Source organism: Streptomyces sp. NBC_00223 (assembly GCF_036199905.1).
GTDB lineage: Bacteria > Actinomycetota > Actinomycetes > Streptomycetales > Streptomycetaceae > Actinacidiphila.
The window spans coordinates 6,679,160-6,760,000 of record NZ_CP108109.1 but is presented as its reverse complement, the minus strand read 5'-3'; the positions used below and the strand labels follow the sequence as shown (position 1 = coordinate 6,760,000).

Below are 80,841 nucleotides of genomic sequence, written 5' to 3'. Positions count from 1 at the left end.
CCTTCGATGCGGCGATCACGGCGGCGCACTGCTCGGCTCCGTGGACGAGCGTGGTCAGCTCCTCCGCGAGGGCGCGCTGAGCGAGCCTGGCCTGCGGGCGCTCCTCGGTGGAACGCTCCAACTCCTCGATCTCCGCAGGGGACTTGAAGCTGAAGACCCGGACGAAGTTCGAGATGTCCCGGTCGTCCGCGTTCAGCCAGAACTGGTAGAAGGCGTACGGCGTGGTCATCTCCGGGTCGAGCCAGATCGCGCCGCCCTCGGTCTTGCCGAACTTGGTGCCGTCCGCCTTGGTGAGCAGCGGGGTGGCGAGCGCGTGCACGGTGGCGCCCTCGACCCGGTGGATCAGGTCGATGCCCGCGGTGAGGTTGCCCCACTGGTCGCTGCCGCCGGTCTGCATGGTGCAGCCGTAGCGCCGGTGCAGCTCCAGGAAGTCCATGCCCTGGAGGATCTGGTAGCTGAACTCCGTGTAGCTGATGCCCTGGTCGGAGTTGAGCCGGCGGGATACGGCCTCCTTGGCGATCATCTTGTTCACGCGGAAGTGCTTGCCGATGTCGCGCAGGAACTCGATGGCCGACAGACCCGACGTCCAGTCCAGGTTGTTGACCATGACGGCGGCGTTGGGGCCCTCGAAGGAGAGGTAGGGCTCGATCTGGGCCCGTACCCGCTCCACCCACTCGGCGACGACCGACGGGTCGTTCAGCGTGCGCTCGGCGTTCGGCTTGGGGTCGCCGATCAGACCGGTGGCGCCGCCGACCAGGCCCAGCGGGCGGTGGCCGGCCAGCTGGAGCCGGCGCACGGTGAGGATCTGCACGAGGTTGCCCAGGTGGAGGCTCGGCGCGGTGGGGTCGAAGCCGCAATAGACCGTGACGGGCCCGTCCGCGAACGCCTTGCGCAGTGCGTCCTCGTCAGTGGATACGGCGATCAGCCCGCGCCACTTCAGCTCGTCGACGATGTCCGTCACGGTTTCGGGTCTCCTCATATAGGGGTGGGTGATGCCGCGTGTGGGTGTGAGGTGCTGCTCAGGAACAGGGGTGTACTGCTCGGAGCGGCGTGTCCGAGCCTACGCGGTCCGGGGGCGTCGACGGCGGAGCGTTTTTCACCGCTCCCCCGGCGACCCCTTGGCACCCCCTGGCCGGCGATGTCGTCAGCGGCGCTTGCGCGGGGCGTGCGCCCGGTAGGGGCTGACGGTGGGGTCGCCGTCGATCCAGTAGCGCCAGGGGTGGTCGGCGCCGTCGCCGCCGACGCCCGTACGGGGTCCGGAGCGGATGTCGGTGGCCGGGGGCGGGGTGCCGGTGAGGACCCGGAAGGGGCCCTCACCGTCGGAGCAGGCGTCGGAGCCGTTGAGCTCGCGGTCGACCGAGAGCGCGGTGGCCAGCCGGGCGGGGCCCTGGGCGAGGTCGGCGTCCTTGCGGGAGGTGGGCCGGTGGGCGCGGGCGAGGTCGGCGCCCGCGATGATCCGGCCGGCTCTGAGCAGCACTCCGCTGGCGCGGCCTTGCGGGCCGCACACCAGGTTCAGGCAGTGCCACATGCCGTAGGTGAAGTAGACGTAGGTGTGGCCGGGCGGTCCGAACATCACGGCGTTGCGGTCGGTGCGGCCGCGGTAGGCGTGTGAGCCGGGGTCGTTCGGGCCGTCGTACGCCTCGACCTCGGTCAGCCGCAGCTCGATCGGGCCGTCGTCGGTGGCCCGTACGAGGACGCGGCCCAGCAGGTCGGGGGCGATCTCCAGGACGGGCCGGTCGAAGAAGGAACGGTCCAGAGGGGCCCGGTCGGGTGCGGTGATCACGGGGTACGAGCGTACTGGAACCGGGCGGGGCGGTTCCGCGTGCGTCACGCCCTCCGGGCAGGGGGCGAGACTAGGCTCGGGGCGCAAGATTCTCTCTGCGAGCAGGAGGTGTCGAGGTGACCGAGCAAGCGCGGCGGCCGCTCCCCCATGACTTCCATCCGCCGGTGCCGGAGTTCACGGTGGTGAGCGACGATGTGACGCCGGGCGGGGTCCTCAAGGACGACCAGGTGTACGAGGGGGGCAACACGTCGCCGCATCTGCGGTGGGAGGGGTTCCCCGAAGGGACGAAGAGCTTCGCGGTCACCTGTTACGACCCGGACGCGCCGACGGGGAGCGGGTTCTGGCACTGGGTGCTGTTCGACATTCCGGCGTCGGTGCGCGAGCTGGCGCCGGGGGTGGGGTCGGGGGACTTCGCGGGGTTGCCCGCGGGGGCGGTGCACGCGCGTAACGACTACGGGTCGCGGGACTTCGGTGGGGCGGCTCCGCCGCCGGGGGACGGGGCTCACCGGTACGTGTTCACGGTGTACGCGGTCGATACGGAGAAGTTGGGGGTGGACGCGGAGGCGACGCCCGCGGTGGTGGGGTTCAATCTGCGGTTCCACACGGTGGGGCGGGCCCAGCTGATCGCCCACTTCGAGACACCCTCCGCCTGATCCCACGCCGCCGCACCGGGCATCTCCACCCGGTGCGGCCGGGCCCGCCCGGTGGGGCACCACCGGACACGGACGCTACGCGTCTCCCGTCGCGGCAGCAGCAGGCGAACTCGCGCGCCCAGCGCAGACCCGCCCGGCCGGGCACCACCGGCCGCATGCCTGCCCACCCCGTCCGCCCGGCCGGGCACCGCCGGACCCCGCCGTCCCGCGTCCCGCCGCTGCGGCGGAAAGAAGTGGGCCGCTCGCCCAGACCGGAGCCTCGGAGCGAGGGAAGGCGCGTCGTGCCGACGTGGAAGGCCAGTCCAGGCGGGCGCCGTCCGGTGGCGGGGGGTCGTGGTCCGGCGGCGTGGTTCGTGGGGCGGGAGGGCTCCGGGGGTGGGGCGGCGCCGGCGGCGGGAGGTTCGTGGGGGCCGCGCCGGAGGCGAAATTGCGTTGTCGTGCCGGATCGCGCGCGGGACAGTGGAGCGGTTTCGCGGGACGAGCCGGGAGGTGGGCGGGAATGCGGGAGACGCTCGTGCTGAACGCAAGCTTCGAGCCGCTGTCGACGGTGTCGCTGCGGCGCGCGGTCGTGCTGGTGATGCAGGACAAGGCGGTCGTGGAGCAGGCCCACCCCGGGCTGCGTATCCGCGCCGCCGACGTGGACGTGCCGTTGCCGCAGGTGATCCGGCTGTGCCGCTACGTACGGGTGCCGTTCCGACAACGGGCGCCGTGGTCGCGGCGCGGCGTCCTCGTACGGGACCGGCACCGCTGCGCGTACTGCGGGCGGCGCGCGACGACCGTCGACCATGTGCAGCCGAAGTCGCGCGGCGGCCAGGACACCTGGCTGAACACGGTCGCGGCGTGCTCCGAGGACAACCAGCGCAAGGCGGACCGTACGCCGGAGCAGGCGGGGATGCGGCTGCTGGTCCGGCCGTTCGAGCCCACGCCGGCGGACGCGCTGCTGCTGGCGCTGGGCGTACGGGACCGGGCCGGCCTGCCCGAGTGGCTGGCGCTGCCCGCCTGACCTGCGACGACCCGGGCGGACAAGCCCTCAGCGCAGGATCAGCTGGACGATGGCCACGACGCCGACGACGACGATGAGCGCGCGCAGCACCGTCGGCGGGAGGCGGCGCCCGACCCGGGCGCCGACCAGCCCGCCGATGGTGGCGCCGGCGGCGACAAGGCCGACGGCCGCCCAGTCCATATGGGCGACGATGATGAAGAAGATCGCGGCGACCCCGTTGACCAGGGCGCCCAGCACGTTCTTGAGCCCGTTGACGCGTTGCAGCGTCTCGTTGAGGAGCAGGCCCATCAGGGAGAGGTAGATGACGCCCTGGGCCGCGCCGAAGTAGCCGCCGTACATGCTGGCGAGCAGCAGGCCGAGGGCCAGTACGGGTCCGCCGTGGGTGGGGGCCTCGGCCCCGGTGCGGTCGCGGCGGGCCTGGACCGCGCGGGCCAGCCGGGGCTGGAGGACGACCAGGACCAGCGCCGCGCCGATCAGTACGGGCACGATCGCGTCGAACGCCGCGGACGGCAGGGTGACCAGCAGAAACGCTCCGATGACCCCGCCGACCAGACAGACGCCGCCCAGGCGCAGCAACCGGGCGCGCTGACCGGCGAGTTCACGGCGGTAGCCGATCGCGCCGGCGACGGAGCCGGGGACGAGGCCGAGCGCGTTGGACACGTTGGCGGTGACCGGCGGCAGGCCGACGGCGAGCAGGACGGGGAACGTCAGCAACGTTCCCGACCCGACGATCGTATTGATGGTGCCCGCGCCAATTCCTGCGGCGAAGACGGCCAGGGCTTCTGCTGGGGACATAGCGGTTCTCCATGATCGCTGCGCATCCTCCCCGCCGTGGGGTCGAGGGGTGCGCGGCGATCATTTCACAGCGGGCGCGGCGGCAGAACAGCGTCCCGAACTGCGGGCAGGCGCCCCCGGCCGTACCCGGCCGGGGGCGCCTGATGCCTCATCCGCGACGGCCGACCCGTACGGGCCGACGTCCCGCCCCGCTCAGTCCTTGTCGAAGGGCGCGGCCTCGCGGCGCGGCGCCGGCGTGGTGGGCGCGCTCGCCCCGCCGTTGCCGGTCCCGGGCGCACCGGGGATGTTGACGATCCCGCCGAGCCCCTTGAGCGCGTCGTTGAGTTCGCTGGGAATGATCCAGAGCTTGTTGGCGTCGCCCTCGGCGATCTTCGGCAGCATCTGGAGGTACTGGTAGGCGAGCAGCTTCTGGTCCGGGTCGCCGGCGTGGATGGACTCGAAGACCGTACGGATCGCCTGGGCCTCGCCCTCCGCGCGCAGGGCCGCGGCCTTGGACTCACCTTCGGCGCGCAGGATGGAGGACTGCTTCTCGCCCTCCGCGGTGAGGATCTGGGACTGGCGTATGCCCTCGGCGGTGAGGATCGCGGCGCGCTTGTCACGGTCGGCGCGCATCTGCTTCTCCATCGAGTCCTGGATGGAGGTGGGCGGTTCGATCGCCTTGAGCTCGACGCGGTTGACCCGGATGCCCCACTTGCCGGTGGCCTCGTCGAGGACACCGCGCAGCGCCGCGTTGATCTCCTCACGGGACGTCAGGGTCCGCTCCAGGTCCATGCCGCCGATGATGTTGCGCAGCGTGGTGACGGTGAGCTGCTCGATCGCCTGGATGTAGCTGGCGACTTCGTAGGTCGCGGCCCGCGCGTCGGTGACCTGGTAGTAGATGACGGTGTCGATGTTCACGACCAGGTTGTCCTGGGTGATCACCGGCTGCGGCGGGAAGGGGACGACCTGTTCGCGCAGGTCGATCCGGTTGCGGATGGTGTCGATGAACGGCACGACGATGTTCAGCCCGGCGCTGAGGGTCCGGGTGTACCGGCCGAATCGTTCGACAATGGCGGCGCTGGCCTGCGGAATGACCTGGACCGTCTTGATCAGCGCGATGAAGACGAGCACCACCAGGATGATGAGGACGATGATGATCTGCATGTCCACTCCCCGGGCCTTGTGACGGTGAAGGTGGAAGTACGCCGCTGCTGGCGTACTTCGGCATGATCAAGTCTCGCAGACCGGTGGCCTGCCGCGTGCGGGTTCGTCGGGTTGGGCTGCATGACGACGGCGGTCTACATGACGACGGCGGTCGCTCCGTCGATCTCGACCACGTCCACGTGCTGCCCCGGGTCGAAGACCTGGCCGAGCTCCAGGGCGCGGGCCGACCAGATCTCTCCGCCCAGCTTGATCCTTCCCCCTTCACCGCCGTCCACCCGCTCCAGGACCACGGCCTGCTTGCCCTTGAGCGCGTCCACTCCGCTGCGCAACTCGGGGTGGTCGTGCCGGTTCCGGTAGGCGATCGGGCGTACGACGGCGAGGAGCGCGACCGAGACGACGACGAAGACGACGACCTGGGCCACGATTCCGCCGCCCATACCCGCCGTGATCGCACCGGCCACCGCCCCGACGGCGAACATCCCGAACTCGGGCATCGCCGTGATCACCAGCGGAATGCCCAGACCGACTGCTGCTATGAGCCACCACACCCATGCGTCCACGTTACCCATCGTAAGCGTGAACGCCCTTGGTGCGGCAGTGCTTTGAGGAAGCGATAACGAGGAAGCCGTGACTCACGCCTGCGACAGCGGCAGCCCGGCGGCGGTCCAGCGGTCGCCGCGGCGCTCCACGACGAGGGGGAGGCCGAAGCAGAGGGACAGATTGCGCGAGGTGAGTTCGAGGTCGAGCGGTCCGGCCGCGACGACCTTGCCCTGACGGATCATCAGCACATGGGTGAAGCCGGGCGCGATCTCCTCGACATGGTGGGTGACCATGATCATGGAGGGGGCGATGGGGTCGCGGGCGAGCCGGCCGAGCCGGCGTACGAGGTCCTCGCGGCCGCCGAGGTCGAGGCCCGCGGCGGGCTCGTCAAGCAGCAGCAGCTCGGGGTCGGACATCATCGCGCGGGCGATCAGGGTCCGCTTGCGCTCGCCCTCGGACAGGGTGCCGAACTTGCGGTTCAGGAAGTCGTTCATGCCGAGCCGGTCCAGGAAGGCGCGGGCCCGGTCCTCGTCGATCTGCTCGTAGCCCTCGTGCCAGGTGGCGGTCATGCCGTACGCGGCGGTGAGCACCGTCTCCAGTACGGTCTGGCTGCGCGGCATCTTCTCGGCCATGGCGGCGCCGGCCATGCCGATACGGGGGCGCAGCTCGAAGACGTCCACGTTGCCGAGCTTCTCGCCGAGGATCTGCACGGTGCCGGAACTCGGGAAGAGGTAGCTCGACGCGACATTGAGCAGGGTGGTCTTGCCCGCGCCGTTGGGGCCGAGGATGACCCAGCGCTCCCCCTCGGCGACCGACCACGAGACCTGTTCCACCAGAGCCCGTCCGTCGCGGACCACGGATACGTCCACCAGCTCCAGTACATCGCTCATGAGCGCGTTGTCTCCCATTGCAGTCTCGGCAGATCCGGCGTGCCGGGTACGGCACGAGCCGGAAGGAACCCCCGGGGAAAACTTACGCCACCGCGCGACAGGTCCAGTCCCTAGGCTGGGGGCATGCTTGATGAACCTCGCTCAGGGCGGCTGACCGCGTGGGGAAATGCCCTGCTTGCCGGACTTGCCGCACCTGATGACGTCGCCCAGCGGATCACCTCGGACGACGCCGTGCACCGAGTCTCGGGCCTGCCCGGTGAACGGACGCCGGTCGGTCTGACGCTGGGGCTCGGCAGGCTGCGGGCCCTGGGGGTGACCGGGCTGCGGCTGGCGCTGCCGGTCTCCGGGCACCCGCTGGGGCTGAGCGGCCCGCCGGAGTTCAACGCCAGGGCGCTGGCCGCGGGCGAGGCGGTGCTCACGGTGGGCGGGGCGGCGCTGGGCCTGGTGCCGGAGGTGCGCGAGGCGGGCCCGGAGGGCGATGTGCACGTGGAGGTGGAGTGGCAGTGCCTTCCGGTACGGGACTCGCCGCCGGCCGACGTTCCCTCGCTCGGGGAGGCGGAAAGGGAGCTCGCGGAAGCACTCCGGGACGCGACGCACGCGCTGGCGCAACTGGACGTCGCGGGCGCGGGGCCGTCCGCGCAGGCGGCGCTGGAGGCGTACCGGGCGCGCTCGGAGCGCGGACACGAGGTGCTGGCCCCGGGATACCCGCCGCGCGCGGTACGGGTGCTGGCGCTCGCCCAGCGGGTCGGGGCGCTGGTGGCGCTGGCCGCCGACGGTCACGGGGCCGCGGTGAGCGCGTCGCAGATCGCGGCCCGGGCGGAATTGCTGCGGCCGGTGGAGCGTACGGCGCGCAGGGCGCAGGTGGCGGCGTACAACGCGTATGTCGAGGAGGCGGAGCGGCGCAGGCCGTGAGCGCGCCGCCGGGTGCCGCGCAGGCCCCGCGGTGACGGTGGTCCGTCGGGCGCGGGGCCTGTGCGGCGGGGGGTGCCTGTACGTGGGGGGTCGGCGCGCCGGTGGGAGGGAGCGCGTCTGTGGGGGGGCGGCGCGCCCGGTCTGCGCCGGGTCAGGCGGGGGCCGGTGTCAGCTGTTGACGCCGGCGTTGCCGAACGCGGGGTTCAGCAGGCCGATCACGTTGATCGTGTTGCCGACCACGTTGACCGGGACGTGCACCGGGACCTGGAGCAGGTTGCCGGAGAGCACGCCCGGGGACTTCACAGCGGCACCCTGGGCGCCGCTGTCGGCGGAGGCGACACCGGCACCGGCGACGGCCAGGCCGCCCGCCACGAGGGTGAGGGTCGCGGCCTTCTTGAAGGTGATCACTTCGAACTTCCTCCTTGCGGGACGTACCGCGGCCTTCCGCCGCGGCACGCCATGCAGAACGGATGATCGCCTCAGGGGATGCGCCGCCGCGCCCACATACACCCGACAGTATGAATCTCAGCCCGCCGTACGCCCGGCGTGCGCGCGTGGCAGGCGGAGTGCGCGAGGCGCTCAGGGCGTGCGCACGCCGGGCGTGGCGGGCGGTTTGCGCGAGGTGCGCGGCTGTCAGTTCCCCACCCCGTTGCGCACCGCCCACAGCGCCGCCTGGGTGCGGTCGGCGAGGTCCAGCTTCATGAGGATGTTCGAGACGTGGGTCTTCACCGTCTTCTCGGACAGCACCAGCGCGCGGGCGATCTCCCGGTTGGACCGGCCGTCGGCGATCAGCCCGAGCACTTCCCGCTCGCGCTCGGTCAGCGCGTTGCCGCGGCCGGTGCCCGGGCTCTGCTCCTGGGAGAGCAGCGCCCCGGCCACCTCGGGCTGGAGCAGTACGTGTCCGGCGTGCACCGAGCGGATCGCGTCGGCGAGCGCGACCGGGTCGACGTCCTTGTAGACGTATCCGGCGGCCCCGGCCCGCAGCGCGGGCACCACCGTGCGCTGCTCGGTGAAGCTGGTGACGATCAGCACCCTGGCCGGGTTCTCCGCGTCGTGCAGCAGCCGCAGGGCCTCGATGCCGTCGACGCCGGGCATCTTGACGTCCATCAGGATCACGTCGGGCCGCAGCTCCTGCGCGCGGGCCACGCCCTCCTCGCCGTCCCCCGCCTCGCCGACGACCTCGATGTCGCCCTGCACTTCCAGGAACGTCCGCAGGCCCCGGCGCACGACCTGGTGGTCGTCGACCAGCAGCACCCGGATGATCCGCCCGCCGCCCACCGTCGCCTTCTCCTCGGAGCGCCGCGCGCCGCCCCCGTCCCGCTCAGCCACCGGGCACCTCCATCTCGATGACGGTGCCCTTGCCGGGCGCCGATTCCACGGTCAGGCTGCCGCCGACGCCGTCGGCCCGGTCCCGCATCGAGACCAGTCCGAGGTGGCGGCCGGCGCTGCGGACCGCCGTCGGGTCGAAGCCGCGGCCGTCGTCGCGGACGCGCAGCCGTGCCCCTTTGCCGCGTCCTTCCAGGGTGACGCCGACCGAGGAGGCGTGCGCGTGCCGCAGCGCGTTGTGCATCGCCTCCTGGGCGACCCGCAGCAACGCCTCCTCCTGGGCGGCGGGCAGGGCCCGTACCGCGCAGGCGTGGAAGGTGACATCCGCGGCGTGCACGCGGTCGAGCACGTCGGCCTGGGTGCGCAGGGTGGCGAGCAGGCCGTCCTCGTCCAGGGCGGCCGGGCGCAGCTCCACCACGACGGCCCGCAGCTCGTCGGCGGCCTCGGCGGCCAGCGCGGTGACCTGGCGGATCTCCTCCTTGGCGCGGGCCGGGTCGCTGTCCACGAGGGCGGCGGCTGCCTGGGCGGTCAGCCGCAGGGAGAAGAGCTTCTGGGAGACGGCGTCGTGCAGTTCGTGGGCGATCCTGGCCCGCTCCCCCGCCAGGGTCAGCTCGCGGCTGCGTTCGTAGAGCCGGGCGTTGGTCAGGGCGATGGCGGCGTGGTCGGCGAGCAGGTGCAGCAGGTCCTCGTCCTCCTGGGTGAAGCCGCAGACGCCCGGCGCGGGCCGCTCGGCGCGGGGTTCGCCCGGCAGGGGGTCCTGCTCCGGCCGGCTTTCCCGCCGCGGGCAGCCCTCCTTGTTCGCCAGGAAGATGGCGCCCAGGATCTCGTCGCCGTCGACGATCGGCATGCCGATGAAGTCCGTCATCTCCGGGTGGGCGCGCGGCCAGCCCTCGAAGCTCTCGAAGGTGCGGACGTCGGCCAGCCGCCGCGGGGTGGCCTCGTGGAGCATCGCGGCCAGGACGCCGTGCTGGCGGGGCAGCGGGCCGATGGCCTTCCACTGCGCCTCGCTGACACCGTCGACCACGAACTGGGCGAAGCCGCCGTGGTCGTCGGGCACACCGAGGGCGGCATACTCGGCGCCGAGCAGCTCGCGGGCGGAGGCGACGATGGTCTGCAGGACCTCGCGCACCTCCAGCCGGCGGCTCATCGCGAGCACCGCGGCGCTGACCGCTTCGATCCCGCCTCGGGGTGTCCTGGGTGGCATGTCCTCCACCGTACCGGCGCGGGGTGACCGTCCGTATGCGCCGCCGGGCGGAGCGTCCTCGGCCATCGGGCCTAGGCCGAAGTGACCGCACCCCCTGCGCCGCCCGCCCGAGGCGCCCGCCGCGGACCCCTTCCTACGGTGAGACCAGTCGGTCCGGCGCTGCGCCGGGCCAGGACGCGGAGGGCGGCATCATGCCGGTTGCGATCATCACGGGGGCGTCGCGGGGTCTGGGCCGGGCGCTGGCCGCGGGTCTCGCGGAGCGCGGCTGGGACCTCGTCCTGGACGGGCGGAACGCGGACGCGCTGCGGTCGGCCGCGGCGGATCTTGAACGGGGTGCGCCGGGGCGTGTCAGGGCGGTGCCGGGCGATGTGACGGACGCCGGGCACCGGGCCGAACTGGTCGCGGCGGCGCTCGCGCTGGGCGAGGGCGTCGACCTGCTGGTGAACAACGCGAGCGCGCTGGGCGCCGAGCCGCTGGTGCCGCTGGCCGAACTGCCGGTGGAGGGGCTGCGGGAGGCGCTGGAGACCAATGTCACCGCGCCCTTCGCACTGGTGCGGGCAGCCCTTCCGGCGCTGCGTGCGGCCGAAGGCGCGGTGGTCAACGTGAGTTCGGACGCGGCGGTCGAGCCGTATCCCACATGGGGAGGGTACGGAGCGAGCAAGGCGGCGCTCGACCATCTGTCGGCGGTGCTGGCCCAGGAGGAGCCGGCGGTCCGCGTGTGGTGGGTGGACCCGGGCGATCTGCGGACGGAGCTGTACGCGGCGGCGGTCCCGGACGACCCGGACTTCGGCGGGCGGCCGCTGCCCGAGGAGGTCGTGCCGGACTTCCTGCGGCTGCTGGACGACCGGGCGCCGAGCGGCCGTTACGTCGCCGCTCCGGCCCCGGCGGAGGCGCGATGACCCCGGCGGGCACGGTGGGTACGGGTACGGGCTCCGGCGGGCTCGCTGGGCTGCGGGTGCCGCCGGAGCTGGCGGCCGCCGTGCCCCCGCCTCGCCGGGACGCGGTACGGCTGCTGGTGGGCCGCGAAGGCGGGGAGGCCGGGGCAGCCGGTGCGGTCACCCACCACGGCTTCCGCGAGCTGCCCGGGCTGCTGCGGGCCGGTGACGTGCTGGTGGTGAACACCTCGCGGACGCTGCCGGCCGCGGTGGACGGGAGGCTGGCGGGCGAGGCCGTGGTGACGCACTTCTCCACCCGCCGGGACGACGGTCGCTGGGTGGTCGAGATCCGTACGCCCGACGGGCACGGTTCTACGGTCCGCAGGGCGGGCGGGCCGGCGGGGGCGGTGGTGGAGCTGCGGGGTGGCGGAAGTCTCGTACTGGACGAACCGCTCGACCCCGGCACGGACCGGCTGTGGGTGGTGACATCCAAAGAGAGAGGTGTATTGTCGCATTTGCACCGTTACGGGCGTCCTATTCGCTATTCGTACACCGCACGCGATCAGCCACTGTCGGCATACCAGACGGTGTTCTCGGGGCCTGCGGCATCGCCGGGACATTCGCCGGACGGCATGGGGTCGGCGGAGATGCCGAGCGCCGGGCGGCCGTTCACGACGGCGCTGGTCACGGAGCTGGTCAGCCGGGGAGTGCAGATCGCGCCGATCACGCTGCACACCGGCGTGGCCTCGGCCGAGGCGGGCGAGCCACCGTACGCGGAGCCGTTCGCCGTACCCGCGAGCACCGCGTGGCAGGTCAACGCGGCACGGGCGGCCGGCGGCCGGGTGGTGGCGGTGGGCACGACCGCGGTACGGGCGCTGGAGTCGGCGGCGGACGGGCGCGGCACGGTGCGGGCGGCCCGGGGCTGGACGGAGCTGGTGATCACCCCGGAACGCGGGGTGCGCGCGGTGGACGGCCTGCTCACCGGATTCCACGAACCGGAGGCGTCCCACCTGCTGATGCTGCGGGCCCTGGCGGGCGACCGGCTCCTGGAGCGGGTCTACGCGGAGGCGCTGCGCGGCCGCTATCGCTGGCATGAATTCGGCGACGTGAATCTGCTGCTGGCCAGGCCGTGAAGCGCCTTCCCGGCATACCGCGAAAACCACGGATATAAGCGTCACATAAAGCACCCCCTCGGTCACCTCGGGTGACAGAGGGGGTACTGGCGTGTGACCTCACCTATAGGACGTGCGTCACATACTAAGCGGCTTAGTAGAATAAGGCCGCCTATTTCGCTGGCGAACAACCGGGATTCCGCCGGCACGGCCGCGGCCGATCTACGAATTCAGCTCGTAGGGACACTCATTGACCCCCGATTTCGGACCCTCTAAGAATTCTCGGGTCCCCATCGGAAGAGGTAGTCCCCCCATGCAGCTCCCCCAGATCCCGAAGTTCGGCCGACTGTCCAAGAAACACAAGATCACCGTGGCCGGCTCCGCCGCCGCGGCCGCTGTGCTCCTGACGGTCACCGGTCTGCAGGTGACCGGCGGGTCAGCGGTCGCCGAGGGCGACCCCACCGGGTTTGCCGTGTCCGCCGGTGAGCCGATCAAGAACATCGACGCGAACGCCGGCACGGCGTCGCAGCGCGCGATCGCCGAGCAGGCGGCGGCGAAGAAGCACGCGGCCGACGTGGCCGACGCCGCCGAGAAGAAGGCCGTCGCGGACGCCGCGGCCAAGAAGCAGGCGGCCGCCGACGCCGCGGCGGCGAAGAAGAAGGCGGCCAGGGAAGCGGCCGCCGCCGCCCAGCGGAAGGCCGCCGCCGACGCCCTTGAGCGCAGCAGGGCCAAGGCCGCCGCGAACCGCTCCACGCACCGCGCCACGCTCAAGCCGGCCAGCCCCAAGCCCGCACCCCGTCCCGTGCAGCCCAAGCCGGCCCCGAAGCCCGTGCAGAGCAAGCCGGTTCAGAGCAGGCCCGCACCGGCCAAGCCGGCGCCCAAGCCGGCCACCGCGGTGCCCGCCGCCAAGACGTACACCGACAACCTGGACGGCTGGATCAAGGAATCCATGGACGTCATGGCCGCCCATGGAATTCCGGGTTCGTACAACGGCATTTACCGCAACATCATCCGCGAGTCGAGCGGAAACCCGCAGGCGATCAATCTGTGGGACATCAACGCGCAGAACGGTATTCCCTCCAAGGGTCTGCTGCAGGTGATCGACCCGACGTTCCAGACGTACCACGTCGACGGAACCTCGTGGAACATCTACGACCCGGTGGCCAACATCACCGCGGCCTGCAACTACGCGTACCACCGATACGGTTCGATGGACAACGTGAACTCCGCGTACTGATCGGTCCGCGCGGTCGATTCCCGTACGGGAAAAGGGCGGTGGGACGCATTGCGTCCCACCGCCCTTTCGGCTCCGCCGGGTTGTTCCCGCCCGCGGTGACTACTTCCGCATGACTTCCGGCTCGTGCCTGCGCAGCAGACGGGCGACGACGATTCCGCACCCGACGCTCATGAGGATCAGGACCACCATGTCCAGCGTCCAGATGCCCGCGCTGTGCTTCCACAGCGCGTCGCCGTTGCTGGTCGGGTCCCACGGCAGCAGGACGTTGAGGTCCGCGGTCGCCCCCGTGCCGGCCACCGCCCAGCGGGCCGGCATCAGCCAGGACAGCTGCTCCACACCGGGCTTGCCGAAGAGCTGGAAGAGCACACCGGTGAAGACGATCTGCACGATGGCGAACATGACCAGCAGCGGCATGGTCTTCTCGGACGTCTTCACCAGGGCCGAGATGATCAGCCCGAACATCATCGAGGTGAAGCCGAACGCCATGATGACCAGGGCCATTTCCACACCGGGGTGGGTGTGCAGCACCACGCCCTCGGTGGGCAGCTTGCGCGGCGCGAAGCCGATGCCGCAGATGATCGCGCCCTGGAGGGCGGTGATCAGGCCGAGCACGATGATCTTCGACATCAGATACGCGGACCTGGACAGGCCGACCGCGCGTTCGCGCTCGTAGATCACCCGTTCCTTGATCAGCTCACGGACGGAGTTCGCGGCGCCCGCGAAACACGCGCCGACCGCGAGGATCATCAGGATGGTGCCGGCGTCCCTGTTCTGGAAGCGCGGCGCCGGGCCGAACCCGAGGCCGTTGTCGGCCGGGATCAGCACGCTGACGACACCGAGGACCGCGGGCAGGATCACCATCAGACCGATGAAGCCCCGGTCGGAGATGATCACCGACAGATAGCGGCGGACCAGCGTGAACAGCTGCGGCACCCACCCCTGTGGCTTGGGCGGCCGGACCGCCTGCTGCGGTATGTACGGGGCCGCCTGCGGCGCCGCCGCGTCCAGTTCGGCCGCGTACATCTGGTAATGCTGCGAACCGCGCCAGCGTCCCGACCAGTCGTAGTCGCGGTAGTTCTCGAACGCCGAGAAGACATCGGCCCAGGTCTCGTAGCCGAAGAAGGTCAGCGCCTCGTCCGGCGGCCCGAAGTACGCGACGGAACCGCCGGGCGCCATGACCAGCAGCTTGTCGCACAGCGCGAGTTCGGCGACGGAGTGGGTGACCACCAGGACCGTACGGCCGTCGTCGGCCAGGCCGCGCAGCAGCTTCATCACATCGCGGTCCATGCCCGGGTCGAGGCCGGAGGTCGGCTCGTCCAGGAAGATCAGCGACGGCTTGGTGAGCAGTTCGAGCGCCACGGAGACGCGCTTGCGCTGGCCGCCGGACAGGGAGGTGATCCGCTTGTCGGCGTGGATGTCGAGCTTGAGTTCGCGCAGCACCTCGTCGATCCGCGCCTCGCGCTCGGCGGACGCGGTGTCACCGGGGAAGCGGAGCTTGGCCGCGTATCGCAGGGCGGTTCTGACCTGGAGTTCCTTGTGCAGGATGTCGTCCTGCGGGACCAGGCCGATGCGCTGGCGCAGCTCGGCGAACTGCTTGTACAGATTCCGGTTGTCGTACAGCACGTCGCCCTGGTCGGCGGGGCGGTAGCCGGTCAGGGCCCGCAGCAGTGTGGACTTGCCGGAGCCGGAGGGGCCGATCACACCGATCAGCGACTTCTCCGGCACGCCGAAGGAGACGTCCTTGAGGATGGTCTTCGTCGTCTTGCCGTGCGGCACGGTGACCGACAGGCGGCGCGCGGAGAACGAGACCGCGCCGGTGTCGACGAACTCCTCCAGCCGGTCGCCGACCAGCCGGAAGGTGGAGTGGCCGACGCCGACGATGTCGTTCGGGCCCAGCAGATGACGCTGGATCGGCTGACCGTTGACGTAGGTGCCGTTGTGGCTGCCGAGGTCGACGATCTCGTAACGGCCGTCGGGGTGCGCGCGGAACTCCGCGTGGTGGCGGGAGACCTGGAGGTCGGTGACCACCAACTCGTTCTCCAGCGCGCGGCCGATCTTCATCACGCGGCCGAGGGCGAGTTGATGGAAGGTGGTCGGGCTGCGCAGGCCCGGCTGCGGCTGCTGGGCGGGGGCCTGCGGTCCCGGTTGCGGCGGTCCGCCCCAGACGGGCTGCTGCTGCGGGACCTGCGCGGGCGGCGCGCCCAAGCCGGCCCGGGCGGGAGCGGGTAGGGCCGGCGCGGCGGGGGCGCCCTGGGCGTGGCCGGCGTATATCTGCTGCTGCGGGGCCTGTTGGGCCTGCGGCGCGGCGCTGAATTCCAGCCGGGGGCCGTCGGTGGCGTTTCCGAGATGGACGGCGGAGCCGGCTCCCACCTCGGACTGCTGTATGCGTTGGCCCTGTACGAAGGTGCCGTTGGTGCTGCCGAGGTCTTCGATGACCCAACCGCGTTCGGCGGGGCGGATGGTGGCGTGCCGCCACGACACGCGCGCGTCTTCGAGGACGAGATCTCCCTGCGGGTCGCGCCCCAGGCTGTACGACCTGGACGCGTCGAGCGTCCAGGTCCTTCCGTTCATTGCGAGTACGAGTTCAGGCACCCCAAGCCCCATTGGTTGTCCCCCGAGTTGTCCCCCATGGGGGGAGTCTATGGATCACGAACATCGGGAGGAACTATCGCAGGCCCCGGTCCCGTAACGGAAAACCCTCTCATGTACGAATTCCGCGACAACATCTCCCTCCCTCCCCGCCAGAACGCAAAACGCTGCCCCTTCGCCCAGTCCAGCCGAAACCCCCGCCGCCACGGCGTGACGCGAAGCAGCGAACCCCGGCGGCCGAGGCGGGGTGGCCGAGGAAGGCGAAGCCTTCCTCCAATCCGCCGCGCCGGCGGGACGCGGGACGGCGAAGCCCGGCGGCGCCGAGCCCGGCCCTGGCTGGTGAGCCGAGATAGCGCAAGGGGGCGCAGCCCCTCACCCCCACAGACGCGAGCCGGCGGGCCGGACCGCGTACCAACCCCAGAACCCGGGGTGGCCGAGGGAGGCGAAGCCTTCCTCCAATCCGCCGCGGCGGCGGGACGCGGGACGGCGGAGTGCGGCGGTGCCGAACCGGACCCGGAGGCCGAGGGGCGGAGCCCCTCATGACCGGCCAGGGACGTCACGCTGCGTGACCGTACGTGCGGCAGTGTGAACTTTCACGGCAAGGGAACGTTGCCCGGGGGGAGCCCGCCCCGCACGAGGGCCGTGTCCGGAACGCGGGACGGAGATGATCGCGCGCCCCCGGCCGGATACCGTGGGACCCACCATGGACGACGCCTCGCAGACCCACCCCACCCCGGTCGCCGCCGACGTACCCACCCTGCTGGTCAAGATCTTCGGCAAGGACCGCCCCGGCATCACCGCCGGCCTGTTCGAGACCCTCGCCGCGTACTCCGTGGACGTCGTGGACATCGAGCAGGTCGTCACCCGCGGCCGCATAGTGCTGTGCGCCCTGGTGACCGTGCCCGGCGGCCAGGGCGCCGACGGCGAGCTGCGGGCCACCCTGCACGGCTGGGCCGAGTCGAACCAGATGCAGGCCGAGATCATCTCGGGCACCGGCGACAACCGTCCGCGCGGCGAAGGCCGCTCCCATGTGACGGTCCTCGGCCAACCGCTGACCGCCGAGTCGACCGCGGCGATAACCGCCACGATCACCGGCGCCGGCGGCAACATCGACCGCATCTTCCGGCTGGCGAAGTACCCGGTGACGGCCGTGGAGTTCGCGGTGTCCGGCGCCGAGCACACCGCGCTGCGCTCCGCGCTCGCCCGGGAGGCCGCCGCCCGAGGCGTGGACGTGGCGGTCGTACCGTCCGGGCTCCAGCGCAGGGCCCAGCGGCTGGTCGTGATGGACGTGGACTCCACCCTGATCCAGGACGAGGTGATCGAGCTGTTCGCCGCGCACGCCGGGTGCGAGGCGGAGGTCGCCGAGGTGACCGCCCGGGCGATGCGCGGCGAGCTGGACTTCGAGCAGTCGCTGCACGCCCGGGTGGCCCTGCTGGCGGGCCTCGACGTATCGGTGGTGGACAAGGTCCGCTCCGAGGTACGGCTCACCCCCGGCGCGCGCACTTTGGTCCGTACGCTCAAGCGCCTCGGCTACCAGGTCGGCGTCGTCTCCGGCGGCTTCACGCAAGTCACGGACGATCTCAAGGAGCGGCTGGGGCTGGACTTCGCCGCGGCGAACACCCTGGAGGTCGTGGACGGGCGGCTGACCGGCAAGGTCACCGGGCCGATCGTGGACCGCGCGGGCAAGGCGAGCCTGCTGCGCAGCTTCGCCCAGCTGGCCGGGGTGCCGCTGAGCCAGACCGTGGCGATCGGCGACGGCGCGAACGACCTGGACATGCTCAACGCGGCCGGGCTCGGCGTGGCCTTCAACGCCAAGCCCGTCGTACGCCAGGCGGCGGACACCGCGGTGAACGTGCCGTTCCTGGACACCGTGCTGTATCTGCTGGGCATCACCCGCGAGGAGATCGAGGCGGCCGACGAGCTGGACGGCGTACCGACCACCTGACCCGTACCGAGGCCCGGGCCGCAGGAAGCTTTCGCCTCCCGCGCCGCCGGGCCGACGTCATGCCTCGTGCGGCCCCCAGAAGGAGGTCAGCGTGGCGACCCCGTGCTCGACGGACTTCCAGGAGCCGGAGAAGGTCAGGACGGCGAAGGCCGCGGTGGGGAATCCGGCCCGGTTCATCCGGACCGGCGCGTCCCCCTCGGCGGAGCCGGCCAGCGCGTCGGCGAGCGCGTGCATCCCGGGGTTGTGGCCGACCAGCAGCAGCGAGCCGATCTCGTCGGGGGTCTCGGTCACCAGGGCGATCAGCTCGCCGAGGCTCGCCTCGTAAAGCCGCTCCTCGTAGACCGTCTTGGGCCGGTGCGGCAGTTCGTGGGCGACGAGTTTCCAGGTCTCACGGGTACGGGCGGCGGTGGAGCACAGGGCGAGGTCGGGGCTGATGCCGTCGTCGATGAAGCGGCGGCCGACCGCGGGGGCGTCATGGCGGCCCCGGTCGGCCAGCGGCCGCTCGTGATCGGGGACGGACGGCCAGTCGGCCTTGGCGTGCCGGAGCAGGACGATGGTGCGGGTCGAATCGGCGGTCATACCCCTCAGCTTTCCAGAAAACCGGCGGTCAGGCGCGGGATGGCCGCTGTCCTCGTGGGGTTGCGGGGGCTGCTGGGCCGAGGGTCACGGCAGGTGGTGCACGAGGTCCGTCAGCACCGTCACCATCCGGCCGAGCAGATCGGCGCCGGAGGCGGCGGTGTCGGCCTGGGCGGACCCGCCGCTGAGCAGCGCGAGCAGGGCGGCGAAGGCGACGGCGGGCAGCGCGACGGCCCACCACGGCAGCCGGGTCTGCACGCCGGCCGGCGGCGCGGAAGAGGTGCCGCCTTCGGAGCCGGCCGGGGCCGCGGAAACGGTCCGGGCCGGACCGGCCTGCCGGACCTGGCGGGCCTGCCGCGTCTGCGCCTGCCGCGTCTGCCGGGAGTAGAGGTGCGGGGACTGCGTGGTCACGGTGACCGCCTCCGTGGTGGACCGTCGAAGTGCCTTGTGTCTGAATGCACTTCGACGCTACGGGGAGGCGGCGGCCGGTCCCATCCGGCCGTCCACCCACTCGACCCTGACCCTGACCCCCTAGGGATGGTGGGGTTGTCCCCACCCCCGGCTCGGGGTCGGCGCCGGGCGGGCGGCCCGCGGGAGGCGGCTAACCCATGCGGGCGGCGAACGTGGCGATCACCGCGACGAGCGCGGGCACACCGAGCATCAGGCCGAGGAGGATCAGCAGCCGGCGCTGGCTCTGCGGGGGGTTCGGTTCGAGAACGGGCATGGCGTCAGTCTCCCACCGCCCGTACGGCGGCCCGCACGCGGGTCACAGTTCGTCCTCGATGTACCGGTTGCGGCCGGCCAGCACGCCGCAGACGATCTGCGGCACCATCAGCGCGGCCATCAGGGCGATCGGCAGCCCCCAGCCGCCGCTGGCCTGGTTGAGCGCGCCGACCAGGATCGGCCCGGGTATGGAGATCAGATAACCGGTGCTCTGGGTGAACGCCGACAGCCGTACGACCCCGGCGCCGGAGCGCGACCGCATCCCGATCATCGTCAGCGCCAGCGGGAAGGAGCAGTTGGCGATCCCGAGCAGCAGCGCCCAGGCCCAGGGCGCGGCGGCGGGCGCGGCCCACAGGCCCGCGTACCCGGCCAGCCCGAAGGCGCCCAGGATCACGACGAGCGGCCCTTGGGCGCGCATCCTGGCGGCGAGCGGCGGCAGCACGAAGGAGAGCGGCACGCCCATGACCATGGTGATCGCGAGCAGCAGCCCGGCCCGGTCGGCGGAGATCCCGGCGTCCCGGAAGATCTGCGGCATCCAGCCCATGGTGATGTACGCGGCGGTGGCCTGGAGCCCGAAGAAGCCGGCCATCGTCCAGGCGGTACGGCTGCGGGTGATCCGGCCGTCCTCGCCGTCCCGCGCGGCCGGCGCCAGGTGCGGGGCCGGGGCGGCGGGGGCCGGGCCCACCCGGTCGCGTACCAGGGGCAGCCACGGCAGTACGGCGACGGCGGCGAGCGCCGCCCACATGCCCAGGCCGAGCCGCCAACTGTGGCCCATGGCGTCGGTGAGCGGCACGGTGACGGCGGCGGCCAGGGCGGTGCCGAGCGACAGCGCCATCGAGTACAGGCCGGTCACGGCGCCGACCCGGTGCGGGAAGTAGCGCTTGACGATGACCGGCATCAGCACGTTGGAGACGGCGATGCCGGCCAGCGCGAGGGTGCTCATGGCGAGGAAGACGGCGGCGCCGCCGGCGAGCGGGCGCAGCGCGAGGCCCGCGGTGATGGCGACCATGCCGGCGCAGATGACGGCTCCGGGGCCGTAGCGGCGGGCCAGCCGGGGCGCGGCGAAGCCGAAGAGCGCGAAGCAGAAGGAGGGCACGGAGGTGAGCAGCCCGGCCATGGTGCCGCTCATGCCGAGGCCGTCGCGCACCTCCTTCAGGAGGGCGCCGAGGCTGGTGATGCCCGGGCGGAGGTTGACGGCGGCGAGGAGCAGGCCGGTGACGACGACACGGCGCACCCAGGGTGCGGGGTCGCGCCTCCCGCGTGCCGGGGGGTTCGCGGGGTTCGCGGGAGCCGTGGGGACGGGGTCGGCGGGGGTCGTCGCCGGGTCGAGGGCGAGGGATTCGTCGTGGCGCATCCACCCATCATAGAATGATGGGATGAATCTCGGACCCATGCCCCGTTCCGCCACCCTCGCCGATCAGGTCATCGCCCGACTGCGGGCGGAGATCACCTCGGGGGCCTGGCCCGTGGGCTTCCGCATCCCCACAGAACCCGAGCTGGTCGACCGGCTCGGGGTGGCCCGCAACACCGTCCGCGAGGCGGTACGGGCGCTCGCGCACAACGGACTGCTGGACATCCGGCAGGGCTCGGGCACGTATGTGGTCGCGACCAGTGAGCTGGCCGGGGTGATGCAGCGGAGGTTCGCGGACGCGGACCCGCTGCACGTGGCGGAGCTGCGCGGCTCGCTGGAGGCGACGGCCGCCGCGCTGGCTGCGGAGCGCCGGGGGGAGGAGGAGCTGCGGCACCTCGACGCGCTGCTGGAGCGGCGCGAGCGGGCCTGGGACTCCGGGGACGCGCACGCCTTCGTCGAGGCGGACGCGACGCTGCATCTCGCGGTGGTCGCCGCCTCGCACAACGATGTGCTCACCGAGCTGTACGCGGACCTGGGCGCGGTGCTGCGGGACTTCCTGCACGCGGACGTCGGGCCGGAGCTGCGGCCCGAGGACCATGTGGACCACGCGCGTCTGGTCGCCGCGATCCGCGCCGCCGATCCGGTCCGCGCGGCGGCGGAGGCCCGGGAGCACGCCTTCTCCTGCCGCTTCACCGCGTCCCCGCAGTGACGTCGAAGCGCCTCGCGTCCATGGACGCGAGGCGCTTCAACCCCGTCTCGGCTGCCGCCCTGGCGGGCCTCCCGGGCATCGGACGGCCGGCCGGGCTCCGTCCGGCAACAGGCTCACCGCCCAGCGCGAGCGTTACGCCCCGACGGCGTGCAGGCCGCCGTCGACGTGGATGATCTCGCCCGTCGACCCCGTCTCCATCGCCGCCCTCACACCCCTCGGCCCTGACGGGCCTCCCGGGCATCGGACGGCCGGCCGGACTCCGTCCGACAACAGGCAAACCGCCCAGCGCGAGCGTTACGCCCCGATGGCGTGCAGACCGCCGTCGACGTGGATGATCTCGCCCGTAGTCTTGGGGAACCAGTCGGAGAGCAGGGCGACGACGCCGCGGCCGGCCGGCTCGGGGTCGCTGATGTCCCACTCCAGCGGGGAGCGGTGGTTCCAGACGTCGGACAGCTCACCGAACCCCGGGATGGACTTCGCGGCCATGGAGCCGATCGGCCCCGCCGAGATCAGGTTGCAGCGCACGTTCTGCTTGCCCAGGTCGCGCGCGATGTAGCGGGACGTCGCTTCGAGCGCGGCCTTGGCCGGGCCCATCCAGTCGTACTGCGGCCACGCGTACCGCGCGTCGAAGGTGAGGCCGACGACCGAGCCGCCGTTCTCCATGAGCGGCAGGCACGCCATGGTGAGGGACTTCAGGGAGTACGCCGAGACGTGCATCGCGGTGGCGACGGACTCGAAGGGCGTGTTGAGGAAGTTGCCGCCGAGCGCGTCCTGGGGCGCGAACCCGATGGAGTGCACGACGCCGTCGAGCGTGCCGAGTTCGTCGCGTACGACGTCGGTGAGCCGCCCGAGGTGCTCGCCGTTGGTGACGTCCAGCTCGATGACCTTGACCGGCTTCGGCAGCTTCCTCGCGATGCGCTCGGTCAGCGTGGGCCGGGGGAAGGCGGTCAGGATGATCTCGGCGCCCTGCTCCTGGGCCAGCTTGGCGGTGTGGAAGGCGATGGAGGACTCCATCAGCACACCCGTGATGAGGACGCGCTTGCCGTCGAGGATTCCGCTCATGGTGATCAGTGACCCATGCCCAATCCGCCGTCAACGGGGATGACGGCTCCAGTGATGTACGAGGCGTCGTCGGACGCGAGGAAGCGCACGGCCGCGGCGATCTCCTCCGGGCGCGCGTAGCGACCGAGCGGCACCTGGGCGACGATACCCGCGCGCTGCTCGTCGGTGAGGACGCGCGTCATGTCGGTGTCCACGAAGCCGGGGGCCACGACGTTGAAGGTGATGTTGCGGGAGCCCAGCTCGCGGGCGAGCGAGCGGGCGAAGCCGACCAGACCGGCCTTGGAGGCGGCGTAGTTGGCCTGCCCGGCGGAGCCCAGCAGGCCCACCACGGACGAGATCAGGACGACCCGGCCCTTCTTGGCCCGCAGCATCCCGCGGTTGGCGCGCTTGACCACCCGGAACGTACCGGTGAGGTTGGTGTCGAGGACGGAGGTGAAGTCCTCCTCGGACATGCGCATGAGCAGCTGGTCGCGGGTGATGCCGGCGTTGGCGACCAGTACCTCGACGGAGCCGTTCTTCTCCTCGATCTCCTTGTACGCCTGCTCGACCTGCTCGGTGTCGGTGATGTCGCACCGCACGGCCAGGACACCGAGTTCCACGAGGTCGGCGGGCGGTTCGCCCGAGCGGTAGGTGATGGCGACCTTGTCGCCCGCGTCGGCGAAAGCCCGGGCGATGGCGAGGCCGATGCCCCGGTTTCCTCCGGTGACGAGAACCGAGCGGCTCAACGGATCACTCTTTCCCTAGGACGTGAGTTTCTCCGTGAAAAGCTATCGGTCCCGGCACCGTTCCGGGGAATCGGCCCCGACAGGCTGCTCCCGTGGACCCTGTGGGTTTCCTACAGTGGACGGGGGCGGCCGGGCGTCATCCCTTCATACGCGCGGTGGCCCGGCGGCGGCTGTAGACGAGCAGGCCGACGGTGCCGGCGGCCAGTACCGCGCTGCCGGAAAGCGCGGTCTCCAGGGTGCTGCTGCTGGCGGCCACATTGCTGGTCGCGAGGTCGCCGGTGGTGGAGGTGACGGCCTGGTCACCGCCGTGTCCGTGGTGGACGACCGTCGACTTGGCCTCACCGGCGACGATCTGCGCGTCGGTGGGGGCCTTGGCGATGTCCGCGGTGGCGGCCTTCGCCGCCTGGGCGGTCTGTCCGAAGACGACATCCGCGCAGCCGTAGAAGGCCTCGGGGCTGTCGTTGCGCTGCCAGACCTGGTAGATCAGCTGCCGGCCGGTCCTGGCGGGCAGATTGGCGGTGAAGGAGTAGTAGCCGGGGGCGGTCACGGCGGTGTCGTAGACCGCGATCGGGGTGGTGTCCAGGTCCGACCACTTCAGCGGCTGCGTGGGGCTGTAGCCCTGCTTGGTGATGTACAGGGTCATCGTGCCGCGGTGGGGGGCGGTGACCTTGAACTGGACGTTGGTGGACCCGGCGGTGACCGGCGTGGCCGGCCAGTCGGTACGGGCCATGTCGAGGGCCTTGTACTTGTCGCGGTTGGCCGAGCAGAGGTGGCCGTCGGGGATGATCTGACGGCTCTGTCCGTCGGCGTTGGCGATGTTGACCTCGTTCCAGTCGTAGAGCGGCTGGGTGCCGCTCATGGCGACGAGGTCCTTGCACACCTGGGACTGGGGGTGTTCCGGTCCTTCGGCGTAGCAGGCGGCGATGCGGCTGACGGGCGTGCTCAACGCCCCGTGCGCGCTGGCCGTTCCGGGCGTGAGCCCGGCGACCACCAGGGTCACGGCCCCAACGGCCCCGACCGCGGCGGCTTTGCGACGAACTGACATGTGGGGGTGCTCCTTGTCGGGCATACGTTGTTGCTGTACTGACAAGAAAGGGCGGCACCCCGAGCATAGGGATTGGTCTGGACCAGACTCAAGGGGTATGGCCGTATTACCGCATGACAAACCGTCGAACGGGGGAGCCGGAGTTATCCACAGGCCGGGCAAATGTCCGCGCCGGGAGTCACGACGACATGATTCACTGCGAAGACGCAGAGCGAAGGGAAGTTCGTCGTGCCTCATGAGGTCGATCAGTCATTCCTGGCGTTGCCGCTGAGGGCACTCGCCGATGCCGCCCTGGCGCGTGCGCGTGCGTTGGGCGTGCAGCACGCGGACTTCCGGCTGGAGCGGGTGCGCAGCGCGTCCTGGCGGTTGCGGGACGCCCGGCCGGCCGGGAGTTCGGACACCACCGACCTCGGGTATGCCGTGCGGGTGGTGCACGGCGGGGCCTGGGGGTTCGCCTCCGGGGTCGATCTGACGATGGACGCGGCGGCGAAGGTGGCCGCGCAGGCGGTGGCGATGGCCAAGCTGTCCGCGAAGGTCATCACGGCCGCCGGGTCCGACGAGAGGGTGGAGCTGGCCGACGAGCCGGTGCACGCCGACCGGACCTGGGTCTCGTCGTACGGGACCAACCCGTTCGACGTGCCCGACGCCGAGAAGACCGCGCTGCTCGCCGAGTGGAGCAGCCGGCTGCTCGCCGCCGAGGGCGTCTCCCACGCGGACGCCTCGCTGCTGACCGTGCAGGAGAACAAGTTCTACGCGGACACCGCGGGCACCACGACCACCCAGCAGCGGGTCCGGCTGCACCCGGTGCTCAACGCGGTGGCCGTCGACCCGGACAGCGGCGGCTTCGACTCGATGCGCACCCTCGCCCCGCCGGTCGGCCGCGGCTGGGAGTATCTGACCGGCACCGGCTGGGACTGGGACGGCGAACTGGCCCGTATCCCGGAGCTGCTGGCCGAGAAGATGCGCGCGCCCTCGGTCGAGGCGGGCACGTACGACCTGGTGGTCGACCCGTCGAATCTGTGGCTGACGATCCACGAGTCGATCGGCCACGCCACCGAGCTGGACCGCGCGCTGGGGTACGAGGCGGCGTACGCGGGCACCTCCTTCGCGACCTTCGACCAGCTCGGCACGCTGAAGTACGGGTCCGCGCTGCTGAACGTCACCGGTGACCGCACGGCAGAACACGGCCTGGCCACCGTCGGGTTCGACGACGAGGGCGTGGAAGGCCAGTCCTGGGACCTGGTCAGGGACGGGGTGCTGGTCGGCTACCAGCTGGACCGCCGGATCGCCCGGCTCACCGGCTTCGAGCGGTCCAACGGCTGCGCGTACGCGGACTCGCCCGGCCATGTGCCGGTGCAGCGCATGGCGAACGTGTCGCTGCGGGCGGCGCCCGACGGGCCCTCGACGCAGGAGCTGATCGCCGGGGTGGAGCGCGGGATCTATGTGGTCGGCGACCGGTCCTGGTCGATCGACATGCAGCGCTACAACTTCCAGTTCACCGGGCAGCGCTTCTTCCGGATCGAGCACGGCAGACTCGCGGGCCAGCTCAAGGACGTCGCCTATCAGGCGACCACCACCGACTTCTGGGGCTCGATGGAAGCCGTCGGCGGCCCGCAGACCTATGTGCTCGGCGGCGCGTTCAACTGCGGCAAGGCCCAGCCGGGCCAGGTGGCGGCGGTCAGCCACGGCTGCCCCTCGGCGCTCTTCCGCGGCGTCAGCATTCTCAACACCACGCAGGAGGCCGGGCGTTGATCAGCCACGCAGGCCAGGCCGGCGGCCTGACGGCGACCGGTGACCGGCACACTCGCCGCCCGGGCGGAGAAGCGAATGGAGACAGAGGATGAGCCGTACGACCAAGCCGCACGAGATCGTCGAGCGGGCCCTCGACCTGTCCCGGGCGGACGGCTGCGTGGTGATCGCCGACGAGGAGTCCAGCGCCAATCTGCGCTGGGCGGGCAACGCGCTGACCACCAACGGCGTCACCCGGGGCCGTACGCTCACGGTGATCGCCACGATCGACGGCGGGAAGGGCGCCGCCTCGGGTGTGGTGTCGCGCTCGGCGGTGACCGCGGACGAGTTGGAGCCGCTGATCCGGGCGGCCGAGGCGGCGGCCCGGGAGGCGGGCCCCGCGGAGGACGCCCAGCCGCTGGTGTCCGGAGTGCCGCGGTCGGCCGCCTTCACCGAGCCGCCCGCCGAGACCGGCTCCGAGGTGTTCGCGTCCTTCGCACCCGCGCTCGGTGAGGCGTTCGCCACGGCCAAGGCGGGCGGCCGGGAGCTGTACGGCTTCGCCCACCACACGGTCACCTCGACGTATCTGGGCACCTCGACCGGGCTGCGGCTGCGCCACGACCAGCCCACCGGCACCCTTGAGGTCAACGCGAAGTCGCCCGACCGTACGAAGTCGGCCTGGTCGGGCACCTCCACCCGGGACTTCACCGATGTCGACCCGCGCGCGCTCGACGCGGATCTGGCCCGCCGGCTGACCTGGGCGGAGCGGCAGGTGGAGCTGCCGGCCGGCCGCTACGAGACGCTGCTGCCGCCGACGGCCGTCGCCGACCTGCTGATCTACCAGCTGTGGTCGTCCGGCGCCCGCGACGCGGCCGAGGGCCGTACGGTCTTCAGCAAGACGGGCGGCGGGACCCGGCTCGGCGAGCGGTTGAGCGCGCTGCCGCTGACCCTGCGCAGCGACCCGAACGAACCGGGCCTGGAGTCGGCGCCCTTCGTGATCGCGCACTCCTCGGACGACGACTCGTCGGTGTTCGACAACGGGCTGCCGATCGGCCCGGTGGACTGGGTGCGCGAGGGCGCCCTCCACCAGCTGAGCACCACCCGGCACAGCGCGGGCCTGACCGGGGTGCCGGTCGCGCCCGCCGGGGACAACCTGATCCTGGACGGCGGCGGCGGGGCCACGCTGGACGAGATGGTCGCGGCCACCGAGCGCGGACTGCTGCTGACCTGCCTGTGGTACATCCGTGAGGTCGACCCGGCCACCCTGCTGCTCACCGGCCTGACCCGGGACGGCGTCTACCTGGTGGAGAACGGCGAGGTGACAGGCGCGGTGAACAACTTCCGCTTCAACGAGTCGCCGGTCGACGTGCTGGGCCGGGCGACGGAGGCGGGCCGCACCGAGCGGACGCTGCCGCGCGAGTGGAGCGACTGGTTCACCCGGGCGGCGGCGCCGGCGCTGCGGATCCCGGACTTCAACATGAGCTCGGTCAGCAAGGGGGTCTGACACCGGTGGAGGAGAAGCGCACGGTCAAGGTGTCGAAGTTCCTGTCGATGGTGCTGCGGCACCGGCCGGAGTCGGTCGGCATCGTGCTGGACGACGCCGGCTGGGTGGACGTGGACGAGCTGATCGGCGCCTGCGCCGCGCGGGGCCGGCGCTTCTCCCGGGCCGAGCTGGACCACGTGGTGGCGCACAACAACAAGAAGCGGTTCGCGTACTCGGCGGACGGCCGCCGGATCAGGGCCAGTCAGGGGCACTCGGTGGCGGTGGAGCTGGGGCTGCCCGCCGCCGAGCCGCCCGCGGTGCTCTACCACGGGACGGCGGCGGCCACGCTGCCGCTGATCCTGCGCGACGGACTCCTGCCGATGTCGCGGCAGGACGTCCATCTGTCGGCGGACGAGGAGACGGCCGTGCGCGTGGGATCGCGGCACGGCCGTCCGGTGGTGCTCGAGGTGGACGCCGCCGGGCTGGCCGCCACCGGCCATGTGTTCCGGGTCAGCGCCAACGGGGTGTGGCTCACGGACCGGATACCGCCGGAGCGGCTGCGGCAGCTCCCGGCGAGGTGACGCGAGGCGGGGCTCGTACGGTCAGGGGCGTGCGCGGTCAGGGGCGTGCGCGGTCCGGGACCACGAGGTCAGGGACCACGTTCAGGGGCGTGCGGGGTCAGACCGAGGTCGTGGTGTCGGTGCGATGACCCTTGATGGCCGACCACACCGCGTCGGCGACGGCGACGAACACGATGGCGCCGATGAGCTGGAGCACATGCCGGGTCCAGTCGAAGCCCTTGGTGTCGCGCACACCGATCCAGCCCGACACGGCGTTGCCCAGAACGCCGCCGCCCATGCCGCAGATCACGGTGAGCCACAGCGGGATGTTCTGCTTGCCCGGCAGGATCGCCTTGGCGATCAGCCCCAGCACCAGACCGACGATGATCGCCCACAACCAGCCCATGACGCTCGCCTCCTCGTGACCGGACGGCACGCGCCCGGTACTCGTGCCGTCAGTGTGCGTCCGGCCGGGGTACGCCGCATGTCGGGCGTGAGCGTCCTGCGTACGGCGCAGCCCCGGAACGCGCGCGGTGCCCTCCCCCGCCCTGCTGCGCGGGCACCTCGCGGCGTACCGTGGGACCAGGCGGACCGGGGCGCTGTGACCGGTGATCAGCACGGTCCGGCGCATCGGTCAGGCGGAGGAACGGGATGCGGAAGCGCGGCGCTCCGGCAGTCATCCGGATCACGGGGGCGCGGGCCGGCCTCACCGAGGACGTCCGGGGGCGGCAGCGGCGGTACATCATCTCGATGTCGATCCGTACCCTCTCGGTGATCCTCACCGTGGTGCTGTGGAACGTGGAACGTCCGCTGGCCTGGGCGACCCTGGTGATCGGCGCGCTGCTGCCGTATGTGGCGGTGGTCTATGCCAACGCCGGCCGGGAGAGCGCCCCGGGGCTGCCCTCCTCGCTCATTCCGACCCCGGTGCGCCCGGCCCTGGAGGCCACACAAGTGGAGTCCGCGGCGGAACGTGCCGAGCAGCCGGTCGCGGAGCGTCCCGAGGCGGGTTGAGTCGGTGACCAGCGGCGCGGACCGGATCCGTCACCCTGGTCCGGACCTGTGGGGACGGGCCGCGAACCTCAAGGAAGGCTCAGATCAATCATGGAATTCCCCCTCCACGGCGAGCAGGGCGCGTGACATACTGCGTACGCGCTCCGCATCCCCCGTCGGAGCGACGGACCGACGCCGGGCAGCTCCCCCCGTGGCTGCCCGGCGTCGCCATGTTTACTGGGTGACGTGAGCGACGAGACGCCGACCTGCTCGGCCAAGAGCTGCCGTACCCCCGCGGTGTGGGTGCTGGCCTGGAACAACCCGAAGCTGCACACGCCGGAGCGGCGCAAGACCTGGCTGGCGTGCGAGGAGCACCGTGAGCATCTGTCCCAGTTCCTGGGCATACGCGGCTTCCTCAAGGACGTGGTGACCCTGGCGGAGTGGGAGCGGCGTGCCGAGCCGGGCGCGGGCACCACCGCCGAAGCCGCCGAAGGTGCAGAAGCGGCCGAATCCACCGGGGCCGCCGGGAAGCCCGCCGCGCCCGCCGCCGAGCGCTGATACCCGCTCAGCCGCCGATCGCCGACATGGGCCGCGCGGGCTGGAGGAACGCCGGGTCGTCAAGGCCCGAGCCCGCCTTCTTGCCCCGCGTCGCCGCCCGCCACAGCTCGGCCAGACGCGCGTCGGAGGCACCCGAGCGCAGCGCCCCGCGCAGATCGGACTCCTCGCGGGCGAACAGGCAGTTGCGCACCTGGCCGTCTGCGGTGAGCCGGGTGCGGTCGCAGGCGCGGCAGAAGGGCCGGGTGACCGAGCCGATCACGCCGACCCGGCCCGGTCCGCCGTCGACCAGCCAGCGCTCGGCGGGCGCGGTGCCACGGACGGACTCGCCTTCGGGGGCGAGCCGGAAGCGGGTCCGCAGACCGGTCAGGATCTCGTCGGCGGTGACCATCTCGGCACGCTGCCAGCCGTGCTGCGCGTCGAGCGGCATCTGCTCGATGAACCGCAGTTCGTAGCCCTGGTCGAGGGCCCAGCTCAGGAGTGCGGGCGCCTCGTCGTCGTTGACCCCGCGCATCAGCACGGTGTTGACCTTGACGGGGGTGAGCCCGGCGGCGCGGGCGGCTTCGAGGCCCGCCACGACGTCGTGGTGGCGGTCACGGCGGGTCAGGGTGCGGAAGACGTCGGGGCGCAGGGTGTCCAGGGAGACATTGACCCGGTCGAGGCCGGCCGCGCGCAGGGCTTCGGCGGTCCGGCGCAGGCCGATGCCGTTGGTGGTGAGGGAGAGCCGGGGGCGCGGTGCGAGGGCGGCGCAGCGCTCCACGATGCCGACCAGGCCGGGCCGGAGCAGGGGTTCGCCGCCGGTGAAACGTACGTCGGTGACGCCCAGCTCGGTGACGGCGACGCGCACCAACCGTACGATCTCGTCGTCGGTGAGCAGGTCGGGCTTGGCCAGCCAGCTCAGGCCCTCTTCGGGCATGCAGTACGTGCAGCGCAGATTGCAGCGGTCGGTGAGGGAGACGCGCAGGTCGGTGGCCACGCGGCCGTAGGTGTCGAGGAGCACGGTCCGTCCGCCCTTCCCGGCACGCGGTGCGCCGATGCCTTGTCCGGTGGTTCCCGCCGATTCCCGGCTCGTGTCCTGTCTGCTTCCGGTCGCTCCCGGTCTGTCCCATCCACCTTATGTCCCGCCGCCGACAACGCGGCGGGACAGCCCTCGCCGGACGGCCCGGGACGCCGGGCGCGGGCCCAGGAGACGCCCGCCGGACCCCGCCGGCGCGACGGTCGCAAGACGGCCCGGGGAGGGGCGACACCCGGGCCCGACCGGTTCGTTGAGCAGTGCACCTGTCCGCGCAGCACCCCGAGGACCGCCGCCGTGAACGCCGTACCGCCTCCGCCCCCGCCGCCGTCCGAGCCATCGCCGTCCGAGCCGCAGCTTCCGGCCCGCAGGCCGTACGGGAGCGTCACCCTGCCCGCCGCGCTGCCGGTCCCCCGGCCGCTCACGGCCGTACCGGCCGCGACCGGGCACCGGCAGATGTACCGGGTACGGCTGCCGCTGCTGAGCATCGCGGCGCTGCGCGCCGACCGCCGCCCCTGAGCGGCGGTCAGCCGGTCCTTTCGACCATGGGCGCCGCGGCGAGCACGCCAACGGTCAGCAGCATCTGGGCGCAGGCGTAGGTCAGCATGATCCAGACGTCGCCGTCGGGCGGTTGCGGCCAGTCCGCGAGGCCGGTCGCGATGAGGGTGTCGGACAGCAGGAAGAGGGCGCCGCCGAGTGCGGCGCGCCGCCCGAGCCCGTACGCGCCCGCGGCCATGGCGGCGAGCAGCAGGCTGTACGCGGCGACGGGCACCCGCATCCCCGGGTCGAGACCGGGGACGAGCAGCGAGATCAGCGCCGCCCACACCACGCCGTAGGCGGCGCAGCGGACGGCCACGGCCCGCCGGGCGCCCGCGAAGGCGCCACGCCGGGCGAAGAGTCGCAGGTAGCAGACGTGCCCGGTGGCGAAGGACGCCATGCCGAGCAGGAACGGTACGGTGCCGCCGATCTCCAGCAGGACATCGCCGCCCCAGCCGCAGGCCAGCGCGGCGAGCAGCCCGCGCGGGGCCGACCGTGTCCACGCCAGCGCGGCCAGCACGGGCATCAGCAGCGGCTTGGTGACCGCCCTGACGAGGTGCCAGTCCGCGCTGATGGCGGTCAGATGCAGTTCCAGTACGCCCACGAAGAGGGCCGGCAGCGCGGGCGCCAACTCCCGCGGTACGCGGGCCCGTACCTCCGCGCCCGGTGGCCGCGTCACTCCTCCCGCTCCCCGGCCGTCGAGCCCGCGGGCAACCCGGCGTGACCGGCGGCGTCCTGGCCTGCGTCCTCGTCGCCGTCCTCGTCGGGGTGAACACGGCCGCCCGCCGTCCCCACGACGGTGAGCAGCGCGAACGCGGGGGTCGACCACGGCGCGGCGTCGGGCGGTTGCGGCATGAGCGCACGATAAGGGCGGCTGCGCACCGCCCGCCAGACCTGGTTACCGACTGGTAAGGATTTCCGCGCGGAACGGTTCCGGAGGGAGGGGTGGCACGGGGTGTCGGTGCCGACCCTTATTCTCAATGACCATGCTGGACAACCTGACCGAGCAGCCGCCGCCGACCCCGTGGCCCGCCGGATACCCCGAGGGCTATGCCGTGGTCGACGTGGAGACCACCGGACTCGGCCGGGACGACCGCATAGTGTCCGCGGCGGTCTACCGGCTGGACGCGCGCGGCGAGGTCCAGGACCACTGGTACTCCCCGGTCAACCCGCAGCGCGACCCGGGTCCGGTGTGGATCCACGGGCTGACGGGCGCGATGCTCGCCGACGCGCCGCTCTTCCCCGAGATCGCCGCCGAGCTGGCCGAACGGCTCGCGGGCCGGGTGCTGGTGGCGCACAACGCGGTCTTCGACTGGTCGATGCTGGCCCGCGAGTACGCCCGCGCGCAGTCCGTGGCCCCGGTGGAGCACCGGCTGTGCACGATCGTGCTCTCCAAGGAGCTGCGACTGCCCCTGGCCAACCACAAGTTGGAGTCGCTGGCCGCGCACTACGGGGTGCGGCAGCGCAGGGCGCACCACGCGCTGGACGACGCCCGGGTGCTGGCCGAGGCGTTCCGGCCGAGCCTGCATCTGGCGGCGGCCGCCGCGCTGCCGCTGCCGCTGCACGCGTGCCGGCCGCTGACCGAGTGGGTGGACTCCGCGGCCCCGGTACCGGCCCCGCGCTACGGCTCGCTGCACGGCTCAGGCCCCCGGGCCATGGGCTGGCGGCCGGCCCGCAAGCGGCCCCCGTGCCCGTATCCGAACCCGGGCAGGCTGGAGCCGGGCGGGGCGCTGGTACAGGGGATGCGGGTGGCGTTCTCCGGGGACACCGGGATCGACCGGGAGCTGCTGGAGGACCGGGCCACGGACGCGGGGCTGCATGTCGCCTCCTCGGTGAGCCGGCTGACCAGCGTGCTGGTGACCAACGACCCGGACTCCCCCACCACGAAGGTCGCCAAGGCCCGTCAGGTCGGCACCCCGGTGATCGACGAGCGGCAGTTCTCCGAGCTGCTCAAGGCCGTCGTCCCGGCCCCCGACGTCCACGGCTGAGACGGCCGAACCGACCGAGGCGGCTGAACCGGCCGAACACCGGCCGAGGTGGCTGAACCGGCCGAGGCGGCCGGAACAGCTCGGACCACCGGAGCGGCCGCCGCCCCCGGGAGTGCCGTTCGGGTGGTTCCCCGGTGGCGCGCCCGCGTGCTGTGTTGCCCCGGCGGAGCCGTGATCGCAGCCTGTGCCTCATGGCCCGATGCGAGGTTTGCGGAAACGACTACGAGATGAGCTTCGAGGTGCACGCCGCGGGCGCGGTGCATGTCTTCGACAGCTTCGAGTGCGCGATCCACCGGATGGCCCCGATCTGCGAGCACTGCCGGGTGCGGATCGTCGGCCACGGGGTGGACGTCGACGGCCGCTGGTACTGCGGCGGTCACTGCGCCAAGGCCGAGGGCGGCAAGGGCATCGTCGACCGGGTCGGCACCACCGCCCCTGCCTGAGCCCCGGCCGCCGCCACCGGCCCGACGCCGCCCGCCGCCTATCCACCCCCTCCCCGCCGCGGCCCCGCGGCCGAGTTGTACCGTCGTGGGGTGTACCGCTTCCTGCTGTCCAAACAATGGGTGATCCTCACCCTCCTCGGCCTGGTCATGATCCCGACGATGATCAGGCTGGGCTACTGGCAGCTGCACCGCCACGAGCACCGGGTGGCGAACAACAAGATCATCTCGGCCAGCCTCAGAACCCCGCCGGTCCCGCTGGAGTCGGTGACCCACCCCGGCGCCGTCCTCCCGCACCGGGACCTCTACCGCGCGGTGACCGCCAAGGGGCACTACGACACCGCGCACGAGGTGGTCGCCCGGCAGCGTACGGCCGCGGACGGCCAGCAGGTCGGCTACCACGTGATCACCCCGCTGGTGCTGGACGACGGCCGGGCGGTGCTGGTCAACCGCGGCTGGATCTCCCCCGGCGACGACATCACCCACTTCCCGAAGATCCCGGCCCCGCCCTCCGGCGAGGTCACGGTCACCGGGCGGCTGCGGCCCGACGAGACCTCCGGCGCCACCGGCATCCGGAACAAGCACGGGCTGCCGCCGCGTCAGATCATGCTCATCGGCAGCAGAACGGTGGCGGGCGACGTACCGGAGACGCTGGTCAGCGGCTACATGGAGCTGGTCTCCACCTCGCCGGGGCCCAAGGGAACACAGCCCGAGCTGATCCCGGAGCCGGACCACAGCAGCATCGGCCCGCACCTGGCGTACGCGATCCAGTGGTGGCTGTTCTCCGCCATGGTGCCGGTCGGCTGGGTGATCCTGATGCGCCGCGACCGCGCCGAACTGCTCGCGGCCCGCGCCGCGAAGGAGCGCGCCGCGGGCGACGGCCCGGACGGCGGCGCTCCGGGGGACGGCGGCTCCCCGGACGGCCCCGACACCCCTCAGGAGCCCGAAGGCAGCGTCCCGCTCACGGTGTGAGCACGCCGGCCCACCGGGCACGCTGATACGCGTACAGGCGATTCCCCACACGAAGGCGGCGAGGCGGACAGGTGCCAGGACGTATCGAGGACTACGCGATCATCGGCGATCTCCAGACCGCCGCGCTGGTCGGCCGGGACGGCTCCATGGACTGGCTGTGCCTGCCGCGCTTCGACTCCGCCGCGTGTTTCGCCGCTCTTCTCGGCGACCGCGACAACGGCCGCTGGCGGCTGGCGCCGGTCGGCGCGACGCAGTCCACCAGCCGCGCGTACCGGGGCGACACGCTCGTCCTCGACACGGTCTGGGAGACGCCCACCGGCACCGTCAAGGTCACCGACTTCATGCCGCAGCGCGACAAGGCCCCCGACCTGATCCGGATCGTCGAGGGCGTCTCCGGCGAGGTCGCGATGCGCGGCGAGCTGGTGCTGCGCTTCGACTACGGCAGTGTCGTGCCCTGGATGCGCCGCACCGACGGCCACCGGGTCGCCGTCGCGGGCCCCGACTCGGTGTGGCTGCGCAGCGAACCGCATGTGCCGACCCGGGGCAAGGACCTGCGTACGTACTCCGACTTCACGGTCGGCGCGGGCCAGAAGGTCGCCTTCATACTGACCTGGAACCCCTCGCACGAGGAGCCGCCGCCGCGGGTCGACCCCTACGCCGCGCTGGACGGCTGCCTGGAGGACTGGCTGGCCTGGTCGGCGCACTGCCGTTACGAGGGGCCGTGGCGCCCGGCGGTCGTACGCTCGCTGATCACCCTCAAGGCCCTGACGTACGCGCCCAGCGGGGGCATCGCGGCCGCCGCGACCACCTCGCTGCCCGAGGAGATCGGCGGGGTGCGCAACTGGGACTACCGCTTCTGCTGGCTGCGCGACGCCGCCCTGACCCTCAACGCCCTGCTGTCCAGCGGCTTCCTGACCGAGGCCAGGGCCTGGCGGGACTGGCTGCTGCGCGCGGTCGCGGGCGACCCGGCCGATCTGCAGATCATGTACGGGATCGCGGGCGAGCGCAGGCTCCCGGAGTACGAGGTGCCCTGGCTGGGCGGTTACGAGGGTTCCGCGCCGGTCAGGGTCGGCAACGCGGCCGCCGGGCAGCTCCAGCTCGACGTCTACGGCGAGGTGATGGACTCCCTCTTCCTGGGCCGCAACAGCGGCCTGGACAACGAGTCGCACGCCTGGAACCTGCAACGCTCGCTGATGGACTTCCTGGAGACCAAGTGGCACGAGCCGGACGAGGGCCTGTGGGAGGTCCGCGGCCCGCGCCGGCACTTCGTGCACTCCAAGGTGATGGCCTGGGTCGCCGCCGACCGCGCGGTACGGACCCTGGAGTCCCAGCCCGGGTTGCGCGGCAATGTGGACCTGTGGCGTTCCATGCGCGCCCAGGTGCACGCGGAGGTGTGCGAGAAGGGCTACGACGCCGAGCGCAACACCTTCACCCAGTCGTACGGCTCGCAGGAGCTGGACGCGGCCACGCTGCTCATCCCCCAGGTGGGCTTCCTGCCGCCGACCGACCGCCGGGTGACCGGCACGGTGGACGCGGTCAGGCGCGAGCTGGACCACGGCGGTTTCGTACGGCGCTACACCCCCGACTCGGGCAGCGTCGACGGGCTGCCGGGCAGTGAAGGGGCCTTCCTGGCCTGCTCGTTCTGGCTCGCGGACGCGCTGCACGCCACCGGGCGGCGGGACGAGGCCGTGGGCCTGTTCGAGAAGCTGCTGTCGCTGCGCAACGACGTGGGGCTGCTCTCGGAGGAGTGGGACCCCGTGGCCGGACGCCTGCTCGGCAACTTCCCGCAGGCGTTCAGCCACATCGGTCTGGTCAACAGCGCGCTGACGCTCTCGGGCACGGCGGTCAAGCGCTGCTGACAGCGCTCACGCGGGGCCGCAGGGCGTCTCAACTCACCCGGCGGGCCCGGTGTCTGACGGCCCGCAGCCTCGCCTCGGCGGGCAGCGCGTCAAGACCGGCCGAGTCACGCGCGCGGACCAGCACGGACGAATCCAGGCTCGCGGCCACCTCCCTGGGGGTGGCGTGCGGGGCCAGGCCCAGCACCATACGGGCCTCGGGCGCGCCGCGTCCGCCGACCAGCGTGGCGTGCGCCCACTCCACGCCCTCGTACGACTCGGCCTCCGCGGCCAGCACGTGCTCCAGCGCCCGGCCGCGCAGCAGCGCGCCCTGCCCGTCGCCGCTGTCCACCTGGATCTGCCGCACCCGCCGGCGGTGCGCCTGGCCGAGCAGCCACCACAGGGCGGCCAGCATCAGGACGGCGAGCACGGCGATGACCACCGGCCACCACCAGCCGTGCGAGCGGTAGCGGGTGCGGTTGTGGGCGCTCAGCAGTACGTCCTTGGGCCCGGTCCACGGCCACCCGCCGGGCATGCCGAAGTTCCAGTGGCGCTGGAGGTCGAGGCCGCCGATGAGAACGGACAGGCCCACGAAGAGCAGGATCAGGCCGATCAGTCCCAGCAGGACCCGGTTGAGTGTGGTGCGCATCGGCCCTCTCCTACGCCTTCTTCTCGGCCGCTCGGACATGCACCCTCAGCCGCGGCGGCCGGGCCAGCCCGAGCTGCCGTACGGCGTCGTCGAGCGCGTTCGTCAAGTCCTCGCGCACCTCGTCCAGTTCACGGAAGTGGGAGTTGGCGCGGGCCTTGATCCGGCGCCGGCCGACGCCGATCCGGGCCCAGCGCACTCCGGGCACCTCCATCGCCCGGTCGCGCAGCACGAGTTCGGCCGCGTGGCGGTCGAGCCCGGCCCGTACGCCCTCGCTGCCTCGGCGTGCCATGGGGAGCACTCCGCGTTCGCCGGGGGTCAGGGCGAGCAGCAGCAGCCACAGGCCGAGCACGGAGGCCACCGCGGCGCCGACGATGATCCACACGTTGTCCAGGTGCCGGGTGGCCAGTTCACGCGCGAGGGTCTTTCGCCAGCTCATCGCCTCGCGGTCGGCGCGCACGGAGGCCACGTCGTAGAGGAACAGGCCGGACAGGCCGAGGCCGACGGCGGCGGTGACGGCGGCGGGGATCCGGCGGCCGGACCAGAAGCGCTTGGCCGCCGAACCGCCCTCCTCCTCGGCGGTCGGCGCGTACTGCACCGCGCCCGCGGGCTGTCGGTCCGGGACGGCGGTCCGCGTGCCGAGTCCGGTGGGGAGTTGCTCGGTCGGCTCGGGCTCCTGCCCGGGCCCGGGGACCGGTCCGGTGTCGCTCACTGCACCCTTCCCTCGTCCTTGCGGCCGACAGCCGAGTGCAGCCGCTCCACCTCCACGGCCACCTCGGGCACCGCCAGACCGGTCAACGCCTCGACCCGGCCGGCGACATGACGTCGTACGGTGCCGCACACCGCGCCGATGTCGGCGGGGTAGCCGAGTTCCAGGGACAGCCGCAGCCGGGCGGTGCCCTTGCGGACGGACACCGAGGCGTGCGGGGTCGCGTCGCGCGGGACCAGTTCGGCGCCCGGAGCGTCACCGAGCGCCTCACCGGCGGCCTGTGCGGCGATCTTCGCGATCACCCGGTCCGCGATCCGCAGCGCGCCGCGTTCCGCGGGCGGCAGTTGTGAGGGGAGCGCCGCCGTCATCAGCGCCGCCGGTCGCGGTCGCGCGACCGGAAGAACTCCCCCGGTTCGATGTCGCCGTCGATGAACTTGCCCACCACGAACCCGACCGCGCCGAGCGCCGCCACCAGAAGGAAGGCCCCGAACCCGCCGAAGTATCCGGCGAATCCGAGTGCCATTCCGACGACCAGACCGATCACCGCCATGCTCATCCCGCGCTCTCCGTCCCCTCAGCCATTCCCGCGCACTCCCCTTCGGTCCGGTCCGCTGTCGCGGTTACTGAACGCGCTGCTCACGCTCGTCGTCGTCCTCCTCGTCGGGAAGCTTCACGTCGTCGACCGCGACGTTGACCTCCACGACCTCAAGGCCGGTCATCCGCTCGACGGCGGCGATGACGTTCTCCCGCACCGCGCGGGCGACATCGACGATCGAGACGCCGTAGTCCACGACGATGTCCAGGTCGAGCGCGGTCTGCACCTCGCCGACCTCCGCCTTGACCCCACGGGTGACGGACTGCTGCCGGTTGCCGCCCGGCACCCGGTCGCGTACCGCGCCGAAGGTACGGGACAGCCCGGTGCCCATGGCGTGCACGCCCACCACATCGCGGGCGGCGAGTCCGGCGATCTTCTCCACCACCCCGTCGGCGATCGTGGTACGGCCGCGGGTGGCCGGGTCACCCAGCACCTTGCGCCCTCCGCCGCCACTGCCCTTGTCGAGCGTCCTGCCCTCGGAGTGCGAGGAGGAGCCTTCCGGCTCGGGCCTGTTGTGCTGCGCGTTGTCAGTCATCGCGAGTCGTCCCTTCGTATGGGCTGCTCCGTACCCCAGACTATGTGCGCATGCCCCGTAGTGCCGGGGGGATGCGCCCAGTGGGTACCGCTGACCCCCCATCCGAGTGGTCGGCCCGCGGAAGGCGATGCCACGTGACCATGGACCGACTGACCCGGACCGTGCGGGAGCAGGTCGCCCTGGGACGGCTCCTTCCCCTCGGCGCTCCCGGCGACACCGCGTGGATCACCGAGGCCGCGGCCGTGCGGGTGCTGCGGGCGGCCTGTACGGGGCTGCCGGGGGTGCGGGTGGGCAAGGTGTCGCTGCTGCTGGGCCAGACGGGTGATGACGGCGGCGTGGGCGGCCCGTCGGCGGCCGCGCCGGTGGGCGCGCTGCCGCATGTGCCGCTGCGGATCGAGGCGGCCTTCGAGGCGTCGGTGGACGAGCCGCTGCCGCTCGCGGCCGACCGGCTGCGGGAGGCCCTGGGCGGCGCCGCGCGCGGCGGGCTCGGGCTCACCGTGGAGGCGGTGGATCTGGAGGTCGTCGGGCTGCTGGACGGCGTGTCCCCGGCTGGTGGCCCGGACGGCGGCCCGCGCGGCGGGACGGACGACGAGGGCGAGGACGCCGCCGAGGAGCCCGGCGGGGATTCGGGCGGGGCGACGCTCGCGGCGGTCGGCGGCGGTTCCGAGGCGGTCCGGGCCGCGGCGCTGGCCGTGCCCGGGGTGGCCGGGCTGACCCGGCGGCTGGCCGGGCTCGGCTCCGGGGTGCGCGTGCAGGACACGGGGGCGGACGAGGACGGGTCCGGGGCCGCGGGCCGCCGGGTGCAGGTGCAACTCGCGGTCGCGCCCGGCTATGTGGCGCTGACGGTGGCCCGCGAGGTGGCCGCCGCCGTGACGACCGCCGCGGCCGAGGGCGCGAAGGGCCCGGTGGCGACGGCGGTCGTGGTGACGGACGCGGGCTGAGCCCGAGCCCCGCGGGCGGTCGGTCGGGCGGACGCTGCCGGGCTCGACGGGCGGCCAGGGGGCCGACGCGGATCGGGAGCGGCCGGCCTGAGCCCGACTGGACGTGCGGGTCCCGCCGGCTACTCCCCCAGACCCGCCAGGTCGCGCAGCCGGCGGCCCTGGGCGGCACGCTCGGCCGCCCACTGCTGCTGCTCGCTGTGGTCGGCGGCCCCGCGCAGCAGCGCCTTCGTCTCGTTGACGGCGCCGCGCGGGGGCGCGAGCAGGGCTTCGACCAGGTCCTTGACGGCCGCGTCGAGTTCGGCGGCCGGTACGACGAGATTCGCCAGCCCGGTGGCCTGCGCCTCCTCGGCCCGTACGAAGCGGCCGGTGACGCAGATCTCCAGCGCGCGGGCGTACCCGACCAGCGCGGTCAGCGGCTTGGTCCCGGTGAGGTCGGGCACCAGACCGAGGCTGGTCTCGCGCATGGCGAACTGGACGTCGTCGGCGCAGACCCGCAGATCACAGGCGAGGGCCAGCTGGAATCCGGCGCCGATCGCATGGCCCTGGACGGCGGCGACCGTGAGCAGGTCGGTGCGCCGCCACCAGGTGAACGCCTCCTGGTACTCGGCGACGGTCGCGTCCAGCTCCGGTTCGGATCCGCGCGCGAGGTCGAGGAACGACGGCTCACCGTCGAAGCCCTCGGGCGTGAACGCCTGCCGGTCGAGCCCCGCGGAGAAGGACACGCCCTCGCCGCGCAGCACCACGACCCGTACCTGCCCCGGCAGCAGCCGTCCCGCCTCGGCCAGGGCCCGCCAGAGGGCGGGCGACTGGGCGTTGCGCTTGGCCGGATTGCTCAGGGTGACATACGCGACGGTGTCGTCCAGGGTGAGCCGGACTCCGTCGCGTGCGAGCAGGATGTTGTCTTCGGGCATCGGGCACCTCCGAGCGGACCGCGGACATGATTACCGAAGAGTAACCATCCGGTCGGAACGCCGGACCTCCGGGTGCCGGAGGTGCCCGGCCACTGAGCCTGCTCGGCGCTCGGGGATCAGGCCGTGGCGGCCTTCTTGCCCCGGGTTGCGCCTCCGCGACCGCGCAGGGTCACACCGGACTCGCTGAGCATCCGGTGCACGAATCCATAGGACCGGCCGGTTTCCTCGGCCAGCGCTCGGATGCTCGCACCGGAGTCGTACTTCTTCTTCAGGTCTGCCGCGAGCTTCTCGCGCGCGGCGCCGGTCACCCGGCTGCCCTTCTTCAGAGTCTCGGCCACCCGTGCCTCCTCCAGGGAAGTGCGCTTATGGACTCTCATGATCACCCCTAAGTGCCTTCCTGGCCACCCATTCGACAAGGTCCATCACCGGACATTCGCAAAGTGAATGCCCTGATAGCGCCCGCCGAACGGGCCCGGGGGCGCATTCCCGGCCGCCCTTTTCCGTGCGCGCCCCGGGCGCCGGGGAATACCGGCAGGTCAACCCTGGTTGGTAAGGAGTTTGCCGACGTCACACCACTGATCAACGGCCGGCCGGGCCGCCGGGGCGGGTGGCTACCGCCGGTACGAGCCGGACTCACGCAGATGAAGGATCAACGATGGGCCGAATGATCGATTCCGGATGATCACCCGGCCCGCGGCGCCCTTCCGGAGCCCGCCGACGAGTCGTGCGGCCGGACTCGGCGACGGGCCGCACGGCTCAGTGGAGGTCGCGCCTCAGGCGAGCGACACCAGGTCCGCGTAGTCCTGGCCCCACAGGTCCTCCACGCCGTCCGGCAGCAGGATGATCCGCTCGGGCTGGAGCGCCTCGACGGCGCCCTCGTCGTGGGTGACCAGCACCACCGCGCCGGTGAAGGTGTGCAGCGCGCCGAGGATCTCCTCGCGGCTGGCCGGGTCGAGGTTGTTGGTCGGCTCGTCGAGCAGCAGCACATTGGCGCTGGAGACGACCAGCGAGGCGAGCGCGAGGCGGGTCTTCTCACCGCCGGAGAGCACCCCGGCCGGCTTGTCGACGTCGTCGCCGGAGAAGAGGAACGAGCCGAGGATCTTGCGGATCTCGACCAGATCGGTGTCCGGCGCGGCCGAGCGCATGTTCTCCAGGACGGTGCGCTCCGGGTCGAGCGTCTCGTGCTCCTGCGCGTAGTAGCCGAGCTTGAGACCGTGGCCCGGGGTCACCTCGCCGGTGTCGGCCTTCTCCACCCCGGCCAGCAGCCGCAGCAGCGTGGTCTTGCCGGCGCCGTTGAGACCGAGGATGACCACCCGGGAGCCACGGTCGATGGCCAGGTCCACGTCGGTGAAGATCTCCAGTGAGCCGTACGACTTGGACAGGCCGCTCGCCATCAGCGGAGTCTTGCCGCAGGGCGCGGGGTCGGGGAAGCGCAGCTTGGCGACCTTGTCGGAGACCCGGACCGCCTCAAGGCCGGACAGCAGCTTCTCGGCGCGCCGGGCCATGTTCTGCGCGGCGACGGTCTTGGTGGCCTTGGCGCGCATCTTGTCGGCCTGCGAGTTGAGGGCCGCGGCCTTCTTCTCCGCGTTCTGCCGCTCGCGCTTGCGGCGCTTCTCGTCGGCCTCGCGCTGCTGCTGGTAGAGCTTCCAGCCCATGTTGTAGACGTCGATCTGGGCGCGGTTCGCGTCGAGGTAGAAGACCTTGTTGACGACCGTCTCGATGAGGGTCACATCGTGGGAGATGACGATGAAGCCGCCGCGGTACGTCCTGAGGTAGTCGCGCAGCCAGGAGATGGAGTCGGCGTCCAGGTGGTTGGTCGGCTCGTCGAGCAGCAGGGTGTCCGCGTCGGAGAAGAGGATGCGGGCCAGCTCGACCCGGCGGCGCTGGCCGCCGGACAGGGTGTGCAGCTGCTGGCCGAGCACCCGGTCGGGCAGGCCGAGCGCGGCGGCGATGGTGGCGGCCTCGGCCTCGGCGGCGTATCCGCCCTTGGTGAGGAATTCCGTTTCCAGCCGCGAGTATTTCTTCATCGCGTTCTCGCGGGTGGCGCCTTTTCCATTGGCCATCCGCTCCTCGTTCTCGCGCATTTTGCGCAGCACGGTGTCGAGGTCGCGGGCGGACAGGATGCGGTCGCTGGCGAGGGTGTCGAGGTCTCCGGTGCGCGGGTCCTGCGGCAGGTAGCCGACCTCGCCGGAGCGGGTGACGCTCCCGGCGGCGGGCTGGCCCTCGCCGGCCAGCACCTTGGTGAGGGTGGTCTTGCCCGCTCCGTTGCGGCCGACCAGGCCGATGCGGTCGCCCTTGGCGACACGGAAGGAGGCGGACTCGATGAGGACGCGGGCGCCGGCGCGCAGCTCGATGCCGGTGGCAGTGATCACGGGAAAAGCTCCAGGGCGATACGGACGGCGGAGGGGCCCGCGGTCCGGACGACGGTCGGGTGGGCGTCGAGGTCGTACGCCGCGGCTAATCGAGGAGGAAAACTGCCATGCGGACCAGTCTACTGGCGGCACGCAACCGGTTTGCCGCGCACGGGCGCCGAAGCGCCCGGCCCGGCCTCGTCCCGTATCTTCACGCGTGCGCGCCCGTACGGCGGAGGCCCGCACAGGGTCACATGCCGTACGGCCGGTGCGGCGGGGGCCGGTGGCCGGCTACCCGCGTCACGCCTCCCCGGTGTGGACCTGGAACGCCGCCCTGCGCATCGCCTTGGCCAGCGCGGGGTCGGGGTGCGCGGCGGCGAGCGCGACCAGCACCTGCACGGTGCGCGGGTGGCCGACCGTACGGACCTCTTCGAGCAGCCCCGGGACCGAACCCTGTACGGCGGTCTCCAGATGACTGACCAGCAGATGGTCCTCGCCGTGGTCGGCGACGGCCGCGGCCGTGTCGATCCACAGCCAGGTGGCCTCCTCGCGGGTGAGCAGCCCGGTGGCGGTGTCCGGGTCCTCGCCGCCGAGTTCGGCCAGCCACAGCACGGCGTACGGGCGCAGCGTCGACTCGGTGACGGCGGCCCTGACCGCGGACTCGGCCGGGTTGCCGACCACGCGCAGCGCCTCGAAGGCCAGTCCGCGCAGCAGGGCGTCGTCGCCGCGCGCGGTCTCCAGGAGTTCGGCGACGGCCGGGGCGACCGGGCGGGCGGCCAGCCAGGCCCGGTACTCGGCGCGGGCGGGGCCCGGGGAGAGCCCGGCGCAGGCGCGCAGCATGGTCTCGGCGGACTGTTCCATGTGCCCGGCCGGGCCCTGGGCCGCGACGCAGATCTGCTCCAGCTTGACCCAGACCGCCCAGCTGCCGAGCGCGGTGAGCGCCACCTCGTCGGGCCGCTGGGGGTCGCGCGGACGCAGGGCGCCGACGAGGGCGGCGGCGTCCAGGGTCCAGTCGAGCAGGGCGGGCAGCGGGTCGTCGGCGCCGTCGGCGGGCGGTTCGTGGCGCTCGGTGCGCAGTTCGGCGACCCGCTGGCGGAGCAGGTCGAGCAGGGTGTCGATCGGCACCGGGTCCTGCGAGAGGTGCAGGAAGGAGAGCAACTGCGGCGCGGCCTCGATGACTTCGGCGACGAGCGCCGGATCGGGGCCGGTCGTGCCGCCCGGCAGGAAGGGGTGGGCGAGCGACCAGGCGTCGAAGAGGGCGACCCAGCCGCGCAGGACGGCGGTGTCGTCGCTGTCCCAGGCGCGCAGCCGCCAGCCGGGGCGGGCGGCCCCGCCGTGCAGCTCGATCAGCCCGGCGAGCCGGGCCCGGTCCCAGGCCGTACGGATCTGACCCGGCGTCAGATCCAGTGCTTCCGCGGCCTCCTGGACGGTCGTGTCGGGCAGTATGCCGGTCGGTCCCGCCATACCGGGGCCGGTGCCGGCCCAGCGGGCGAGCCGTACGGCGGCTGCGAGTTCGGTCCGGGCGAGCCGGGCGAGTTCGGGCACGGACGGCGTGCCCTCAGGGGGGCGCGGAGGTCTGGACCTCCGCGTCGTGGCGGTCCTGCGGGCGGCGGTGAGCGGCCGGCGGGGGACGAGGCGGAGCGGAGTGTCTCGCGGGATACGGGACGTCACCTGATCAGTCTCTCCGCTGAGCGCCCATATTCCCAAACGGGCGTCCGCGCGACCGCCGCACGAGGCGTACCGCGGGTCGTACGACACCGGTCGGCGCTTGTCGTCACGACAGGGGAAACCGCAGGTCAACCGGCTTGTCAACGTTTCCGTACCGCCTCTTGCCAGGGTGCTCACATGAGCGGGGTCAGAAAGCGGCGCAACGTTTCCTCGTACGTCGCCGGGTTCACGTTCCACATCGCCGCGTGCGGCGCGCCGGGGACGGTGTGCAGGGACACCGCGCCCGGCTGGCGATCGACCAGGGCGCGCGAGTCGTCCCAGGGGGCGAGGGTGTCGTCGGGGCCGTGCACGACCAGGGTGGGCACGGTGAGCTCGCCGGTCGCGGCCGGCTCGCCGCGGTGGGCCGCGACCGGTCCGGTACGGCCCTCGGCGGCGCGGACCGCCAGCGGCACCAACGCCCCCGGCAGCCCGCGGGACTTGGCGGCGGCGCCGACGGTGAAGCGCCAGTCGAGCACCGGGGAGTCCAGCACCAGGCCGGCCACCTTGTCCCGTACCGGGGAGTGCCGGAAGGCGTGCAGGGCCATCGTGGCGCCGGTCGACCAGCCGTACAGGATGATCCGGTGGGCGCCGGAGTCGACCGCGTGGCGCATGGCGGCGTCCAGGTCGTGCCACTCGGTGTCGCCGAGGTGGCCGATGCCGTCGGGGGACGCGGGGGCGCCGGGGTCGTTGCGGTAGGAGACGACGAGCTGGGGGAAGCGGAAGCGGTTCAGGGCGGGCAGCAGATTGAGCGCCCGCTCGCGCCCCGCGCCCAGGCCGTGCACGCAGATCACCCAGGTGGGGCGGAGGCCGGGCAGGTACCAGGCGGGCAGCGGCCCGAGTTCGCCGGGCACCTCGCGTTCGGTGAAGTCCAGGCCGAACGCGCTGCCGGGGTCGCCGGCGTACGCCTGCGGGGTGATCCGGACGAAGCCGCCCTCGGTGAGCGTGCCCTTGCCGACGCGGAGCAGTTCGCGGGTGACCGTCCGCTCGGTACGCCCGGTCACCCGGCCGACGGTGGCGTGCACGCCGATGCCGGTCAGGCCCCACACGCCCGGGCGGGCGGAGGCGTCGGTGCGGGTGAGGGTGACGCGGTCGCGGGTGATGTCCCGCGCGGTGATCAGGCCCTCGGGGGCGGGGCCCGCGAGGGACGGCCTGAGGGCGAAGCCGGACCCGTACCGGCCGGCCGCCAGCGCGGCCGTACCGGCACCCACCACGGAGGCGGCCGCGAGGGCCGCCGCGTTTCGAAGGCGCATCGTCCTTCCAGTGTGGGCGCCGGGCGGGGGCGCGGCGAGGGGAGGCGGGCGAGCGGGTGACGCCGGGGTGTCGTTCCCGGCGGGCCGCGGGCTACCGGCCCGGCTGCCCGTAGCCCCGGTACTTGTCCGCGGCCCGGTTCATCTCGCGGCCGGACAGGGTGCGCGGCGAGCCGGCGTCCGTGGCGGACCGGGCGAGCAGCCACACCCGGCACAGCCACTCCAGCTGCGCGGTGCGCTCGTAGGCCTGGTCGAGGGTGTCGCCGTAGGTCAGGGCGCCGTGGTTGCGCATCAGACAGCCGGTGCGGCCGTCGCGCAGGGCGCGCAGCACGGCGCGGGCCAGCTCGTCGGTGCCGTAAAGGGCGTAGTCGGCGACGAGGATCTGGCCGCCGAGGGCGGCGGCCGCGTAGTGGATGTTGGGGAGCTTGCCGACGAGGGTGGAGACGGCGGTGGCGTGCGGGGCGTGGGTGTGGACGACGGCGCGGGCGGCCGGGGCGGCGCGGTAGAGGGCCAGGTGGGTGGGGAGTTCGCTGGTGGGTCCGAGGTCGCCGCGCACCTGGCGTCCGGTGCCGAGTTCGACGGCGACGACGTCTTCCGGGCCGAGCCGGTCGTACGGGACGCCGGTCGGGGTGACGAGGACGAGGTCGCCGACCCGGGCCGAGACGTTGCCTGACGTGCCCACGACGAGGCCGTCGGCGACCGTACGGCGGGCCGTGTCCACCACTTCTGACCAGGCACTCTTTATGGCGTCACACACTTGTGAGCCCCTTTCTCCTTGGTTACACCCTGTAACTTTTGCGGGCCCGTTCACCGGTGATTCACGTCGGCACCGTGAGTCCGCCGCCAGTTCATCTTCCGTTCACCAATGATCCGTACGGTCGCCTGGCCACTGTCCGATCGAACGATTGCCTGGGTCTATGGAACACATCACGCTCCTGATCGGAATCGTGATCGCCACCGCTCTCGTGTTCGACTTCACGAACGGTTTCCACGACACCGCCAACGCAATGGCAACCACCATCTCGACCGGCGCACTCAAACCCAAGACCGCGGTGGCGATGTCCGCCGCGCTCAACCTCGTCGGCGCCTTCCTGTCCGTGGAGGTCGCCAAGACGATCTCCGGCGGCATCGTCGACGAGTCCGCCGGGATCAAGCCGGAGGTGATCTTCGCCGGGCTGGTGGGCGCGATCATCTGGAATCTGCTGACGTGGCTGGCCGGACTGCCGTCCAGTTCCTCGCACGCCCTCTTCGGCGGTCTGATCGGCGCCACCCTCGTCTCCGTCGGCACCCACGGGGTCAACGGCGACGCGGTCGTCACCAAGGTCCTGATACCCGCGCTGGCCGCGCCGCTCGTGGCCGGCCTCGCCTCGACCCTCGCCACCCGACTCACCTACCGGATCGGCCGCAACGCCGATCCGAAGGCCACCTCCCACGGCTACCGGGCCGGGCAGATCGCCTCGGCCGCCCTGGTCTCCCTCGCGCACGGCACCAACGACGCGCAGAAGACCATGGGCGTCATCACCCTCGCGCTCATCACCGGCGGCGTCGTCGCCCCGCACGCCGACCCGCCGCTGTGGGTCATCGTCTCGGCGGGCAGCGCCATAGCGCTGGGCACCTACCTCGGCGGCTGGCGGATCATCCGTACGATCGGCCGCGGCATCACCGACATCGAACCCCAGCAGGGCTTCGCCGCGCAGACCAGCGCCGCGGCGACCATCCTGGCCTCCTCCCACCTCGGCTTCGCGCTGTCCACCACGCAGGTCTGCTCCGGTTCCGTGATGGGCGCGGGGCTGGGCCGCAAGGGCGCGGTGGTGCGCTGGAGCACGGCCGGGCGGATGGTCGCCGCCTGGGCGCTGACACTGCCGGCCGCCGGTCTGGTCGCGGCGGGCGCGGCCCTGCTGGCCGACCAGGGCACGTGGGGCATCGCCACGGTCGCGGTCCTCGGACTCGCGGTGTGCGCGGCGATCCGCGCCGCGTCGCGGCGCAGGCCGGTCACCCACGCCAATGTCAACGACGACCCTGAAACCGGTGCCGCAGGTGCCGCCGTCGTATCGGCCGCGGACATCGAAGCCCAGCTGGAGGCCCGGCTCGACCGTCCCGCCGAGCCGCAGGGCGCGGTCACCGCGGCCATCGCCGCCGTCACCCCGCCGCCTCCGGCCTCCTCCGCGGCCTGACCGCCGCCACGGACCCCAAGGACACCCCATGAACATCGACTGGCATGCCCTCGGCACGGTCTTCACCGTCACCCTTCTGTCCACGATCGGACTGGTCGGCGTCTTCACGCTCGGCATCGTCGGCACGTCCCGGCGCGGGCCCGGTGGCGCGGCCGCGCTCAGCCGGACCGGCGGGTACCTATGTTTCGCCGCGTGTACGGCCGCCGTCGCGTACGGCATCGCGCTGATCGTCTCCTGAACGCTCCCCCGGGCACGGGGGCTTCGGCTCTCCGGGCGCGGGGGCTCCGACGGCGGAGTGTGGACCTCACCACACTCCGTCGTCCCAGGTCAGCGGTGAGTTGACGGGGTATCCCGCACGTGGTGGACTGCCGGGAGCCATACGGCGGCAGGAGAGGAAGTCCGGTGCGAATCCGGCGCGGTCCCGCCACTGTCACCGGGGAGTGCACTCCCAACCCCGTACGTCACGGCCGGGTTTGCCGGTTGGAAGACCGGGAGTGCGTAGATCCGGGAGCCAGGAGACTCTCACCGCCGGTCACGTCGAACCAGGGCGCGGACCCTGAGTGAGGACTTCGTCATGCCCGGCACGCGAGCGCGTCCGTTGTGCGTACGTCTTGGTGTGTTTCCGCTGGGCGCTCGGCCACTGGGCGCCGGGCCGCTCGACGCCTGCCTGCTCGGCGTCTGCCCGCCGTGCGGTGGCGGGCTGAACTGATGCGGGCCGATCGCGAGTTCGCGTACGGCGTCACGCTCGGTTTCCTCGCCGACCTCGTCGCGGGCGACCCCCGCAGGGGCCATCCCGTCGCGGCCTTCGGGCGTGCGGCGGGGGCGCTGGAACGGCGGCTGTGGCGCGACGACCGGGGTACGGGCGCGGTCTTCACCGCGCTGTGCGTCGGCGGGACGGTCGGCGCGGCGGCGCTGGCGCGGCGGGCGGCCGTACGGTCCTCCGCGGCGTCGCTCGCCAATGTCGGGCTCACCGCGGCCGCGACCTGGTCGGTACTGGGCGGTACGTCGCTGGCCCGGGAGGCGCGGGGGATCGCGGCGGCGCTGGAGGCCGGAGACATCGAGGGCGCGCGGGCCCTGCTGCCGCGGCTGTGCGGGCGGGACCCGCAGGCGCTCGACGCGGACGGGATCGCCCGCGCGGTGGTCGAGTCGGTCGCCGAGAACACGTCGGACGCGGTGGTCGGGGCGCTGGTCTGGGGCGGGCTCTGCGGGGTGCCCGGGCTGGTCGGCTTCCGGGCCGTCAACACGCTCGACGCGATGGTCGGGCATCGCTCGGCCCGCTACGCGCGCTTCGGCTGGGCGTCGGCGCGGCTCGACGACGTGGTCGGCTGGCCCGGGGCGCGGCTGACCGCCGCGCTCGCGGTGCTGGCCGGGCCGGCGCCGGGGTGCGCGTGGCGCACATGGCGGCGGGACGGGAAGCGGCATCCGAGCCCCAACGCGGGGCCGGTCGAGGCGGCGTTCGCGGGGGCGCTGCGGGTCCGCCTCGGCGGTGAGCTGGCGTACGGCGGCCGGGTCGAGCACCGGCCCGTCCTCGGCGGGGAGTTCGCGCCCCCGCGCCCGGCGGACATCGCCCGCGCGATCCGCCTCTCCCGCCGCATCAACGCCCTGACCCTCACCACCACCCTCCTGACGTCCGCCGCCCTCCCCAACCCGCCGCGGGCCGCGCGAGCGTCCACATCCCGGCTCCGCGCCACCGCGCCGGACATAGGTGAACGCCTCACCCACGCAACACCCTCAGCCGCGAGCAACGGCGCACCCCCCAACCCGCCGCGACGGCGGGACGCGGGACCAACCGGCCCGGCGGTGCCAAGCCCTCCGCGGGCCGCGCGAGCGTCCACATCCTGGCTCCGCGCCACCACGCCGTACATGGGTGAACGCCACACCCATACACCCCCCATGCCTGGGAGCAACACCGCACCCCTGAACCCGCCGCAACGGCGGGACGCGGAACCAACCGGCCCGGCGGTGCCAAGCCCCGCCCAGCCCACAAGGCCGTCCACACACCGCCGGAACGGCACATCGTGGCTCCGCGCCGCCGCGGCGGACATGGGTGAACGCCTCACCCGTACACGCCTCGGCGCAGCCGCCGCTGCGGCGGAGAAGATCGGGGCCGGCGTGGCCCGGAACCAGAAGGAGAGGGGCCGGTGAGAGGCGTGCTTGTCGCCGGCACCACCTCCGACGCCGGCAAAAGCGTCGTCGTCGCCGGCATCTGCCGCTGGCTCGTCCGCAACGGCATCCGCACGGCCCCCTTCAAGGGCCAGAACATGTCGCTGAACTCCTTCGTGACCCGCGACGGCGCCGAAATCGGCCGCGCCCAGGCCATGCAGGCGCAGGCCGCCCGCGTGGAGCCGTCCGCGCTGATGAACCCCGTCCTGCTCAAACCGGGCAGCGACCGCAGCAGCCAGGTCGTCGTCCTCGGCAAACCCGTCGGCGAGATGAGCGCCAGGGGCTACCACGGCGGCCGCCAGCGGGAGTTGCTGGACACCGTCGTCGGGTGCCTGGAAGAACTCGGTGCCACGTACGACGCCGTGATCTGCGAGGGCGCCGGCAGCCCCGCCGAGATCAATCTGCGCCGTACGGACATCGTCAACATGGCCGTGGCCCGCCGCGCGAACCTGCCCACCCTCGTGGTCGGCGACATCGACCGCGGCGGCGTCTTCGCGTCCTTCTTCGGTACGACGGCGCTGCTCAGCCCGGAGGACCAGGCCCTGATCGCGGGCTACGTCGTGAACAAGTTCCGCGGCGACCCGACGCTCCTCCAGCCCGGCCTGGACATGCTCCGCACGCTGACCGGCCGCCCGACGCTCGGCGTCCTGCCGTACACGCACGGCCTCGGCATCGACGAGGAGGACGGCCTGCGCGTGTCGATGCGCGGCGCCGTACGCGAGTCGACGGTCGCGCAGCCGTACGGCGAGGACCTGCTGCGGGTCGCCGTCGCGGCCGTCCCGCTGATGTCGAACTTCACCGACGTGGACGCGCTCGCCGCCGAACCCGGCGTCGTCGTACGGTTCGTGGACCGCCCGCAGGAGCTGGCCGACGCGGATCTCGTGGTCCTGCCGGGCACCCGCGGCACCGTACGGGCGCTGGAGTGGCTGCGCGAACGGGGCCTCGCGGACGCCGTCGCCCGCCGGGCCGCGGAAGGCCGGCCCGTGCTCGGCATCTGCGGCGGCTTCCAGATGCTCGCCGAACGCATCGACGACGAGATCGAGTCCCGCGCGGGCACGGTCGCGGGCCTCGGCCTGCTGCCCGTACGGATCAGGTTCGCCGCCGCGAAGACGCTGGCCCGCCCGTCGGGTACCGCGTACGGCGAGCCCGTCATCGGCTACGAGATCCACCACGGCGTGGCCGAAGTCCGCGGCGGCGACGAGGAGTTCCTCGACGGCTGCCGCGTCGGCGCGGTCTGGGGCACCCACTGGCACGGCTCGCTGGAGAGCGACGGTTTCCGCCGGGCGTTCCTGCGCGAGGTCGCCGCCGCCGCGGGCCGCCGCTTCGTCCCCGCGCCCGACACGGAGTTCGGCGCGCTGCGTGAAGAACAGCTCGACCTGCTCGGCGATCTGATCGACGAACACCTGGACACCACCGCCCTGTTGCGGCTCATCGAGGACGGCGCGCCCGCCGGACTCCCCTTCCTTGCCCCGGGAGCGCCATGACGACCGTTCTGCTGCTGTCCACCGCGGACACCGACCTGCTCGCGGCCCGCGCGGCGGCCACCGACACGGTCACGTACCGCGTCGGCAACCCGTCCCGGGTCGACGCCGCGCTCGACCTGCCCGCGCTGCTGGACGGCGCGGACCTGGCCGTCGTACGGCTGCTGGGCGGCCGCCGGATCTGGGAGGAGGGGCTGGCGGCGCTGGCCGCCTCCGGTGTCCCGACCGTGCTGCTCGGCGGGGAGTCCGTGCCGGACGCGGAGCTGATGGCGATGTCGTCGGTCCCCGCGGGCATCGTCGCGGAGTCGCTGCGCTACCTGGTCGAGGGCGGCCCGGCGAACCTCACGGAGCTGGCCCGCTTCCTGTCCGACACCGTGCTGATGAGCGGCGAGGGCTTCGAGGCGCCGCGGCGGATGCCGGAGTACGGCCTGCACGGCTCGTACGGGGACCGGCACGTCGACGGCCGGCCGACCGTCGCGGTCCTCTTCTACCGCGCGCACGAACTCTCCGGGAACACCGGCTTCGTGGAGACACTGTGCGACGCGATCGAGGCCAAGGGCGCCAACGCGCTTGCGGTGTACTGCGGTTCCCTCCGTAGCGCGAACGACGGCCTGTACGAACTGCTCGCGCGGGCCGACGCGATCGTGATGACCGTGCTCGCCTCGGGCGGCACCGTCGCCTCGGAGGCGAGCGCGGGCGGCGACGACGAGGCGTGGGACATCGGCGCCCTCGCCGACCTGGACGTGCCGATCCTCCAGGGCCTGTGCCTGACCTCCTCCCGCAAGACCTGGCAGGAGTCGGACGCCGCGCTGTCCCCGATGGACGCGGCGATGCAGGTCGCGATCCCGGAGTTCGACGGCCGGCTGATCACCGTGCCCTTCTCCTTCAAGGAGACCGGCGCGGACGGCGACGTCCCGGTGTACGTCGCCGACCCCGAGCGGGCCGCGCGGGTCGCCGCCATCGCTGTCCGCCACGCGGCGCTGAAGCACAAGCCGAACGCCGACAAGCGCCTCGCCCTGGTCTTCACCGCCTACCCGACCAAGCACTCCCGGGTCGGCAACGCGGTCGGCCTCGACACCCCCGCCTCCGCCGTCCAACTCCTGCACGCCCTGCGGGACGCCGGATATGTCACCGGTGAATACCCCTCGGACGGCGACGAGTTGATCCACCGGCTGATCGCGGCCGGCGGCCACGACGTGGAGTGGCTGACGGAGGAGCAGTTGTCGGCCGCGCCCGCGCGCGTCCCGCTGGCGGACTACCGGAAGTGGTTCGGCACGCTGGACGAGGAGTTGCGCGCCGGCATGCTGGAGCACTGGGGTGAGCCGCCCGGCTCGCTCTACCTCGACGGCGACGACATCGTGCTCGCGTCGCTGCGGTTCGGCAACGTCGTCATCATGATCCAGCCGCCGCGCGGCTTCGGCGAGAACCCGATCGCGATCTACCACGACCCCGACATGCCGCCGTCGCACCACTACATGGCCGCGTACCGCTGGCTGGAGAACACCTTCGGCGCCGACGCGATCGTCCACCTCGGCAAGCACGGCACGATGGAGTGGCTGCCCGGCAAGGGCCTCGGTCTGTCGGCGGGCTGCGCGCCTGACGCGGTGCTCGGTGAACTCCCCCTGGTCTACCCGTTCATCGTCAACGACCCGGGCGAGGGCACGCAGGCCAAGCGGCGCGGCCACGCGACCGTCGTGGACCACCTCGTGCCGCCGATGGCCCGCGCCGACTCGTACGGCGACCTCGCCAAGCTGGAACAACTCCTCGACGAGTACGCCCTGGTGAACGATCTGGACCCGGCCAAGGCCCCGGCGGTCCGCAGCCAGATCTGGACGCTCGTGCGGGCCGCGGAGCTCCACCATGACCTGCACGTGGACGAACAGCCCGACGAGGACGGCTTCGACGACTTCGTGCTGCACGTCGACGGGTGGCTGTGCGAGATCAAGGACGTGCAGATCAGGGACGGGCTGCACATCCTGGGCGGCGGCCCGGTGGGCGAGGCGCGGGTCAACCTCGTGCTCGCGGTGCTGCGTTCGGCCCAGATCTGGGGCGGGGTCGGCAACGCCCTGCCGGGGCTGCGAGCCGCGTTGGCGGCGTCCTTCGGGCTGGTGGAGAAGGAGTTGCTGAGCGAGCCGGGCGCCCGGGTCGCGGTACCGGAGGAGTTGACCGCCCTCGCCGACGGCCCCGCGCGGTCGGCCTCCGACGCGGTCGACCTGCTGGAGACGCTGGCCCGGCGGCTCGCCGAGGCCATGGAGGCGGGCGGCTGGGCCCCCGGTTCTGCGGCCGGGGTCGTGCGGGACGCGCTCGGCGGGCGCGAAGTGCCGGACGCCGTACGGGTGCTGGAGTTCGCCGCGACCGAGGTCGTACCGCGGCTGGCCCGTACCACCGACGAGATCGACCACATCGTCCGGGCGCTGCGCGGCGGTTATGTCCCCGCGGGTCCCTCCGGCTCGCCCACCCGCGGCCTGGTCAACGTCCTGCCGACCGGCCGCAACTTCTACTCTGTCGACCCCAAGGCCATCCCGTCCAGGCTGTCCTGGGACGTCGGCACGGCGCTCGCGGACTCACTGCTGGCCCGCCACCTCGCGGACACCGGCGCCTACCCCAAGTCGGTCGGCCTCACCGTGTGGGGCACGTCCTGCATGCGGACGCAGGGCGACGACATCGCCGAGATCCTGGCGCTGCTGGGCTGCCGGCCGGTGTGGGACGACGCGTCGCGGCGGGTGACGGGCTTCGAGGTGGTGCCGGCCGGGGAGCTGGGCCGTCCCCGGATCGATGTCACCGTACGGATCTCCGGCTTCTTCCGTGACGCCTTCCCGCACGTGGTGGCCCTCCTGGACGACGCGGTACGGGCGGTCGCCGAGCTGGACGAGCCGGCCGAGGCCAACTACGTACGGGCGCACGCCGACGAGGACACCGCCGAGCATGGCGACCGGCGGCGGGCCACGGCCCGGATCTTCGGCTCCAAGCCGGGCGCGTACGGGGCCGGGCTGCTGCCGCTGATCGACGCGCGCAACTGGCGGGACAACGCGGACCTCGCCGAGGTCTACGCGGTGTGGGGCGGGTACGCGTACGGGCGCGGGCTCGACGGCCGGGCCGCCCGGGGCGACATGGAGGCGGCCTTCCGGCGCATCCAGATCGCGGCGAAGAACGTCGACACGCGCGAGCACGACATCGCCGACGCGGACGACTACTTCCAGTACCACGGCGGGATGGTGGCCATGGTCCGTCACCTCACCGGCGCCGCGCCCGAGGCGTACATCGGCGACAGCGCGGCCATGGACCAGGTCAAAACGCGCACGCTCGGCGAGGAGACGCACCGGGTCTTCCGCGCGCGGGTGGTCAACCCGCGCTGGATGGCGGCGATGCGGCGGCACGGCTACAAGGGCGCGTTCGAGATGGCCGCGACCGTCGACTACCTCTTCGGCTACGACGCGACGGCGGGCGTGGTGGACGACTGGATGTACGAGAAGCTGGCCTCGGAGTACGTGTTCGCGCCGGAGAACGCGGAGTTCATGCGCAAGTCCAACCCGTGGGCGCTGCGCGGAATCACCGAACGCCTCCTGGAGGCGGCCGACCGCGGCCTGTGGGCGGAACCGGACGCGGACACGCTGACGCGACTGCGCGAGACGTATCTCGCCCTCGAAGGCGATCTGGAGGGCGAGGGATGACCTCCCCGGTGAGCCCCACGTGCAGGGGGAGCAGAGCAGCAGTTCGGCCAAGTGCTCGTGAAGCAACGGGTCAACCCCATAAGGGCGGGGAGCGGAACACCAGCCTGATCACCATACGTGCGGTTCCTGTCCGCCGTCGGCCCCAGCCACTCGAAGGAGTGATCCGCGCATGACCACGCCCTACCCGTTCACCGCAGTAGTCGGTCAGACCGACCTGAGGCTGGCGCTGCTCCTCAATGCCATGAGCCCTGCGATCGGTGGTGTGCTGGTCCGGGGCGAGAAGGGCACCGCCAAGAGCACGGCCGTGCGGGCCCTGACCGCGCTGCTCCCCGAGGTGACCGTCGTCCCGGGCTGCCGCTTCAGCTGCGACCCGGCCGCGCCGGACCCCGGCTGCCCGGACGGCCCGCACGACCCCTCGGACCACGGCACCGAACGCCCCGCCAGGATGGTCGAGCTGCCCGTCGGGGCCTCCGAGGACCGGCTCGTAGGGGCGCTGGACATCGAGCGCGCCCTGTCCGAGGGCGTGAAGGCGTTCGAGCCGGGCCTGCTCGCGGCAGCCCACCGCGGCATCCTCTACGTGGACGAAGCCAACCTTCTCCATGATCACCTCGTGGACTCCATACTGGACGCGGCCGCGATGGGCGCGAGTTACGTCGAGCGCGAGGGCGTCTCGGTGCGGCACGCGGCCCGCTTCCTGCTCGTCGGCACGATGAACCCCGAAGAGGGCGAGCTGCGCCCGCAGTTGCTGGACCGCTTCGGGCTGACCGTCGAGGTCGCCGCGTCCCGCGAGACCGACGAGCGGGTCGAGGTGGTCCGCCGCAGGCTCGCCTACGACGCCGACCCGGCCGGTTTCGCCGCGCGTTGGGCGCCCGAGGAGCAGGCACTGCGCGAACGTATCGTCGCGGCAAGGGCGTTGCTCCCCGAGGTACGGCTCGGTGACGCCGCGCTGCGGCAGATCGCGGCGACCTGCGCGGCGTTCGAGGTGGACGGCATGCGCGCGGACATCGTGATGGCGCGTACCGCGACCGCGCTGGCCGCGTGGGCGGGCCGTACGGTCGTGCTCGCCGAGGACGTACGGCAGGCCGCGCTGCTGGCCCTCCCCCACCGCAGGCGGCGCAACCCGTTCGACGCGCCCGGTCTCGACGAGGAGAAGCTGGACGAGACGCTGGAGCAGTCGCGCGGCGAGGACGACGACCCGGACCCGGACGGCCCCGACGGCGGCGGGCAGCCGCCCCAGGACGGCGGACCCGAGGACGGCGGCCCGCTGGACCAGCCTCAGGACGGGCCGCTGCCGGACCAGGTGCCCGGAGACGGCACCCCCGCGCAAGAACCCGCCCCCGAACCCGCCCCCGAACCCGCCCCCGAACCCGCGCGCCAGGGCGCCGCCCCCGGCGAGCAGCCGGCCGCGAGCGCGGCGGAACCGTTCAGGATCCGCCCGCTGACCGTCCCCGGTCTGGGCGAGGGCGCGGCGGGCCGGCGCTCGCGGGCCCGTACCGCGCACGGCCGTACAACCGGCGCCCGGCGGCCCCAAGGCGCCCTGACCAAGCTGCACTTGGCGGCGACTGTGCAGGCCGCGGCCCCGTACCAGAAGGCACGCGGGCGGACCGGCCCCGGTCTGGTGGTCCGCAGGGACGATCTGCGGCAGGCGGTCAGGGAGGGCCGGGAGGGCAATCTCGTGCTCTTCCTGGTGGACGCCTCCGGGTCGATGGCGGCCCGGCAGCGGATGAGCGCGGTCAAGGGCGCGGTGCTCTCGCTGCTGCTCGACGCCTATCAGCGGCGGGACAAGGTCGGGCTGATCACCTTCCGCGGCTCGGGCGCCGAACTCGCCCTGCCGCCCACCTCGTCGGTGGACGTGGGCGCGGCACGGCTGGAGAAGCTGCCGACGGGCGGCCGTACGCCGCTGGCCGCGGGCCTGTTGAAGGCCCACGAGGTGCTGCGGGTGGAGCGGCTGCGGGATGCCGCCCGCCGTCCGCTGCTGGTCGTGGTGACCGACGGCCGGGCGACCGGCGGCCCGGAGCCGGTGGCGCTCGCGGCGCGCGCCGCACGGCTGTTGGGCGCGTCCGGGGTCGCCTCGGTGGTCGTGGACTGCGAGTCGGGGCCCGTACGGCTCGGCCTCGCGGGCGCGCTGGCCCGGGAGTTGGACGGGATCGCGGTGACGCTCGACGAGTTGCGGGCGGACACGGTGTCCGCGCTGGTGAAGAACGTACGGAGGGCCGCGTAATGCCACAGGGACAGCCGAGTGCCGTGCCGGACGACGGTCTGACGACCCGTCAGCGGCGCAACCGTCCGCTGACGATCGTGCACACCGGCATCGGCAAGGGGAAGTCGACGGCCGCCTTCGGGCTCGCGCTGCGGGCCTGGAACCAGGGCTGGCCGATCGGGGTGTTCCAGTTCGTGAAGTCCGCCAAGTGGCGGGTGGGCGAGGAGCGGGCGCTGCGGGTGCTGGGCGACTCCGGCGAGGGCGGGACCGTGGCCTGGCACAAGATGGGCGAGGGCTGGTCGTGGGTGCAGCGGGACATCGCGTCGAGCGAGGACGCGGCCCGCGAGGGCTGGGAGCAGGTCAAGCGGGATCTGGCCGCGGAGACCTACCGGCTGTACGTACTGGACGAGTTCGCGTACCCGATGCACTGGGGCTGGGTGGACACCGACGAGGTGGTGGCGGTGCTCCGGGACCGTCCGGGCACCCAGCACGTCGTCATCACCGGGCGGAACGCGCCCGCCGCGCTGCTCGACGCGGCCGATCTGGTGACCGAGATGGCCAAGGTCAAGCACCCCATGGACGCGGGCCAGAAGGGGCAGCGGGGTATCGAGTGGTGAACTCGTCCCCGATCCCCTCCCCGGCCACGTCCGCGACCACGGCCATGAGCGCGGCCTCGGCCGCGTACGCGTCGTCGTCCGCCGCCGTCTCCGCCGTGCCCCGGCTGGTCGTCGCCGCGCCCTCCTCCGGCAGCGGCAAGACCACGCTGGCCACCGGGCTGATGGCCGCGTACGCCGAGCGGGGTCTCGCCGTGTCCCCGCACAAGGTCGGCCCCGACTACATCGACCCCGGCTACCACGCGCTCGCCACCGGGCGCCCCGGGCGGAATCTCGACCCCTTCCTGTGCGGCCCCGAGCGGATCGCGCCGCTCTTCCTGCACGGCGCCGCGGGCTGTGAACTCGCCGTCGTAGAGGGCGTGATGGGCCTGTACGACGGGGCTTCCGGCTACGGCGAGCTGGGTTCGACGGCGCAGGTCGCGAAGGTGCTGCGGGCGCCGGTGGTACTGGTGGTGGACGCGTCCGCGCAGGGGCGGTCGGTGGCCGCGCTGGTGCACGGGTTCCGGTCGTGGGACCCGGAGGTGCGGATCGGCGGCGTGGTGCTCAACCGGGTCGGTTCCGACCGGCACGAGTCGCTGCTGCGCGAGGCGCTGGAGGACGTGGGGGTGCCCGTGCTGGGCGCCCTGCGGCGGGCCGAGGTGCTGGGGGTGCCGTCGCGGCACCTCGGGCTGGTGCCGGTCGCCGAGCGGCGGGCGGAGGCGCTGGAGTGGGTGCGGGCGCTGGCCGAGCGGGTTCGGGCGTCGTGCGACCTCGACGCGCTGCTGGCGCTGGCGCGCAGCGCGCCGCCGCTGCCGGGTGAGGCGTGGGACGCGGCGGCCGAGATCGGTGGGTCGCTCCCCCGGCCTGCTTCGGGCTCTCTCGCGCCGCGGCCCGTCGTGGCCGTCGCGGGCGGCGCCGCGTTCACCTTCGGGTACGCCGAGCACGTCGAGCTGCTGACGGCCGCCGGCGCCGACCCCGTACCCTTCGACCCGCTGACCGACGAAGCGCTCCCCGAGGGCACTTCCGGTGTCGTGATCGGCGGCGGCTTCCCCGAGGTGTACGCGCCCGAACTGTCCGCGAACGGGCCCCTGCGCGGCGCGCTCGCCGCCTTCACCGGGCCGATCGCCGCCGAGTGCGCCGGACTGCTGTACCTGGTACGGGAGTTGGACGGCGCCCCGATGTGCGGCGTACTGGACGCGAAGGCCACGATGACCGGCCGGCTCACCCTGGGCTACCGCGAGGCCGTCGCGCTCGGCGACAACGTCCTGGCCGCGGCCGGCACCCGGCTGCGCGGCCACGAATTCCACCGCACGCGCGTGGAGCCGGGCACGTCCCCGGCCCCCGCGTGGGGCTTTGTCCGCCCCGACCGCCGTACCGAGGGCTTCGTACAGGGCAATCTGCACGCCTCGTACCTGCATGTGCACTGGGCCGCCGAGCCGTCCGTGGCGAGGCGCTTCGTCGAGAGGTGTGCCGCGTGACCGCGAACCCGACCATGCGACTGACCGGGGTCGGTGTCGGCCCCGGCGACCCCGAACTGGTGACGGTGAAGGGCGTCAACGCGCTGCGGGCGGCCGCCGTCGTGGTCGTACCCGTGATGGACACGGGCGAGCGCGGCCGCGCGGAGGCGACCGTGCTGCACTACGTGGACGCGGCGCGGATCGTACGCGTCGTGTTCGCGCTCAACGAGCGCGGCGACCGGGCCCGTCGGGAGGCCGCCTGGGACGCGGCGGGGGCGCGGGTCGCCGAACTCCTGTGCGCGCACGGCACGGTGGCGTTCGCGACGATCGGCGATCCCAACGTCTACTCGACCTTCACCTATCTCGCCCAGACCATCGGCGAGTCGGTCGACGGCGTCAGCGTCGAGACGGTCCCGGGCATCACCGCGATGCAGGAGCTGGCGGCCCGCAGCGGGGCCGTACTCACCGAGGGGACCGAGCCGTTGACGCTCGTGCCGGTGACCGCCGGGGCCGCGGTGCTCAAGCAGGCGCTGGAGGGGCCGGGCACGGTCGTGGCGTACAAGTTCGGCCGGCTGGCCGAGGAGGTCGCGACCGCGCTGCGCGAGACCGGGCGGACCGAGGGCGCGGTGTGGGGCAGCGCGCTGGGGCTGCCGGAGGAGTCGATCCGGCCGGCCGAAGAGCTGCTGGACGGGCCGCTGCCGTATCTGTCGACGCTGATCGCGCCCGCGCGGCGGGACGGCAGGGGAGGAAAGCTGTGAGCGGCGGGAGCGCCCGTACGGGCGGCAAGGTGACGATCGTGGGCGCGGGCCCGGGCGCGGCGGATCTGCTGACGTTCCGAGCGGCGCGGGCCATCGCGGAGGCCGATGTCGTCATCTGGGCGGCCAGCCTGGTACAGGCCGAGGTGCTGACGCACGCCCGCGAGGACGCGGAGATCCTGGACTCGGCGGCGATGTCGCTGGAGGACGTGGTCGCGGTCTACGAGCGGGCGCTGCGCGAGGGCCTGCGGGTGGCGCGTGTCCACTCCGGGGACCCGGCGCTGTGGGGCGGTACGCAGGAGCAGGTCGACCGGTGCGCGGCGCTCGGGATCGAGGTGGAGATCGTGCCGGGCGTCTCGTCCTTCTCGGCGGTCGCGGCCCTGGCGGGACGGGAGTTGACGATTCCGGAGGTCGCGCAGTCGGTGATCCTGACCCGGCTGGGCGGCGGCAAGACGCCGATGCCGCCGGGCGAGGAGGTACGGGAGTTCGCCCGGCACGGCACGACGATGGCGATCTTCCTGTCGGCGGCGCGCTCGGGGCAGTTGTGCGCGGAGCTGCTGGAGGGCGGATACCCCACGGACACGCCCGTGGTGATCGCGCACCAGGTGACCTGGCCGGAGGAACTGCTGCTGCGCTGCACGATCGGGACGCTCGAAGAGACCGTCAAGGCACACAAGTTGTGGAAGCACACGCTGTTCCTGGTCGGGCCCGCGCTGTCCGCGTCCGGAACACGGTCGCATCTGTACCACCCTGGGCACTTCCACGGATTCCGGCGGGCCGATCCGGCGGCGCGGCGCGAACTGCGCGAGGCGCGGGGGCAGTCGGGCGGGCCGGCCGGTGGGTCGGTCGGTGGGCTCTCCGGTGGGTGAGCACGTGATCCGGGTCGTCGGTACGGGCACGGGTGGGCCGTTGCCCGACGCGGTCGGCGCCGAGCTGGTCGTGGGCGCGGCCCGGCATCTGGACCCCGTCGAACTGCCCGTCGGGGCACGGCGGTTGGTGCTCGGCCCGCTCGCGCCCGCGCTGGACGTGATCGCCGCGTACGTAGGCGACGGCCGTCCAGTGCTGGTGCTGGCGTCCGGCGACCCCGGGTTCTTCGGGATCGTACGGGCGCTGGGCGCGCGGTTCGGCGCGGCGGCGCTCGACGTACGGCCGTCGTCGCCCTCGGTCGCGGTCGCCTTCGCGCGGCTCGGGCTGAGCTGGGACGACGCGGTCGTGGTGAGCGCGCACGGGCGCGATCTTCGGACGGCCGTGAACGTGTGCCGGGCGCACCGCAAGGCCGCCGTACTGACCGGACCGGGCGCCGGACCCGCGGAGTTGGGCGCGGCGCTGGCCCGTACCGGGATCGTGCGGACCCTGGTCGTGGCCGCCGGGCTCGGTACGGACGCGGAGTCCGTGGTGCGGGTCTCGCCCGAGGAGGCGGCCGTCCGGGACTGGGGCTCCGGGGTCTCGGTCGTGCTCTGCCTCGACGGGCGCGGCTCTTCGGTGTCCGGCGCGGCCCGTACGGTCGCCGGCCCCCCGGCCGCGCCCGCCGGGTGGGCGCTGCCCGAGGAGGAGTTCGCGCACCGCGACTCGATGGTGACGAAGTTCGAGGTGCGGGCGCTGGTGCTGGCCCGACTCGGGCCGCGCACAGGTGAGTTGGTGTGGGACATCGGGGCGGGTTCCGGCTCCGTGGCCGTGGAGTGCGCCCGGTTCGGCGCGGCGGTCGTGGCCGTCGAGCGGGACGAGGCGGGGGCCGCGCGGGTACGCGCGAACGCGGCGGCGCACGGCGTGGACGTCCAGGTCGTGCACGGTTCCGCGCCCGGCGTGCTCGGTGAACTCCCCGCGCCCGACGCGGTGTTCGTCGGCGGCGGCGGACGCGATCTCGCGCGGATCGTGGCGGGGTGCGCGGAGCGGGTACGGCGGTGCGTCGTCGTGACCCTCGCGGCGGTGGACCGGGTGGCGGAGGTACGAAGCGCCCTGCGGGCGGCGGGACTGGCCGTCGACGGGGTGCTGTTGCAGTCCTCGCGGCTGGCGCCGCTGCCCGGTGAGGTGACGCGGCTGGCGGCCGCGAACCCCGTGTTCGTGCTCTGGGGCGTCCGCCCCGGGGTGACGTCTGTGACGTCGGTGGTACAGGAAGAAGGAGCGGTTTCGTGATCGGGCTCATTTCGGCGACGGCGGCGGGCCGTACGGGCGCGGAGCGGCTGGCCGCCGCGTGGCCCGGGCGGACCCGGCGCTACGAGGGGCCCGTGCGGGAAACACTGCCGGCCGCCTTCGCGGAGTGCGACCAGCTGGTGGTCTTCCTGGCGACGGGGGCGGCGGTGCGGTTGCTGGCGCCTCTGCTCGCGGGGAAGGGGGTCGACCCCGGGGTCGTGACCGTGGACGAGACGCATCGGCACGCGGTCGCGCTGCTGGGCGGGCACGGGGGTGGCGCGAACGCGCTCGCGGAGGAGGTCTCGGCGGTGCTCGGGGCCGCGGCCGTCATCACGACCGCGACGGATTCGGTGGGGGTGGGGGCGCTCGACCTGCTCCCCTATCCGGTGGAGGGGGCGGTGGCGGCGGTGACCCGCGCGATGGTCGACGGCTCCGCCGTCGCTCTCCACGCGGACGCCACGTGGCCTCTCCCCCCACTCCCCGCCTGCGGCGCGCCCACAACCGGGCCAACGCCGCCCCCCGCCGGCCCCGCGGCCGCGGACACCCACCCCCATCCGTCCGACACCGGCACGGCACCGCCGGACGCGGCGGAAAGTGGGGGAACGCCGACCCCCCACGAGCCCCGGCCTGACGCCGGCCCCGCAGACGCGCACACCCAGCCGGCTGATGCCGGCACGGCACCGCCGGACAGCGCCGTCCCGCTTCCGCCGGACGCGGCGGGAAGTGGGGGGACGGCGGACCCCGACGAGGCCCGGCCTGCCACCGCCCGTACGGGCGCAACCGAGGCTGGCGCCAGCCCCGCAGAGGCGGGCGCGCACGCGCGCACCCGACCGGCCGACGCCAGCACGGCACCGCCGAGCAGCAGCGATTCGCTTCCGCCGGACGCGGCGGGAAGTGGGGGAACGCCGGCCCCCGACGGGCCCCGGCCTGCCACCGCCCGTACGGGCGCAACCGAGCCTGCCGCCGGCCCCGCAGACGCAGGCGCGCACGCGCACAACCGACCGGCCAGTGCCGGCACGGCACCGCCGGACAGCGCCGTCCCGTACCCGCCGGACGCGGCGAGCGTCGGGGGGACGGCGACCCCCGACGAGGTCCCGGACGGGTATGTCGTGTGGGTGACGGACCGGGTTGTCGGCGGGGGCGGGGAGGGGGATGGCGAACCGCGGAGGATCGTGTTCGTGCGGCCGCCGTCGCTTGTCGTCGGGGTCGGTGCCAGTCGCGGTGTCGGCCGGGACGAAGTGCTCGCGCTCGTCGCGGAGGGCCTTGACGCCGGGGGCCTGGCGCCGGCGAGTCTCACCGCGTTGGCGACCGTTGACGCCAAGGCGGACGAGGCCGGGATCGTGGCGGCCGCCGCCCATCTCGGCGTACCCCTGCTGACGTACCCGGCCACCGCCCTCGCGGAGGTGGCCGTACCCAACCCCTCGCCCGCCCCGCTCGCAGCGGTCGGCACCCCCTCCGTCGCCGAGGCCGCCGCCCTCCTCGCCGCGGGCCCCGGCGCCGAACTCGCCGTGCAGAAGCGGAAGTCCGCGATGGCCACCGTGGCCGTCGCCCGCAGAAGGCCGCGCGGCCGGCTCGCCGTCGTGGGGCTCGGGCCCGGCGCCCGGGACCTGGTCACCCCGCGCGCCGTCACCGAACTGCGGCGCGCCTCCGTCGTCGTCGGCCTCGACCAGTACGTCGACCAGATCCGCGACCTGCTCCGCCCGGGCACCCGTGTGCTGGAATCGGGCCTGGGCGCCGAGGAGGAGCGGGCCCGTACCGCTGTCGCGCAGGCCCGCGCCGGGCACGCCGTCGCGCTGATCGGCAGCGGCGACGCGGGCGTGTACGCCATGGCCTCCCCCGCGCTCGCGGAGGCCGCCGACGACATCGACGTGATCGGCGTACCCGGCGTGACCGCCGCGCTCGCCGCCGCCGCGCTGCTGGGCGCGCCGCTCGGCCACGACCACGTGTCGATCAGCCTGTCCGACCTGCACACGCCGTGGGACGTGATCGAGCGCCGGGTGCGGGCGGCGGCCGAATCCGACCTGGTCGTGACGTTCTACAACCCGCGCAGCCGCGGCCGCGACTGGCAGCTCCCGAAGGCCCTGTCGATCCTGGCCGAGCACCGGGCGCCGTCGACCCCGGTCGGCGTCGTACGCGCGGCCTCCCGTCCGGACGAACACGTCCAGCTGACGACGCTGGCCACGCTCGACCCGGCGACCGTCGACATGGTGACCGTCGTGACCGTCGGCAACACCGCCACCCGCGACGTATCGGGCCGCATGGTCACCCCGCGCGGCTACCGCTGGCAGACGAGCGACCGAGGAGCCGCCCAGTGAACCGCACGGTCCACCCCATCGAGCAGGAGTCCTTCCGCATCCTGCGCTCGCGTCTGGACACCAGCGCGCTGCCGCCACTGCGGCGGGCCGTACTGGAACGGGTGATCCACTCCAGCGCGGATCTGGGCTACGCCACAGACCTCGTGGCGGACGAGGACGAACTGCTCGCCGCCCACGAGGCGTTGCACGCGGGCGCCCCGGTCGTCGCGGACGTCGAGATGGTCGCCGCCGGGATCACCGGCCGCCGCGCGCTGTGTCGGCTGGCCGACGCCAAGGCCGCGCCCGGGCTGACCCGCAGCGCGCACGCCGTCCGGCTGGCTTACGCCGAAGTCGGCCCGGGCGCGGTGTGGGTGATCGGCTGCGCGCCGACCGCGCTGGAGGAACTGATCGCCCTGGACGCCTCCCCCGCGCTCGTCATCGGCCTGCCGGTGGGCTTCGTGGGGGCCGCGGAGAGCAAGGCGCACCTGCGGGCGTCGGGGCTGCCCGCGGTGAGCAACGTCTCGGAGAAGGGCGGCTCCGCGGTGGCCGCCGCCGCGTTCAACGCCCTGCTGTACACACCGGCGCCACACACTCGGGCGCCGCTCACCCCCGCGCCCGACGAGCCGACGCCGCACACCCCCGCGCCGCCGCACACACCGGAACCGCACGCACCGGCACCGCACGCACCGGCACCGCACACCCCCGCGAAGGAGAACCACCAGTGAATCCCCCCGCCCTGCTGCTCGTCGGTCACGGGACCCGTGACGACGCGGGAGCCGAGGCCTTCCGCTCGTTCGTCGCCCAACTCGCCTCGATGGACCCCGCGTTGCCCGTGGGCGGCGGATTCATCGAGCTGTCCGCGCCGCCGCTCGCGGACTCCGTGGCCGCACTGGTCGGCACCGGCATACGGAACTTCGCCGCCGTGCCGCTGGTGCTGGTCTCGGCCGGGCACGCCAAGGGCGACATCCCGGCGGCGCTGGCCCGCGAGGAGCACCGCCACCCGGGCACGTCGTACGCGTACGGCCGCCCGCTGGGCCCGCATCCGGCCCTGCTGACCGTGCTGGAGCGGCGGGTGGACGAGGCGCTGGCGGGCGCGGACCGCGCGGACACCACCGTGCTGCTGGTCGGCCGGGGTTCGACCGACCCGGACGCGAACGCCGAGGTGTTCAAGGTCGCCCGACTGCTGTGGGAGGGCCGGGGATACGCGGGCGTGGAGACCGCGTTCGTCTCGCTCGCCGAGCCCTCGGTGCCGGCCGGCCTGGACCGCTGCCTGCGGCTGGGCGCCGGGGTCCCCCGTGCCGGCGGCCGGGGGAGGATCGTCGTCCTGCCGTACTTCCTGTTCACCGGCGTGCTGCCGGACCGGGTACGGGACCAGACGCGGGAATGGGCGGACGCACACGCGGAGTTGGACGTGCGGTGCGCCGATGTGATCGGCCCGGAGCCGGAGTTGGCCGAGCTGGTCATGGAGCGCTACCGCGAGACGATCGAGGGCGATCTGCGGATGAACTGCGACTCGTGCCTGTACCGGGTCAAGCTGCCCGGATTCGAGGACCGCGTGGGCCTGCCCCAGCAGCCGCACCACCACCCCGACGACCCCGCCCACACGCACGGAGAGCACGGCCACGCCCACACTCACCACAACAACGGCCATCACCATGCCCACGCGAGCTGAGGCCACGGGCGGCTACGACCTGCACCACCACGGCGACGCGGAAGTCGGCGACGGCCTGATCGACCTGGCCGTCAACGTCCGTGACAGCACGCCCCCTTCGTGGCTGCGCGAGCGGATCGCCGCCTCCCTGACCGGACTCGCCGCCTACCCGGACGGCCGCGCTGCCCGCCACGCGGTGGCCGTACGGCACGGGAGGCCGGACCGGGAGGTGCTGCTGACGGCGGGCGCCGCCGAGGCGTTCGTGCTGCTCGCCCGGGCGCTCGCACCACGCCACGCGGTGGTGGTGCACCCGCAGTTCACCGAGCCGGAGGCGGCCCTGCGCGCCGCCGGGCACGCGGTGGAACGCGTCGTGCTCTCCGCGGCGAACGGCTTCCGGCTGGACCCGGACGCCGTGCCGACCGACGCGGACCTGGTGGTCGTCGGCAATCCGACGAACCCCACCTCGGTACTCCATCCGGCCGCCCTCGTACGGCGGTTGGCGCGTCCCGGGCGGACGCTGGTGGTCGACGAGGCGTTCATGGACGCGGTGCCGGGCGAGCGCGAGACGCTGGCCGAGGGCGGCGTGCCCGGCCTCGTGGTGCTGCGCAGCCTCACCAAGACCTGGGGGCTTGCCGGACTGCGGATCGGATACGTGCTCGGGGAGCCGGAGTTGATCGCCGCGCTGGAGCGCGCGCAGCCGTTGTGGGCGGTCTCGACGCCCGCGCTGGCGGCGGCCCGGGCGTGCGTGGAGCCGCAGGCGCTGGCGGAGGCGGCGGAGGCGGCCCGTACGGTGACCGCGGACCGGGCGTATCTCGTGGACCGGCTGCTGGACTTCCCCGGTCTGACGGTCGCGGGCGACACCCCCGCGGGTCCCTTCGTCCTGCTGCGGCTGCCGGGCGCGGCCGATGTGCGGACGCGGCTGCGGGAGTTGGGCTACGCGGTGCGCCGGGCCGACACCTTCCCCGGGCTCGGCCCCGACTGGCTGCGGATCGCGGTGCGCGACCGCCGTACGACCGACGGTTTCGTCAACGCGCTGGCGACCGCTACGGCTTGACGCCCAGCGCGGTGAGGTCGACGCCGCCGAGCACCTGGTGCTCGTAGACGTTGGTGAGCCGGGGGCCGCGGTAGAGCAGGTGCCGGTCGTAGACGAGCGGGACCATCGTGGCGTCGGCCATCACGGAGGCGTCGATCTTCTTCCACGCGGTGGCGGCCTCGGCCGGGTCGGTGAGCCGGTCGGCGGCCTCGACCATGTCGTTGACGGTGCTGTCGTCCAGCCCGGCGTAGTTGTTGGCGCCGCCGGGCTGGATCAGGGAGCGCATGAAGCCGCCGCCGGTGGGCCAGTCCGCGGCCCACGCGGTCAGGATGATGCCCCAGCCCTTGGACTTGAGCTTGTCGGGCGACAGCAGGGTGTCGTAGAAGGTGGTGGACTGCTCGGTGACGATCCTGGCGTCCACGCCGATGGCCTTGAGCGAGGTGATGATCGCCTGGAGGGTGTCGTCCAGCCGCGCCACGCCCTTGACGCCTGCCAGTGTCACCGTGAAGCCATTGGGCTTGCCGCACATGCCGAGGTACTTCTTCGCCTCGTCGGGGTAGGGCTGACCGTCGGGCCGGATGAAGGGGGTGGCCTTGGGGTCGTAGCCGTCGCTGGTGGGCGGCAGCAGCGTGGTGGCCACGTCGCCGCCCTCGTACTGGCCGCCGAGCGCCGCCCGTACCGTCGCCCGGTCGACCGCGTACTCCACCGCCCAGCGGCAGTTGGTGTTGTCGAAGGGCTTCACATCGGTCCGCAGGCTCAGGAAGCGGGTGGAACCGCTGTACGCGGGGTCGGTGTTGGCCTTCAACGACGCGGAGTTGAGAATCCTCGTCTCGGTCTGGTCGCTGAGGGTCACCATGTCGAGGTCGAGGTCGGCGCCCCCGTCGAGCAGGGCCGCCTCCACCTCGTCCTGGGTGTTGTATGTCTTGACGTCGATCGTGTCGGGCAGCGCCGAGTGGACGGCGTCGGTGGACTGCTGCCACGCGGTGTTGCGGACCAGGTGCAGCGCCTTGCCTTGCTGGTAACTGCCCACCTTGTAGGGGCCGCTGGCGTACGGGTGCTTCTCGTAGTCCTTGCCGTCGCCGAGGTCGGCCCGGCGCGGGACGGGCGCGCCCACCGACAGCGCGAGGGCGTAGCGGAAGTCGGCGTAGGGCTTGGCGAGGGTGAAGACGACGGTCGAGTCGTCGGGCGTGGCCACGGACCTCAGGCCCAGCTTGTCGGGGTCACTGTCCTCGTAGGGGCCGGGGTAGTGCTGGCCCTGGTCGAGCAGGTCCACGAAGTACGAGGGGCCGGTGAAGAGTTGGCGGTCGAAGGTGCGCTCGATGCCGTACTTGATGTCCTTGGAGGTGATCGCCGAGCCGTCCTCGAAGGCGACCCCCGCCTTGAGGTGGAAGGTCCAGGTCAGACCGTCCGAGCTGACCTGGCCGGTGTCGGTGGCCAGGTCGGGGACGAGCTTGCGGCCGTCGGCGCCGGGCGCGGGCGCGTAGTCCACCAGCTTGCGCAGAATGAGCCGTTGGAGATTCCAGGCCGCCTGGGTGTAGGTGGCGGCCGGGTCGAGCATGTTGTCGTCCAGGTAGGAGGAGGCCAGCCGCAGGGTGCCGCCCTTCTTCGACGACGGGCGGATGACCGCGTCGACGCCGCCGCCGTAGCCGCTGCCCTCCTTGCCGCCGTGCAGTGTGAGCGCGGCCTGGTCCCGGACGGGGGCCGTGCCGGTGCGGGTGGGGCCGGGCGTCGGATCGGCGGGGTGGCCGCTGGGCAACTGGGAGAGGACCACCCCGGTGACCGTGCCCGCGACGGCCAGCCCGGCGGCCGCGAGTATCCAGCCGCGGCGGTTGCGGCCCTTGCGCGTACGGCTGTTGAGCGGCGGCGGGGTGCTGGGGAAGTACGGCGGCGGCTGCGGGACTTGGGGCGCGCGCGAGTACGCGGGGTGCTCGGCCGGCGGGACGCCCGCGCCGACGGCCGGCCGTGGGAAGGGCACGTAGGGGCCGGGCGGGGGCTGCGGCGACCGGGCCGGTAGGGACGGGAGCGGGGAGCCGACGCCGAAGGTGGCCCGCGGGTCGTTCGCGGGCGGCGGGGTCGCCCGCGGAGGGGTCGAGGGTGGGGTCGACGGCGGCGGGGTCGACGGCTGGGGCACGGGAGGCCGCGCGTACGGGTCGCGCAGCGGTACGGTCGCCGGGCCGGTCACGGTGTCCGAGCGGGCGGCGGTGAGCCACGCCCACAACTGGGCCCGGTAGACGCCCGCGTCGGCGGGCCGCCGGGCGGGGTCCTTGGCCAGGGCGGAGAGCACCAGCGCGTCGAGTTCGCCGGTCACCCGCGGGTTGCGGCTGGAGGGGGCGGGCGGCGCGGTGTGCACCTGGCGGTACATCAGATTGAGCGGGTTGCCGTCCACGAACGGCGGTTTGCCGGTGAGCAGTTCGGTGAGCACGCAGCCGACCGCGTACACATCGCTGCGGGCGTCGACATCGGCGCCGTTGATCTGCTCCGGCGACATGTAGCTGGGGGTGCCGATGGAGGAGCCCGTGGCGGTCAGCCGGGTGTCGACGTCCAGGACGCGGGCGATGCCGAAGTCGGCGACCTTGACGGCGCCTTCGTCGGTGACCATCACGTTCGCGGGCTTCACATCGCGGTGGACCGTGCCGTGCGCGTGCGCGTGGGCCAGGGCGTCCAGGATGTCGCAGATGATGCGTACCGCCCGCTCGGGCTCTAACGGAGCCTGCTCGCGGACGAGTTGGGCCAGCGTTCCGCCGCGTACGTACTCCATGACGAGATACGGCACCACGGTGTCGCCGTCGTGGACCTCGTCCTGGTCGTGGACGGTGACGATGCCGGGGTGGTTGAGGACGCCTGCGGCGTGCGCCTCACGGGCGAACCTGCGGCGGGCGTCGGGGTCCTGGGCCAGTTCGGGTATCAGCGTCTTGATGGCGACGATCCGGCCCATCCGGGTGTCACGGGCCCGGTGCACCCGGGCCATTCCACCGGAACCGAGCAACTCCGCGAGTTCGTACCTGCCCGCGAAAAGCCCGTCACCCATGCCAGCCCCGCCCTTTTGCCCCAGCACGTGTGTCTCATCCCCCAGCGCCGAGCTGAGAAAGACGTCCGTCCTGCCCGTGTCAGCCGTAGTTGCTGCCGTACGCACCCAACAGCCTACGGGGGCGGCGCCGTTGCCGGACGCCGCCCCTGGGGCTTGTTACCGCCTTGTGTCGATCACGACTCGGAGTCGGCGGAGTGGGCGCCCGGCTTGCGGCGGCGGCTGGTCAGCAGGAAGGTTCCGGCGCCCGCGGCGACGAGGACGGCGGCGCCGGCGGCGAGGTAGGGGGTGCTGGAGCTCGCGCCGGTCTCGGCGAGGTCGCCGGTGTCGGCGACGGTCTGGGTGGAGGGGGCGCCGGGGGCGGCTCCGCCGGTGGAGCCGCCGGTCTGGGAGCCCGTCTGGGAGCCGGTCGAGCCACCCGTGTGGCCGCCGGTCTGGCCGCCGGAGGAGGTGCCGCCGGAGGTGCCGGCGCCCGTCGTGGCGCCGGTGGTCGCGCCGGTCGTCGTGCCAGTGGTCGAACCGCCGTTCGTGGCACCGCCGTTGGAGGTGCCGGTCGTCGTGCCGCTCGTCGTGGCGCCGGAGGTCGAGCCGGTGGACGTGGCACCGCCGTTGGAAGCGCCGCCGTTCGTGGTGCCCGAGGTGGAGCCGGTCGTCGTACCTGTCGTCGTACCGGAGGTCGAACCCGTGGTCGTACTGCCCGAGGTGCTGCCGCCGTTGGTGGAACCGCCGGTCGTGGCACCGCCGTTGGAGGCGCCGCCGGTCGAGCCCGAGGGCTGCGGGGTGCGGCAACCGGCTTGCGCGAGGGTGATGTCGCCGGAGACGTCGGCGACGCCGAGGCTCAACGGGTTGATGTGGACCTTGAGTTGCAGCGCGGTCGCGGCGGCGGTGTTCGACGTGACGACCGTACGGGTCAGGTCCAGGCTGACCTGGCCGACACCGGCGACCTGGAGGTTCGTCGTACCGACCGCCTGGAGGTCGATCCGCCGGCCGAGCACGGTGACGCCCACGAGGTGCGAGGACGCGGTGGGCCGCTCGCCCACCCGGCAGGTGGCCGTGGAGGTCACCGCGTCGGCCTTGACGAGGGCGAGCAGCGGCAGACCCGGCACGTGGATCTGGGCGTTGACGAGATTCGCGTAGCCCTGGGCCTGCTCGTCGTCGGCGGTGGCCTTAGCGGTGGCGGCCGCGGCCCGCAGGATGCTGACCTGGCGCCCGGCCTCCACGCCGTGGCCGACGTCCACGGTGAGCGCGGTCTCGTCGGCGTCGGCGGGCGCCTGCACGTCGTTGAGCGAGATGTTCAGCGGCACGTCGACGGTCTTGTTGAGCAGCGAGACATCCAGATTCGCGCGCAGGACGGCCGCGGTGGCCGCGCCGCCGTCCTTCGAGCCGGCGGGCGCCGCCTGGACGGCCGGTGCGACGGCGACGGCGCCGGCGGCCGTGAGGGCCACGGCGGCGCCGAGAACGGCGGCCGAACGGCGTGCGGGCAGGCGGAAATTGCTGGTGCGGTGCAAGGTGGGACTCCCACGAGAGGTATGGCAGCCCCCGGCACGCGCTGATGGGGGACAGCGGCCGGGGACTTCGACCCGGCAATATTTACGCACTGAGAGTGAATTGACGGCTACCCGAAGCGAGTTCACCCGTACGGGTGGTTTTCGTCTCTTTGTTCACGCCCCACGGAGCAACCTATGCCCTTCCCTTCGACGCCCGGTTCTCCCAGGCCACCCCTTGTGGCGGTTCGCAGGGAAGCGCCCGGCCCGGTTGTTCAGCGGCCGGGTGACGGCGGCGTCCCGCAAACCCCGTGCAGCCACGCCTGGAGTGCGGTGTAGTCCGCGTCGGTGAGGCCCCTGCGGGGGTCGACGCGGTGGAGCAGGGCCGGGGCCCGGTGATGTGCGGACGCCCAGGCCCGATCGATGTCGGTGATCTCGTCGTCGACCCAGACGAACGCCCGCCCGGCCGCCCGGCCGACGAGGGCGCGAGTCTTCCAGTGCAGCCCGTTCCGCTCGTCCCGAGCGTCCGCTTCGGACGGCTCCGGCCAGACCATCACGGGCGACGGCGGGAGCCCGAGCCGCGGCGCGATCCACTCGTTCGCGTCGTTCCCCCAGGTCGTGGCCCAGATCAACTCGCATGGCAGCGCGGCCAGTTGGGGACCGTGGGCGGGGTTGATCCGAGCCAGCAGCGGATTCGCCCCGGCCCCGTACGCTTCGGGACCGGTCCGATCCGACGGATGCGGGTACGAGGGATATCCCTCCGGCGCCCCGAACGGGATCAGCGGTCCGTCGACGTCCAGAAAGAGCAGCGGTCGCCGCCCGGCATCGGTCACGCCCGCACGATAGCGACTCCCGAGGCCGTGGCACCCGGCCGAACAGAGCGCAGACAAAGGCGAGTTGGCGGTCGGTTGGGCGGGCGCAACGGCGTGACGGTCGGCCGCGATGTTCGCGGCCTCGCCACGGGCTACGTCAGGAGGGTGCCGCGGAGGATGATGTGGCGGGGGGCGGACAGGACGCGGATGTCCTCGCGGGGGTCCGCGTCGTACACGACGAGGTCGGCCGGCGCGCCCTCCGACAGGCCCTCGTGTCCGAGCCAGCCGCGCGCGCCCCAAGTCGCCGCCGACAGCGCCGCGTTGACCGGCAGTCCGGCCCGTACGAGTTCCGCGACCTCCGCCGCGATCAGGCCGTGGGCGAGGCTGCCGCCCGCGTCCGTACCGGCGTAGATCGCGATCCCGGCGTCGTACGCGTCGCGAATGGTGGAGTACCGGCGGGCGTGCAGGCGGCGCAAGTGGTCCGCCCAGCGCGGGAACTTGATGTCGCCTGCCTCCGCGAGGTCGGGGAAGGTCGCGATGTTGACGAGGGTCGGCACGATGGCGACGCCGTGCTCGGCGAAGAGCGGGATCGTCTCGGCGGTGAGGCCGGTGGCGTGCTCGACGCAGTCGATCCCGGCGTTCACCAGATCGGCGAGGGAGTCCTCCGCGAAGCAGTGCGCGGTGACCCGGGCGCCCTCCTCGTGGGCGGCGGCGATGGCCTCGGCGAGCGCGTCCTTCGGCCAGCAGGCGGTGAGGTCGCCGACCTCGCGGTCGATCCAGTCGCCGACGAGTTTCACCCAGCCGTCGCTTCGGCGCGCCTCGCGGCGGACGTACGCGGTCAGGTCGCCGGGCTCGATCTCGTGCGCGTAGTTCCGGATGTAGCGGCGGGTGCGGGCGATGTGGCGCCCGGCCCGGATGATCTTCGGAAGATCGGCGCGGTCGTCGATCCAGCGCGTGTCGCTGGCCGAACCGGCGTCCCGCAGCAGCAGCGTGCCGGCTTTCCGGTCGGTGAGGGCCTGCTTCTCGGCGGTCGCCTCGGGCACGGCGCCGTGGGCGTCCAGCCCCACATGGCAGTGGGCGTCGACCAGGCCCGGCAGCACCCAGCCGTTGACGGTCCCCTCCGCCTCGGCGGCGGGCCGCTCGTACGTGACCTTGCCGTCGAGCACCCACAACTCGTCGCGTACGTCGTCCGGTCCGACGAGCACACGGCCCTTGACGTGCAGCACCTCACCCATGCCCGCACCCTATCCAGCGCCGGGGGTGCGGCCGCCGCGCGGGGCCGGTCCACTGCGGCCGCCCACCGCGGGCCTGGGGGCGCGCCTTCGAGCGCCGAGCGGGCGCCACGTCGTGCCAGACGGTCAGCCCCATGTTTGGACCCGCCGCCGCACCGGAGTTGCTTGACTGGCCCATGACCTCCCCCGCGCTCGCACGGTACGCGGGTCCCGTGACTCGGGCCGCGCCGACGCGCGGCCGCGGGGCTATTCGAGGTCGTAGTCCGCGGTCAGTTGGCGGTCGGCGCTCATGAAATCGCGGGCGTACTCGGTGACTTGGCCGTGCTGGTCCCAGTAGTGGTTGGCCATCGTGAGCGCGAGGACGCCCGGGTCGACGCCCAGGAGCGGGGCGATGTCCGCCGGGACCGGGCGCAGCGACACGACGTCCCGTCGCTTCACCGCCCGGCGGCCCGTACGGTCCTCGATCAGCCCGAAGGTCATGGCGGGCAGCGGCTCGGCCGAGAGGAGTTCGGGCGCGGCGTCGGCCAACTCCCCCGACAGCCAGGACGTGGAGACAGCGATCACGCCCTCGTCGTCCAGATAGCGCCGTCGCCGCCGGACGACCGCACTGCCCTCGTCCACTTCGAGCGCGTCGGCGATCTCCCCTGTCGCGGGCAGGAGTTCGGCACTGATGATCTCGGCGCGCTCGCCGGAACGGAAGCCGCTTCCCGTGGTTCGCTGGAGTTGGAGCCGGTCGGGGCCGGGCGTGATCTTGCCGGGGACGCGTGCCACCGTCCCGATGCCGGGGATCGTCTGCGCGTAGCCCTCCGCCCGCAGGACGGCCGCGACCCGAGTGGCCGTCGCCACGGACACGGCCTCGTCCCGGATGATGTCGCGGACGGAGGGGATGCGGTCGCCGGGCTGGAGTTCGCCGCGCTCGATCCGCCCCTTGATATGGGCGGCGATCCGCCGATAGGGCGGCAGTGCGGGCGGGTTCCCGGACATGATCCCCTCCTGTTCTAAGGCACTTTAAAACACCACCTTGACCCCGATGGTGCTTTAGAACACTATAGAGCTGCCGGCATCAGAGCCAACAGACGAGATCCGGCACACCCGGCTCGACGTCCGGAAGCGGCGCCCTACCGCCAAGTAAACCGCCGCTTCCGCCCTCCTTGAAGGGACCACCATCATGTCACTCACCCCTGCCCGCAAGGCGCGGCGCGCGTCCGCCGCGCCTCCCCCGGCCCGCGAACAGCGGGCGCCCGTGGGGGTGTTTCCGCGGACGGATCTCGTGCCGTACATCGCGCAGTGGAGCGGGGAAGTACGGCCGGGGCCGCGGGTGGTGGCCCGGCGTCGCGGCGCCGGGATCGGGTACGCGGACGAGAAGCCGTACGACCGGGACAGCGACAGCGTCCTGTGGGCCCGGGTCCCGTCGATGCCGGGGCGGGGGCGGCCGGAGTACGGGCAGGTGCACGCCCTGCGGCAACGGCGGGCGATGGGCGAACTGCTCTGCCAGGTGTGCGGCGGGCCCGCCGACCGTGACGGCGACGGCGTGCTGTGGCTGCTGGGCGAGGACCCGGCCGACCCCGCGTCCTGGCCGTCCGACCTGCTGACCACGCACCCGCCGCTGTGCGTACCGTGCGCGGCCGCGTCCGTACGGGCCTGCCCCCATCTGCGCGGCCAGTACGCGGTGTTACGCGTCCGCCGCTTCGCCCTGGCCGGGGTACGGGGTGTCCTCTACGCCCCCGGCCGCCCGGAACCCCTCACCGTGGACACGGTCGGCGTCGCCTTCGACGACCCCCGTATCGCCTGGGTCCGCGCGGGCCAACTCATCATGCGTCTGCACGATTTCACCCTCACGACACTCGACTCGGCGACCGGCTGAACGCCGAGCGGCAACAGCGGCGGCGCGCTCGCCATGTCCGACGAGTCCACGGAACTCCGCTTCGTCGCGCCCGGCGAACTGGCCGCCCTCCCGATGCACCGCACCCAGCGGCTCATGATCGGCCGCGAGCGGCCATGGACGGGTCGCCATAAAAGTCAGCCATGAGAACGGGAGCGCTGCGTCCGTACGAGTGGCCGCAGGCGCGGCCGACGCCTCTTCGACGGCGTACGGAGCTACGTTGCTCGGCGACTCGCTGCGGTTCTCCCGGAAGGAACCCGATGGCCATCCCCGCGCTGGACCACTCGACGACGCGCTACTCCCTCCCGCACGCCTACTGGATGGCACGCGCGGCCCAACTGGCCACGCTGGACTCGGACGGCATCGAGGCGCAGGCCGCCGCGTGGGGCTTCGACAAGGTGCGGTACTTCGAGTCGACGCACGAGATGCCGTTCCCCATCGAGGACACCCAGGCCTACGTCATGGCCGACGACCGCATGATCGTCACCGGCTTCCGCGGCACCGAGGTCGCGAAGATCCGCGACTGGCTGACCGACGTCGACACTCCGCCCGTGCCCGGCCCCGCGAACAAGGGCTTCGTCCACTACGGTTTCCACCAGGCCCTCCAGTCCGTCTATCCGCGGATCCGGGACACCATCCAGGAGTTCCGCACCGACGGGCAGAGCATCTGGTTCACCGGTCACAGCCTCGGCGGGGCCCTGGCGATGCTGGCCGGCGCCCGGTTCTACTTCGAGCAGCCGCGACTGCTGCCCGACGGCGTCTACACCTTCGGCCAGCCCCGCACATGCGAACGGCTGCTCGCCGGCGCGCACAACACGGCCTTCAGGAACCGCTTCTACCGCTTCGTCAACAACAACGACATCGTCCCCCAGCTCCCGCCGGAGCCCGTCTACACGCACGTCAGCGCGCTTCGCTACTTCGACGCGAACGGCAGTCTCCACGAGAGCATGCCCCTGATCGCCGGGCTCCAGGACCGGGCCAAGGGCCTGGGCGCCGACCTCTTCGCACCCGAGACCGTCGGCGTCAAGGACCACCACCTGCCCAACTACCTGGCCGCCCTGGAGAAGAACCTCGCCACGTCCGCCTGAGCGCCCGCCCGACAAAGACCCCCCGCAGGCCGCCGCCTCGCCTCAGAGGTCGCCGACGTACAGAAGCCGGTCGGGCGAGTCCGGGCCGAGAGACGTGAGAACCCCCTGTGTGGCGGTGTCGGTGAGCCGGCGGGCGACCTCCTCGGGTGTGAGATTGGGGTCCCGCTGTTCGACGAGCGCGGCGGCGCCCGCGACATGCGGGCTGGCCATGGACGTACCGCTCAATGTCCGCGAGCCACCGCCGAGTCGAGCGGAGACGATGTCGACGCCGGGCGCGTACAACCCCACGCACGGGCCGTAGTTGCTGAATCCGGCCTGACGGTCCTGGCGGTCAACGGCGCCTACGGTGAGGGCCTTGTCCGCCCGGGCCGGGGAGGCGTCGCAGGCGTTCGCCGCGTCGTTGCCGGCGGAGACGACGGGCAGCACACCGCTGTCGGCGAGCGCGTCGGTCGCGGTGTCGATCGCGAGGGAGGCCGAATCGCCGATGGACGCGTTGAGTACGGCCGGGTGCCGGGCGTGGGCGGCGACCCAGTCGAGGCCGGCGATGGTCTGGGCCGTGGTGCCGTCGCCGGTGCAGTCCAGTACGCGGACCGCGACCAGGGACACTTCGCGCGCGACACCGTACGTCCTGCCGCCGATGGTGCCGGCCACGTGGGTGCCGTGGGAATGGCAGTCCTGGCCGTCGTGCCCGTCCCCGACGGCGTCGAACCCGACGGTGGCCCGTCCTTCGAACTCGGCGTTGGCGGTCTCGATCCCGGTGTCGAGGACATACGCCGTGACCCCGCGGCCGGTGCCGGTCACGCTGTACCGGCCGTCGAGCGGAAGGGTGCGCTGATCGATCCGGTCCAGGCCCCAGCTCCCGACGGTCGGCTCGGCCGCACGTCCCGCGCCCGCCGCGCCCGCCGCGCCTGCCGCACCTTCCGCGCCTTCCGCGTACCGGGTCCGCCCGGCTTCCCGGTTCAGCGCCCGTGGCGACGGTGTGCCGTCGAGGCTGACCGCGCTGTTCTCCTCGATGGCCGCGACGGCGGGCAGTGTGCGGGCGAGCCCCAACTGGACGGGGGTCAGGGCGGCGGCGAACCCGCGCAGCGCGGTGCCGTACGTGAACAGCGGCCTGACCCCCAGCCGCCCGAGCACCTCCTGCGGTGAGTAGGCGGGTTTGACCGTGACGATGTACTGGCCCGGCACCGCCCGGGCGGAACGCTCCACCGCGACCGGCTCCTTGCCGGACGCGGCCACCGCGCCGACCCCACCGACCATCGGAACAACAGCCAGCAGAGCAGGCGCCAGCCAACGCACAAGCACGCGCATGGACACTCCGTCGAAGAAGAAGAGGAAGGAATGAGGTAAGGGGTAAGGGCTACGGACAGACCGGACATGACGGCCTCTGTCCTCCCTTTCGGCGCGAGCCGCACGGAACTTGAGCACCGGCCGACCCCCAACTGCCGGTCGGAACCCCCAAGGTGTACGCCGCCGGACCCGGGCGCCGAGAGGTCCACCGCGTGGCGAGACCGCGTGGAGGGATTACCGCGCGGGCGCGGGGATGACGTCTCGCCGGGCGGTGACCGCCGCCCCGGACGGGTCGAGGCTCAGGAGGTCGCCGTGGTGGCGGCGGAGCAGCCGCTCGTGGGCGGCGGTGAAGAGTCGCCGTCCGGCCCCTACGGCCGAGTCGTCCCCGCCGACAGCCGCCGCGGGGAGATCGGCAGGCGAGCCCGGGTGGCCGATCGTGTGCAGGAGTCGGGTGAGGGCCTGCTCCCGGGCTTGGGTGGAGCCGCCGTGGTCGGGGCCGACGAGTTCTTCGTGGGTGAGCACGCAGACCGCCGGGTGCTGGAGCAGCCATTGGCTGTGCCGGGCTTCCCGCATGCCGGGGAAGCAGGGGTCGGTCAGGGCGAGGGAGATCTTGGCGTCCAGGCTGGGCTGGGCGGCCAGGATGTCGCGGTAGACGAGGTGTTCGGGCATCGAGCCGACCCGGTCGTGGGGCTGGGACAGGGCGCGGATCTGGCTGACGATCCGGTCGCGGAGGTCCCGGTGGTGGAAGACGATGGGCGGCCGGCCGCCGGCGTGCCAGGTACGCAGGAATCCGGCGTCGGCACGTCCGAGGTCCAGGCCGGTGAGGTACCAACAGCCCTGGCCGGGCAGCAGGTTGAGCAGTTCGGTGTCCGGCCGACGGGTCAGACGGGCCTCGGTGTCGGGGTCGACGGGTGAGGCGAGGGTGGTGGGCTGGCCCAGCCGTGTCCACCACACCCGCCACAGCGCGCCGACCGCCTCGTGGAAGGCGGCCTCCAGCGTCTCCCGGTCCGTTCGGTGCGGGTTCAGCAGGAGTGCGCCCCGGTCCGGACCGTGGGCGGCGGTCAGCAGCCGGTAGACCTCGCCGGGGCCGGGCTGTTCACCGCCGACGGCCGGGTCGCCGCTCATCGTGCCGTAGGAGGTGTAGCCGAGCGCGGTGGTGAGGTCGGCGAGCAGTGGGGTGCCGCTGCCGGGCAGCGAGACGACGATCATCTGGGGTACGGCCATGGCACTTCTCCGGAAGGAACGCGGGGCCGCCGGGCCCGGTCGCGGCCGACCGCCCGGGGCGACGGTGAGGGATCAACGAACCGCCGGGGAAGCGGCGTTGAGAAGGAGGTCTTCGTAGACGTGGTGGCGGCGCGTGCCGGTGCGGTGGTGCAGCAGCCCGGCCGCGCGCTCGTGTTCGCCCGCGTCGGCCAGCGCGCGGGCCAGCGTGTCCTGGATGATCTCGCGCTCGACCCGCACCCCGCCGATCCACTCCGTCTTCCCGCCCAGGCCGGACAGGAGGTCCACCGCCGTACGCGGACGGCCCTCGGTGATCTCCGCCAGCGCTAGGACGACGGGGGCCAGGGCGTCGCGGAATTCGGGGCGCGGGTCGGCGGCGGCCCTGCGGGCCAGGACGCGCAGGTCGTCGGTGGCGGCCTCCACGGCCAGGGCCAGCGCGAGGTTGAAGGTGTGGAAGACCTCCGCCATGCCGCCGGGCCCGGCCAGTAACTCCCTTACGTGGGCCGGGTCACTGCGGCCGGCCGGGGTCTGACCGGCCAGCAGCAGCCGCCAGTTCGTCGCGGCCCGCATTCCCACGTCCCCGCGCGCCAGCGCCGTGTCCGCCCGCCGGCGCGCGTCGGGGAAGTCGCCGCAGGCGATCGACTGGAGTGCGGCATGCCAGTTGAGGTGCCGCGACTGCACCGCGTCCGGGTCGGCCGCGAGCCAGTCGTCCAGGAAATCGGCGCCCGCGCGGCCCGTCCCGAGTTCGTGCTCCGCGTGGGCGAGGGCATGCGCGGCCACCCCCGAGCGGGGATGCGACTCCAGCGCCTGTACGGCCAGTTCGCGCGCCTCGCGTACCCGGCCCTGCTCCGCTCTTGTCGCGGCCAGCCAGCTCGTCCACGGCCAGCTCTCCGGGCCCGCGGACACCGCCTGTTCCTCGACCAGGGCGTCGCCGCGGGCACGGTCGGCGGGATCGGCGCAGGCGTGGAACGCCCCCAGCATCAGCCCGGCCACCTCGTCGGCGGGCCACCGGCCGAAGTGCGCCACCAAGTGGTCGGCGGTCAGCCGGTGTTGCCGGTGGGAGAAGAGGAACACCCCGTAGACCAGGGACGCTTCCCGCTCCCCGGCGGCCCGCGCGGCCTCGTGCGCGGCCACCAACTGCTCCTTGAGAGCGGCGTCGCCGAGGCTGTCGCAGGTGGCCAGGACCAGCAGCGCCCGCGCCACGCCGCAGTCCGGGGCCGAGGCCGTCCACTCCCGCAGCAGCGGCAGGGCCCGCCCGCCCAGCGCCA

Annotated in this window: 75 protein-coding genes, 2 pseudogenes and 1 riboswitch (2 of these 78 only partly in view); of the genes and pseudogenes, 37 read left to right on the top strand and 40 right to left on the bottom strand. The window is 73.0% G+C overall.

Features of this window, described 5'->3' with window-relative positions; all coding sequences use genetic code 11:
- Together tyrS and OHA30_RS28865 are read right to left on the bottom strand one after the other, a co-directional pair.
- Nucleotides 1-961, bottom strand: partial view of a tyrosine--tRNA ligase gene (tyrS, locus tag OHA30_RS28870; protein ID WP_328916805.1) — the 5' portion only. It extends 299 nt beyond the left edge of the window; only the first 961 of its 1,260 coding nucleotides appear in the window; the start codon lies at nucleotides 959-961; the stop codon falls past the left edge of the window.
- Between the two features lie 183 nt (nucleotides 962-1,144).
- Nucleotides 1,145-1,783 carry a DNA-3-methyladenine glycosylase gene (locus tag OHA30_RS28865; protein ID WP_328916804.1) on the bottom strand — a complete coding sequence of 213 codons (639 nt, stop codon included), beginning with the start codon at nucleotides 1,781-1,783 and terminating at the stop codon, nucleotides 1,145-1,147.
- Nucleotides 1,784-1,899: 116 nt separating this feature from the next.
- Between OHA30_RS28865 and OHA30_RS28860 the strand changes: the two genes are divergently transcribed.
- Together OHA30_RS28860 and OHA30_RS28855 are read left to right on the top strand one after the other, a co-directional pair.
- Nucleotides 1,900-2,436 (top strand): YbhB/YbcL family Raf kinase inhibitor-like protein, encoded by a 537-nt coding sequence (locus OHA30_RS28860; RefSeq protein ID WP_328916803.1) that lies wholly within the window; start codon nucleotides 1,900-1,902, stop codon nucleotides 2,434-2,436.
- A 499-nt stretch (nucleotides 2,437-2,935) separates the two neighbouring features.
- A complete protein-coding gene (locus tag OHA30_RS28855; protein ID WP_328916802.1) occupies nucleotides 2,936-3,439 on the top strand; it encodes an HNH endonuclease in 504 nt (167 codons plus the stop codon).
- 27 nt (nucleotides 3,440-3,466) lie between these two features.
- On the opposite strand, the gene OHA30_RS28850 is transcribed toward OHA30_RS28855, so the two are convergent.
- The 4 genes from OHA30_RS28850 to OHA30_RS28835 all read right to left on the bottom strand — a co-directional run bounded on the left by OHA30_RS28850 (nucleotide 3,467) and on the right by OHA30_RS28835 (nucleotide 6,825).
- Nucleotides 3,467-4,234: a sulfite exporter TauE/SafE family protein gene (locus OHA30_RS28850; protein ID WP_328916801.1), complete on the bottom strand. Its 768-nt coding sequence runs from the start codon at nucleotides 4,232-4,234 to the stop codon at nucleotides 3,467-3,469.
- 192 nt (nucleotides 4,235-4,426) lie between these two features.
- Nucleotides 4,427-5,377 (bottom strand): SPFH domain-containing protein, encoded by a 951-nt coding sequence (locus OHA30_RS28845; RefSeq protein ID WP_328916800.1) that lies wholly within the window; start codon nucleotides 5,375-5,377, stop codon nucleotides 4,427-4,429.
- Between the two features lie 134 nt (nucleotides 5,378-5,511).
- A complete protein-coding gene (locus tag OHA30_RS28840) occupies nucleotides 5,512-5,946 on the bottom strand; it encodes an NfeD family protein (protein ID WP_328916799.1) in 435 nt (144 codons plus the stop codon).
- Between the two features lie 63 nt (nucleotides 5,947-6,009).
- Entirely contained in the window at nucleotides 6,010-6,825 is an 816-nt protein-coding gene (locus tag OHA30_RS28835; RefSeq protein ID WP_328916798.1) for an ABC transporter ATP-binding protein, read from the bottom strand.
- A 105-nt stretch (nucleotides 6,826-6,930) separates the two neighbouring features.
- Here OHA30_RS28835 and OHA30_RS28830 point away from each other — a divergent pair, with 105 nt between their 5' ends.
- On the top strand, nucleotides 6,931-7,719 hold the full coding sequence (locus OHA30_RS28830; RefSeq protein ID WP_328916797.1) for a hypothetical protein: 789 nt from the start codon (nucleotides 6,931-6,933) through the stop codon (nucleotides 7,717-7,719).
- Between the two features lie 168 nt (nucleotides 7,720-7,887).
- On the opposite strand, the gene OHA30_RS28825 is transcribed toward OHA30_RS28830, so the two are convergent.
- From OHA30_RS28825 to OHA30_RS28815, 3 genes are all read right to left on the bottom strand, one after another.
- Nucleotides 7,888-8,127 (bottom strand): chaplin, encoded by a 240-nt coding sequence (locus OHA30_RS28825; RefSeq protein ID WP_328916796.1) that lies wholly within the window; start codon nucleotides 8,125-8,127, stop codon nucleotides 7,888-7,890.
- A 225-nt stretch (nucleotides 8,128-8,352) separates the two neighbouring features.
- Complete coding sequence (locus OHA30_RS28820; protein WP_328918036.1) at nucleotides 8,353-8,997, bottom strand: response regulator transcription factor; 645 nt, start codon at nucleotides 8,995-8,997, stop codon at nucleotides 8,353-8,355.
- A gap of 43 nt (nucleotides 8,998-9,040) precedes the next feature.
- Nucleotides 9,041-10,249, bottom strand: a complete 1,209-nt coding sequence (locus OHA30_RS28815; RefSeq protein WP_328916795.1) for a GAF domain-containing sensor histidine kinase — start codon at nucleotides 10,247-10,249, stop codon at nucleotides 9,041-9,043.
- Nucleotides 10,250-10,440: 191 nt separating this feature from the next.
- On the opposite strand from OHA30_RS28815, the gene OHA30_RS28810 reads away from it, so the two are divergent.
- The 3 genes from OHA30_RS28810 (at nucleotide 10,441) to OHA30_RS28800 (ending at nucleotide 13,473) form a co-directional block, all read left to right on the top strand.
- A complete protein-coding gene (locus OHA30_RS28810; RefSeq protein WP_328916794.1) occupies nucleotides 10,441-11,148 on the top strand; it encodes an SDR family NAD(P)-dependent oxidoreductase in 708 nt (235 codons plus the stop codon).
- Entirely contained in the window at nucleotides 11,145-12,257 is a 1,113-nt protein-coding gene (locus OHA30_RS28805; RefSeq protein WP_328916793.1) for an S-adenosylmethionine:tRNA ribosyltransferase-isomerase, read from the top strand. Before OHA30_RS28810 ends, OHA30_RS28805 begins: the two co-directional genes overlap by 4 nt.
- Before the next feature lie 292 nt (nucleotides 12,258-12,549).
- Nucleotides 12,550-13,473: a transglycosylase SLT domain-containing protein gene (locus OHA30_RS28800; protein WP_328916792.1), complete on the top strand. Its 924-nt coding sequence runs from the start codon at nucleotides 12,550-12,552 to the stop codon at nucleotides 13,471-13,473.
- Nucleotides 13,474-13,572: 99 nt separating this feature from the next.
- On the opposite strand, the gene OHA30_RS28795 is transcribed toward OHA30_RS28800, so the two are convergent.
- Nucleotides 13,573-16,077 (bottom strand): FHA domain-containing protein, encoded by a 2,505-nt coding sequence (locus tag OHA30_RS28795; RefSeq protein ID WP_328916791.1) that lies wholly within the window; start codon nucleotides 16,075-16,077, stop codon nucleotides 13,573-13,575.
- Nucleotides 16,078-16,765: 688 nt separating this feature from the next.
- Between OHA30_RS28795 and serB the strand changes: the two genes are divergently transcribed.
- Nucleotides 16,766-18,007 (top strand): phosphoserine phosphatase SerB, encoded by a 1,242-nt coding sequence (gene serB, locus OHA30_RS28790; protein ID WP_328916790.1) that lies wholly within the window; start codon nucleotides 16,766-16,768, stop codon nucleotides 18,005-18,007.
- A gap of 57 nt (nucleotides 18,008-18,064) precedes the next feature.
- Here the strand turns inward: serB and OHA30_RS28785 are convergent, their stop codons facing one another.
- The 4 genes from OHA30_RS28785 to OHA30_RS28770 form a co-directional block, all read right to left on the bottom strand.
- Entirely contained in the window at nucleotides 18,065-18,586 is a 522-nt protein-coding gene (locus tag OHA30_RS28785; RefSeq protein ID WP_328916789.1) for a SixA phosphatase family protein, read from the bottom strand.
- 84 nt (nucleotides 18,587-18,670) lie between these two features.
- Nucleotides 18,671-18,994, bottom strand: a complete 324-nt coding sequence (locus OHA30_RS28780; protein ID WP_328918112.1) for a hypothetical protein — start codon at nucleotides 18,992-18,994, stop codon at nucleotides 18,671-18,673.
- Nucleotides 18,995-19,184: 190 nt separating this feature from the next.
- Nucleotides 19,185-19,307: an SGM_5486 family transporter-associated protein gene (locus tag OHA30_RS28775; RefSeq protein WP_328916788.1), complete on the bottom strand. Its 123-nt coding sequence runs from the start codon at nucleotides 19,305-19,307 to the stop codon at nucleotides 19,185-19,187.
- A 42-nt stretch (nucleotides 19,308-19,349) separates the two neighbouring features.
- Nucleotides 19,350-20,660, bottom strand: a complete 1,311-nt coding sequence (locus tag OHA30_RS28770) for a CynX/NimT family MFS transporter (RefSeq protein ID WP_328916787.1) — start codon at nucleotides 20,658-20,660, stop codon at nucleotides 19,350-19,352.
- A gap of 22 nt (nucleotides 20,661-20,682) precedes the next feature.
- Between OHA30_RS28770 and OHA30_RS28765 the strand changes: the two genes are divergently transcribed.
- Nucleotides 20,683-21,366: a FadR/GntR family transcriptional regulator gene (locus OHA30_RS28765; RefSeq protein WP_328916786.1), complete on the top strand. Its 684-nt coding sequence runs from the start codon at nucleotides 20,683-20,685 to the stop codon at nucleotides 21,364-21,366.
- Nucleotides 21,367-21,660: 294 nt separating this feature from the next.
- On the opposite strand, the gene fabI is transcribed toward OHA30_RS28765, so the two are convergent.
- The 3 genes from fabI to OHA30_RS28750 all read right to left on the bottom strand — a co-directional run bounded on the left by fabI (nucleotide 21,661) and on the right by OHA30_RS28750 (nucleotide 24,198).
- Complete coding sequence (fabI, locus tag OHA30_RS28760; protein ID WP_328916785.1) at nucleotides 21,661-22,428, bottom strand: enoyl-ACP reductase FabI; 768 nt, start codon at nucleotides 22,426-22,428, stop codon at nucleotides 21,661-21,663.
- A gap of 5 nt (nucleotides 22,429-22,433) precedes the next feature.
- The gene (fabG, locus tag OHA30_RS28755) at nucleotides 22,434-23,153 is read right to left on the bottom strand and encodes a 3-oxoacyl-[acyl-carrier-protein] reductase (RefSeq protein WP_328916784.1); all 720 of its coding nucleotides are present in this window, start codon (nucleotides 23,151-23,153) and stop codon (nucleotides 22,434-22,436) included.
- Nucleotides 23,154-23,289: 136 nt separating this feature from the next.
- Complete coding sequence (locus OHA30_RS28750; protein ID WP_328916783.1) at nucleotides 23,290-24,198, bottom strand: lytic polysaccharide monooxygenase auxiliary activity family 9 protein; 909 nt, start codon at nucleotides 24,196-24,198, stop codon at nucleotides 23,290-23,292.
- 228 nt (nucleotides 24,199-24,426) lie between these two features.
- Between OHA30_RS28750 and OHA30_RS28745 the strand changes: the two genes are divergently transcribed.
- The 3 genes from OHA30_RS28745 (at nucleotide 24,427) to OHA30_RS28735 (ending at nucleotide 27,990) form a co-directional block, all read left to right on the top strand.
- Nucleotides 24,427-25,950, top strand: a complete 1,524-nt coding sequence (locus OHA30_RS28745) for a TldD/PmbA family protein (protein WP_328916782.1) — start codon at nucleotides 24,427-24,429, stop codon at nucleotides 25,948-25,950.
- Between the two features lie 88 nt (nucleotides 25,951-26,038).
- A complete protein-coding gene (locus tag OHA30_RS28740) occupies nucleotides 26,039-27,430 on the top strand; it encodes a metallopeptidase TldD-related protein (RefSeq protein ID WP_328916781.1) in 1,392 nt (463 codons plus the stop codon).
- A 5-nt stretch (nucleotides 27,431-27,435) separates the two neighbouring features.
- Nucleotides 27,436-27,990 carry an RNA 2'-phosphotransferase gene (locus OHA30_RS28735; RefSeq protein WP_328916780.1) on the top strand — a complete coding sequence of 185 codons (555 nt, stop codon included), beginning with the start codon at nucleotides 27,436-27,438 and terminating at the stop codon, nucleotides 27,988-27,990.
- 97 nt (nucleotides 27,991-28,087) lie between these two features.
- Here OHA30_RS28735 and OHA30_RS28730 read toward each other — a convergent pair whose 3' ends face one another.
- Nucleotides 28,088-28,375, bottom strand: coding sequence for a GlsB/YeaQ/YmgE family stress response membrane protein (locus tag OHA30_RS28730; RefSeq protein WP_328916779.1), 288 nt, complete (start codon nucleotides 28,373-28,375; stop codon nucleotides 28,088-28,090).
- Between the two features lie 245 nt (nucleotides 28,376-28,620).
- Here OHA30_RS28730 and OHA30_RS28725 point away from each other — a divergent pair, with 245 nt between their 5' ends.
- Nucleotides 28,621-28,980 carry a DUF3099 domain-containing protein gene (locus OHA30_RS28725; protein ID WP_328916778.1) on the top strand — a complete coding sequence of 120 codons (360 nt, stop codon included), beginning with the start codon at nucleotides 28,621-28,623 and terminating at the stop codon, nucleotides 28,978-28,980.
- 225 nt (nucleotides 28,981-29,205) lie between these two features.
- Nucleotides 29,206-29,421 (top strand): annotated as a pseudogene (locus tag OHA30_RS28720) (hypothetical protein); the annotation flags it as partial.
- Nucleotides 29,422-29,524: 103 nt separating this feature from the next.
- Here the strand turns inward: OHA30_RS28720 and moaA are convergent.
- Complete coding sequence (gene moaA / locus OHA30_RS28715) at nucleotides 29,525-30,514, bottom strand: GTP 3',8-cyclase MoaA (protein WP_328916776.1); 990 nt, start codon at nucleotides 30,512-30,514, stop codon at nucleotides 29,525-29,527.
- 309 nt (nucleotides 30,515-30,823) lie between these two features.
- Between moaA and OHA30_RS28710 the strand changes: the two genes are divergently transcribed.
- On the top strand, nucleotides 30,824-31,045 hold the full coding sequence (locus tag OHA30_RS28710) for a hypothetical protein (RefSeq protein ID WP_328916775.1): 222 nt from the start codon (nucleotides 30,824-30,826) through the stop codon (nucleotides 31,043-31,045).
- A 7-nt stretch (nucleotides 31,046-31,052) separates the two neighbouring features.
- Here the strand turns inward: OHA30_RS28710 and OHA30_RS28705 are convergent, their stop codons facing one another.
- Both OHA30_RS28705 and OHA30_RS28700 read right to left on the bottom strand, forming a co-directional pair.
- The gene (locus OHA30_RS28705) at nucleotides 31,053-31,742 is read right to left on the bottom strand and encodes a lysoplasmalogenase (protein ID WP_328916774.1); all 690 of its coding nucleotides are present in this window, start codon (nucleotides 31,740-31,742) and stop codon (nucleotides 31,053-31,055) included.
- Nucleotides 31,739-31,918 (bottom strand): hypothetical protein, encoded by a 180-nt coding sequence (locus OHA30_RS28700; RefSeq protein ID WP_328916773.1) that lies wholly within the window; start codon nucleotides 31,916-31,918, stop codon nucleotides 31,739-31,741. Before OHA30_RS28700 ends, OHA30_RS28705 begins: the two co-directional genes overlap by 4 nt.
- A 131-nt stretch (nucleotides 31,919-32,049) precedes the next feature.
- On the opposite strand from OHA30_RS28700, the gene OHA30_RS28695 reads away from it, so the two are divergent.
- The 4 genes from OHA30_RS28695 to OHA30_RS28680 all read left to right on the top strand — a co-directional run bounded on the left by OHA30_RS28695 (nucleotide 32,050) and on the right by OHA30_RS28680 (nucleotide 36,322).
- A complete protein-coding gene (locus tag OHA30_RS28695; RefSeq protein ID WP_405785106.1) occupies nucleotides 32,050-33,051 on the top strand; it encodes a DEDDh family exonuclease in 1,002 nt (333 codons plus the stop codon).
- 191 nt (nucleotides 33,052-33,242) lie between these two features.
- Nucleotides 33,243-33,494, top strand: a complete 252-nt coding sequence (locus OHA30_RS28690; RefSeq protein WP_328916771.1) for a hypothetical protein — start codon at nucleotides 33,243-33,245, stop codon at nucleotides 33,492-33,494.
- Between the two features lie 90 nt (nucleotides 33,495-33,584).
- The gene (locus OHA30_RS28685) at nucleotides 33,585-34,463 is read left to right on the top strand and encodes an SURF1 family cytochrome oxidase biogenesis protein (RefSeq protein WP_328916770.1); all 879 of its coding nucleotides are present in this window, start codon (nucleotides 33,585-33,587) and stop codon (nucleotides 34,461-34,463) included.
- Nucleotides 34,464-34,534: 71 nt separating this feature from the next.
- Nucleotides 34,535-36,322, top strand: coding sequence for a glycoside hydrolase family 15 protein (locus OHA30_RS28680; protein WP_328916769.1), 1,788 nt, complete (start codon nucleotides 34,535-34,537; stop codon nucleotides 36,320-36,322).
- Between the two features lie 28 nt (nucleotides 36,323-36,350).
- Here OHA30_RS28680 and amaP read toward each other — a convergent pair whose 3' ends face one another.
- The 5 genes from amaP to OHA30_RS28655 form a co-directional block, all read right to left on the bottom strand.
- Nucleotides 36,351-36,947 carry an alkaline shock response membrane anchor protein AmaP gene (gene amaP / locus OHA30_RS28675; protein WP_328916768.1) on the bottom strand — a complete coding sequence of 199 codons (597 nt, stop codon included), beginning with the start codon at nucleotides 36,945-36,947 and terminating at the stop codon, nucleotides 36,351-36,353.
- A gap of 10 nt (nucleotides 36,948-36,957) precedes the next feature.
- Nucleotides 36,958-37,656, bottom strand: a complete 699-nt coding sequence (locus OHA30_RS28670; protein ID WP_328916767.1) for a DUF6286 domain-containing protein — start codon at nucleotides 37,654-37,656, stop codon at nucleotides 36,958-36,960.
- Nucleotides 37,653-38,021 carry an Asp23/Gls24 family envelope stress response protein gene (locus OHA30_RS28665; protein ID WP_328916766.1) on the bottom strand — a complete coding sequence of 123 codons (369 nt, stop codon included), beginning with the start codon at nucleotides 38,019-38,021 and terminating at the stop codon, nucleotides 37,653-37,655. The genes OHA30_RS28670 and OHA30_RS28665 overlap by 4 nt, the downstream gene beginning before the upstream one ends.
- Nucleotides 38,021-38,209, bottom strand: a complete 189-nt coding sequence (locus tag OHA30_RS28660; RefSeq protein WP_328916765.1) for a hypothetical protein — start codon at nucleotides 38,207-38,209, stop codon at nucleotides 38,021-38,023. Before OHA30_RS28660 ends, OHA30_RS28665 begins: the two co-directional genes overlap by 1 nt.
- A gap of 64 nt (nucleotides 38,210-38,273) precedes the next feature.
- The gene (locus OHA30_RS28655; protein WP_328916764.1) at nucleotides 38,274-38,783 is read right to left on the bottom strand and encodes an Asp23/Gls24 family envelope stress response protein; all 510 of its coding nucleotides are present in this window, start codon (nucleotides 38,781-38,783) and stop codon (nucleotides 38,274-38,276) included.
- 140 nt (nucleotides 38,784-38,923) lie between these two features.
- Here OHA30_RS28655 and OHA30_RS28650 point away from each other — a divergent pair, with 140 nt between their 5' ends.
- Nucleotides 38,924-39,724 (top strand): hypothetical protein, encoded by an 801-nt coding sequence (locus OHA30_RS28650; protein WP_328918035.1) that lies wholly within the window; start codon nucleotides 38,924-38,926, stop codon nucleotides 39,722-39,724.
- A 119-nt stretch (nucleotides 39,725-39,843) separates the two neighbouring features.
- Here the strand turns inward: OHA30_RS28650 and OHA30_RS28645 are convergent, their stop codons facing one another.
- The 6 genes from OHA30_RS28645 to OHA30_RS28620 form a co-directional block, all read right to left on the bottom strand.
- Nucleotides 39,844-40,635: an enoyl-CoA hydratase/isomerase family protein gene (locus OHA30_RS28645; RefSeq protein WP_328916763.1), complete on the bottom strand. Its 792-nt coding sequence runs from the start codon at nucleotides 40,633-40,635 to the stop codon at nucleotides 39,844-39,846.
- Nucleotides 40,636-40,751: 116 nt separating this feature from the next.
- The gene (locus OHA30_RS28640) at nucleotides 40,752-40,973 is read right to left on the bottom strand and encodes a helix-turn-helix domain-containing protein (protein ID WP_188281871.1); all 222 of its coding nucleotides are present in this window, start codon (nucleotides 40,971-40,973) and stop codon (nucleotides 40,752-40,754) included.
- A 435-nt stretch (nucleotides 40,974-41,408) separates the two neighbouring features.
- Nucleotides 41,409-43,007, bottom strand: coding sequence for an ABC-F family ATP-binding cassette domain-containing protein (locus OHA30_RS28635; RefSeq protein WP_328916762.1), 1,599 nt, complete (start codon nucleotides 43,005-43,007; stop codon nucleotides 41,409-41,411).
- Nucleotides 43,008-43,286: 279 nt separating this feature from the next.
- On the bottom strand, nucleotides 43,287-44,657 hold the full coding sequence (locus OHA30_RS28630) for a hypothetical protein (protein ID WP_328916761.1): 1,371 nt from the start codon (nucleotides 44,655-44,657) through the stop codon (nucleotides 43,287-43,289).
- A 170-nt stretch (nucleotides 44,658-44,827) separates the two neighbouring features.
- Nucleotides 44,828-45,943, bottom strand: coding sequence for an alpha/beta hydrolase (locus tag OHA30_RS28625; RefSeq protein ID WP_328916760.1), 1,116 nt, complete (start codon nucleotides 45,941-45,943; stop codon nucleotides 44,828-44,830).
- A 91-nt stretch (nucleotides 45,944-46,034) separates the two neighbouring features.
- A complete protein-coding gene (locus OHA30_RS28620; RefSeq protein WP_328916759.1) occupies nucleotides 46,035-46,697 on the bottom strand; it encodes a class II aldolase/adducin family protein in 663 nt (220 codons plus the stop codon).
- 160 nt (nucleotides 46,698-46,857) lie between these two features.
- Between OHA30_RS28620 and OHA30_RS28615 the strand changes: the two genes are divergently transcribed.
- From OHA30_RS28615 to cobC, 15 genes and pseudogenes are all read left to right on the top strand, one after another.
- On the top strand, nucleotides 46,858-48,114 hold the full coding sequence (locus OHA30_RS28615) for an inorganic phosphate transporter (RefSeq protein WP_328916758.1): 1,257 nt from the start codon (nucleotides 46,858-46,860) through the stop codon (nucleotides 48,112-48,114).
- A 28-nt stretch (nucleotides 48,115-48,142) separates the two neighbouring features.
- Entirely contained in the window at nucleotides 48,143-48,352 is a 210-nt protein-coding gene (locus OHA30_RS28610) for a hypothetical protein (RefSeq protein WP_328916757.1), read from the top strand.
- A 106-nt stretch (nucleotides 48,353-48,458) separates the two neighbouring features.
- A riboswitch (cobalamin riboswitch) is annotated at nucleotides 48,459-48,655 on the top strand.
- A gap of 167 nt (nucleotides 48,656-48,822) precedes the next feature.
- Nucleotides 48,823-49,809 (top strand): annotated as a pseudogene (locus tag OHA30_RS28605) (cobalamin biosynthesis protein); the annotation flags it as partial.
- A gap of 446 nt (nucleotides 49,810-50,255) precedes the next feature.
- Nucleotides 50,256-51,761, top strand: coding sequence for a cobyric acid synthase (locus OHA30_RS28600; protein WP_328916756.1), 1,506 nt, complete (start codon nucleotides 50,256-50,258; stop codon nucleotides 51,759-51,761).
- Entirely contained in the window at nucleotides 51,758-55,429 is a 3,672-nt protein-coding gene (gene cobN, locus OHA30_RS28595) for a cobaltochelatase subunit CobN (RefSeq protein ID WP_328916755.1), read from the top strand. Before OHA30_RS28600 ends, cobN begins: the two co-directional genes overlap by 4 nt.
- A 169-nt stretch (nucleotides 55,430-55,598) precedes the next feature.
- Entirely contained in the window at nucleotides 55,599-57,650 is a 2,052-nt protein-coding gene (locus OHA30_RS28590) for a putative cobaltochelatase (RefSeq protein WP_328916754.1), read from the top strand.
- Entirely contained in the window at nucleotides 57,650-58,246 is a 597-nt protein-coding gene (gene cobO / locus OHA30_RS28585; protein ID WP_328916753.1) for a cob(I)yrinic acid a,c-diamide adenosyltransferase, read from the top strand. The genes OHA30_RS28590 and cobO overlap by 1 nt, the downstream gene beginning before the upstream one ends.
- A 44-nt stretch (nucleotides 58,247-58,290) precedes the next feature.
- Nucleotides 58,291-59,700, top strand: coding sequence for a cobyrinate a,c-diamide synthase (locus OHA30_RS28580; protein WP_328918034.1), 1,410 nt, complete (start codon nucleotides 58,291-58,293; stop codon nucleotides 59,698-59,700).
- Between the two features lie 14 nt (nucleotides 59,701-59,714).
- Complete coding sequence (gene cobI, locus OHA30_RS28575) at nucleotides 59,715-60,437, top strand: precorrin-2 C(20)-methyltransferase (protein WP_328918033.1); 723 nt, start codon at nucleotides 59,715-59,717, stop codon at nucleotides 60,435-60,437.
- Nucleotides 60,434-61,303, top strand: coding sequence for a precorrin-4 C(11)-methyltransferase (gene cobM / locus OHA30_RS28570; protein WP_328916752.1), 870 nt, complete (start codon nucleotides 60,434-60,436; stop codon nucleotides 61,301-61,303). The genes cobI and cobM overlap by 4 nt, the downstream gene beginning before the upstream one ends.
- 4 nt (nucleotides 61,304-61,307) lie before the next feature.
- A complete protein-coding gene (cbiE, locus tag OHA30_RS28565) occupies nucleotides 61,308-62,567 on the top strand; it encodes a precorrin-6y C5,15-methyltransferase (decarboxylating) subunit CbiE (protein WP_328918032.1) in 1,260 nt (419 codons plus the stop codon).
- The gene (gene cobJ, locus OHA30_RS28560; RefSeq protein WP_328916751.1) at nucleotides 62,564-64,879 is read left to right on the top strand and encodes a precorrin-3B C(17)-methyltransferase; all 2,316 of its coding nucleotides are present in this window, start codon (nucleotides 62,564-62,566) and stop codon (nucleotides 64,877-64,879) included. Before cbiE ends, cobJ begins: the two co-directional genes overlap by 4 nt.
- Nucleotides 64,876-65,583: a precorrin-8X methylmutase gene (locus OHA30_RS28555; protein ID WP_328916750.1), complete on the top strand. Its 708-nt coding sequence runs from the start codon at nucleotides 64,876-64,878 to the stop codon at nucleotides 65,581-65,583. The genes cobJ and OHA30_RS28555 overlap by 4 nt, the downstream gene beginning before the upstream one ends.
- Nucleotides 65,580-66,530 carry a sirohydrochlorin chelatase gene (locus OHA30_RS28550; RefSeq protein WP_328916749.1) on the top strand — a complete coding sequence of 317 codons (951 nt, stop codon included), beginning with the start codon at nucleotides 65,580-65,582 and terminating at the stop codon, nucleotides 66,528-66,530. Before OHA30_RS28555 ends, OHA30_RS28550 begins: the two co-directional genes overlap by 4 nt.
- Entirely contained in the window at nucleotides 66,514-67,563 is a 1,050-nt protein-coding gene (gene cobC / locus OHA30_RS28545) for an Rv2231c family pyridoxal phosphate-dependent protein CobC (protein ID WP_328916748.1), read from the top strand. Before OHA30_RS28550 ends, cobC begins: the two co-directional genes overlap by 17 nt.
- Here cobC and OHA30_RS28540 read toward each other — a convergent pair.
- The 5 genes from OHA30_RS28540 to OHA30_RS28520 all read right to left on the bottom strand — a co-directional run bounded on the left by OHA30_RS28540 (nucleotide 67,553) and on the right by OHA30_RS28520 (nucleotide 75,079).
- Complete coding sequence (locus tag OHA30_RS28540) at nucleotides 67,553-70,570, bottom strand: ABC transporter substrate-binding protein (RefSeq protein WP_328916747.1); 3,018 nt, start codon at nucleotides 70,568-70,570, stop codon at nucleotides 67,553-67,555. The two genes, cobC and OHA30_RS28540, sit on opposite strands and share 11 nt — an antisense overlap.
- A 173-nt stretch (nucleotides 70,571-70,743) precedes the next feature.
- Nucleotides 70,744-72,075, bottom strand: coding sequence for an SCO1860 family LAETG-anchored protein (locus OHA30_RS28535; RefSeq protein ID WP_328916746.1), 1,332 nt, complete (start codon nucleotides 72,073-72,075; stop codon nucleotides 70,744-70,746).
- 251 nt (nucleotides 72,076-72,326) lie between these two features.
- Nucleotides 72,327-72,884, bottom strand: coding sequence for an HAD domain-containing protein (locus OHA30_RS28530; RefSeq protein ID WP_328916745.1), 558 nt, complete (start codon nucleotides 72,882-72,884; stop codon nucleotides 72,327-72,329).
- A 131-nt stretch (nucleotides 72,885-73,015) separates the two neighbouring features.
- Nucleotides 73,016-74,098: an amidohydrolase family protein gene (locus tag OHA30_RS28525; RefSeq protein ID WP_328916744.1), complete on the bottom strand. Its 1,083-nt coding sequence runs from the start codon at nucleotides 74,096-74,098 to the stop codon at nucleotides 73,016-73,018.
- Nucleotides 74,099-74,341: 243 nt separating this feature from the next.
- Nucleotides 74,342-75,079 (bottom strand): GntR family transcriptional regulator, encoded by a 738-nt coding sequence (locus tag OHA30_RS28520; protein WP_328916743.1) that lies wholly within the window; start codon nucleotides 75,077-75,079, stop codon nucleotides 74,342-74,344.
- A gap of 184 nt (nucleotides 75,080-75,263) precedes the next feature.
- On the opposite strand from OHA30_RS28520, the gene OHA30_RS28515 reads away from it, so the two are divergent.
- From OHA30_RS28515 to OHA30_RS28505, 3 genes are all read left to right on the top strand, one after another.
- A complete protein-coding gene (locus OHA30_RS28515; RefSeq protein ID WP_328916742.1) occupies nucleotides 75,264-75,959 on the top strand; it encodes a hypothetical protein in 696 nt (231 codons plus the stop codon).
- A gap of 33 nt (nucleotides 75,960-75,992) precedes the next feature.
- Complete coding sequence (locus tag OHA30_RS28510; RefSeq protein ID WP_328916741.1) at nucleotides 75,993-76,124, top strand: hypothetical protein; 132 nt, start codon at nucleotides 75,993-75,995, stop codon at nucleotides 76,122-76,124.
- A gap of 113 nt (nucleotides 76,125-76,237) precedes the next feature.
- The gene (locus OHA30_RS28505; protein WP_328916740.1) at nucleotides 76,238-77,065 is read left to right on the top strand and encodes a lipase family protein; all 828 of its coding nucleotides are present in this window, start codon (nucleotides 76,238-76,240) and stop codon (nucleotides 77,063-77,065) included.
- Nucleotides 77,066-77,107: 42 nt separating this feature from the next.
- Here OHA30_RS28505 and OHA30_RS28500 read toward each other — a convergent pair whose 3' ends face one another.
- The 3 genes from OHA30_RS28500 to OHA30_RS28490 form a co-directional block, all read right to left on the bottom strand.
- The gene (locus OHA30_RS28500) at nucleotides 77,108-78,373 is read right to left on the bottom strand and encodes a S8 family peptidase (protein ID WP_328916739.1); all 1,266 of its coding nucleotides are present in this window, start codon (nucleotides 78,371-78,373) and stop codon (nucleotides 77,108-77,110) included.
- A gap of 213 nt (nucleotides 78,374-78,586) precedes the next feature.
- Entirely contained in the window at nucleotides 78,587-79,576 is a 990-nt protein-coding gene (locus OHA30_RS28495; RefSeq protein WP_328916738.1) for a hypothetical protein, read from the bottom strand.
- A 72-nt stretch (nucleotides 79,577-79,648) separates the two neighbouring features.
- On the bottom strand, nucleotides 79,649-80,841 hold the 3' portion of the coding sequence (locus tag OHA30_RS28490; RefSeq protein WP_328916737.1) for a hypothetical protein. The gene runs 13 nt beyond the window's last position; 1,193 of the gene's 1,206 nt are visible here — the last part of the coding sequence; its start codon lies beyond the right edge, outside the window; it ends in the stop codon at nucleotides 79,649-79,651.

Bases quoted from the DNA above. Each gene is read 5' to 3' on its own strand.
- OHA30_RS28730 (WP_328916779.1), bottom strand. From the start codon at position 28,375: ATGGGCTGGTTGTGGGCGATCATCGTCGGTCTGGTGCTGGGGCTGATC.
- OHA30_RS28515 (WP_328916742.1), top strand. From the start codon at position 75,264: ATGTCACTCACCCCTGCCCGCAAGGCGCGGCGCGCGTCCGCCGCGCCT.
- OHA30_RS28845 (WP_328916800.1), bottom strand. From the start codon at position 5,377: ATGCAGATCATCATCGTCCTCATCATCCTGGTGGTGCTCGTCTTCATC.
- OHA30_RS28795 (WP_328916791.1), bottom strand. From the start codon at position 16,077: ATGGGGCTTGGGGTGCCTGAACTCGTACTCGCAATGAACGGAAGGACC.
- OHA30_RS28580 (WP_328918034.1), top strand. From the start codon at position 58,291: ATGAGCGCGGCCTCGGCCGCGTACGCGTCGTCGTCCGCCGCCGTCTCC.
- OHA30_RS28805 (WP_328916793.1), top strand. From the start codon at position 11,145: ATGACCCCGGCGGGCACGGTGGGTACGGGTACGGGCTCCGGCGGGCTC.
- OHA30_RS28770 (WP_328916787.1), bottom strand. From the start codon at position 20,660: ATGCGCCACGACGAATCCCTCGCCCTCGACCCGGCGACGACCCCCGCC.
- OHA30_RS28495 (WP_328916738.1), bottom strand. From the start codon at position 79,576: ATGGCCGTACCCCAGATGATCGTCGTCTCGCTGCCCGGCAGCGGCACC.
- OHA30_RS28835 (WP_328916798.1), bottom strand. From the start codon at position 6,825: ATGGGAGACAACGCGCTCATGAGCGATGTACTGGAGCTGGTGGACGTA.
- cobC (WP_328916748.1), top strand. From the start codon at position 66,514: ATGCCCACGCGAGCTGAGGCCACGGGCGGCTACGACCTGCACCACCAC.
- cobN (WP_328916755.1), top strand. From the start codon at position 51,758: ATGACGACCGTTCTGCTGCTGTCCACCGCGGACACCGACCTGCTCGCG.
- OHA30_RS28800 (WP_328916792.1), top strand. From the start codon at position 12,550: ATGCAGCTCCCCCAGATCCCGAAGTTCGGCCGACTGTCCAAGAAACAC.
- OHA30_RS28525 (WP_328916744.1), bottom strand. From the start codon at position 74,098: ATGGGTGAGGTGCTGCACGTCAAGGGCCGTGTGCTCGTCGGACCGGAC.
- OHA30_RS28625 (WP_328916760.1), bottom strand. From the start codon at position 45,943: ATGCGCCTTCGAAACGCGGCGGCCCTCGCGGCCGCCTCCGTGGTGGGT.
- OHA30_RS28740 (WP_328916781.1), top strand. From the start codon at position 26,039: ATGAGCCGTACGACCAAGCCGCACGAGATCGTCGAGCGGGCCCTCGAC.
- OHA30_RS28750 (WP_328916783.1), bottom strand. From the start codon at position 24,198: ATGTCAGTTCGTCGCAAAGCCGCCGCGGTCGGGGCCGTTGGGGCCGTG.
- OHA30_RS28830 (WP_328916797.1), top strand. From the start codon at position 6,931: ATGCTTGATGAACCTCGCTCAGGGCGGCTGACCGCGTGGGGAAATGCC.
- OHA30_RS28520 (WP_328916743.1), bottom strand. From the start codon at position 75,079: ATGTCCGGGAACCCGCCCGCACTGCCGCCCTATCGGCGGATCGCCGCC.
- OHA30_RS28725 (WP_328916778.1), top strand. From the start codon at position 28,621: ATGCGGAAGCGCGGCGCTCCGGCAGTCATCCGGATCACGGGGGCGCGG.
- OHA30_RS28610 (WP_328916757.1), top strand. From the start codon at position 48,143: ATGAACATCGACTGGCATGCCCTCGGCACGGTCTTCACCGTCACCCTT.
- OHA30_RS28660 (WP_328916765.1), bottom strand. From the start codon at position 38,209: ATGAGCATGGCGGTGATCGGTCTGGTCGTCGGAATGGCACTCGGATTC.
- OHA30_RS28665 (WP_328916766.1), bottom strand. From the start codon at position 38,021: ATGACGGCGGCGCTCCCCTCACAACTGCCGCCCGCGGAACGCGGCGCG.
- fabI (WP_328916785.1), bottom strand. From the start codon at position 22,428: ATGAGCGGAATCCTCGACGGCAAGCGCGTCCTCATCACGGGTGTGCTG.
- OHA30_RS28655 (WP_328916764.1), bottom strand. From the start codon at position 38,783: ATGACTGACAACGCGCAGCACAACAGGCCCGAGCCGGAAGGCTCCTCC.
- OHA30_RS28510 (WP_328916741.1), top strand. From the start codon at position 75,993: ATGTCCGACGAGTCCACGGAACTCCGCTTCGTCGCGCCCGGCGAACTG.
- OHA30_RS28855 (WP_328916802.1), top strand. From the start codon at position 2,936: ATGCGGGAGACGCTCGTGCTGAACGCAAGCTTCGAGCCGCTGTCGACG.
- cobI (WP_328918033.1), top strand. From the start codon at position 59,715: ATGCGACTGACCGGGGTCGGTGTCGGCCCCGGCGACCCCGAACTGGTG.
- amaP (WP_328916768.1), bottom strand. From the start codon at position 36,947: ATGCGCACCACACTCAACCGGGTCCTGCTGGGACTGATCGGCCTGATC.
- OHA30_RS28650 (WP_328918035.1), top strand. From the start codon at position 38,924: ATGGACCGACTGACCCGGACCGTGCGGGAGCAGGTCGCCCTGGGACGG.
- OHA30_RS28815 (WP_328916795.1), bottom strand. From the start codon at position 10,249: ATGCCACCCAGGACACCCCGAGGCGGGATCGAAGCGGTCAGCGCCGCG.
- cobO (WP_328916753.1), top strand. From the start codon at position 57,650: ATGCCACAGGGACAGCCGAGTGCCGTGCCGGACGACGGTCTGACGACC.
- OHA30_RS28615 (WP_328916758.1), top strand. From the start codon at position 46,858: ATGGAACACATCACGCTCCTGATCGGAATCGTGATCGCCACCGCTCTC.
- OHA30_RS28540 (WP_328916747.1), bottom strand. From the start codon at position 70,570: ATGGGTGACGGGCTTTTCGCGGGCAGGTACGAACTCGCGGAGTTGCTC.
- OHA30_RS28505 (WP_328916740.1), top strand. From the start codon at position 76,238: ATGGCCATCCCCGCGCTGGACCACTCGACGACGCGCTACTCCCTCCCG.
- OHA30_RS28690 (WP_328916771.1), top strand. From the start codon at position 33,243: ATGGCCCGATGCGAGGTTTGCGGAAACGACTACGAGATGAGCTTCGAG.
- OHA30_RS28700 (WP_328916773.1), bottom strand. From the start codon at position 31,918: ATGCCGCAACCGCCCGACGCCGCGCCGTGGTCGACCCCCGCGTTCGCG.
- OHA30_RS28810 (WP_328916794.1), top strand. From the start codon at position 10,441: ATGCCGGTTGCGATCATCACGGGGGCGTCGCGGGGTCTGGGCCGGGCG.
- OHA30_RS28500 (WP_328916739.1), bottom strand. From the start codon at position 78,373: ATGCGCGTGCTTGTGCGTTGGCTGGCGCCTGCTCTGCTGGCTGTTGTT.
- OHA30_RS28850 (WP_328916801.1), bottom strand. From the start codon at position 4,234: ATGTCCCCAGCAGAAGCCCTGGCCGTCTTCGCCGCAGGAATTGGCGCG.
- OHA30_RS28590 (WP_328916754.1), top strand. From the start codon at position 55,599: ATGACCACGCCCTACCCGTTCACCGCAGTAGTCGGTCAGACCGACCTG.
- OHA30_RS28785 (WP_328916789.1), bottom strand. From the start codon at position 18,586: ATGACCGCCGATTCGACCCGCACCATCGTCCTGCTCCGGCACGCCAAG.
- OHA30_RS28775 (WP_328916788.1), bottom strand. From the start codon at position 19,307: ATGCCCGTTCTCGAACCGAACCCCCCGCAGAGCCAGCGCCGGCTGCTG.
- OHA30_RS28840 (WP_328916799.1), bottom strand. From the start codon at position 5,946: ATGGGTAACGTGGACGCATGGGTGTGGTGGCTCATAGCAGCAGTCGGT.
- serB (WP_328916790.1), top strand. From the start codon at position 16,766: ATGGACGACGCCTCGCAGACCCACCCCACCCCGGTCGCCGCCGACGTA.
- OHA30_RS28645 (WP_328916763.1), bottom strand. From the start codon at position 40,635: ATGCCCGAAGACAACATCCTGCTCGCACGCGACGGAGTCCGGCTCACC.
- OHA30_RS28695 (WP_405785106.1), top strand. From the start codon at position 32,050: ATGCTGGACAACCTGACCGAGCAGCCGCCGCCGACCCCGTGGCCCGCC.
- OHA30_RS28765 (WP_328916786.1), top strand. From the start codon at position 20,683: ATGAATCTCGGACCCATGCCCCGTTCCGCCACCCTCGCCGATCAGGTC.